General features: G+C 41.4%; 107 protein-coding genes (2 of these 107 only partly in view). 69 read left to right on the forward strand and 38 right to left on the reverse strand.

Annotated features, from left to right (window positions below; genetic code table 11):
* Positions 1-150 carry the 5' portion of a hypothetical protein gene (locus B5Y40_RS16455; RefSeq protein ID WP_079687877.1) on the reverse strand. Its footprint begins 456 nt before the window's first position, so 150 of the gene's 606 nt are visible here — the first part of the coding sequence; it begins with the start codon at positions 148-150; its stop codon lies beyond the left edge, outside the window.
* A 1-nt stretch (position 151) separates the two neighbouring features.
* Positions 152-1,678, reverse strand: coding sequence for a 2,3-bisphosphoglycerate-independent phosphoglycerate mutase (gene gpmI / locus B5Y40_RS16460; RefSeq protein WP_079687878.1), 1,527 nt, complete (start codon positions 1,676-1,678; stop codon positions 152-154).
* A 158-nt stretch (positions 1,679-1,836) separates the two neighbouring features.
* On the opposite strand from gpmI, the gene B5Y40_RS16465 reads away from it, so the two are divergent.
* The 8 genes from B5Y40_RS16465 to B5Y40_RS16500 all read left to right on the forward strand — a co-directional run bounded on the left by B5Y40_RS16465 (position 1,837) and on the right by B5Y40_RS16500 (position 7,171).
* The gene (locus B5Y40_RS16465; RefSeq protein WP_143785796.1) at positions 1,837-2,274 is read left to right on the forward strand and encodes a DUF4783 domain-containing protein; all 438 of its coding nucleotides are present in this window, start codon (positions 1,837-1,839) and stop codon (positions 2,272-2,274) included.
* 52 nt (positions 2,275-2,326) lie between these two features.
* The gene (nadC, locus tag B5Y40_RS16470) at positions 2,327-3,187 is read left to right on the forward strand and encodes a carboxylating nicotinate-nucleotide diphosphorylase (RefSeq protein ID WP_079687880.1); all 861 of its coding nucleotides are present in this window, start codon (positions 2,327-2,329) and stop codon (positions 3,185-3,187) included.
* A 34-nt stretch (positions 3,188-3,221) separates the two neighbouring features.
* Positions 3,222-3,704, forward strand: coding sequence for a YcxB family protein (locus tag B5Y40_RS16475; RefSeq protein ID WP_079687881.1), 483 nt, complete (start codon positions 3,222-3,224; stop codon positions 3,702-3,704).
* A 128-nt stretch (positions 3,705-3,832) separates the two neighbouring features.
* Complete coding sequence (locus tag B5Y40_RS16480; RefSeq protein WP_245840590.1) at positions 3,833-4,306, forward strand: regulatory protein RecX; 474 nt, start codon at positions 3,833-3,835, stop codon at positions 4,304-4,306.
* Positions 4,307-4,390: 84 nt separating this feature from the next.
* Entirely contained in the window at positions 4,391-4,849 is a 459-nt protein-coding gene (locus B5Y40_RS16485) for a YHS domain-containing (seleno)protein (protein ID WP_079687883.1), read from the forward strand.
* A gap of 81 nt (positions 4,850-4,930) precedes the next feature.
* On the forward strand, positions 4,931-5,443 hold the full coding sequence (locus B5Y40_RS16490) for a hypothetical protein (protein WP_079687884.1): 513 nt from the start codon (positions 4,931-4,933) through the stop codon (positions 5,441-5,443).
* 20 nt (positions 5,444-5,463) lie between these two features.
* Positions 5,464-6,510, forward strand: coding sequence for an ATP-grasp domain-containing protein (locus B5Y40_RS16495; protein WP_079687885.1), 1,047 nt, complete (start codon positions 5,464-5,466; stop codon positions 6,508-6,510).
* Between the two features lie 46 nt (positions 6,511-6,556).
* On the forward strand, positions 6,557-7,171 hold the full coding sequence (locus B5Y40_RS16500) for a LysE family translocator (protein ID WP_079687886.1): 615 nt from the start codon (positions 6,557-6,559) through the stop codon (positions 7,169-7,171).
* Positions 7,172-7,174: 3 nt separating this feature from the next.
* On the opposite strand, the gene B5Y40_RS16505 is transcribed toward B5Y40_RS16500, so the two are convergent.
* From B5Y40_RS16505 to nusB, 4 genes are all read right to left on the reverse strand, one after another.
* Complete coding sequence (locus tag B5Y40_RS16505; RefSeq protein WP_079687887.1) at positions 7,175-8,089, reverse strand: S66 peptidase family protein; 915 nt, start codon at positions 8,087-8,089, stop codon at positions 7,175-7,177.
* Positions 8,090-8,176: 87 nt separating this feature from the next.
* Complete coding sequence (locus B5Y40_RS16510) at positions 8,177-8,722, reverse strand: DUF1573 domain-containing protein (protein ID WP_079687888.1); 546 nt, start codon at positions 8,720-8,722, stop codon at positions 8,177-8,179.
* Positions 8,723-8,743: 21 nt separating this feature from the next.
* Positions 8,744-9,052 carry a YtxH domain-containing protein gene (locus B5Y40_RS16515; protein ID WP_079687889.1) on the reverse strand — a complete coding sequence of 103 codons (309 nt, stop codon included), beginning with the start codon at positions 9,050-9,052 and terminating at the stop codon, positions 8,744-8,746.
* 67 nt (positions 9,053-9,119) lie between these two features.
* Positions 9,120-10,259 carry a transcription antitermination factor NusB gene (nusB, locus tag B5Y40_RS16520; protein WP_079687890.1) on the reverse strand — a complete coding sequence of 380 codons (1,140 nt, stop codon included), beginning with the start codon at positions 10,257-10,259 and terminating at the stop codon, positions 9,120-9,122.
* 245 nt (positions 10,260-10,504) lie between these two features.
* Here nusB and B5Y40_RS16525 point away from each other — a divergent pair, with 245 nt between their 5' ends.
* Positions 10,505-12,298: an ABC transporter ATP-binding protein gene (locus B5Y40_RS16525; protein ID WP_079687891.1), complete on the forward strand. Its 1,794-nt coding sequence runs from the start codon at positions 10,505-10,507 to the stop codon at positions 12,296-12,298.
* A 100-nt stretch (positions 12,299-12,398) separates the two neighbouring features.
* On the opposite strand, the gene B5Y40_RS16530 is transcribed toward B5Y40_RS16525, so the two are convergent.
* The 5 genes from B5Y40_RS16530 to B5Y40_RS16550 all read right to left on the reverse strand — a co-directional run bounded on the left by B5Y40_RS16530 (position 12,399) and on the right by B5Y40_RS16550 (position 19,995).
* Positions 12,399-12,977, reverse strand: a complete 579-nt coding sequence (locus B5Y40_RS16530) for a hypothetical protein (protein ID WP_079687892.1) — start codon at positions 12,975-12,977, stop codon at positions 12,399-12,401.
* An 18-nt stretch (positions 12,978-12,995) separates the two neighbouring features.
* Positions 12,996-13,739, reverse strand: coding sequence for a hypothetical protein (locus tag B5Y40_RS16535; RefSeq protein ID WP_079687893.1), 744 nt, complete (start codon positions 13,737-13,739; stop codon positions 12,996-12,998).
* A gap of 56 nt (positions 13,740-13,795) precedes the next feature.
* Positions 13,796-15,568, reverse strand: a complete 1,773-nt coding sequence (locus B5Y40_RS16540) for an ABC transporter ATP-binding protein (RefSeq protein ID WP_245840593.1) — start codon at positions 15,566-15,568, stop codon at positions 13,796-13,798.
* A 110-nt stretch (positions 15,569-15,678) separates the two neighbouring features.
* Positions 15,679-16,917 (reverse strand): M16 family metallopeptidase, encoded by a 1,239-nt coding sequence (locus B5Y40_RS16545; RefSeq protein WP_079687894.1) that lies wholly within the window; start codon positions 16,915-16,917, stop codon positions 15,679-15,681.
* A gap of 54 nt (positions 16,918-16,971) precedes the next feature.
* Entirely contained in the window at positions 16,972-19,995 is a 3,024-nt protein-coding gene (locus B5Y40_RS16550; protein WP_079687895.1) for a sensor histidine kinase, read from the reverse strand.
* 126 nt (positions 19,996-20,121) lie between these two features.
* Between B5Y40_RS16550 and B5Y40_RS16555 the strand changes: the two genes are divergently transcribed.
* The 5 genes from B5Y40_RS16555 to B5Y40_RS16575 all read left to right on the forward strand — a co-directional run bounded on the left by B5Y40_RS16555 (position 20,122) and on the right by B5Y40_RS16575 (position 26,664).
* On the forward strand, positions 20,122-22,101 hold the full coding sequence (locus B5Y40_RS16555) for an alpha-ketoacid dehydrogenase subunit alpha/beta (RefSeq protein WP_079687896.1): 1,980 nt from the start codon (positions 20,122-20,124) through the stop codon (positions 22,099-22,101).
* Between the two features lie 134 nt (positions 22,102-22,235).
* On the forward strand, positions 22,236-24,470 hold the full coding sequence (locus B5Y40_RS16560; protein WP_079687897.1) for a hypothetical protein: 2,235 nt from the start codon (positions 22,236-22,238) through the stop codon (positions 24,468-24,470).
* An 8-nt stretch (positions 24,471-24,478) separates the two neighbouring features.
* Complete coding sequence (ytxJ, locus tag B5Y40_RS16565) at positions 24,479-24,820, forward strand: bacillithiol system redox-active protein YtxJ (protein WP_079688469.1); 342 nt, start codon at positions 24,479-24,481, stop codon at positions 24,818-24,820.
* 166 nt (positions 24,821-24,986) lie between these two features.
* Entirely contained in the window at positions 24,987-25,712 is a 726-nt protein-coding gene (locus tag B5Y40_RS16570) for a hypothetical protein (protein WP_245840595.1), read from the forward strand.
* Between the two features lie 82 nt (positions 25,713-25,794).
* Entirely contained in the window at positions 25,795-26,664 is an 870-nt protein-coding gene (locus B5Y40_RS16575) for an aldo/keto reductase (RefSeq protein WP_079687898.1), read from the forward strand.
* On the opposite strand, the gene B5Y40_RS16580 is transcribed toward B5Y40_RS16575, so the two are convergent.
* Positions 26,661-27,197 (reverse strand): hypothetical protein, encoded by a 537-nt coding sequence (locus tag B5Y40_RS16580; protein ID WP_143785797.1) that lies wholly within the window; start codon positions 27,195-27,197, stop codon positions 26,661-26,663. The genes B5Y40_RS16575 and B5Y40_RS16580 overlap by 4 nt on opposite strands.
* A 219-nt stretch (positions 27,198-27,416) precedes the next feature.
* Here B5Y40_RS16580 and uvrA point away from each other — a divergent pair, with 219 nt between their 5' ends.
* The 4 genes from uvrA (at position 27,417) to B5Y40_RS16600 (ending at position 32,403) form a co-directional block, all read left to right on the forward strand.
* On the forward strand, positions 27,417-30,266 hold the full coding sequence (gene uvrA / locus B5Y40_RS16585; protein ID WP_079687900.1) for an excinuclease ABC subunit UvrA: 2,850 nt from the start codon (positions 27,417-27,419) through the stop codon (positions 30,264-30,266).
* A gap of 52 nt (positions 30,267-30,318) precedes the next feature.
* The gene (locus B5Y40_RS16590; RefSeq protein WP_079687901.1) at positions 30,319-30,567 is read left to right on the forward strand and encodes a hypothetical protein; all 249 of its coding nucleotides are present in this window, start codon (positions 30,319-30,321) and stop codon (positions 30,565-30,567) included.
* Positions 30,568-30,638: 71 nt separating this feature from the next.
* A complete protein-coding gene (locus B5Y40_RS16595) occupies positions 30,639-31,703 on the forward strand; it encodes a sensor histidine kinase (RefSeq protein WP_185145735.1) in 1,065 nt (354 codons plus the stop codon).
* The gene (locus B5Y40_RS16600; protein ID WP_079687902.1) at positions 31,681-32,403 is read left to right on the forward strand and encodes a LytR/AlgR family response regulator transcription factor; all 723 of its coding nucleotides are present in this window, start codon (positions 31,681-31,683) and stop codon (positions 32,401-32,403) included. Before B5Y40_RS16595 ends, B5Y40_RS16600 begins: the two co-directional genes overlap by 23 nt.
* 70 nt (positions 32,404-32,473) lie before the next feature.
* Here B5Y40_RS16600 and B5Y40_RS16605 read toward each other — a convergent pair whose 3' ends face one another.
* Together B5Y40_RS16605 and hemW are read right to left on the reverse strand one after the other, a co-directional pair.
* Positions 32,474-32,842, reverse strand: coding sequence for a hypothetical protein (locus B5Y40_RS16605; protein WP_079687903.1), 369 nt, complete (start codon positions 32,840-32,842; stop codon positions 32,474-32,476).
* 58 nt (positions 32,843-32,900) lie between these two features.
* Positions 32,901-34,031 carry a radical SAM family heme chaperone HemW gene (gene hemW / locus B5Y40_RS16610; RefSeq protein ID WP_079687904.1) on the reverse strand — a complete coding sequence of 377 codons (1,131 nt, stop codon included), beginning with the start codon at positions 34,029-34,031 and terminating at the stop codon, positions 32,901-32,903.
* Between the two features lie 69 nt (positions 34,032-34,100).
* On the opposite strand from hemW, the gene B5Y40_RS16615 reads away from it, so the two are divergent.
* From B5Y40_RS16615 to porN, 7 genes are all read left to right on the forward strand, one after another.
* Positions 34,101-35,204: a DUF4271 domain-containing protein gene (locus B5Y40_RS16615; RefSeq protein WP_079687905.1), complete on the forward strand. Its 1,104-nt coding sequence runs from the start codon at positions 34,101-34,103 to the stop codon at positions 35,202-35,204.
* 23 nt (positions 35,205-35,227) lie between these two features.
* Complete coding sequence (locus B5Y40_RS16620; RefSeq protein ID WP_079687906.1) at positions 35,228-36,004, forward strand: uroporphyrinogen-III synthase; 777 nt, start codon at positions 35,228-35,230, stop codon at positions 36,002-36,004.
* A gap of 209 nt (positions 36,005-36,213) precedes the next feature.
* Positions 36,214-37,164 carry a PorP/SprF family type IX secretion system membrane protein gene (locus B5Y40_RS16625; RefSeq protein WP_079687907.1) on the forward strand — a complete coding sequence of 317 codons (951 nt, stop codon included), beginning with the start codon at positions 36,214-36,216 and terminating at the stop codon, positions 37,162-37,164.
* A 127-nt stretch (positions 37,165-37,291) separates the two neighbouring features.
* Positions 37,292-38,383, forward strand: coding sequence for a T9SS ring complex lipoprotein PorK/GldK (porK, locus tag B5Y40_RS16630; protein ID WP_079687908.1), 1,092 nt, complete (start codon positions 37,292-37,294; stop codon positions 38,381-38,383).
* 61 nt (positions 38,384-38,444) lie between these two features.
* Positions 38,445-39,263 (forward strand): type IX secretion system motor protein PorL/GldL, encoded by an 819-nt coding sequence (porL, locus tag B5Y40_RS16635; RefSeq protein ID WP_079687909.1) that lies wholly within the window; start codon positions 38,445-38,447, stop codon positions 39,261-39,263.
* 41 nt (positions 39,264-39,304) lie between these two features.
* Complete coding sequence (gene porM, locus B5Y40_RS16640; protein ID WP_079687910.1) at positions 39,305-40,891, forward strand: type IX secretion system motor protein PorM/GldM; 1,587 nt, start codon at positions 39,305-39,307, stop codon at positions 40,889-40,891.
* Between the two features lie 9 nt (positions 40,892-40,900).
* Positions 40,901-41,815 carry a type IX secretion system ring subunit PorN/GldN gene (porN, locus tag B5Y40_RS16645; protein WP_079687911.1) on the forward strand — a complete coding sequence of 305 codons (915 nt, stop codon included), beginning with the start codon at positions 40,901-40,903 and terminating at the stop codon, positions 41,813-41,815.
* Positions 41,816-41,866: 51 nt separating this feature from the next.
* Here the strand turns inward: porN and uvrC are convergent, their stop codons facing one another.
* The 3 genes from uvrC to porW are packed head-to-tail and all read right to left on the reverse strand — an operon-like array spanning position 41,867 to position 48,503.
* Positions 41,867-43,639: an excinuclease ABC subunit UvrC gene (gene uvrC / locus B5Y40_RS16650; RefSeq protein ID WP_079687912.1), complete on the reverse strand. Its 1,773-nt coding sequence runs from the start codon at positions 43,637-43,639 to the stop codon at positions 41,867-41,869.
* A 6-nt stretch (positions 43,640-43,645) separates the two neighbouring features.
* The gene (locus B5Y40_RS16655) at positions 43,646-45,979 is read right to left on the reverse strand and encodes a transglycosylase domain-containing protein (protein ID WP_079687913.1); all 2,334 of its coding nucleotides are present in this window, start codon (positions 45,977-45,979) and stop codon (positions 43,646-43,648) included.
* The gene (porW, locus tag B5Y40_RS16660; RefSeq protein WP_079687914.1) at positions 45,930-48,503 is read right to left on the reverse strand and encodes a type IX secretion system periplasmic lipoprotein PorW/SprE; all 2,574 of its coding nucleotides are present in this window, start codon (positions 48,501-48,503) and stop codon (positions 45,930-45,932) included. Before porW ends, B5Y40_RS16655 begins: the two co-directional genes overlap by 50 nt.
* A gap of 145 nt (positions 48,504-48,648) precedes the next feature.
* On the opposite strand from porW, the gene B5Y40_RS16665 reads away from it, so the two are divergent.
* The 13 genes from B5Y40_RS16665 (at position 48,649) to B5Y40_RS16725 (ending at position 57,428) form a co-directional block, all read left to right on the forward strand.
* Positions 48,649-49,512 (forward strand): M23 family metallopeptidase, encoded by an 864-nt coding sequence (locus tag B5Y40_RS16665; protein WP_079687915.1) that lies wholly within the window; start codon positions 48,649-48,651, stop codon positions 49,510-49,512.
* Positions 49,513-49,523: 11 nt separating this feature from the next.
* Entirely contained in the window at positions 49,524-49,958 is a 435-nt protein-coding gene (locus B5Y40_RS16670; RefSeq protein ID WP_079687916.1) for a bactofilin family protein, read from the forward strand.
* Positions 49,912-50,145 (forward strand): AtpZ/AtpI family protein, encoded by a 234-nt coding sequence (locus B5Y40_RS30025; RefSeq protein WP_079687917.1) that lies wholly within the window; start codon positions 49,912-49,914, stop codon positions 50,143-50,145. Before B5Y40_RS16670 ends, B5Y40_RS30025 begins: the two co-directional genes overlap by 47 nt.
* 22 nt (positions 50,146-50,167) lie before the next feature.
* Positions 50,168-50,395 (forward strand): hypothetical protein, encoded by a 228-nt coding sequence (locus tag B5Y40_RS16680; protein WP_079687918.1) that lies wholly within the window; start codon positions 50,168-50,170, stop codon positions 50,393-50,395.
* A gap of 122 nt (positions 50,396-50,517) precedes the next feature.
* On the forward strand, positions 50,518-50,742 hold the full coding sequence (locus B5Y40_RS16685) for a hypothetical protein (protein ID WP_079687919.1): 225 nt from the start codon (positions 50,518-50,520) through the stop codon (positions 50,740-50,742).
* Positions 50,743-50,842: 100 nt separating this feature from the next.
* Positions 50,843-51,892 carry a F0F1 ATP synthase subunit A gene (gene atpB / locus B5Y40_RS16690; RefSeq protein WP_185145736.1) on the forward strand — a complete coding sequence of 350 codons (1,050 nt, stop codon included), beginning with the start codon at positions 50,843-50,845 and terminating at the stop codon, positions 51,890-51,892.
* Between the two features lie 63 nt (positions 51,893-51,955).
* A complete protein-coding gene (atpE, locus tag B5Y40_RS16695; RefSeq protein ID WP_079687920.1) occupies positions 51,956-52,201 on the forward strand; it encodes an ATP synthase F0 subunit C in 246 nt (81 codons plus the stop codon).
* An 82-nt stretch (positions 52,202-52,283) separates the two neighbouring features.
* Positions 52,284-52,778, forward strand: coding sequence for a F0F1 ATP synthase subunit B (atpF, locus tag B5Y40_RS16700; RefSeq protein WP_079687921.1), 495 nt, complete (start codon positions 52,284-52,286; stop codon positions 52,776-52,778).
* A gap of 3 nt (positions 52,779-52,781) precedes the next feature.
* Positions 52,782-53,342: an ATP synthase F1 subunit delta gene (atpH, locus tag B5Y40_RS16705; protein WP_079687922.1), complete on the forward strand. Its 561-nt coding sequence runs from the start codon at positions 52,782-52,784 to the stop codon at positions 53,340-53,342.
* Positions 53,343-53,407: 65 nt separating this feature from the next.
* Positions 53,408-54,988 (forward strand): F0F1 ATP synthase subunit alpha, encoded by a 1,581-nt coding sequence (gene atpA, locus B5Y40_RS16710; protein ID WP_079687923.1) that lies wholly within the window; start codon positions 53,408-53,410, stop codon positions 54,986-54,988.
* A 56-nt stretch (positions 54,989-55,044) separates the two neighbouring features.
* Positions 55,045-55,935 carry an ATP synthase F1 subunit gamma gene (atpG, locus tag B5Y40_RS16715; protein WP_079687924.1) on the forward strand — a complete coding sequence of 297 codons (891 nt, stop codon included), beginning with the start codon at positions 55,045-55,047 and terminating at the stop codon, positions 55,933-55,935.
* Between the two features lie 78 nt (positions 55,936-56,013).
* A complete protein-coding gene (locus tag B5Y40_RS16720) occupies positions 56,014-56,823 on the forward strand; it encodes a UbiA family prenyltransferase (protein WP_079687925.1) in 810 nt (269 codons plus the stop codon).
* A complete protein-coding gene (locus tag B5Y40_RS16725; protein ID WP_079687926.1) occupies positions 56,820-57,428 on the forward strand; it encodes a class I SAM-dependent methyltransferase in 609 nt (202 codons plus the stop codon). Before B5Y40_RS16720 ends, B5Y40_RS16725 begins: the two co-directional genes overlap by 4 nt.
* Here B5Y40_RS16725 and B5Y40_RS16730 read toward each other — a convergent pair whose 3' ends face one another.
* Both B5Y40_RS16730 and B5Y40_RS16735 read right to left on the reverse strand, forming a co-directional pair.
* Positions 57,429-58,634, reverse strand: a complete 1,206-nt coding sequence (locus B5Y40_RS16730) for an NAD(P)-dependent oxidoreductase (RefSeq protein ID WP_079687927.1) — start codon at positions 58,632-58,634, stop codon at positions 57,429-57,431.
* 182 nt (positions 58,635-58,816) lie between these two features.
* Positions 58,817-60,427, reverse strand: coding sequence for a S41 family peptidase (locus tag B5Y40_RS16735; protein ID WP_079687928.1), 1,611 nt, complete (start codon positions 60,425-60,427; stop codon positions 58,817-58,819).
* A gap of 255 nt (positions 60,428-60,682) precedes the next feature.
* Here B5Y40_RS16735 and B5Y40_RS16740 point away from each other — a divergent pair, with 255 nt between their 5' ends.
* The 14 genes from B5Y40_RS16740 to rodA all read left to right on the forward strand — a co-directional run bounded on the left by B5Y40_RS16740 (position 60,683) and on the right by rodA (position 77,390).
* Positions 60,683-61,438 (forward strand): iron-sulfur cluster repair di-iron protein, encoded by a 756-nt coding sequence (locus B5Y40_RS16740; RefSeq protein ID WP_079687929.1) that lies wholly within the window; start codon positions 60,683-60,685, stop codon positions 61,436-61,438.
* A gap of 31 nt (positions 61,439-61,469) precedes the next feature.
* Positions 61,470-61,883 (forward strand): Holliday junction resolvase RuvX, encoded by a 414-nt coding sequence (ruvX, locus tag B5Y40_RS16745; RefSeq protein WP_079687930.1) that lies wholly within the window; start codon positions 61,470-61,472, stop codon positions 61,881-61,883.
* Between the two features lie 420 nt (positions 61,884-62,303).
* Positions 62,304-64,715, forward strand: a complete 2,412-nt coding sequence (locus B5Y40_RS16750) for a TonB-dependent receptor (RefSeq protein ID WP_079687931.1) — start codon at positions 62,304-62,306, stop codon at positions 64,713-64,715.
* A gap of 309 nt (positions 64,716-65,024) precedes the next feature.
* A complete protein-coding gene (locus tag B5Y40_RS16760) occupies positions 65,025-65,330 on the forward strand; it encodes a hypothetical protein (RefSeq protein ID WP_079687933.1) in 306 nt (101 codons plus the stop codon).
* Positions 65,330-66,964 (forward strand): PepSY-associated TM helix domain-containing protein, encoded by a 1,635-nt coding sequence (locus B5Y40_RS16765; RefSeq protein WP_079687934.1) that lies wholly within the window; start codon positions 65,330-65,332, stop codon positions 66,962-66,964. The genes B5Y40_RS16760 and B5Y40_RS16765 overlap by 1 nt, the downstream gene beginning before the upstream one ends.
* A 91-nt stretch (positions 66,965-67,055) precedes the next feature.
* Positions 67,056-67,610 (forward strand): peptide deformylase, encoded by a 555-nt coding sequence (def, locus tag B5Y40_RS16770; protein ID WP_079687935.1) that lies wholly within the window; start codon positions 67,056-67,058, stop codon positions 67,608-67,610.
* A gap of 39 nt (positions 67,611-67,649) precedes the next feature.
* Positions 67,650-68,792, forward strand: a complete 1,143-nt coding sequence (locus B5Y40_RS16775; protein WP_079687936.1) for a methionine aminotransferase — start codon at positions 67,650-67,652, stop codon at positions 68,790-68,792.
* An 87-nt stretch (positions 68,793-68,879) separates the two neighbouring features.
* Complete coding sequence (locus B5Y40_RS16780) at positions 68,880-69,701, forward strand: amidohydrolase (RefSeq protein ID WP_079687937.1); 822 nt, start codon at positions 68,880-68,882, stop codon at positions 69,699-69,701.
* 201 nt (positions 69,702-69,902) lie between these two features.
* Positions 69,903-71,429, forward strand: a complete 1,527-nt coding sequence (purH, locus tag B5Y40_RS16785) for a bifunctional phosphoribosylaminoimidazolecarboxamide formyltransferase/IMP cyclohydrolase (RefSeq protein WP_079687938.1) — start codon at positions 69,903-69,905, stop codon at positions 71,427-71,429.
* Between the two features lie 235 nt (positions 71,430-71,664).
* Positions 71,665-72,690 carry a rod shape-determining protein gene (locus tag B5Y40_RS16790; RefSeq protein ID WP_079687939.1) on the forward strand — a complete coding sequence of 342 codons (1,026 nt, stop codon included), beginning with the start codon at positions 71,665-71,667 and terminating at the stop codon, positions 72,688-72,690.
* A 70-nt stretch (positions 72,691-72,760) separates the two neighbouring features.
* Positions 72,761-73,600 (forward strand): rod shape-determining protein MreC, encoded by an 840-nt coding sequence (gene mreC / locus B5Y40_RS16795; protein WP_079687940.1) that lies wholly within the window; start codon positions 72,761-72,763, stop codon positions 73,598-73,600.
* Positions 73,597-74,109 (forward strand): Rod shape-determining protein MreD, encoded by a 513-nt coding sequence (locus B5Y40_RS16800; protein WP_185145737.1) that lies wholly within the window; start codon positions 73,597-73,599, stop codon positions 74,107-74,109. The genes mreC and B5Y40_RS16800 overlap by 4 nt, the downstream gene beginning before the upstream one ends.
* Positions 74,110-74,244: 135 nt before the next feature.
* A complete protein-coding gene (gene mrdA / locus B5Y40_RS16805) occupies positions 74,245-76,068 on the forward strand; it encodes a penicillin-binding protein 2 (protein ID WP_079687941.1) in 1,824 nt (607 codons plus the stop codon).
* 50 nt (positions 76,069-76,118) lie between these two features.
* Complete coding sequence (rodA, locus tag B5Y40_RS16810; protein ID WP_079687942.1) at positions 76,119-77,390, forward strand: rod shape-determining protein RodA; 1,272 nt, start codon at positions 76,119-76,121, stop codon at positions 77,388-77,390.
* A gap of 157 nt (positions 77,391-77,547) precedes the next feature.
* Here rodA and frr read toward each other — a convergent pair whose 3' ends face one another.
* From frr to B5Y40_RS16825, 3 genes are all read right to left on the reverse strand, one after another.
* Positions 77,548-78,102 (reverse strand): ribosome recycling factor, encoded by a 555-nt coding sequence (gene frr, locus B5Y40_RS16815; RefSeq protein ID WP_079687943.1) that lies wholly within the window; start codon positions 78,100-78,102, stop codon positions 77,548-77,550.
* Between the two features lie 51 nt (positions 78,103-78,153).
* Positions 78,154-78,861 carry a UMP kinase gene (gene pyrH / locus B5Y40_RS16820; RefSeq protein WP_079687944.1) on the reverse strand — a complete coding sequence of 236 codons (708 nt, stop codon included), beginning with the start codon at positions 78,859-78,861 and terminating at the stop codon, positions 78,154-78,156.
* A 208-nt stretch (positions 78,862-79,069) separates the two neighbouring features.
* Entirely contained in the window at positions 79,070-79,567 is a 498-nt protein-coding gene (locus B5Y40_RS16825; protein ID WP_079687945.1) for an acyl-CoA carboxylase biotin carboxyl carrier protein subunit, read from the reverse strand.
* Positions 79,568-79,858: 291 nt separating this feature from the next.
* On the opposite strand from B5Y40_RS16825, the gene B5Y40_RS16830 reads away from it, so the two are divergent.
* Together B5Y40_RS16830 and B5Y40_RS16835 are read left to right on the forward strand one after the other, a co-directional pair.
* Positions 79,859-82,315, forward strand: a complete 2,457-nt coding sequence (locus B5Y40_RS16830) for a TonB-dependent receptor (protein ID WP_079687946.1) — start codon at positions 79,859-79,861, stop codon at positions 82,313-82,315.
* A 72-nt stretch (positions 82,316-82,387) separates the two neighbouring features.
* The gene (locus B5Y40_RS16835) at positions 82,388-83,245 is read left to right on the forward strand and encodes a geranylgeranylglycerol-phosphate geranylgeranyltransferase (protein ID WP_079687947.1); all 858 of its coding nucleotides are present in this window, start codon (positions 82,388-82,390) and stop codon (positions 83,243-83,245) included.
* 27 nt (positions 83,246-83,272) lie between these two features.
* Here the strand turns inward: B5Y40_RS16835 and selD are convergent, their stop codons facing one another.
* The 8 genes from selD to B5Y40_RS16875 all read right to left on the reverse strand — a co-directional run bounded on the left by selD (position 83,273) and on the right by B5Y40_RS16875 (position 92,314).
* On the reverse strand, positions 83,273-84,304 hold the full coding sequence (selD, locus tag B5Y40_RS16840) for a selenide, water dikinase SelD (RefSeq protein WP_079687948.1): 1,032 nt from the start codon (positions 84,302-84,304) through the stop codon (positions 83,273-83,275).
* A 97-nt stretch (positions 84,305-84,401) separates the two neighbouring features.
* Positions 84,402-85,415, reverse strand: a complete 1,014-nt coding sequence (gene mnmH / locus B5Y40_RS16845) for a tRNA 2-selenouridine(34) synthase MnmH (protein WP_079687949.1) — start codon at positions 85,413-85,415, stop codon at positions 84,402-84,404.
* 69 nt (positions 85,416-85,484) lie between these two features.
* On the reverse strand, positions 85,485-88,166 hold the full coding sequence (locus B5Y40_RS16850; RefSeq protein WP_079687950.1) for a DUF5686 family protein: 2,682 nt from the start codon (positions 88,164-88,166) through the stop codon (positions 85,485-85,487).
* A gap of 17 nt (positions 88,167-88,183) precedes the next feature.
* Positions 88,184-88,759, reverse strand: coding sequence for a nicotinate (nicotinamide) nucleotide adenylyltransferase (gene nadD, locus B5Y40_RS16855; protein WP_079687951.1), 576 nt, complete (start codon positions 88,757-88,759; stop codon positions 88,184-88,186).
* An 81-nt stretch (positions 88,760-88,840) separates the two neighbouring features.
* A complete protein-coding gene (gmk, locus tag B5Y40_RS16860) occupies positions 88,841-89,413 on the reverse strand; it encodes a guanylate kinase (protein ID WP_079687952.1) in 573 nt (190 codons plus the stop codon).
* Positions 89,410-89,682, reverse strand: coding sequence for an anti-sigma factor (locus B5Y40_RS16865; RefSeq protein ID WP_245840599.1), 273 nt, complete (start codon positions 89,680-89,682; stop codon positions 89,410-89,412). The genes gmk and B5Y40_RS16865 overlap by 4 nt, the downstream gene beginning before the upstream one ends.
* Positions 89,683-89,685: 3 nt before the next feature.
* The gene (locus tag B5Y40_RS16870; protein ID WP_079687953.1) at positions 89,686-90,279 is read right to left on the reverse strand and encodes a sigma-70 family RNA polymerase sigma factor; all 594 of its coding nucleotides are present in this window, start codon (positions 90,277-90,279) and stop codon (positions 89,686-89,688) included.
* A 172-nt stretch (positions 90,280-90,451) separates the two neighbouring features.
* Positions 90,452-92,314, reverse strand: a complete 1,863-nt coding sequence (locus B5Y40_RS16875) for a vWA domain-containing protein (protein WP_079687954.1) — start codon at positions 92,312-92,314, stop codon at positions 90,452-90,454.
* Positions 92,315-92,402: 88 nt separating this feature from the next.
* Here B5Y40_RS16875 and B5Y40_RS16880 point away from each other — a divergent pair, with 88 nt between their 5' ends.
* Positions 92,403-92,966: an RNA polymerase sigma factor gene (locus B5Y40_RS16880; RefSeq protein WP_079688475.1), complete on the forward strand. Its 564-nt coding sequence runs from the start codon at positions 92,403-92,405 to the stop codon at positions 92,964-92,966.
* Entirely contained in the window at positions 92,959-94,359 is a 1,401-nt protein-coding gene (locus B5Y40_RS16885; RefSeq protein WP_079687955.1) for an energy transducer TonB, read from the forward strand. The genes B5Y40_RS16880 and B5Y40_RS16885 overlap by 8 nt, the downstream gene beginning before the upstream one ends.
* Before the next feature lie 86 nt (positions 94,360-94,445).
* On the opposite strand, the gene B5Y40_RS16890 is transcribed toward B5Y40_RS16885, so the two are convergent.
* Positions 94,446-94,823 (reverse strand): four-helix bundle copper-binding protein, encoded by a 378-nt coding sequence (locus B5Y40_RS16890; RefSeq protein WP_245840602.1) that lies wholly within the window; start codon positions 94,821-94,823, stop codon positions 94,446-94,448.
* A gap of 132 nt (positions 94,824-94,955) precedes the next feature.
* On the opposite strand from B5Y40_RS16890, the gene B5Y40_RS29675 reads away from it, so the two are divergent.
* The 5 genes from B5Y40_RS29675 to B5Y40_RS16910 all read left to right on the forward strand — a co-directional run bounded on the left by B5Y40_RS29675 (position 94,956) and on the right by B5Y40_RS16910 (position 99,478).
* Positions 94,956-95,120 (forward strand): hypothetical protein, encoded by a 165-nt coding sequence (locus B5Y40_RS29675; protein ID WP_159453724.1) that lies wholly within the window; start codon positions 94,956-94,958, stop codon positions 95,118-95,120.
* Between the two features lie 157 nt (positions 95,121-95,277).
* Positions 95,278-95,541 carry a SemiSWEET family sugar transporter gene (locus tag B5Y40_RS16895; protein WP_079687956.1) on the forward strand — a complete coding sequence of 88 codons (264 nt, stop codon included), beginning with the start codon at positions 95,278-95,280 and terminating at the stop codon, positions 95,539-95,541.
* A gap of 502 nt (positions 95,542-96,043) precedes the next feature.
* Positions 96,044-97,318, forward strand: a complete 1,275-nt coding sequence (locus B5Y40_RS16900) for a Glu/Leu/Phe/Val family dehydrogenase (RefSeq protein WP_079687957.1) — start codon at positions 96,044-96,046, stop codon at positions 97,316-97,318.
* A 141-nt stretch (positions 97,319-97,459) separates the two neighbouring features.
* Positions 97,460-98,119 carry a phosphatidylserine decarboxylase family protein gene (locus B5Y40_RS16905; protein WP_079687958.1) on the forward strand — a complete coding sequence of 220 codons (660 nt, stop codon included), beginning with the start codon at positions 97,460-97,462 and terminating at the stop codon, positions 98,117-98,119.
* Between the two features lie 240 nt (positions 98,120-98,359).
* Entirely contained in the window at positions 98,360-99,478 is a 1,119-nt protein-coding gene (locus tag B5Y40_RS16910; RefSeq protein ID WP_079687959.1) for a fatty acid desaturase family protein, read from the forward strand.
* Here B5Y40_RS16910 and B5Y40_RS16915 read toward each other — a convergent pair.
* The 4 genes from B5Y40_RS16915 to B5Y40_RS16930 form a co-directional block, all read right to left on the reverse strand.
* The gene (locus tag B5Y40_RS16915) at positions 99,473-101,371 is read right to left on the reverse strand and encodes an STN domain-containing protein (RefSeq protein ID WP_079687960.1); all 1,899 of its coding nucleotides are present in this window, start codon (positions 101,369-101,371) and stop codon (positions 99,473-99,475) included. The genes B5Y40_RS16910 and B5Y40_RS16915 overlap by 6 nt on opposite strands.
* Complete coding sequence (locus B5Y40_RS16920) at positions 101,358-102,365, reverse strand: FecR family protein (protein WP_079687961.1); 1,008 nt, start codon at positions 102,363-102,365, stop codon at positions 101,358-101,360. The genes B5Y40_RS16915 and B5Y40_RS16920 overlap by 14 nt, the downstream gene beginning before the upstream one ends.
* A gap of 5 nt (positions 102,366-102,370) precedes the next feature.
* On the reverse strand, positions 102,371-102,949 hold the full coding sequence (locus tag B5Y40_RS16925; protein WP_079687962.1) for an RNA polymerase sigma-70 factor: 579 nt from the start codon (positions 102,947-102,949) through the stop codon (positions 102,371-102,373).
* Between the two features lie 100 nt (positions 102,950-103,049).
* Positions 103,050-103,640, reverse strand: a complete 591-nt coding sequence (locus tag B5Y40_RS16930) for a hypothetical protein (RefSeq protein WP_079687963.1) — start codon at positions 103,638-103,640, stop codon at positions 103,050-103,052.
* A gap of 103 nt (positions 103,641-103,743) precedes the next feature.
* Between B5Y40_RS16930 and B5Y40_RS16935 the strand changes: the two genes are divergently transcribed.
* From B5Y40_RS16935 to queG, 4 genes are all read left to right on the forward strand, one after another.
* The gene (locus B5Y40_RS16935; protein ID WP_079687964.1) at positions 103,744-104,352 is read left to right on the forward strand and encodes a DUF4254 domain-containing protein; all 609 of its coding nucleotides are present in this window, start codon (positions 103,744-103,746) and stop codon (positions 104,350-104,352) included.
* 6 nt (positions 104,353-104,358) lie between these two features.
* The gene (locus B5Y40_RS16940) at positions 104,359-105,411 is read left to right on the forward strand and encodes a glycosyltransferase family 9 protein (protein ID WP_143785798.1); all 1,053 of its coding nucleotides are present in this window, start codon (positions 104,359-104,361) and stop codon (positions 105,409-105,411) included.
* Between the two features lie 38 nt (positions 105,412-105,449).
* Positions 105,450-106,067: an HAD family hydrolase gene (locus tag B5Y40_RS16945; protein ID WP_079688477.1), complete on the forward strand. Its 618-nt coding sequence runs from the start codon at positions 105,450-105,452 to the stop codon at positions 106,065-106,067.
* A 91-nt stretch (positions 106,068-106,158) separates the two neighbouring features.
* On the forward strand, positions 106,159-107,085 hold the full coding sequence (gene queG, locus B5Y40_RS16950; protein ID WP_079687966.1) for a tRNA epoxyqueuosine(34) reductase QueG: 927 nt from the start codon (positions 106,159-106,161) through the stop codon (positions 107,083-107,085).
* 96 nt (positions 107,086-107,181) lie between these two features.
* On the opposite strand, the gene B5Y40_RS16955 is transcribed toward queG, so the two are convergent.
* Positions 107,182-107,367 (reverse strand): hypothetical protein, encoded by a 186-nt coding sequence (locus tag B5Y40_RS16955; RefSeq protein WP_079687967.1) that lies wholly within the window; start codon positions 107,365-107,367, stop codon positions 107,182-107,184.
* 231 nt (positions 107,368-107,598) lie between these two features.
* On the opposite strand from B5Y40_RS16955, the gene B5Y40_RS16960 reads away from it, so the two are divergent.
* From B5Y40_RS16960 to B5Y40_RS16975, 4 genes are all read left to right on the forward strand, one after another.
* Positions 107,599-109,044 carry a BatD family protein gene (locus B5Y40_RS16960; protein WP_079687968.1) on the forward strand — a complete coding sequence of 482 codons (1,446 nt, stop codon included), beginning with the start codon at positions 107,599-107,601 and terminating at the stop codon, positions 109,042-109,044.
* A gap of 64 nt (positions 109,045-109,108) precedes the next feature.
* Positions 109,109-110,182, forward strand: coding sequence for a chorismate synthase (aroC, locus tag B5Y40_RS16965; RefSeq protein ID WP_079687969.1), 1,074 nt, complete (start codon positions 109,109-109,111; stop codon positions 110,180-110,182).
* A 155-nt stretch (positions 110,183-110,337) separates the two neighbouring features.
* A complete protein-coding gene (locus B5Y40_RS16970) occupies positions 110,338-111,735 on the forward strand; it encodes a dicarboxylate/amino acid:cation symporter (RefSeq protein WP_079687970.1) in 1,398 nt (465 codons plus the stop codon).
* A gap of 84 nt (positions 111,736-111,819) precedes the next feature.
* Positions 111,820-112,398 (forward strand): NifU family protein, encoded by a 579-nt coding sequence (locus tag B5Y40_RS16975; RefSeq protein ID WP_079687971.1) that lies wholly within the window; start codon positions 111,820-111,822, stop codon positions 112,396-112,398.
* Positions 112,399-112,477: 79 nt separating this feature from the next.
* Here B5Y40_RS16975 and B5Y40_RS16980 read toward each other — a convergent pair whose 3' ends face one another.
* Together B5Y40_RS16980 and B5Y40_RS16985 are read right to left on the reverse strand one after the other, a co-directional pair.
* Positions 112,478-114,001: a RagB/SusD family nutrient uptake outer membrane protein gene (locus B5Y40_RS16980; protein ID WP_079687972.1), complete on the reverse strand. Its 1,524-nt coding sequence runs from the start codon at positions 113,999-114,001 to the stop codon at positions 112,478-112,480.
* A 17-nt stretch (positions 114,002-114,018) separates the two neighbouring features.
* Positions 114,019-115,343, reverse strand: partial view of a SusC/RagA family TonB-linked outer membrane protein gene (locus tag B5Y40_RS16985; protein WP_079687973.1) — the end only. Its footprint extends 1,819 nt past the window's final position; only the last 1,325 of its 3,144 coding nucleotides appear in the window; its start codon lies beyond the right edge, outside the window — the gene reads right to left on this strand; its stop codon occupies positions 114,019-114,021.

The raw sequence follows: 115,343 nt of genomic DNA on the forward strand, positions 1-115,343 counted from the left end.
ATTTGTTAAGAAACGAATCTGTGCTGTAACAAGGCTATCCACCGGATAGTAGCCTTGATCGTATTTGCCTCTTTGCTCACAGGCGCTGATACAACATGCGAGTATCCCTACCGTGGCAAAGAGACGAAAAGTGAAAAGGACTTTCTTCAATTTAGTTGTCCAATAAAATATTACCTGTCATTTGTGGAGGAATGGTTATCCCCATCAACGTAAGAATAGTAGGAGCAAGATCGCCCAACTTTCCATCCTTTAGTTTTCCGCTATACGCACCGTCAACAAGTATACATGGAACAAGGTTGGTAGTATGCGCTGTGTTCGGTGTTCCATCTTCGTTGATCATCATATCAGCATTACCATGATCGGCAATGATGATGGTGCTGTATCCATTTTTTAAAGCAGCCTCCGTTACTTGTTGTGCGCATGCATCAACAGTTTCAACGGCTTTAACAGCGGCTTCAAAAACTCCTGTATGTCCAACCATATCCGGATTAGCAAAGTTGAGGCAGATAAAATCAGGTTCCTGTTTATTTAACTCAACAATGATTTTATCCTTAATCTCATTCGCGCTCATCTCTGGTGCCAGATCATAGGTGGCAACTTTTGGTGAAGGACAAAGTATTCTCGATTCACCAGTGAAAGCTTCTTCTCTTCCGCCTGAGAAAAAGAATGTGACGTGTGGATATTTTTCAGTCTCGGCAATACGAATCTGTTTTTTACCAGCCAACGACACAACTTCACCCAATGTTTTTTCGAGATTATCTTTGTCGAAGATCACCTTTACATCTTTGAAAGAATCATCATAGTTGGTAAGCGTTACATAGTATAGAGGCAATGCCTTCATTTGTTGTTCAGGGAAATCCTGTTGTGTTAACGCTTGTGTAATTTGTCTGCCGCGATCAGTGCGGAAGTTAAAGCACAGTACAACATCACCTTCATTAATAGTACCAACGGGTTGCTGATTGCTATCAACCATAACAATCGGCTTAATGAACTCATCCGTTACGTTTGCATCGTACGATTGCTGTATAGATTTTAAAGCATCAGTAGATTTTTCTCCGACCCCTTTAACCATTACATCATATGCAAGCTTCACGCGCTCCCATCGCTTATCGCGATCCATAGCATAATAGCGGCCAACAATGCTGGCAAGTTTCCCTGTGGTCTTACTCAAGTGATCTACGACTTCCTTAACATATGCAAGTCCGCCCTTTGGGTCAGTGTCGCGACCATCGGTGAAAGCGTGTACAAATAAATTTTCAATGTTATTATTCTTGGCGATTGTGATGAGGCCTTTCAAGTGCTCAACGTGTGAGTGTACACCACCATCCGAAACCAATCCGATGTAGTGAACATTTTTGTTATTCTTCTTCGCATAACCAAACGCATCCAGCAACACTGAATTATGATCGAGCTCTTTATCTTCTATAGCTTTGTTAACGCGTACAAGATCCTGGTATACAACACGTCCGGCACCAATGTTCATGTGGCCAACTTCAGAATTTCCCATCTGACCGGCCGGTAAACCCACCGCCAATCCGGAAGCTTCAAGCTTACTGTTCGGATACTTTCCGTATAAAGAACTTACAAAAGGTGTCTTTGCTTTGTCAATCGCTGATACAGCTTTGTTGGTAGCGATGCCCCAGCCGTCTAAGATCATCAGCAATACTTTTTTGTTCATGAGGTTGAATTTTAATTCTGGACTTTAAATATGCGGCGCAAATATAACGATGATTTGCACGATCGTAGACTGTAATATTTAACGCATTTTGAATGTGACATCAGGGTAAACGATTGAAAAACCGCCCCTACTGTTATAATTTCATTATCTTGCAAAGCGTGGCACAATTTTGGCCGCACAACAAAGTTGCCATGAAGGTGAACAAATATATTTCGTCAGTAGTTTTCGCGCTTATTAGTTTTCATGCTGTGTCCGTGATGGCACAAAGCAATGATGTGATCAGCCAGGTGAAGGAAACCATTAAGGCGGGTAGCGCAAAGGAACTTTCTAAGTACCTGAATCAGACCGTGGATGTAACCATCGATGATAAAGTTGAGTCCTATAGCAAGGCTCAGGCTGAATTTATATTCCGCGATTTCTTTAAGCAGCATCCTGCTAATGAATTTAATATCATCCATCAAGGGCAATCGAAAGGCGGACAACCCTTTGCGATCGGCCAGTATAAGAGTGGCACAGAGACACACCGTGTATTTATGAAAATAAAAACGGTGGGCAATCAGCAGCTCGTACATGAAATTTCCTTTGTAAAGGAATAACCAATTTCAGGGTTGTAAATAAAAAATTCAACCCTTCCTCTATTTTTGTACGGTGAAACCGTATTACATCACAGAAGACTTCCTCGATCAGTTTATTGCTTCAGCCTTGATTGAAGATATAGGTGATGGCGATCACTCTTCACTTGCGTGCATTCCATTTGATGCGACAAGTAGAGCTCGCTTGCTCGTAAAGGAAGATGGAATATTGGCGGGAGTGGCGTTAGCACAAGATATTTTTAAACGTGTGGACCCGGCCTTAAAAACCGAGATCTTCATTCAGGATGGTAATCCTATAAAAAAAGGAGATGTGGTGCTCATTGTTTCGGGCCCATCAAGATCCATTCTTACAGCAGAACGCCTTGTGCTCAATTGCATGCAACGCATGAGTGCTATCGCTACCAAAACGCATCACTTGTCGTCTATTATAGTGGGCACAAACGCCATGCTTCTCGATACACGTAAGACTACCCCGAACTTCAGATTGCTTGAAAAATGGGCTGTGCTGATAGGCGGTGGAAAAAATCACAGGATCGGACTTTATGATATGATTATGTTGAAAGACAATCATATTGATATGGCTGGTGGCCTTGAACAGGCAATCATTCGAACAAAAGATTATCTTCGCGCCACCAATAAGAACCTGAAGATTGAAATTGAGACCAGGAATCTAGACGAGGTGAAGGAAGTGCTTCGAATTGGAGGTGTTGATACCATTATGCTCGACAACATGAGCCTGCAAGATATGAAGTCGGCAGTGGCATTGATCGGAAGTAATTATAAGACTGAAGCCAGCGGAGGCATAACGGAAGAGAATATACGAAGTGTAGCAGAATGTGGCGTTGACTTTATATCGGTTGGCGCACTAACGCATTCGGTAAAAAGTCTTGATCTGAGTTTAAAGGCTCTTGCGTGATAAGAGCTATAGAATAAAAACTGTGAATTAGAATATGATCGTTAAAACCAAAAACTACAAACTCGAAAAGAAAGTCTACATCAGCGTAGCACTTAAAAATATACTTAAAAAGCAAGGATGGATGGCAGGGCTCGGAGCGTTGGTTATTTGTCTCGGCTATGTTATACCAGGTCTTCAAAGCATCTGGTGGTTTATCGCTGCATTTATAGGTTTGGGTTTATATCTGCTCTTCTGGTGGATACAGTTCTATGGCGTAACGCAATTGGAACAAGGAAAAATGTTGTTTGAAAAATTCGTTTATGAGATCAGCAGTCAGCAGATCTTGATGAAGATCAATCCGCGCGAAGGTATGCCTATTAAGTGGGACCAAGTGCAGGCAGCAGAGATCGGCAAAGATTTCTTTGTGCTATATATTAATAAAGCGCAGATTCTTTACTGGCCATTTAGAATATTCAATACTGAAAACGAGCGTAAATTCGTGGCAAGTATTCTGAAAGCAAAAGGGCTTCTGAAGTAGCATTCTTTTGAGGCTGCGAGCTTTTTAGTATATATCTGCGTTAGTTATTTTATTCCAGCTATAGGATTAAGAATGTTGATGCTGACTGGGATGAATTCGTTAAAACTTTAACTCACGAACAAAGCATTGTGCAGCCGAAGAGACTTTCACCATCTGAAGCCAAGCAAAAAATATATCGCTATTGTGCTTACCAGGAACGTTCGCACAAAGAGGTACGCGATAAACTCTATGAATACGGGCTCTACAAAAGCGATGTCGAAGATATACTATCGACACTCATTACGGATGGCTTTCTAAACGAAGAACGTTTTGCAAAAGCTTTTGCAGGTGGAAAATTCCGGATGCAGCATTGGGGGAGGTTGAAAATCGTCAATGAACTAGAAGGGAAAGGTCTTACAAAGAACTGCATTAAAATAGGCATGAAGGAAATTGAAGATGATGCCTATATACAAACGTTACGGGAAATCCTTCAAAAAAAATCCCGCCAACTCGAAGAAAAAAATCCGTTTATAAAGCGCGACAAAGTTGCCCGCTACGCAATTCAAAAAGGCTTTGAGCCTGAACTGGTATGGACTCACGTAAAAGAACTCGTGAAAGATTGATACGGTTTGTAGTCTTCGCGACAAATTTATAGTCTCATAAAATCCACTTTTGCACTCTTAGTCGTACATCAGGTTAATTCTTTTATGAAATTCTATATTGTAATTCTTCTGTTTTTATCGACCGCTGTGCATGCTCTTGCGCAGAACAAAGTATTGCGTGTAAAAAACTTTAATGCGAAAAAAGGTATAGCCTTAGATGGATATGATCCTGTAAGCTATTTCGATAGTAAACCCCAGGAGGGTGAGGAAACAAACCGCTTTGTATATAAAGGCATTGCCTACCTGTTTGTTAACAAAACTAACCTGAATAAATTTAAAAGTAATCCTGACAAATATGAGCCAGCATATGGGGGATGGTGTGCCTACGCCATGGGTGATTCAGGTGAGAAAGTAAAAATAGATCCTGAAACATTTAAGATCATTGAAGGCAAGCTATATCTGTTCTACAACTTCTGGGGCAACAACACATTGGAGGACTGGAATAAAAATCAACAAAAACTTAAAGAAGCGGGTGATCGTAATTGGAAAAAAATTGTACAATGATCGAAATTCTGGGTACGATCTTTTTAACGGTTTCTAAAAGTTAATTGAATTATTGTATTTTGAGTAATCAAAGACTCCCCTATGAACATTAATACCGCTTGTGCTCATATACTATCACAACTAACTGACCTTGTAAGTCAGATCAATGAACGGGATTTCGTAAAGCCGTCCGATCAACTAAGTCAATCCACCATCGGCCAACATCTGCGGCATACACTTGAATTTTTCATTTGTTTTGAAAAGGGATATCAGCAAGGCATCGTAAACTATGATAAGCGTGCTCATGATAAATTAATTGAAAATGATAAATTCTTCGCATTAGCTACCATTGAACGTATCGAAGATTTTGTAAGATCATTGGAAGAAAAGGAACTGAGACTCGAAGTTGGATACGATCTATCACAGGAAGAATTCGTAATGATTGACACAACGGCTATGCGTGAGCTTGTATATAATATCGAACATGCCGTTCATCACATGGCCATTATAAAAATAGGCGTTCGCGAAGTGGCTCCTTATATAGACCTTGCTAAAGATTTTGGCGTGGCAGCTTCCACCATTCGCTATCAGGAAACTTCTCCTGCTTCACATTAATTTTATATTTTCGCTGCTGCATGACTTTCCGGGAAAGGATTATCCGCAGTAATTTTTTTATTAAGCTGAAGAGCTGGGAGTACTGGCCTTTTGGTATAGTACAGTTTCCGTTATTTATTTACTTTGCCTGGCTCTCTATACGATCGCGATCATTGATATTTTTCTCTGCTTCCAATCCTGGTATTGCTATGGGTGGGATGTTCGGTGAGTCGAAATATGAAGTACTGAAAAAAATTCCCGAGCCCTATATTCCCAAAACAATCTTTATTAAACAGTCTGCAACGAAAGATGAAATCATCAGACGTATAACAGAAAGTGGCATTCAGTTTCCGGTTATTGCTAAACCCGATATCGGTGAACGAGGCTTCAAAGTAAAACGCTTGCAGAATAAAAATGCTATAGATGTATACCTGGCGGAGATGAAATTCGATTTTCTGATACAAGAACTGGTAGACCTTCCGTTGGAATTTGGAGTATTCTATGTTCGCTTTCCTCATGAGAGTAAAGGTAATGTCACTTCTGTTGTTGCGAAGGAAATGCTGTCCGTTACCGGTGATGGAGTATCAACTCTGCAGCAGCTCATTCTCCGGAAGGATCGCGCCAAGCTTCAATGGGAAAACCTAAAGAAAATTTTCGATGGGAAACTACACGATGTAATTCCAGAAGATGAACGCGTTGAACTTGTCTCCATCGGGAATCATTGTCTCGGCACAAAATTTCTGGATGGGAGTTACCTGATCAATGATTCACTGTCGTTGACATTTGATAAAGTAAGTAAGCAGATTGAAGGATTTTATTTTGGTAGATTTGATTTACGTTGTGCCAGCATTGAAGATTTGTATGCGGGCAATTTCAAGGTAATGGAGTTAAACGGATGCGGGGCAGAGCCGGCACATATTTATCATCCCGGGTTCCCATTAAGAAAAGCAATAAAGGTTTTGTTTAACCACTGGCGAAACATTTTCCTGATCTCCCGCGAGAATGTAAAACGTGGCGCTTCGTATACTTCATTTAAAGAAGCGAAACTATACTATAAGAAATTCAAGTCTGCTACCACCGTAGAGTAAAAATGAATACTGTGTCAGATCGTTTACGCCTCACCGCACTATATATATGATCGAAGTGATCGTTGTTTTTGCACTGGCGTTCTTCTTCAGTTTCATCGGATCTATACCACCCGGTACAATTAACCTTACAATCATTAAGCTCGGCCTGGAGCAGAGAATGAATATAGCGTGGAAATTTGCTATAGCATCCGCGATCATTGAATATCCGTACGCATGGCTTGCAATAAAGTTTGAAGAGTGGATTACATCATCACCACTAATTCTTGATAACCTGCAACTCCTTACGGCAATCGTGATGACACTGCTCGGGGTGGTCAGCCTCTGGCCATCGGATACGCCTTCAGCACTTGCTGAGAAGTTTAACAAGAGCGGGTTCAGGCGTGGTATAGTTTTGAGCATCCTCAATCCGCTGGCAATTCCGTATTGGCTTGGTATAACGGCTTACTTAAAAGGTCAGCAGTGGATTGATCTTTCAGATACATGGGAGCTCCAAAGTTACCTTGCAGGTGTTACGCTTGGCTCTCTGGCAATACTCCTTGCGTTTGCATACCTCGCCCGAAAAATTGCATCCCGCTTTCAGCAAAGTATACTATTGAAAAAGCTTCCCGGTGTTATGCTTTTGCTGCTGGGGTTGTATGCATTTGCACAATATCTGCTGTGATACTCAGACCATTTTGTTTTGATAAGAAAGCGTAGCCGCTCCGTTGCGCACCTCTAGTGTACCTGCGCCACCATGGAGCCATGCAAGATTAGGATTTTCATGCCCTGTCGGGAATTGAAATGCTACCGGGTAATTATACCCGCTTGTATGATTTAAAATGATCTCTTCAACGGTCTCTCCAAAGCTCAGTTCAGAATCTTTTATATCCGTCATGTGCCCGACTATAATACCGGCAAGTGCATTCAGCTTACCTGCACGTTTCAGTTGTGTCAGCATCCTGTCAAGTTTATACCGGTATTCATCAATCTCTTCTATGACCAGAATTTTACCGGTAGTATCCGGTTCGCTTGAAGTTCCGAGGGCATCGACAATCAAGGATAAATTGCCACCTATAACTTCACCACTTCCTGAACCATTTATACTATATTTATTGAAGGGCACCTGGATGATGTCTGGCTTGTTAAACAAGATCCGTTGTAAGCTTGCGATGGATAGTATAGATGCTTCCTTCGGAAATAGAATGGGCATCGTAGCATGGATACTTTGAATTCCTAGGCTATATATTTTTAGATGTATAGCGGTAATGTCGCTAAAACCAATTATATACTTTGGTTTTTTTTGTAGCGATGAAAAGTCAATCTGGTCTACAATGCGTGTGCTGCCATATCCGCCCCGCGCACAAATGATCGCATGCACATCCGGATTATCAATCAAAAATTGAATGTCCGATAAGCGCTGTTGATCCGTCCCTGCGAGGTAAGAGTGATCGTTGCTGAAAAGATTTTTTGCCAACACTACATTTAGCCCCCACGATTCAAAAGTTTTTATAGCGATATCCATATCGGATCTGGATACTTTTCTTCCGGGTGCAGTGATGGCTATAGTATTGCCGGCGTGAAGCGAAGGAGGAACGATCATATTGCAAATAACATCAACATCTATAAAAACAAAAAGCTGCCTTTGTTAAAGCAGCCCTTTGTATTTAAAAAAACCTGTTTCTTATTCTTAGTGTGCAACCGGACCAGCGGAGCCAGCCTTCGGTGTTATCATCGCTTTGAAACGCAGCACAGTTTGTTTAGGCCACGTGTTTGCCATTACCGTAATGGTTTTGTTTTGCACACCTTGTTTACCATTGCTATCAAACTTCGCTCTTACATAACCAGTTCCTCCCACGGGAATCGGATCTTTTGTAAAATCAGGCACAGTACATCCACATGAAGGTTGTGCACCTTGAATGATAAGTGGAGCTTCGCCTGTGTTCTTTACTTTATAGATAAACTCTACAGGATCGCCTTCTTTAATTGTACCAAAGTCATGCTCTGTGGTTTCAAATTCTATTTTAGGAAGCGGTCCTTCCGGTTTTTCTTCAGCCGCTGCTGTTGGGGTTGCAGCAATAGGCGATGGATTTGCAGCAGCCTTCTTGCCTTCAACTTCGGCTAAACGACTTTCAAGTTCAGCAATTCTTTTTTCTGCATTGCGGTCTTTACAAGCAGTAAATGTTACCAGCACAGCAGCAAAGAATAAAAACGATTTTGCGATTCCTGTTCTCATATATATCTTAAATCTTTTCGGTTATACCTTCTTACCACGAATCTGCTCTAAAAGTTCATCAACATCTTCAAGCAATCGTTCGGCTTTGTTTTTGGCTTCGTCAACTACCTTTTGGCCTTGTGATTTTGCTTCGCTTGTAAGCGGAGTGTCCTTGCCCTCAACAAAATCATTGATCATGTCCTGAAGCAACTTCCGGTATTTATCTAATTGGAAAGATAATTTTTCACGAGTATTGGAGCCTTTATCAGGCGCATAAAGAATACCCAGAATTGCACCGGTTGCTGCGCCCGCCAGGAACGCCATCAAAAAATTCCCACTCTTTTTGCTCATAAAACTTTCAATATTAGTTACACTCAGAGCGCAAATTCAAAATTTTAACAATTTTTAACAAACAGAATTACTTATTGTCCATTAATCCTCGTCCGCTTTTTTTAAGGTCACCTTTTTCCTTCAGTTCTTTCGAGATAACGTCTAAAATTCCATTGATGAACTGACGGCTTTTTGGAGTGCTGTAATTTTTGGACAATTCAATATACTCATTGATTGTCACCTTCACGGGGATACTGGGGAACTCCAGTAATTCTGCAATGGCCATCTCCAGGATCATGCGATCCGTTAACGGCAAACGGTCTACTTCCCAATTACGTGTATTGTTGGCAATCAGCTCCTTATACTTTCCTTCCAGGCTGGAAGCCTTCTTATAAAGTTTTTCAATAAAATCTTTATCCTCTTCCCAATTCACAGATAAAGTGTGGAGCGTAAGTGTACTCAATGATTCTCCATCAAATGATTTCACAGTTTTCTCCACAAGGCCTTTTACAATGTCCTTGTCTTCAGCCCATCGTAGAACTTCTTCTTCAAAAAATTCATTGATAATCGTTTTGCCAAGAATAACTTTTTTGAAAATATGATTGGCGAATTTTTTCTGATCCTCAATAGAAGGGCTCTTCCTGTCAAGGTAAGCCAGGTACTCATTATCCTGACGGATTACATCACGAAACCACCCTTTTACACGGTCGGCTTTATCCTGCCAGTGACGGCCAAGCTTCAGTGCATCTTTTTTCAACTCTTCGTGATTTCGAAGGGCGTTGATCCAGGCGTTATTAACAAAATTTTTATGACTGACTTTTTTATCAGCTTCAGCAATTTCTGCGAAGGCGGGAAGAAGACTTAATACAGCAATGTAGTGATCGTAGATTTTCTCGACCTCACTTACCATGTTCTTCAGAAAGAAGTCGCTGTCTTTTTTAGATTGCTTGCTATAGAATATGAAGCACTCATTAACAACCTTCTTGATTTTGGCTTCATCATGATCAATGGAAGTTTCTCCTTGCTTGAATGCTTTTTCAAAAAGCTTGGTGGCCGTTTTCTTTTGTAACGATAAGGCTGCTTTGTCCTGTACTTCCATCGAGTTCAGATCCGGGGCAAACTCCTCATTTATTTTTTCAAAGCACAATTCATAGTTGGCATCTTTACATTGTTGCAAAGCAAAAAGACTTTGCATGACTTTGATACGGAGACTTCTTCTGTTAAGCATGATAAAGAACGATGGTTTTAAAAACTGGGCGTAAAAATAATGGATTGAAGTTCACAGTTCAACATTAAGTTAAGAGATGATCACGTGATTATTGTAGCTTTGCTATAATCTATCGGTTATATGTATTTCTAAATACGCTAACTGGTAACTTTTTGACGATGATTTGTTAATGAGAAAACGATGCGTGGCCGTGGAACTATTGAAAGGATATTTCGTTTTAGCCTGAGCCACCAAATTTTCCCCGCATGCGTGAACTGAAATATCTTAATAAGTATCTTTTCAAGTATAAGTGGCATCTCCTTCTTGGAACCATCTTCGTTATCCTGTCCAATATTTTTCAGATCATTCCAGGTTTACTCGTCCGCGATTCCATTGACCTTGTAGTGGACAACATCCGTCTATATAAATCGATGGAGGGAACCGGTGTTCAGGATAATTTTTTCAAAGTGTTTGCTTTTGGTATTCTTATCTATGCAGGGTTGATCTTGTTGATGGCGCTGCTACGTGGAGTATTTCTATACTTCGTTCGGCAGACTTTGATCGTGATGTCGCGCCTCGTTGAATATGATTTGAAGAATGAAATATTTGAGCACTATCAAACTCTTCCCCTTAGCTTTTACAGGCGAAACAATACAGGCGATCTGATGAATCGCATCTCCGAAGATGTAAGCCGCGTGCGCATGTACCTTGGTCCTGCCATTATGTATGGCCTTACCCTAATCACTCTATTCCTGATGTTGATTCCATTTATGTTTAGCATCAGTGCCAAGCTTACTTGGTATGCTTTGAGCCCGTTGCCATTGCTATCGCTCAGCATATTTTTGGTGAACAATATTATTGAAAAGCGTTCGGAAGAAATCCAGAGACATCAGTCACGTCTTTCAACTTTGGTACAAGAGGCTTTCAGCGGTATACGTGTGCTAAAATCATTTAACCGCGAAGCGCAGTCTGTAGAAAAATTTGAGAAGGCAAGTGATGCGTATAAGCATCAATCCCTGAAGCTTACCAAAATGCAATCGCTTTTCTTCCCAATCATTATGGGACTTGTGGGCATTAGCACCATTCTTACAGTATATGCCGGTAGCACGGAAGTGATCAACGGAAATCTCACGTTCGGTAATATTGCTGAATTTATTATATATGTAAACTTGCTCACATGGCCAGTAACGTCTCTTGGCTGGACGAGTAGTTTGGTGCAACGCGCAGAGGCTTCACAAAAAAGGATCAACGAATTTCTTCGGACAAAAACCAATATCACTTCCGAGGAGGATCTGATACGCGATATAAAAGGCAAGGTAGAATTCAGAAATGTCTCGTTCACATATCCGGACACTGGTATAAAAGCGCTGAAGAATATTTCATTTGTGATCAACCCGGGAGAGTCACTTGCCATTATAGGAACAACGGGGTCAGGTAAAAGTACAGTGTCTAATCTTGTATCGCGATTATACGATGTACGTGAAGGCAGTATACTTATTGACGATGTACCAATCACACACTATAACCTGACTTCACTGCGAAGCCAGATTGGTTATGTGCCTCAGGATGTATTTTTATTCAGCGATACAATTTTTAATAATATAGGCTTCGGTATAAAAGACCCGGATCAGCAAAGAGTTATACAGGCTGCGAAAGATGCCGATGTATATCAGAATATCATTGAATTCCCGCAAGGTTTTGAAACGCGAGTAGGAGAGCGTGGCATCACGCTTTCAGGTGGACAGAAGCAACGTGTATCTATAGCGCGTGCCATTGTAAGAGAGCCGAAAATATTAATGCTTGATGATGCACTTTCTGCAGTGGATACCAAAACAGAGAATAACATTTTAAACAGCATGCGTAGAATCATGCAGGGTCGTACTACCATTATTATATCTCACCGGGTGTCGTCTGCGAAACTTGCTAACCGCATTGTTGTTCTCGTAGATGGATTCGTAGTTGAAGAAGGCTCACACGACTCTCTGATAGAACGCAATGGCTTCTACAAAGATCTATACGAGAAGCAAGTTCAGATGGATGAAGAAGAGGCTAAAGGCTGATTCACTCAGCCTTTAGTAATATATATTCTTGTATTTTTCCCACTAAACATATCAGTGGCTCGATATAATCCAGCGAAATCTGCTTGAAAAAATGAGAGGTCTAGAAATTAAATCGGGCTCCTGTACCAGCAAATAAGCGCAACGTTAACCGATCAACCAGTTCAAGTTGAATGCTGGTCTCTGCAAATAAAGTTACGGGCACATCTTCAAAAGTATATTCCATCCCGATAATGCCTTCAGGGCCGAAATCAAAATCGGTGCGGTCGTCATGCAGGTATATATTGTTGTCGTTAGGATCTCTATACCAGTAATCAACCTTGGCTACTTTCATGACAGCTCCAACTCCCCAATACCATTGGAACTTACCTTCAACGTCAGACACATCAAGGTCATGTTGAAATAGCAGACGCCCTTGAAGATATACCACGCTGCTCACATCCACCGATTCGTATGAATAGTTATCATAGCGACTCATGTGTTTGAAAGCATTTTTATAGTATCGTTTATCTGAATTTTTGAAAGCTGAACCTATTCCGAACTCAACCGCTTTTTCATTGGAGAGATAGCGCTTATACGTTACACCTGCAGGCAACCCAAGACGTATTCCTATACCTTGCTGTTGTGCGTAGGCAGTTATCGTGATCGTGATAATGCAGATCGTAATAGCAATGCGTTTCATAGTAGTGATTTTACTTTCTTAGAAAATATAGCGTAATCCGACTCCTCCTTCGGCGCGACTCCAGCCCGGGTCGAGCTGGACATCGGTGAAGTATTCAAGTTCCATGAAAGCAGAGATGGGTAATTGAAAATAAGAATATTCAATGCCCACCACTGCCTGTGGCCCTTGCGTAAAGCGCGACACTGTAAAATTACCAATAGTATTATTTCCGTTAGGGTTAGAATTATCAGTTTCTTCGTAGATATAGTCATACCGTATTTTGGAGTATTTCCATTCCCAGCCGGCACCAACATAGAGCTGTAACCCTTTTGAAATTATTTTAGCATCGATGTGATAGAGAAATTTCAGTTCTCCGATAAAATCTGATTTTACAGTATGCGTCAGATAACGTACATCAGCGCCTTGTGAAAGTGTATCGCGCTGATAAGATCTGAATCTTTCGCGGAAGTAACGATTATATAATCCGCTTGCAGGCTTACCTATATCTGCAGCTATAGCGAAGTTTTTATTGATATAGTACTTATATGTGAGGGCAAAAGGATCACCAAATTTCACCCCTATACCGTGATATGGATATTTACTCTTATCGAATACAGGGCAAACGATCTTGGCTTTATTTCCGCGAACGCGTGTTGCATTATAATTGAAACGCTCACGGGTATACGCACTCTTCCCGCCATTGTTTGTACGCGGACGTTGCGCAAGCGCACATACACCAAGCAGGCAAAATATAGAGACAAGCAGAGTTTTCTGAAAATGCATTACGGCAAATATAAGTGTTTTGCCGTGTACACATAAAATTCGGAGCGAAAGCTGAATCAAACAAACTCTTTATACTGCATCTTGTGGAGCTGGGCGTAATAGCCATCCTGTAAAAGCAGCTGATCATGGCGACCAACCTCTTTTATTTCTCCGTGATCCAGCACAATAATCTTATCGGCTTTTTGGATGGTGGACAATCTATGTGCAATAACAATGGATGTTCTGCCGCTCATCATTTTAACAATAGCTGATTGAATCATCTCTTCTGTTTCTGAATCAACGGACGAAGTCGCCTCATCGAGCACCAGTATTTTAGGATTGAATACCATGGCGCGGATAAAGGAAATGAGTTGACGCTGTCCAACCGATAATGTAGCCCCGCGTTCCATTACGTTATATGAAAGCTTGCCGGGCAAGCGCTCAATAAATTTACGGGCACCCACAAGATCTGCTGCGTGCCACACCATTTCTTCAGTTACTTCAGCGTTGCCAAGCGTAATATTATTGAAAATGGTATCGGAAAATAAAAATACATCCTGCAACACAACACCTATATTCTTCCGAAGCGTACCGAGTTCGTATTGCTTCAAGTCAATACCATCAATTTTAATTGAGCCTTTGTTGATCTCGTAAAAACGATTGAGTAAATTAATGATAGACGATTTACCTGCACCTGTGGCACCAACCAACGCCACAGTCTCCCCCGGTTGAATATGAAGACTGATATTTTTTAAAATATATTCTGGTTCGTTATAGGCAAACCACACGCTTTCAAATTTTACATCACCATGAAGGTGCTCAGGTTTATGGTTGCCGTTTTGCTGTACATGCTCTTCTTCGTCCAGTAAATTCATGATGCGGGCCGAACTTACTATACCCATCTGTAAAGTATTGTAACGATCTGCAATCATGCGAATAGGCCTGAAGAACATTTGTATATACATGATGAACGCAATCAGTTTACCAATGGTAACACCCGTTTCTTCATAGTGAATGATACCTTTGGCTCCATACCAAACCAACAGTCCTATACCGGCTGCCGCTATAATTTCTGCTACCGGGTAGTATATAGAATAGTAGAGTACAGACCGAAGGTTTGACTGCTTGTGCTCTTCGTTGATCTCCCTGAATTTTTCGAATTCTCTTTTTTCACTACCAAAGATCTGCACGATGTTCATACCGGTAATGTGTTCCTGCACAAATGTATTCAAGTTTGCTACCGCGTTACGTACTTCATTGAATGCAACTTTGATTTTCTCTTTGAATACATAGGTACTGATCAGCAACAAAGGCAGTGTTGATAAACTTAGTAAAGCCAGTCGCCAGTCCTGGTAAAACATAAAGCCCAGTATAAAAATGATTTGAAGTAAATCGCCCGCCATAGCAGCAAGTCCTTCACTGAAAACATCAGCAAGTGTTTCTACATCCGAGATCGTGCGCGTTACGAGTCTTCCGATAGGAGTCTTATCAAAGAATTTTAAACGAAGGCTGATGATGTGTTCGTACAGCTTCATGCGAATGTCGCGGATTACCTGTTGACCAAGCCACCCGGATATATAGGTGTGAAAATATTGTGCAATGGAGTTGATGACGAGTAGTACCATCAATACAATCATCATACGTACCATGGCATCATAGTTTCCAAACGCCACGTCATGGTCCAATGTATGCTGGATCAGGATGGGTCGTGTAGGAGCCAGTACACCGAGTACAACCGTCAGCAAAATCACCAGAATGAAACGACCCTTATAAGGTCTTACAAACTTCATCAGGCGGCTAAGCACTGACCAGTCAATAATGTTTCCGCTGCTTACTTTCTCTTTCTCCACGGTGGTTGGAATTTCTTTACAATGGCTTTCGGGGTGAACGTTGAATCGAAACAACTTGTTCAGGTCGGCCTGGTAAATTTCGAAACATGCAGTACGTCAAGTAAGAAAGTTTACGCTGTGGCTTTATAATACATAACGTTGGCATTAGCTTCTTTCAAAATGTCGTTTGCTACACGCTTGACATCGGCCACCGTTACTGCATTAATTTGATTCCCTTCTTCATTCACCAGGTTTGCATCGCCTGATAATTTTGAGAAAGCCAGGTTCATCGCACGGTTCATTACTTCCATCTCACCAAACTCAAGCGTAGACTCTGCTTGATTTTTAACTTTTTCAAGTTCAGCTTCAGCCACTCCGTTGGATACCACTTGCTGTAATATAGTGTCCACTTCCTGCTCTGCATGCTCTAATGATATACCTTCTTTCAAACGGCCGCTGATCACCAGTAAGCCCGGATCAACTGTGCCCATTACAAAAGAAGATATAGAAGTAAAGATCTCTTTCTCCTTTACAAGTTGTTGATATAGTCTGCTGGATTGACCACGACTTAAAATATCGCTGAGTAAATCAATAGCATAATAATCTTTATGGAAACGACCCGGCATGTGCCATGCTTTATAAAAAGCATTCGCGGGTACTTTTGCTTCTACTTCCAAAGTGCGCTTTGCGTTTTGAGGAGGTTCCGGCAAAAGATTACGCGTTTTCAATTTTCCTGCAGGTATAGGACCAAACCATTTTTCGGAGAGCTCCTTTACCTGTTGCAACGTTACGTGTCCTGCAACAACGAGTATAGCATTGTTAGGTACATAATGACTGAAGAAGAAATTTTTAACATCTTCCATCGTGGCATTTTCAATGTGGCTGATCTCTTTGCCAATCGTTGCCCATTGATAAGAATGTTGCTGGTATGCAAGCGGCCGTAACCGGAGCCACACATCTCCATACGGTTGATTGAGATAACGCTGTTTGAATTCTTCGATTACAACTTTACGTTGTACTTCAAGAACCTTCGGATCGAATGAAAGACTGAGCATGCGATCGCTCTCAAGCCAAAAGCCTGTCTCAAGATTTGCTGCAGGAAGTGTCAGGTAGTAATTGGTAATATCAGTATTGGTGAACGCATTATTTTCACCACCCACGCGTTGCAACGGTTCGTCATAGCTTGGTATGTTTACCGAGCCGCCAAACATTAAATGTTCGAAGAGATGAGCGAAGCCGGTTTTATCGGGGTGTTCATCGCGTGAACCAACATCGTATAAAATATTCATTACGGCAATCTGCACCGTTGGGTCTTCATGCACGATTACGCGTAAACCGTTTTCTAATGTAAATTCCTGAAAGTTGATCATGTGGCGTCAAAAATAACAAAGATCAACGGATTTGATAACGATAAAGTTGGGGCACTATTCTTCTACAGTTTGAATGGGAAGTGAAATGATAAAGGTGGTTCCTTCCCGTACCCTGGACGTTGCTTCTACAAAACCACCCAGCTTGGTTACCGATTCTTTTAAAATATACAAGCCAAGTCCTGAACCCTGTGCGTCTTCGCTGGCGCGGTAGAACATGTCAAAAATATGGGCAAGGTGTTCTTCTTCTATCCCGATTCCGTTATCTTCTATGGTAATACAATAGTGTGTAGACGAACATGTTAATGCTATACTTACAAAAGGTTTACGATCTGCGCCTGGCCAATAAAATTTAATAGCATTGGAGATAAGATTGTTGAGTATAATTTTTAAACGTGTTACATCCGATACCATGTCGCGCGTAGTGCTGTCATCGATCATAAACAAGATCTTGTTATAGCTTGGTGCGTATTGATGATCGTGTAAAATATTCTGCACAAAACTTTTAAAGTTGAAGCGTTCAAGCTTAATAGGCATGCGTGAGTTTCGCGAGTAGCTCACCACTTCTTCAATGAACTCTTCCAGCTTCCGCACACTGTTTTCCATCATCGATAAATATGTCTCATGGCTTTCAAGCGATGCGTCAAGCCGCGCCACCATGATGAGTCCGAGGATGGATTTTAAAGGTGCACTCAGATCATGAGACGCACTATATACAAAGCGATCCAGTTCAGAATTTCGTTGTGTTAATTCTTCATTTGCTTTTTGCAGATCGTGTGTGCGCTCGGTAACCAACTGCTGCAAATACATTCTTCGTTTTCTCATGAAGTGAGAGCTGATAAAGAAGGTAATCCAGGCGATTAACAATGCTGCGAGAACGGCACCGAAAATAAAATTGTTGCCAAGCCAGTAAGGCTTGCCTATAGCGATAATAAATTCTGAGGGTTCACTCCATCCGAGTCCTATATTTTTTCGCGCCCGCACATATAGTATATGTTTTCCAAAGGAAAGATCCGAGAGACTTAGTTCATTGGACTCCAGTGTATGCCATATAGTTTCGTCATCGATACGGTATTGCAGTGTGATCTTGTTTTCCGGAAATGTTATAGGTGAGAATTGCAGATTAATGAATGAGCCATAGGGAGCATCAAGGCCTTTCACATATTGCTTACGATCTCCATTTACCTGAGCACCGACACAATAAGGTTTTAGTGTTGGCGTATTTCCGAGGATGGATTTAACAGACAGCGCCACACCAAATGAAGTGCCCACCCAAATGCGTTTTTCATGATCGATATGTACACCGCGAACCGTGATCGTGTTGGAGGGAAGCCCGGCATTTTCATCGTATAGCCAGTACTCACCGGTAACAACATCGTAGCGTACCAAGCCGAATGAATTCGCGAAGAGTATATTTCGGTCATCCATCACTTCAACAGAACTCACGGAAACAAAAGAGAGCGACTCTCCAAGGTCAATGCGTTTTATAGTTTCATGATCATAGCGGAGCAATCCTTCCGTAGAAGCTATCCATAACACATCGTTATGAACGGCAATGTCGCGAATGTTAAGATCCGAAACAGTTTTGAAATCAATGGGAAGGCTTACGTTTTTAAACTCTTCAGACTCATTCTCTTTTAAAAATAAGTAACTGCTTTCACCGTTGGAACCTACATATATACCGCGTGGTCCTTCACGCACAACATTTACTTCGCTTTGTTTGCCGAGTGGCACTTTATAATACTTCAACGCAAATTCATCGGTGATTACTTTTAACGTTTGACTTCTCGCCTGGCTGAGCCATACATATTGACGCGAATCAAGAAACAAGTCATGAACGAAATTTCCATCCTTCGAAAAATTCCACTGGCGTTTCAACGCACCACCCTGAAACAGGAATACATCAAAGGCAGAGCTTGCCCACAAACCCTGTTTGCCAAATTGTAATGACTGAAAGTAACTATTGTTGTCGCTATATATTTCACGTCTTTCCCAGGATGCACTTTGTCGCGTCTCTCTGAGTTCGATAAGCGATTCTTTGAAGCAGTAGTACGTTATATTTTTTTCAGCGTCATGAACAATGTCTTCAATGAAATGAGACTCGGAGTTGAGGTCGGGCAAAATGAATTGTTTCTTCTGCGCCATTACAAGTCCTTTATCTGTAGAAACCCAGATGTCTCCTTCTTTGCTCATATATGAACTGTTGATGCCATTGAAATTGAAGAGAAGAGCCTCCATCTGATTCAGTGCACTATCGGGATGCCAATGGTATAGATCCTGGCCATACGTACTGATCCATAAACTTGAATCAGGAGCGAGGATCAGGTGTGATGCTTTTGCAATGGGTGACTCTCTTTTAACTTCCAGTATCTGGCCCGATTCCAGAGTCGCTTTATATAGTCCGTCTAAAGCAGCAATCCATAATCGACCTCTTTCAAAAAGTACGTGACTAATCCCGTATGGAAGAGATAGCTTCAATTGAAGAAAGCTGCGTGTAGCCCGGTCGTAGCGATATACTTTTCCCTGGTACGAAGTTGTATACAAGTTGCCCGAATCATCTTCGAAGAAATTAAAAGAACGCACAAATACAGGCGAACGATTTGCCGTACCAAAATCATAACGATTAAAAGATTGTCCGCTGTATGCTACTACGGATTGAGGTTCACCAACCCAGATCAATCCATCCTTATCTTCATAAATTGACTTTGCATACCAGATGGTTGTATCGGTAGGTGTACGCGCGCCTTTAATCAATGACTTAAAAAAAACGGTATCAATCAGATTCTGAATCTCAATTACATCAAGGTCGCCAATGGCAAGCAGGCGGCCATCGTGTGTGTTTAGTAATCCTTTGGTATACTGACTGAGAAAGGCAGATTTATAGGTATGAAATTGGATGCCGTCATACTTCACAAGACCATCATCGGTTGCTATCCAGAAAAACCCTAAGGAGTCCTGGGCAACAGCTTTGATTACATCACTGGGTAATCCATCTTCTACACGATATTGTTGAAAACGATACTCCTGCCCTTGTAAAATGCTGGTGAGCAAGCAACCGATAATCAACAAACAATACCTCATTACCTCACAGATGAACGATAAAGATAATAGAGTTTTTGGACAGCGAAAGTGATTATGTATTAAGAATTTATGGAATCTCACGAAAGTGAAAAACTCGCTTAACTTTGCCCGATATTAAATGCCCGTATGAAGTTTATCCGAAAGAACTACACAGACGACATCCTCAAAAAGTTATACGAGTCTTTATTGTTTCCGAGAATGATTGAGGAGAAGATGCTTATTCTGCTTCGACAAAATAAAATCAGTAAGTGGTTTAGTGGTATAGGGCAGGAAGCAATATCGGTGGGAATTACACAGGCACTTCATCCGGAAGAGTATATTTTGCCGATGCACCGTAACCTGGGTGTATTTACCGGTCGCGATATACCATTCGAAAAACTTTTTGCACAATGGCAAGGCACGATGGCGGGCTTTACCAAAGGGAGAGACCGCTCGTTTCACTTCGGTACCAACGAACATCACATTGTTGGTATGATCTCACACTTGGGTCCACAAAACGGTGTGGCCGATGGTATTGCGCTGGCTACTAAATTAAAAGGTGAGAAGAAAGTAACCGTTGTGTTTAATGGTGATGGCGGAACAAGCCAGGGCGATTTTCATGAAGCTATCAACGTGGCGGCCGTGTGGGATCTGCCCGTAATTTTTGTTGTTGAAAATAACGGGTATGGATTGTCAACACCCAGTAGCGAACAATTCCGTTGCAAGAATTTCATTGACAAAGCGATTGGCTATGGTATAGAAGGTATACAGGTAGATGGTAACAATGTGCTTGAAGTATATGATACAATATTATCGATAGCAGATAAACTTCGCGAAAACCCTCGCCCGATACTATTGGAGTGTATAACCTTCAGAATGCGTGGTCATGAAGAGGCCTCCGGTACAAAGTATGTCCCGAAAGAATTAATGGACACCTGGGCAAAGAAAGATCCTGTAGAGAACTTTGAGAAATACCTGGTAGAGCAAGGTGTTATCGATGCTATATATATAGAACAAACGCGGAAGAAGTTTAAAAAAGAAATTGAAGAAGGCCTGGAGGTTGCTTTTCAGGAGACACATCCCCAGCCTGATACAGAACGCGAACTAAACGATGTATATACACCGTTCACGCAGACTATCATTCAACCATCTACAGATAAAAAATCAGAGAAGCGTTTCATAGACGCGATCAGCGATGGCTTACGACAAAGTATGGAGCGCTTCGACAACCTGGTGTTGATGGGACAAGATATAGCAGAGTATGGTGGTGTATTTAAAATAACGGAAGGGTTCGTTGAGAAATTTGGAAAAGGCAGAGTAAGAAATACACCCTTGTGTGAAGCTGCTATAGTGGGTACAGCGTTGGGTTTATCTGTGAAGGCCATGAAGGCGATGGTGGAAATGCAGTTCGCAGATTTTGTTACCGAAGGTTTTAATCAGATCGTAAATAACCTGGCGAAAACACACTGGCGCTGGGGACAGTCGGCAGATGTAGTGGTACGTATGCCCACAGGTGCGGGTACTGCTGCTGGTCCTTTTCATTCTCAAAGTAATGAAGCCTGGTTCTTTCATACACCAGGATTGAAGATTGTATATCCATCGAATCCGTATGACGCGAAAGGACTGCTATGTGCTGCACTCGAAGATCCGAATCCAGTAATGTACTTCGAGCATAAACTCTTGTACCGAACGTTGAAAGATTTTATACCGGACGATTATTATACCATCGAGATCGGTAAAGCAAAACTTATTCGTGAAGGCGAATCTCTATCCATCATTACCTATGGCATGGGTGTACATTGGGCCACAGAAATTATGGATACACTTCCGGATGTAAAAGCAGATATAGTTGACCTGCGAACATTATTGCCGTGGGATAAAGATGCCGTGCTGGAAACGGTGAAGAAGACAAACCGCGTACTTGTGCTGCATGAAGATACACTTACTGGCGGTGTGGGTGCCGAGATTGCCGCGTGGATCAGTGAGCATTGTTTTCAACACCTCGATGCCCCGGTAATGAGAGAAGCCAGTCTCGATACAGCGATTCCGTTCGCGCCTACGTTGGAGCAGAACTTCTTGCCTAAGATCAGATTGAAAAATAAAATTGAAGAATTGCTGAAATACTGATAAGGTCATTATTTTGACCTTCATAAAATTCAATAAAACGCTTTATCATACGTTCTGAAAGGCAGAACGTAATTTTTAATTATCTTAGCCTGTTTCTTTTCCATTTTTTGAACGCAAGAACCTACAATAGCATAATGAGTTTTTCAACGATCGCGAAGTCGTTAGGTCTTGCTATAATTCTTTTTTTCCTGGCGCTTCCTGCTTTAGCACAAAATACAAAAGGTGACAGACCTCAATCATCGGGTGGAGGCACCAAGCGGGAAAACAGATTTAAGCTTTTTAAAAAGAAAAATCAGAGATCGAAAGCTCCCAGCTACGGTCGTTCAAAACCCAGAAGATCATCACGGGCAAGTACGGCCCGAAAAGAATCTAAGCCAGGTAAATCAATAGCGAATTTCCCACGGACAGAGTCTAAGCCAAGCAATAAACAAAGAGCGTGGCGAGGTGATATAACCGGAAGACGCATTCGAACAAAAGGTAAGGATAGTGCTGGAAGTGGCAGAAATGTATACCCACAAAGTGGACGCTACGCGAATAGCAGGCCAAGTGAAAGACAACGTGCATGGCGTGGCTCGGCTTCTGGTTCACCTGTTCAAACACGAAGCAGAACTGGCAGTACGAAGAATGTATACTCTCAACGCTGGAAGTATGTACATAACCCTTCACGAACTCCGCAGACAAAACAACGCGCAGTTTCCAACCGCTCTACACTGGCTCGTCTAAATAGATTGCAAGGCAGCGCAGACGGCACACCTCCCAGAAGAAAAAGAAAAGTAGTTCCACGCTCGGCTTCACGTTCGTACATCGCACGAAGAAGCACAAATATATATGCAAGCTTCCCGCGCCCGAAGCGCAAACAGGAAAGAGCTTATAAAGGAGATATATCAGGACGAAGACTGCGAACAAAGAATTATGAAACGCCACGGCCCGGTATAAGTTCTCCGGGATTTAAACCTTATGCCGGAAGAAAGCGTGTTGGCGAAAGACCTTACCGAGGCCCGGCAGCAGGAAGCTACCGTTCGGCTACACGCACAAAACCTAAAGCATGGACAGGTGATATTACCGGAAGAAGAATTCGGGGAAGAAATTATACCAGTAAAAAACGAGTAGAGGGCACACCTTCTTTGCATCGTGGTACGCGCTCAGCCACCGGTTCATCAGGTATATTAGGAAAGCTTCCACCCAAGTCTCCGGGTATACGAGCAAGCCAAATGGGCCGGTATCAATTGAAATTAAGAGGCCGCAGATCTTCTGCAGGAGGAGGAAGTGTGAGCGGTAGATTATGGAATAACAAACAGTCTGCTATACCTACACGTCCTCCCGGTGCAAGATCGATGGGCATCGGAGCATTTTCCGGCAATATTAAACGTCAACGACCTTTAAAGGGCGGAGGAAGTGTGAGCGGAAAACTTTGGAACAATAAACAAACTGCTATACCTACACGTCCTCCAGGTGCGAGGTCGATGGGTATTGGACAATTCTCCGGCAACATTAAACGCCAACGACCATTGAAGGGCGGAGGAAGTGTGAGCGGAAAAATATGGAATAATAAAGAGACCGCTATACCTGTAAGAATACCGGGTGCGAAATCTATGGGTATGCGCAATTTCTCCGGCAACATAAAAGTGGGCAGACCTCAAAAGGGTGGAGGAAGTGTGAGTGGTAAATTATGGAATAATAAAGAGGCTGCAATTCAGACGAAGACCCCACCAGCATCTGCTCGTAAAGTAGGTGGCTATCCTGGAAAGATAAAGATGTTCCAACTATATCCCGGATTCTCAGATCAAGGTGAAGAATTTACAGGGCATATTAAACGTCCACGTTTCTGGAAAGACTATATTAAGAATCCGAAAGCCAACGAAGAGGCTATAAAGAAAAAGCGACCAAAGAGCGCAACGTATGCGGTAGGCGAATTGCAGATCAGAGTAAAACAACGCCCGCATGACAAAAAGAAAAATGCTCCCGAAGATGCATTGCCTGGGTTGACGCCTACAAAAGAGACAACCAAAGCAAGTCAGTATGCTCGGGGTGTTCGCCGTACGTGGGACTATATCCGCAATCCAAGTAGTGCAGAAGACGCAAGAAAAGTCCGTGAACCCGGAAAAGCGTTCGCGCGCGCTACAGATTATCAGGGTAACATCAAAATGCAAAAATTCAGATTCTTCGAGAAAAATCGCTCGTTACATCCCGATGCGAAGTTTGTGAAGATCAATAAAAATAATGTTGATGGAGAACGTGATCTGCTCACGAACTTTAAGCTATGGTGGGCGCGTTTATTTAAGAAAGAAGAAACACAACCAGATCACCTGAAGGATAAAGGCCATAAGCCTCGTTATGATAAAGGTGAGAAAGGACTGTGGTATGAATGAGGAAGCTTATGAACTGGAATGAACTAAACACCGTGAGTCAACTCGAGCAGATCCGGGAAGAATCAAAAGAAAAACCTGTTGTAATTTTTAAGCATAGCACACGCTGCTCCACCAGTCGTATGGTGCTAGACAGGTTGGAGCGTAATTGGAAGCCAGAAGAACTTGGTCATGTTAAAGCATACTTTCTGGATCTTATTTCCTATCGGGAAGTATCAAATCAGATTGCAGAGCAATTCGATATTGAGCATGAATCCCCTCAATTGCTGATTATATCCGATGGTAAAGCTATTTACGATCGTTCACATTTAGGAATAGATTACCACCAGATTCGCGAAGAGCTTAAGAACTAAACCTTCGTTTGTGTAAAAGATTCAGGGGGTTTCTAAGTTTAAAACTCTTCCCGATGGCCGAATTCTTAAAATAAATCGAGCGGACAAAAATCCTGTGAATAACTTCAGGATAGTATTTGCGTTAGGTATTTAAAATTCTAAATTTATTGTAAAGATTCTTGTGAGGATGCGGTCTGTAAAGGTTTTAATTCTATCATTCTTAGCTATAACGTTAGCGTCACGTGTTGATGCGCAGACACAGGACAGCTATGATTATCAATCTGAATTTACGTGGGGTATAAATAAGAACACGGCCGGTGGTCTGATCGGTGGATTGGTTTTCAAAAAAGCCAGAAAGCTTAATGATCGTACGTTGGAGACTTTCGGTTTGGAGATCATGAATGTAAAACACCCACAAGAGGTTCGTACCAATTCCATTAATACCGGCAACTTCTTTATCTACGGAAAAAGTAATTATTTATACGCGTTCCGCCTTCAATATGGTCGCGATCGGATTCTTTTCAAAAAAGCTCCTCAACAGGGTGTAGAAATCAAAGGTATATTAGCAGTTGGCCCTACACTGGGTATTGTTGCTCCATACTATGTTGAGTATGCCCGCAGCAACGATCTTGTTTCAAGATCTGTACAATATCAAGAAGGAATGGCTGCTGAAGATATACTCGGTACAGGAAGATTATTCGAAGGTATAGGAGACTCTAAATTGGTACCAGGAGCAAACTTAAAAGCTGCTATAAACTTTGAGTTAGGAACAACCAAAAGCCAGGTAACGGGATTTGAAGCTGGCTTTCTTCTGGACGCCTATACCAAAAAAATCGACTTGATGCCCGCTGCTAAAAATTACTCAGTGTTCCCAACACTCTTCATCACGCTTTTCTACGGAACCAGAAAATAATAAGTTCTCCGTAATCCTACTTTCTTATTGTTATTTAAAAATGTTCGGCTTAGGTTGACAGTATATTTGATATTGTCATTCTATGGAACGAAGAAAACTTCATGCACAGGGTCCTGTGTTTTCACGCATTATAGCAGGAGCATGGCGATGGAATTTACCTGAAGCGGCCGTAAATCAATTGATAGATGCTTCTCTCGAACAAGGCATCACAACGTTTGATCATGCTGACATTTACGGTGATCACAGCAATGAAGTGATCTTCGGAAATATACTTCGCAGAAATCCGTCTCTTCGTCAGAAGATGGAGTTAGTAACGAAATGCGGTATAAAATTTCCATCGGCTCACCGACCCTCCAGCTGGGTGAAGCACTATGATACATCGCGTGAACATATATTTTGGTCAGTAGAGAATTCCTTAAAGACGCTTGCGACCGATCGGATCGATTTGTTATTAATTCATCGGCCTGATCCTTTACTAAACCCTGAAGAAGTTGCAGAGGCCTTCGGCTTGTTGAAGCAAAGTGGTAAAGTACTTCACTTTGGTGTTTCCAATTTTACACCGGCTCAGTTTGAAATGTTACAAAGCTATATATCATTCCCGCTCGTAACGAATCAGATTGAAATATCATTGGCTAGTCATGCTCCATTATTTGATGGATCATTAGATATACTCATGAAGCATCGTGTGGCTCCTATGGCTTGGTCGCCTTTGGGCGGAGGTAAACTTATAGCTGACCATGCTGCAGTTTTTTCAAAGGCATCGAAGTATACAGCTACAGAAACACAGATGGCATTAGCATGGCTTTTGAAACATCCGGCCGGAATTTTCCCTGTGATTGGTACAACGAAACCAGAACGTATTGCAGAAAGTGCACACGCTATAGATATTAATCTTGATGTACAGGATTGGTTTGAAATGCTAAAGATCGTGCAAGGCAAAGAGATGCCTTAGTATACTTTACTTTTTCGCAGAAGCAGTCCATCTTTTCGAAGTTTGATGATTAGTGTACTGATTCCTACTACAAGCATCATCACGATGCAGATCATGGAAAAGGAGTGATCGTTAAAAATCCAAGGCATGATCGTAAGTACTATAAAGATAATTCCTGTTATAGTCCAAAGCGGGTCTGTCATGAATGTATCTTCAGGTTCAGTCCTGAGATCAAGCTTAATTTGGTGATCATGTTTTAACAGGATCATCCATTTTTTATAATCCCAGATGATCAGAAAAATTGTTGCCAGTAGCATGAGCGTTGTAATGACTGGGGTTCCCATTCCAAAATTAATGGAGTGTGTAATGACGAATACATTCAAAATAATCGGAAAGAATACCATTGCCCCAACCGTTGCAAAACGCTGTGTCATTAGTAATGCTCCGGCAATAAACTGACCCCAGCCCAGAAAATTCCAGTAAAAACCTGTCTGATACATCGCTTCAAAAAAATAACCAACGGGTTCCGTTGGTGGAATGCTAGTAAATCGCATACTTTTAATCTTGACAATCGAAGCGAAAACAAAAGCAAACCCAATAAGGTAACGCGCGTAAATTACCGTAAGCTTAAAGAATAAAAGCTTTTTTAGCGTATCGATAAGTTTCATGAACGACAGACAAGCAAGAGAAATGAGATGTTACAGGTCTTTTTTCATTTTGCCGGAAACATTCAGTGAAGCATTTTTGTATTCCTCTTATTGCAAAGTTTCATCATGGCGAAAGCATCAGCAGACAAGAAAGTTATTGACCAGACAGGTCATGAGAATATTGAAGTAATCGGGGCGCGTGAGCATAATCTCAAAAACATCAATGTTGAGTTTCCCCGAAACAAACTCGTAGTAATTACAGGCATCAGCGGTAGCGGTAAATCATCGCTCGCGTTTGATACCATTTATGCGGAAGGGCAACGAAGGTATATGGAAAGTTTCTCGGCATATGCGCGAAGCTTTCTCGGCAATCTTGAGCGACCTGACGTAGACAAGATCAATGGATTGAGTCCGGTGATTTCTATCGAACAAAAAACAACGTCACGCAATCCGCGATCAACAGTAGGAACCGTAACCGAGATCTATGATTTCATGCGCCTGCTATATGCTCGTGCAGGCGAAGCTTTCTCCTACTTGTCAGGCGAGAAGATGGTGCGCCAGTCCGAAGAACAAATACTCGATGCTATACTTCAGAACTTCAAGAATAAGAAACTTATTCTGTTGGCTCCCATTGTAAAAGGACGTAAAGGTCATTACCGTGAATTGTTTCAGCAGATCAGAAAATCTGGTTATACCAAAGTGCGTGTAGACGGTGAGTTGCAAGACATTACTGCGAAGATGCAACTCGATCGGTATAAAATTCACGATATAGAAGTGGTGATTGATCGCATTGTAGTAGATCCGAAAGATCGCCATCGTATAGGGCAGTCCATTACTAAATCGCTGAAGGAAGGTAAAGGAATTATTATGGTGATGGAGGAGAACGGAAAGGTTCATCACTTTTCTAAATTCCTGATGGATCCTAAAACAGGTTTATCGTACGATGAGCCTGCACCAAATATGTTTTCTTTCAACTCTCCGTATGGTGCTTGCCCAACGTGCAATGGCCTCGGACAAATTGAAGAGATCACGGAAGAGTCAATTATACCAGACAAAAAATTAAGTATCAGTCGTGGAGGTTTCCTTCCCTTGGGAGAGTACCGCGACATTTGGATTTTCAAAAAGATAGAAGTAATTCTCAAGCGGTATAAACTTACGTTGAGTACACCCATCAAAGAATTTCCTAAAGAAGCGTTGAAAGTTTTATTGTATGGCGATGATGAACCTGTAGCAGTAGCATCGGTAAAATATCCGGGTACGGAATGGAACACGCGGTTTGAAGGAATCATTAATTTTTTGGAGAAGCAACGCGATGAAGGCTCTGAAGCGATCAAGAAATGGGTGGAGGATTTCACCATTGTAAAAAAATGTCCGGAGTGTGATGGTGCACGACTAAAGAAAGAGTCACTTCATTTTAAAATTGATAATAAGAATATAGCAGAGTTGGCTATACTAGATGTACAGGCGCTCCAAAAATGGTTTGAAGGCTTAGAGAAAAGATTGAACGATAAACAACGCGTTATTGCTACAGAAGTATTGAAAGAGATACGCAAGCGTATCGGATTCTTACTCGATGTTGGTTTGGATTACTTGAATCTGAACAGGCCGATCAGAACATTAAGTGGAGGTGAATCGCAGCGCATCAGGCTGGCAACACAAATCGGAACGCAGCTCGTGGGAGTGCTATATATACTGGATGAGCCCAGTATTGGACTGCATGCCCGTGATAACGTAAAGCTTATCAAGGCACTCAAAGATTTGAGAGATATAGGAAACAGCGTTGTTGTAGTAGAGCATGATAAAGATATGATGCTGGAGTGTGACTATATTTTAGATATAGGGCCCGGTGCCGGTCGTCATGGTGGTCATGTGGTGGGAGCTGGTGACCCCAAAACATTTATAGCGAACAACAGTACTACCGCTAAATTTTTGAGCGGTAAGATTTCAATCCCTTACCTCAAAGAAAGAAGAAAAGGTTCCGGTGAGAAAATCGTTTTAGCGGGAGCATCCGGAAACAATCTCAAGAATATAACACTGGAAATTCCACTGGGTACGCTTACGTGTATAACGGGGGTTTCAGGTAGTGGAAAGTCAACGCTGATTCACGAGACACTATTCCCTATACTCAATCAGTATTTTTATAACTCAAGAACGGAACCATTACAACACGAAAAATTCGAAGGACTTGAACATGTTGATAAAGTAATTGAGGTGGATCAATCTCCAATTGGAAGAACGCCTCGTTCTAATCCGGCAACCTATACCGGAGTGTTCAGTGATATACGTGATCTGTTTGCACAGATGCCGGAAGCAAAAATAAGGGGCTATAAAACAGGTCGCTTCTCTTTTAACGTAAAGGGAGGACGCTGTGAAACGTGTGAAGGTGCCGGACTTCGTTTAATTGAAATGGAATTCCTTCCCGATGTACATGTACCTTGTGAAACCTGCAAAGGCAAGCGCTATAACCGCGAAACATTGGAAGTGCGTTTCAAAGGAAAATCGATTAGCGATGTACTTGATATGACGGTTGAAGAAGCTGTAGCATTCTTTGAAAATCAACCGAAGATCTTAAGGAAAATACAAACACTGAGCGAAGTTGGTTTAGGGTATATTTCACTTGGCCAACATGCAACAACGCTTTCCGGTGGAGAAGCTCAACGTGTTAAGCTGGCTACCGAACTTTCGAAACGCGATACAGGTAAAACGTTTTATATTCTTGACGAACCAACGACAGGGCTACACTTCCAGGACATAGCGCATTTGTTGGACGTATTGCAGAAGCTTGTAGATAAAGGCAATACAGTTTTGGTAATTGAGCATAATCTCGATGTAATCAAAGCGTCTGATTATATAGTAGACTTAGGTCCTGAAGGTGGTGCTAAAGGAGGAAAGATTATTGCCAAGGGAACTCCGGAAGAAGTTGCTAAAAGCACCTCAAGTTATACCGGAAAGTTTTTGAAAGCAGAGCTCAACTAGGACAAAATATTTATATAAACACTATAGCGATCAGTAATCTGATTGTCACACTATGAACGCAAGCACACGGCAATATCTTTTCGGAGCAATTTTTTTTGCGGTAGGTCTTTATCACATATATAGGCGCGACTATCTGGAAGCGTCTCTGTATTTACTTGCGGGGCTCTCATTCGTTTTCAATATGCTGGCATCAGAGCCTAAACTTATTGCCTATAAAAAAACACTCGTGATCATAACCTGGTCATTAATGATCGTTACGGCCCTGGTATTCCTGTACGTGCTTCAGTTTAAATTCTTGTAAGATACTTCTGCCATCCACATAAATCCTGGATCAGAAGGCTTCGATTTCTGTACTTTTGAGAAGCAGATAGAATGGTTAATAAGTATAGATTATATTGGAGCTTGCAGATTGGCGGATGGCTGCTATATGCCTTCATCCAAATCGTATCCAGCTTCCTGGCGTCCGGAGGAGGCGTTACTCCCAGGCGTATCATTTTTCTGCTGGTAGAAGCTGCCCTCTGCTTAATGGTAACGCATTTTTTCCGCGTCTTCCTCATTCGCTGGAAGTGGCTTTACTTCCCTATGCGGAAATTAATTCCAACGGTATTGATGGCTATCTTTGTTATGGGCATCATTGTATACTTTTTGCGCATACCGGTAAACCTGATCCTGGGACGACTGTTCGATCCGATTGTTGCATTCGATCCTTCGCAGATACTGGGCCAATCATTCTTCTATACTATCATATTTTTTCTCTGGTCTCTTTTCTATTTTACTTATCACTACTTCGATCAGTATAATAAATCATTGAAGTATGAAGCTTCAATGATCGAGATTGAATTGAATAACTTAAAGTCGCAGCTCAACCCACATTTTATATTTAATGCACTCAATAGTATCCGCGCACTGGTAGATGAAAATCCTGCGAAGTCGAAGCAGGCCATCAATCAACTCGCAAATATTTTAAGAAATAGTCTGGCCTCTGATAAGAAAGGCTTGACAAAATTTGACGATGAATTGCGCATTGTAAAAGATTACCTCGGTCTTGAAAGCATTCGTTTTGAAGAGCGACTTAAAACGGAGTTTGATATACATCCGGCATCCTATGGTTTCCTTGTGCCACCATTAATGATTCAGACGTTGGTGGAGAACGGGATCAAGCATGGAATTTCTAGGCTTACGAAGGGCGGCATGGTTCAGGTAAAAACATATGTTGACAACGACCGGATGAAGATCCATATTCGTAACACAGGACATTTAATAAACGGTGCGAAACGAAGTACTACAGGGCTTGGATTAAAAAATACTACGCAGCGATTAAAACTTATTTACGGAGATGAAGCGTCTTTCCGTATTGTAAACGAAAACGATAATTTTGTACTTACTGAAATTATAATTCCTCAACATATTACTTATGAGAGCATTAATCGTGGATGATGAGCGCCTCGCTCGGAAAGAATTAATGAAGTTACTGGAAGACCACCCGATGATAGAAGTAGTTGGGGAAGCTGCAAACGCTGAAGAAGCTATGCAACTGGTAAATGATTTGAATCCGGATTTATTATTTCTGGATATTCAGATGCCAGGTAAAACAGGATTCCAATTGTTGGAGGAACTGGATGGTGTTCCATTAGTTGTGTTCACAACGGCATACGATGAATTTGCATTGAAGGCTTTTGAGGTAAACGCACTTGATTACCTGCTGAAACCTATACAGCCGGAACGTTTATCTGAGACTGTATCGAAATTAGCTGAGAAGGAAAGGGCAAAGGTAGCGGCGATCCGCGGACCGGAGAAAAAGCTTGGACTTAACGATCAGGTATTTGTAAAAGATGGCGATCGTTGTTGGTTTGTAAGTCTTTCGAATGTACGCTTGTTTGAATCAGACGGTAATTATATCAAAGTATATTTTGATGCAAACCGTCCGATGATTCATAAGTCATTAAATGCATTGGATGAGAAATTAGATGAGCGTGCTTTCTTTCGTGCAAGTCGTAAACATATCGTTAATTTAAGTTGGGTTGAAGGCATTGAGCCCTGGTTCAACGGAGGTCTGATGGTAAAGCTTCGTGGTGGCGATAAAGTGGAGGTAAGCCGCAGGCAGGCCGCAAAATTTAAAGATATGATGAGCCTTTGATATATAGTATATGTAAGGTCTCATAGGCGATATATAGGTACTGATTGACGGCCAGAGAATTATAGCAACACTATGCTAGTACCAGTTCGATCAATTCCTTCTGTACGTTCCAGTCTTTGGCGAGTTTAAGCATCGCGGTAGCTTCCATTTCGGTAACATAGCCTTTCAGGTTATTGGCTTGCCATACCATGTTGATTAATTCGATGCGTTGCTCTTTGGGATAATCGCCAATGATTTCATTCAGGTAATCGCGTGCACGGTCGAATGCCGTAACATAATCCTGCGCTATAAAATCCAATGCCCACTTGTATTCAGCGTGCGCCTGCAGTTCATCAGCAGTTTTATCAAGGTCATTTTTTTCTTCTTCATCAAGTCCGTGGTAGTGGAAGATCACAGACTTTAAAAGCATGAATACTTTCTTTTCTTCAGAGGATTTCATTTTTGGGTCGGAGCAATCTCGAAAAATACAAAACTTCCATGAGCTAAAAAGCAATCGTCTACTTCAGCACGAATAAATCGGAAGCAATTTTATCAGCGAGCAGTTTTCCACGCTTTGTCAATAGGAGTGTATCATTTTCGAGGGTAGCAAGTTTTTGCGAACACAACGATTCGATGTATTGCTGGTGATCGGCCAACAAGTCATATCCGTAAAGCGCTTTCATTTTTTTTAGATCGGTTCCCCAATGTGTACGCAACGTGGTGAGTAAATAATCATTGATTTTATCTTCCACTGCGAGCGTCTCCAATGTAAACGGAATAATATTTTGTTGCAGGCTTCGAGTATAGGCAGCATTGTTATTGATGTTATACTGTCTGCTGTGCTCATTGTAGGAGTGTGCGCTAGGCCCAACCCCTAAATATTTCTCTTGCTTCCAGTAACTGCTGTTGTGTTTTGATTCAAAACCTTGTTGTGAGAAATTTGATATTTCGTATTGTTCAAAGCCCGCTGCTTCGAGCTGCTCTGTTAAAATCTCCAATTGCGTTGCAGCAATTTCATCTTCAGTGATTTTTAACTTTCCGGTAGCTGCCCATCTCCCGAAAACAGTTTTGTCTTCAATGGTAAGTGAGTAAGAGGAGATGTGTTCCGGAGAAAGGTCCAATGCTTGTTTAATATTATTTTTCCAGGCTATATCGTCTTGCCCGGGAATGGCATATATCAAATCGATGCTAATATTCTTAAATCCTATTGATCGAGCTTCATTCACGCAAGATTTAGCGGCTATACTATCATGGACCCGATTTAGAAATCGTAGCACATTGTCATCAAAAGATTGAATTCCTATACTTAAGCGATTTACTCCTGCACTGTAAAATTGTTTAAGATTAAGAATACTAAGATCGTCTGGATTCGCTTCAAGCGTAATTTCAGCTGCAGGGTTGACAATATAATTTTTATAAATCGTATCAAACAACATTTTTAATTCTTCTTCCGAAAGGAGAGAAGGAGTGCCTCCTCCAAAGTAAATCGTATTGATCGTTTCTCCTTTCACATAATCTTTTTGAAGGATCAGTTCACGTGAAATAGCTTTCACCAATTCGTTTTTTGTTTCAAGACTTGTTGAAAAATGAAAATCGCAGTAGTAACAAGCCTGTTTACAAAATGGAATATGTAAATAAATTCCTGCCATAAATCAATGTAAACTTACCAGCATTTCCGATATCAGACCAATTCTGATATTTTTGAATCTTTGTTATCTATGAAGGTAAACCGATATATCGTTCTCATTGGATTGTTGATCGCGAACATGTTTACATGTTATGCGGCTGATCTTATTGTGAAAAAGGATTTGAAGACAGAGTGGAAAGTTTTTCAGGACAATAAGTATGTTTCATTCAATGAGGCACAAGGAAGTATTTCGTCAGTTTACTTTTTGTTGAATGTAGCGGAATTTGGACAAGACGTATTAGTCATTAGAGATACCGGTCCGTTTAGCCTCTTTGTGAATGGTAAGTTTGTCGCGAATACGAAGCAAATCACATTGAAGATTGATAGCATTGGAAAAGTATTTTCATCCACGGCCATTACATTCGCCATCCACAAAGAAGATGCAATAACAAAGACACTCGTTACAGAAATTAAATCAACATCACCTCCTGTAAAATCCAATGAAGCATTAGTTCATCGCTCCACATCCTTTCGTGACTTTGCCGTTGTAAGTTTTATGATATTGATAATCATGTTGATCACCATTGTAAGACTCAATCCAAAGCTAGCGTCAGATTATTTCTCTATTACTAAAATATTCTCTCTACGTGAATCCGAAGATTCACAGGTATACTCGCGCATAACCAGCAGTACGAATATACTTTTTTATATTTTTTGCAGTTTGATGCTGGCGTATTACCTGATTATAATTTTTCATTTTGTTCCTGAGCATCATCCTATCGCATTCTTATTTCAATCGGAAAGTTTTGGAATGGCCATGCTTCAATGGTTGAAGTTGAGCGGAATTGTGTTGACTGCGTTTTTTATAAAGATCATTTTAGTATATGGTCTTACAGCAATGTTTGGCGCCAACGAACTGGCTGGAGTGCATTTTTTTAATTGGATGCGTGTAGTCTTGATTTTTTTCGGAGCCTTAACAATTGTGTTGTCCATCTATTTTATAATGCATGGTCAGCAAATAAAATTCTTCTCTGTATTACTTCAGCTTTTATCATGGGTGTTGGTAGGCTGGATGATCTTAATCGCTTTGAAATTAAGTAGTAAAATGGGACGATCTATGTTTCATTTATTTTCGTACATTTGTGCGACAGAATTGATACCCTTTCTGATTACACTTAAGGTATTGTACAATTAGCCTGAATTCGTCCACGTGTTGATATGAGTGAAATTGCTACTGACAGAATGCGTAAAGTAAAAAGCATTCTGGTAACCCAAGAGGCTCCGGCAGATGCTAACTCTCCATACTTAAAGCTTGCTGAAAAATTTAATCTGAAGATAGACTTCCGTCCGTTCATTCAGGTAGAGCCAGTGCCAGTAAAGGAGTTCCGCAAACAAAAGATTGATATCCTCAATCACACTGCTATAATTTTTACAAGCCGTAACGCGGTTGATCATTTTTTTCATATCTGCCAGGAGTTGAAGCTCGAGATGCCTCCAGAGATGAAGTATTTCTGTATTTCAGAACAAACCTCTAACTACCTTCAGAAGTATATTGTAATCCGTAAGCGGAAGATTTTTACCGGATTAAAAACTGCGCAGGATCTTTTAGAGATTCTCAAGAAACATAAAAACGAAAAGTATCTTTTCCCTTGTTCCGACATCCGTAAAAACGATATCCCTGATTTTCTGAGAGACGGAGGATACAACTATACAGAGGGAATTATTTATCATACCGTTGCTGCTGATCTTTCTGACCTCAAAGAAGTATTCTACGACATACTTGCATTTTTTAGTCCGTCAGGGATCAACTCACTGTTTGTTAACTTCCCAGAGTTTAAACAAAATAACACGCGCATCGCAGCGTTTGGTCCTACAACAGCCAAAGCTGTTCGTGATGCTGGCCTCCTGTTGGATATTGAGGCGCCACTTCCCAATGCACCTTCTATGACTGGAGCTCTTGAGCTCTATATTAAGAAGGCTAATGGCATAAAGTAGAGAATTTAATTGGACTGAAATAGTTAGTACTCACGCCTTCAATTGTTTATCTTAATGAACTTGAATTTCGGGAGCTTACTGCACTGACTTGAGTAAATAACTGCTTCATTCATTGAATATTACAAAGTGACATATTTTATTACACTTTAATTACATTTGTTGATAGTGTCGTAAAAAAGCATTTACTTTAAATCTACTTTTTAACCTCAATGCTGAAAAAGACTTTTTATACCCTCCTGTTTGCACTGACTGGATCAGGTGTTTTCGCTCAGCAAGATGCCTTGTTTACTCAGTACATGTTTAACAACCTGTACATGACACCTGCTTATGCTGGTGTCGATGGTGTAACTCGCCTGACAGCAATTCACAGGAGTCAATGGTTGGGATACCAATCAAGCTTCGGTGATGGTGGAGCTCCGACAACACAGATGATAAGTTTCAATACTCCTGTGTATCGCTTACGAAGCGGATTCGGTGCTTATGTTATGAATGACAAACTGGGCCCGCAAAACAATCTGGAAGCGCAGGCCATGTATGCTTATCATCTCGGTATAAAAGAGACTAAATTAAGTATTGGTATAAAAGCGGGTATATATTCCCAATCAGTTAACGGACAATACTATCGTTATATAGATGAAGGAGATCCTTTAATTGTAACAGGTAAAGAATCACAAGTACGTCCTGATTTAGGTCTTGGTATATTTTACAGAGCAGAGAAATACTATGCTGGTGTAGGCTTTAATCACTTGCTTCATTCGCAATTTGATTTTGGTGCTGACAGTGTACGCGGTGCGTTGGAGAATCATATTAATTTCACAGGTGGATATTTTTATGAAGTAAGTTTTGATTTACGTGTACAGTTTAGTGTTGCCGCTCGAACGGATTTAAATAAGACTCAACTGGATTTTGCTGGTATAGCATACTTGAAAGATACGATGTGGGGAGGGTTAGCGTTTAGACAAGGTGAAGCAGGAAGTTTGTTACTAGGATATGCTTTACTTAAGGACAAATCTTTGAAGCTTGGAACAGCTGTTGACTTTATTATAAAGGATCGAGAAGCCAAGGAAAATTTTTCGCTAGAAGTCATGTTGAGTTATGAGTTACCAGTGAATCCGGGCAGCGGTAAAAAAGTCGTTCGGACCCCTAGGTATAGACACTAAGCGACATTTGATTTTAGTATTTTTAAGAATTTATGGAATTTGTATTTACTTTCTTCAAAAAATAAAGCGAATAAAAATTAACTTTCGTCCCTCAAATTTTTTAGCGTAGACAAACTGAGATAGCAGTATGAATAAATCGGTTCTTTCAAAAGTAGTGTTAGTGCTTTCTGGTGCAGTGGCCAGTGCTTGCGGCTTGCTGGGCCTAGGAGGTGGTAAAGGTGGTGGTAACGACCAGGGCGAACTGGTAGGAGTTCCAGGCCGCGAAGGTTGGGTAATGACGATTCCTTACGGGATGGTTCCAATACCAGCGGGTACTTTCCACATGGGTCAAGCAGATGAAGACCCAGCATCTACACAGATCAACTTCAACAAGCAGGTTACAATCGGTTCATTCTTCATGGATGACACTGAGATAACCAACAACGAGTATCGCCAGTTCACAAACTTCTTTCTCGTTGATAACGGGACCATTGAAGGTTTTGAAACGGTAGATGCTGAAACATTCCGCCAAAAGTATTATCCTGATACTGCCTCTTGGGTTCGCGATTTTGCGCACCATATGGGAGATCCTATTCAGGATTATTATTACTGGCACCCAGGATACGATGACTATCCAGTGGTTGGTGTAAACTGGGATGCTGCTGTGTTCTTTGGGAAATGGAGAACAGCATATCTGAATGATTACAGAAAAAGTGTTGGTGATTTCCAAATGCCATCTTTCCGTCTGCCATCAGAGGCAGAGTGGGAATATGCAGCACGCGGAGGACGTGATATGGCAAAATACCCGTGGGGTAATCCATATATACGAAACTCTAAAGGCTGTATGCTTGCAAACTTTAAACCTGGTCGCGGTAACTTCTATGATGACGGCTTTGCCTATACATCACCAGTGCAAGCTTACTTCCCTAACGATTTCGGTTTGTATGATATGGCAGGTAACGTTTCTGAATGGTGCCTCGATGATTTCAACCCAGCATCCGTACCAACGGTTTGGGATTTGAACCCTCAGTACATAGATCCAAGAACTAACCCTGAAGGATCTCAATACAACCCTAAGATTCCTCCTAAAAAAGTAGTGCGTGGCGGATCGTGGAAAGATGTTGCATACTATCTTGAAACAGGTACACGTACATATGAATTTAAAGATTCCACCCGAGCTTACATAGGTTTCAGATGTGCTATGACTCACCTAGGTCGCTCATCAGGTCAGGAATTTTAATAGTAAAAAACTCTATCTATCTTTAAAAATATCAAAAGGCAAAACTTAAACCATTACTAAAATGAGCAAGAAAAAAGGCGGATTTACCGAACTTCTCTACAAAACCATAATGCCGAAAGTTTATGGTATTGGTGCGGCAGTTGTAATTATCGGTGCGTTATTTAAAATCCTTCACTTAACAGGTGCAGACGAGATGTTGATGATTGGACTTACAACTGAAGCAGTTATCTTCTTCTTAAGTGCCTTTGAACCGCCTCATCAAGAACCAGATTGGTCAAAAGTATATCCAGAACTTTCAGAAGACTATGAAGCTCCTGCTACTCCTACAAGAGTTTCAAATAAGCCAACTGCATCGTTAACTCAACAGCTTGACGCATCGCTTGAAAAAGCTAAAATCGGACCTGAACTTCTTGACAGTCTTGGTAAAGGACTTACCAATCTTGCTGAATCAGCAAAGAAGATGTCTAATCTTTCAGATGCTGCAGTAGCAACAAATGACTATGCTAACAATGTGAAGAAAGCTTCTGGTCAATTGCTTGAGATGAATAAGTCATATGATGTTGCTATCAAAGCTGTATCAAGTATGTCTGAAGCATCTAAAGATGCTGGTGAGTATCATTCACAAGTGCAAAAAGTAACAAAGAACCTGGCAGCGTTGAACTCAGTTTATGAAATGGAACTGAAGGATGCGGATAGCCATGTTAAGAATATGAACAAGTTCTACGAAAGTCTGACCGGTGCTATGAATGGTCTTTCTAAAGTAGGTGATAACACAGCGAAATTCACCAGCGAACTTGGTAAGCTTACAGATAATCTGACTGCCCTTAATCAAGTTTATGGTAGTATGCTTACTGCCATGAAAGGTGGCGGAAAAGCATAATGTTTGAAGGTTTCTATCGTTAAAAATTAAAACAACCAACAATGGCAGGTGGAAAAGAAACCCCCAGGCAGAAGATGATCGGTATGATGTACCTGGTACTTACTGCGCTTCTCGCGCTTCAGGTAAGTAACGCGGTACTTGAGAAATTCGCGATCATCAATGGCACACTGGAAGGGCTTATAAAGGAAAGTGCCGTAAAAAATGCTGCACAGCTGGGACAAATTGTAGCCGATGGCTCGAAGAGTTCCAAGCCCGAAATAGTTGAAGCTGTTAACAATGCTAAAAAAGTTCGCGAACTCGCGGACGGAATGGTAAAGTATGTTGATGGTGTAAAAAAGAGAATGATGCAAGAAGCAGGTGCTACGGACATAAATGAAAACTTCATAAATGACCATAGTTCCAAAGTTGCAACTTTGATGATCGACAAAACTACCAACGTTGGTACGGAGTTCGTGAAAAAGTTGAACGAATACACAAAGCAACTTGAAGCGTTGAGCGGACGGAAATTTGCAACATTAGCAAAGGCTCCGAAAGACATGGATGCTTTTAAGAATAATGAAAAGCACGCTAACAAGGACTTCTTAACGTTTACATTTGAGAACACTCCTCCAGTAGCTGCGTATGCATCTGTAACTCAAATTCAGACAGAGATTCTGGCAAATGAAGCGCTTGCATTAGATGAGCTTGCAAAAAAGGCTGGAGCAGGTGTAGTGAAATTTGATAAGATTGTTCCAATGGTTCGTCCTGTATCTTCAGTGGTAGCTGCAGGTGCGAAATATGAAGCAGATATGTTTATTACAGCATCGGCTTCTGGCTTAACACCTGAAATGTTTTATAACGGCAGCAAGCTGCCAATAAGCGATGAAGGTGGAGTAAAGATGGGTAAGGTAGAGTTTGTGGCTCGTGCAAATAGCTATGATAAGGATGGTTTCTCGAAGCAATCCTTCAAAGCGAAAATCTTGATTGACGGACAGCCTTATGAAAAGGATATCGATTTCCTCGTAGCGCAGCCTGTAATTCGTGTAACAACTGGTAATGCTCCAACTCTATACATGAACTGTGGTAACGTGGTGAATATAGAAGTACCAGCTCTTGGTACAAACTATAATCCTTCGTTCTCTGCAAACGGAGCAGCAGAAATAATAAAAGGTGACAAGCCAGGACGTGTAACGATTATCCCTAAGCAGAGAAAAATTACTGTTGCCGTGAGTAATGGTGGTGCTGCAATAGGAAATCAGTTATTCGAAGTTAAGAATGTTCCTGAACCTAAATTTATAGCGTACGTTGGCAACACTCCTGTTGATTTAAGAAGTGGAGTTCGTGCTAACCAGCTTGGTAATTTGAGAATCGTAGCTGAACCAGAAGCAAACTTCAAAGAAGAAGTACCGAAGGATGCTCGTTATAGAATTAAACGTGCTGAAATTATCCTTGGCCGTGGTACGGCAGGTGTGCAACGTTTAAATGCAACAAACGAAAATCCTGATTTACGTTCTTGGATTAGCCAGGCACGTCCGGGTGATCGTATTGTGATTGATATCAAGGATGCAATTCGCAGAACATATAAGGATGAAGAAGAAAAAGTTACTCCTAAAGGTTCAAGCGGTATCATCATGATTCCTGTGAATTAAAAAATTGTTATGAAGAAGATAATATTTTTTGCAGCGCTTTCAGCAGTCTGCTTTGTGACGAAAGCACAAGAGGTTCAGGATCTGGAAGTCCAGTATAATCCGAATTCTCTAAACCCTATTCCCTTGTATGAGCAGCACTACAAAGTGCGCGTATGGAGGAATATTGATCTGAAGGAAAAGCAGAACAAAGGCTTCTTCGCAAAAAATGGAGAAATCAGCAGGCTTATTTCAGAAGCTATAAAGTCAGGAGAACTAACTGATATATATGCTTCCGATTCGCTGACTACAAAAATCTCTAAAGAAGATTTCCTTGGACGACTCGTTGCTGAGCAGGCACAAGCTTATGATGCATGGGAGCCAGGCCGTGATTTTTATACGGATGACATTGTTACCTATAGCGGTAAAAATTACAGAGCTCTTCGTGATAATAAAGGAGTGACTCCTGGTACTGAAAATTCAGATGAGGATTGGGCTTCTACATCACAAGGTAGTGGTATAGAATATCAGGTATCTGATATGAGTAGCGTTCACATGGTGGAGGATATTATCTTCGATAGAAGAAGATCAAGACTTTATTACGATATCCAAGGAATGGAAATAATTATACCGGGAGCTAAAACTAACACAGGTATAGATGTTTCATTAGGTTGGTTCAAGTATAAAGATCTTGAAAAGCTTTTCAGAAATAACATTCCAAAAGCCGTTTGGTTTAACTGGCAGAATACTGCTCAGAATAAAAACTTTGCAGATGCACTCTTGTTGAGATTGTTCCATGGTTCTATCTATAAGGTTCAAAATCCTGATGATGAGACTATCGACGATACATATCGTGCGAATGGAAGACCTTATCGTGAAGGTGTTTGGGCACGCGAGTGGACAGACATGATGCTCATGGAGAAAGAGCATAATCTTTGGGAGTTTTAATTTTTGCTTTTGATATTTGAAAAAGGAGGTGAGAGCCTCCTTTTTCTTTTTTTAACCCTTAATCATCTCTGCCTTTTTCTGGCCAGCGATTTTGGCTATCTCTTCGATTGGAGCTTCTTTGATTTTTTTCACGGACTTGAAATGCAACAATAGTTTCTCTGCTGTTTTTTTTCCGATGCCTTCCAAACCTTCTAGTTCTGATGTCAGCTGTTTTTTACTGCGCTTTTGTCTGTGGAACGTAATAGCAAAACGGTGTGCTTCGTCCCGTATATATTGAAGCAATAATAGACCTTGTGACTTCTTGCTGATATGAAGTGGCAATGGATCTTCAGGGTAGTATATCTCCTCAAGCTTTTTTGCGATACCCGCTATTGGCACTTGTCCATATATACCTAATTCTTTAAGCGCTTCACAAGCACTGCTTAATTGTCCTTTACCACCGTCTACCAGGATTAGATCAGGGAGTTTTTCTCCTTCTTCAAGAATGCGTTTATACCTTCGGCCAACTATCTCTTTCATGGAGGCAAAGTCATTTGGCCCCTCTACAGTTTTTATGTTGAAATGCCGGTATCCTTTTTTGTCGGGCTTTGCTTCTACAAATCTTACCATTGAAGCGACTGGTATTGTTCCCTGAATATTCGAGTTATCGAAACATTCGATAACGGTGGGAAGAGCAGGAAGCTTCATATCATTTTGAAGTGTAATGAGAACTTCTTTTTGTTTCGATTTTTTCCCCTCGCGAAGGATCTCTCTTTCCTTTTTTAGCTCTAGTGCATTTTTAAGAGATAGCGCAATCAGCTTTTTCTTATCTCCAATTTTAGGTATTACATTTTCAACACTCTCTTCTAAAACGATGATGGGTATATTACTGAGAATGGTTTGGTTGGAGCTGCGTGTTTGTTCGCGTAGCTCTACGGCTGCTATACTTAGCAATTCATCATCAGGCTCATCTAGTTTCTTTTTAAGTTCAATAGTCTTTGAAAAGACAATAGAGCCTTCTTTGATTTGCATATAGTTAACATATGCATAAGCTTCTATACTTGTAATCGTAAATACATCTATATCTGTTAAATCACGGTTGACAACCAGTGACTTGATTTGGAAGCGTTCAAGTGTATCAAGTTTTTCTTTAAAGAATTGGGCACGCTCAAACTCCATGTTCGCAGCGGCACGTTTCATCTGATCTGTGAAGTATTGATAAACTATACTGAGATTTCCCTTTAGAATGTTTCGAGCCTGATCAATTTCGTCATGGTATAGTTGTTCAGATTGTTGTCCTTCACAAGGACCTTTACAGTTTCCAATATGATATTCCAGGCAGACCTTGAATTTTTTTTGCTCTACATTTTGCTCACTCAGTAACAGACTACATGTTCTGATCGTATATAACTTCCGTATCAGGTCAAGTACATTTTTCATGGCCACAACACTGGAGTAGGGACCAAAGTACTCACCTTGCTCGGAGATATATTTACGTGTATATATAATTCTGGGGAACCGCTCTTTTAAAATACAGATATAGGGGAACGTCTTGTCATCTTTTAACAAGATGTTATACTTCGGCTGGTTTTGTTTAATGAAGTTGTTCTCCAGAAGAAGAGCATCGAATTCTGTGTTGGCGACAGTATAATCGATTCGCCTGATTTCAGAGACGAGTTTGAGTGTTTTGCGATTAACGCCTGTACTCTTCGAAAAATAACTGCTAACTCTCTTCTTTATGCTTTTGGCTTTGCCAACATAAATTAGTTCGTCTTCTGTATTGTAGAAACGGTAAACACCAGGTGATTCTGGCAGCCTGCTTACCGTTTCTTTAATTTGATCCATGCAATATTAATAACGTGGTCTGTCCCAAGCTGGTTCATCCGTTACCTCAACTGTTGAGTCGGATGATAGCCTGATGTGCTGGCTGCAGTCTAACGTCATATCAAGTCCTGTAGCCGGGCGTCTGAAATATCCTTTACCGTATCCTATATTTTTATCGCGATACACCTTCGTCATAAATTTATCCCAGATAGGACGCGCTGACTTCGAGCCTTGTCCAAAATTCCAGGAAGGGAAATGTATACTTCTTTCATCACCACCAACCCAAACACCTGTAACCAGATTGTGTGTAATCCCCATGAACCAACCATCCGATGCTTTATTCGTAGTTCCTGTCTTTCCACCAATTTCGTTGTTTACTTTAAGGTCGTAACTCAATCCTCGTGAAGTACCAAGTTCATCGGTTACACCACCCTCAAGCATATATATCATCTTATAGGCAGTGCGTTCATCCATCGCCTGACGAGTCTTAGGAACAAAGTTGGCAATTACATTTCCGTTTTTGTCCTCAATGCGGGTAATGTAATAGGGCTCTATATATATACCCAGATTCACGAAGCTGCAGTATGCTGCAACCATTTCATATAGTGAAACGTCACTGGTTCCAAGGCATAATGATGGAACTGCTTCGAGCGGACTGGTTATACCAAGACGCTTCGCAAAGTCAACTACATTTTCTGGTTTAACACGGTCGATCATTTGTGCTGTTATTGAATTGATTGAGCGCGCCATCGCCTGACGTATCGTCATCTCTTCACCTGTTCCATAGTCTCCTTCAGAATTTTTTGGTCTCCATGTACCTCCCGATACTTTGATCGTTGGAGATATATCAAGAAGCTTTAAACATGGTGAGTACCCGGCTTCAATTGCAGTTCCATATACAAATGGTTTGAAAGTTGAACCTGGTTGACGAGTTCCCTGGCGCACGTGATCGTACTTAAAGTACTTATGATTTATACCACCTACCCAGGCTTTGATTGCCCCTGTCTTTGGATCCATTGCCATCGCACCGGTTTGAAGAAAACGGTTATAGTAATTGAGTGAATCCATCGAACTGAACAGTGTATCACGTTCGCCTTTCCAAGAAAATACTGTCATCGGTTTTTTCACGTTGAGCATAATCTCCACAGAATCGGAATCTGCTCCATAACGATCTACCAAACTCTTGTAGGTGCCTGTGCGCTTGATTTTTCTTTGAAGGAAATTTTTAATCTCACCACCTGTATTGTCATCTACCCATGGATTACGATTCCGTTGTTTCCACTCTCTGTCAAATTGTTTTTGCAAAGTAGACATGTGCTCTGCCATAGCTTCTTCAGCATAGCGTTGCATCTTGCTATCCACCGTAGTATATATCTTCAGCCCGGATTCCCACAAGTCATAACCGTGTTCCTTGCACCATCCGAGAAGTTCATTTCTCAAAACATTTCGGAAGTAGGTAGCGATACCCTGGTTTTGATTTTGAACAGCAAATTTTAATTCAATTGGTAATACTTTCAATGAATCGTATGCTCTGCGACTGATGAAACCGTGATCGTATAATTTATACATCACTTGATTCCTTTTGTTCAATGCATTTTGCGGAAAGCGCTGCGGATTATAAAGTGATGGATTCTGGCACATGCCAACGATAACCGCTGCTTCCTGTATATTAAGACTATCTGGTTGCTTGTTGAAATAAGTTTCGCAGGCAACCTTTATACCATAGGCATTGCTACTGAACTCAATCGTGTTGAGATACATCGTGATGATCTCTTCCTTTGTATAGTTCTTCTCAAGTTGATGAGAGATTGCCCACTCTTTTGTTTTTTGGATGATCCTTCGTGGCAATTTTCCAAGTCGCGCTATAGGGCCATCCAATTCAAGAGTATATAGATTCTTGGCAAGCTGTTGTGTTATTGTACTGCCACCACCTTGGCTGTTGAAAGTCAATACTCCCCAGATTACGCGTGGGTATGCCCAGAAGTCGAGTCCTGAGTGTTCATAGAATCGGTGGTCTTCAGAAAGGACAAGTGTTTTAACAAGTAAAGGTGAAAGCTGGTCATACGTTACCTGACTTCTGTTGAAACGAAAATATCTTCCGAGAGAAACGCCATCGGCAGAGATCAGTTCAGAGGATAAATCGTTCTCTGGATTCTCAATAGCTTTCAGGCTTGGCATTCCTCCAAAGAGACCGAATAGATCATTGCTTACAGACCAGACATAAATAGGGAACCCCAGTATAGCGCAGAGGAAAAGGATCCAGATTGTTTTAACAACTTTTCTAAACCACGGCTTTTGAATTAACAGAGCCTTATTGATTTTCTGCAGGATAGTTTTTTTCGAAGAATTGGATGTACTCATCAAGACCTTTTGTACGGTAAAAAATATCGAAATTGTCTTTCGTGATTACAAAGGTATAGAATTTATGGTTCCGCAGTTCAGTAAGAGTAGCAAGCTTATCGTTGAATGTCTGGAAGTATTCGATAGCCGAACTTACCCGAGGGAGTCCATCAACCAACGTTAATGTATAATCATCATTCAGCACAAGATTGCTTGTTTTCAGGCGAAGATCTTTGAAGTGATTTTCATTGAATTTTTCAAGCGCTGCAGATGCAAACATCCTTTCATCTTTTTTGTAAACCATTACAAAATAATGGGACTCTTCGAATGAGCGGATATATTGAATACCTTGACGTTTTTCTTGCGAGAGCTGAAAGTCCTTGGATGACTTCAGCAATTTTTTAGCATACTCAGCTAAACTACTTTCAGGATATGTTTTACTGAATTCGTCCAATGCAAATTGATATTGATTGATGTCTTCTGTTTTACCGATGATTAAAACACTTAGCATGGCAAGATTGGGAACGAATGATGTTTCCCCCAGTTCCTGTGCCTGACTGATCACAGCTTTCGCAGCCCTATATTCTTTATTCTCAAAATGTTCGTAGGCTGTTTTATAAAGTGCTTTTTGTTTTTCTACAGCCAGACTGGATTCCTGCAGGTAGTTAGGGTTTACAAGAATTTTGGCAAAACTTGAATCAGGAAATTTCTCTTTTAATTTAGTAGCATATCCTTCTGCTTTTCCAGGGTCGGAGTCTTTAAAGATGAGATATAGCTTGTATAAAACTTCGGGTTCATGCTCTGACTCCGGGAAACGTTTTAGCAACGTAGTATAGGAAGACACCGCATTATTGTTTTCCTGAAGTTTGAAATAATATATATCACCCAGATTAAAATAGGCATCTTCAATTTTAGCTAACGCTTCCTTCTTTTGCTCGTCCGTTCTTGGAATCTGTTTGTTTACACGATCATATTCTGCTGCCACCGGATCGGCAGGTGGTGCCTGTACTTGTGCTGCCTGATTTGGATTTTGTTCATCGGGTAGCAAAGTTTGATTTCGATTACTCACTGCTGTGGATGCCGATCGCAAGGATCTTCGCCAGTTATCTTCCAAAGGTATATCTCCCCAAATACGCTTGAATTCTGTTTGTCCAATCGACATTGCGGATGGATTTCCGAAATACCAATCCACGCTTTCTTCCTCTGTTGAAGTTCCTTCTTCATCATTGGCACTTGCAAATATATTGTTGTTGGTATTTGATTCTATATCGATACGGTTGGATCGTTTCTTTTTCTTACCCATTCGTTTTTCTTCTGCAGCTTTCTTTGCCTGGAAAGCAGAATCAATACGCGTACGGAGTTGTGTTGAATCAAGTGAAGCCATGGCGAGCAAACTATCCTGCCACTTAATTGTATTCAGGTGTTTTACAAATTCGTTTAGAATTTCCTGGCGCGCTTTTATTCTTGCATAGCCCTCGTAATCTGTTGGCAGCGCACGAATGGCACTATCGTAATAGGCTTGCGACAATTCATACTTGCGAAGCGTGTCATAGTATATTTCCCCCAGGCGCAAGTAAGCTTCGCCATCAATACGTTTATTATTCCCTTCACGAACAGAACGATTCAGATCTGTGATGGCTTCACTGAGATTCTTTTGCTTCAATTCAAAAATTCCCATCTCATAGTAGATCTTATCCTTGAAGTCTTTGTTCTTGCTATCTTTTAATAACTTCTTGAACGATTTGCGTGCAGCCGCTACGTTGCGGCTTCTGGAAATTTCTGTTACCTGGGCAAGGTATAAACGGGCATAGAAATCAACTTCATACTCCGGATTCGTTGCAAGACATTTTTTATAGTAATTATAGGCCTCGGCTTCAAAGCCTAACTTCTGATACACCTGACCGATTATAAAATAAATTCTTCCGGGTTTATCTCGTTTCTTCAACATGGGGACAGCCTGTGTTAAGCTCCTCACCATATTATCATAATCACCTTGTTCCTGATGAAAGTATGCTTTCTGCAATAAAAAAAACTTCTGGTTCTGTTTATTCAGTTCTTCTTTTTGAACATAGTCGATGGCAGCCTGTGCGTTGTTAAATTCTTTATGTTCTACAAACGTGCGGATAAGGTGGATCAATGCAGTATGACGTGCATCCTTATCTTTTGTAAGCTTCGGATTGTTAACATATTTAAAAGTCTCTATAGCATTTCCCCAGTCCATGCTATATAATCGAGCTCTGCCTACAAGTATATAATTGTCGTCAACCCACTTACTGTTCGGATGTCGTTGTATAGCAATTGAAGCCATCTTTATAGCTTCCTGAATTTCTTTATCGTAACTCTTCGCCAGGGCAGAGTCCAAGGCAGGATAAAGCCTTAAGATTCTGTTATAGTCATCTTTGAGATTGGACCAGACGGTTTTATCTATTTTCTCAATTTCTTCACGCGCATAAAAATATCCGTTGTAATGCGCAGTTGTATTATGATAAGCTTTGCTTGTCCAGGTGTTCCTTTCGGAAGAACAGCCATTCAAGAGAACAAGCATAAAAAAAATAAGGAAGTATCGGATCAGGATATTCAATCAACTGCAATTTGTGATGGTAAAACGCAAAAAACTGACATTCCATATTTTAATGGATTGGAATATCTAATTTTATGCAAAAAAGCGAAAATCAATTTCATCTTACTGAATGAAACCAAAGAAAACATTATCGAATTGGCTTACTACCCGGTATCAACTGATTATCAGGAACGAAGAAAACTTCGCCGAGAAAACCAGTCTGGGCTTTACCTATTCGAAAGTTATTCTTTTTTCGGTGATTTTGTTTACAGGCTTATTTGTGATGAGTCTCTTTCTCTCAAAAACAATATTAGCCAAGTGGTTTGATCCCAAGCACGAACAAATGGTGTTGAATCAACAACTGCTGGATCTTGGTAACAAGGTTGATTCTCTTGCTATAGAAATTGAACAGAAGGAACAGTTCATCGCTAACTTTCAACGTGTACTCAGTGGTGACACCAGCAACTTTAAAGATCCTGCAGAAGCACTGAAGGGCGAAGGTCAAACACTTTCCAAGCCAGCCAACCTCAACGCTACTGCTTCCGACTCATCGTTTCGAAAAGAATTCGAGAAGTCCGATCTCTCCTTAATAACACTCACCAATGTAAAGTATAGAGATCTTCAGGAAACATTTTTTTATTCTCCGCTCTCCGGATTTGTCTCTGATCCGTATGATGTAACGAAAGGACACATGGGTGTTGACATCGTAGCGAAAGCAAACGAACCAGTAAAATGTATAGCGGATGGCACTGTGATCTTTTCATCCTGGACACAGGATTCCGGATATGTTATTATGATACAGCATCGAGGCAACCTCATCTCCTCTTACAAGCACAATGCCCAACTGATGAAAAAAGTTGGTACTTTTGTAAATGGTGGAGAGATTGTCTCCATAGTTGGCAATAGTGGTGAACTCACAAATGGACCGCATTTGCACTTTGAATTGTGGTACAATGGAAATTCACTAAATCCCGAAGAATTTGTAACTTTTTAAACCAGAACGTCATGCTAACTTCGAAAGAACAAAAACGCGCAGCCGATGAGATCAGCAACTCAAGCAACACCATCGGTAAAGGCACTTACCTGGAAGGTAATATCGAAACATACGGCAACATTCGCATTGAAGGAAAAGTAACAGGCAATATTAAATCTAAATCAAAAGTTGCTCTCGGACATCAATCGCATGTACAGGGAAATATCATTGCGCAAAACGCTGATATAGAAGGTGAAGTAAAAGGCAAGATTGAAATTTCAGAACTGCTTGTACTCAAAGCCACAGCTGTTATTAATGGAGATATTATAACCGGTAAAATGGTGGTCGAACCCGGTGCAATTTTCAATGGCTCATGCAAAATGGGTGCACTCGTAAAGGACATTAAAATAGGAGCAGAAAATGGGCTCAACAGATCCATCCCCCAATCCGAAGTTAAAACCATATAATACTTATCTTAAGTATAGCAGTCTGGCCCTCCAGTTGCTGGCAGCCATGGGTATACTTGGTTGGCTAGGATATGAACTCGATCAATATCTGCAATTGAAGTTTCCTGCCTTCATGCTGTTGTTCGGCTTTTTAGCTTTTGGTGGAATGATGTATCAGGTTTATAGATCTATAAATAAGGAACCGTAACATTTTTCAGAAGCTGCCTTTGATGAATATTAAAGAAGTAAAATCGTTGCTGGTAAGAAGAATCGAGATGATCGATGACCCGGCTTTACTGCAGGCAATTATGAATCTGATTGATCGGGGTGTGGAGACTGAAGTAGATTTGTTACAAGCAGATAGCGATGACCACGATCTTGCTCTAGGTGAAGCGTTGGCAGTTGTAAAGCGAGACTTCTTAAAAAAATCAACAGACGAAAAAGAGCAACAACATTGATCCGGTTTCTGATTACGCTTTTACTGTGTGCCTGTCTTATTGTCGGTTTTTCTTTTTTACTGATTGAGACCCGACCCTCCTTTTTTTATCAAACTCTTATTTTTCTGGTGTTCAGTACGGGGATGATCTACCGCTATCTCTATAAAATTGACAAGCCCGGATTCTTTGTTCAGCTATACCTTCTCACCATGACAGTAAAGCTTCTCGCCTATGGAGCTTATAATCTTGTTGTAATTCTGGAAGACAAGGCAGGTGCAGCCGCGAACGTGGTTTTTTTTATGCTCGTTTACTTCATTTTTACGGCCTTGGAGATAGGGTTTCTTTACCGCAAAATCATGCGCCAGTAACTGCTTTTTCAGCAGCCAAATATTTCGGAAAACATTTTTTTGTGGAGCTATAATTAATACCTTTGCGGTCGGATTTAAAAAGCCTCCGAAATAAGCCAAAATGAGCGTTTCCTCCAGCATTTTAAGACGAATTTCGATCCTCAGCCTGCTGTTTGTTTTACTTTTTTCCGGTGCGAAAGCACAGGAAGAACCCATGCCTGAGTTCAACGATCATGAGTCGACTGACAAAAAGGAATTTAATGCCAGCGAAGTGATCCTGCATCACGTAATGGATGATCACATCTGGCACTTATTCGATGGTCATTACGGTACTATATACCTTCCTGTAATTGTATACTCTTCGGAAAAGGGACTCGATGTTTTTTCTTCCCGTAATTTCTACGGAGAACATCACAACGTAGTAGAGTATAACGGCTATAAGCTAGAGCATAATCATATTTATCTGGCCGATTCCAACAAAGCCGTTTTTGATCTTTCGATCACTAAAAATGTTGCTATGCTTTTTATCAATGCAGCACTTTTGGTTATAGTGTTTCTGGCAGTAGCAAAAGGATACAAGAAAAATAAAGGCAAGGCTCCTAGTGGCATTCAATCTTTCTTTGAACCGATTATTCTATTTGTACGCGATGAAGTTGTGAAGCCAAACATTGGTCATCACTATGAAAAGTTCTTCCCGTATCTGCTTACGTTATTCTTCTTTATACTCTTTGGAAATTTGATAGGCCTTCTGCCAGGTGCTGGTAACTTAACCGGTAATATAGCAGTTACACTTTCATTGGCTCTGTTAACATTTATCATTACAAATGTGAATGGTAACAAAGCATACTGGTCACATATATTCTGGACTCCAGGGGTGCCATTGCCGTTGAGACTTGTAATTCTTCCGGTAGAGATTATCGGTATTTTCACTAAACCGATTTCATTAACAATACGTCTTTTTGTGGCGATCACTGCAGGTCACATTGTTTTATTGAGTTTGATTTCCCTGGCCTTTATCTTCGGAAGTATCTGGGTGGGTTTTGGATCTTCCATTATTGTTTTGTTTATCAGTTTGATTGAATTGCTGGTTGCCGGTATTCAGGCTTATGTATTCACGCTGTTTACATCGTTGTACATCGGCATGGCTATAGCAGATCACGATCATCATTAATAATAAAGATATCCCTTCCGGTATATATCGGCAGGGTTTGTTTCACACTTAAATATATATACTATGTTATTAGCACTTTTATTGGACATCAGCTATGCAATCATGGGCGCTGGTATCGGTGCAGGTCTGGCAGCAATTGGCGCTGGAATTGGTATCGGTAAAATCGGTGGTTCTGCGATGGAAGGTATGGCACGTCAACCTGAAGCTTCTGGCAAGATTCAAGGTGCGATGTTGATCATTGCCGCTCTTATCGAGGTGGCTGCTCTTTTCGCGCTTGTAATTTGCTTGTTGATTTCGTTCAAAGGCTAAAAAGCTTTGAAAACCTGTCTTAGGCACTTGGCCGGACAGGTTTTCTTTTTTATTGTAACTACATCAGACTTTAAATAAAGATATGGAACTTCTAACCCCCGGCACGGGACTTATCATTTGGCAGTTAATTGTTTTTGTAGGTCTATTTTTCCTCTTAAGCAAACTCGCATGGAAACCTATCATAAGCTCACTGAAAGAACGTGAAACATCTATTCAGGAAGCATTGTCAACGGCAGAGAAAGCACGTCTTGAAATGGCGCAACTTAAGTCAGACAATGAAAAGCTTTTGAAGGAAGCGCGTGAAGAGCGTGATGTAATCCTTCGCCAGGCTCGTGAAGCGTCTAACCGTTTAAAAGAAGATGCGCAGCTTGAAGCTAAAAAATCTGCAGATAAAATTATTGAAGAAGCACGTGCTGCTATCAATATAGAGAAGCAAGCAGCCCTGAAAGAAGTTAGAATTCAGGTAGCCATGTTCTCATTGGAGGTTGCTGAAAAGCTGATGAAGAAAAACCTCTCGGACGATAAGGCGCAAAAAGAATTAGTTGAAAGCTACGTTAAAGAAATAAAAGCTAACTAGGTCATGGCAGATTCAAGGGCAGCATACCGATATGTAAAATCCCTCCTGGGCTTGGCCGTGGAGCAAAATGTATTGGATCAGGTTCATGCTGATATGCAATTGTTTGACAAGACTGTAGAAACCAGCCGCGAGTTTGCACTTCTTTTGAAGAACCCGATTATCAGACACGATAAGAAGCGAGATATACTTGAAAAGCTTTTCAAAGGCAAAGTACATCCACTCACGCTGGCGATTTTCGATATGATAACGAAGAAAAATCGTGAGCCTCTTTTACCATCTATAGCAAAGGAATTTCACAATGCCTACAACGAATACAAAGGCGTTCGCAAGGCGACTATTACTACAGCCGTACCGTTGGATGCTAAGCTGAAGGCAGAGTTCGAACAGATTGTAAGAAACCTGAGTGATAAAAAAGATGTAGAGCTTTTGGAAAAGATTGATAAGGAAATGATCGGAGGCTTCGTGTTACAAATTGGCGACAAGCAGATCGATACCTCCATCAAGAATAAACTGAAAGCATTGAAGGTGAAATTCAGTGAGAATCCTTACGTAAAGGAATTTTAATCACAGAACTATACTATACCTCGTAGAATAATAAACTTACTAACGAATTAACGACTAACGATATCATGGCAGAGATCAGACCCGAAGAAGTATCAGCGATTTTACGCGAACAACTTTCTCAGTCCCGTACAGATGCTCAATTGGAAGAAGTAGGAACTGTGCTTACCGTTGGTGACGGTGTGGCTCGTATCTACGGACTTACTCAGGCACAGGCCGGTGAATTGATCGAGTTCGAAACAGGACTCAAAGCATTAGTGTTGAACCTGGAAGAGGACAACGTTGGTGCTGTATTACTTGGTGAATCACAAGGTATACGCGAAGGCGATACTGTAAAACGTACTGGTAAAATCGCCTCTGTAAAAGTAGGAGATGGTATGCTGGGCCGTGTTGTTGATACGCTTGGTGCACCGGTTGATGGCAAAGGTCCATTGAAAGGTGATCTGTACGAAATGCCACTGGAACGTAAGGCTCCCGGAGTAATTTTCCGTCAGCCAGTAAACGAGCCGTTGCAAACGGGTATCAAAGCGATCGATGCAATGATTCCAATTGGTCGTGGTCAGCGTGAGTTGATCATCGGTGACCGTCAGACTGGTAAAACAGCTGTGGCGTTGGATGCGATCGTTAATCAAAAAGAATTTTACGAAAAGGGTGAACCTGTATATTGTATATATGTAGCCATCGGACAGAAAGCTTCTACTGTAGCAAGTGTTGCAGCAGCGCTTGAGAAAGCCGGTGCTCTTCCCTATACTGTTATCGTATCAGCGTCAGCCTCTGATCCAGCTCCTATGCAATTCTTCGCTCCCTTCACAGGTGCAGCGATTGGTGAATTCTTCCGTGACACCGGCCGTCCGGCTCTGGTTGTTTATGACGATTTGTCTAAGCAAGCTGTTGCTTACCGCGAAGTTTCATTGTTGTTAAGAAGACCTCCTGGACGTGAAGCATATCCTGGAGATGTATTCTATCTTCACTCTCGTCTGTTAGAGCGGGCTGCAAAAGTTATCAATAACGATGCAATCGCGAAGAACATGAACGACCTTCCTGATTCTATCAAGCATCTTGTAAAAGGTGGTGGTTCATTAACAGCACTTCCAATCATTGAAACACAAGCTGGTGACGTATCGGCATATATACCTACAAACGTGATCTCGATCACAGATGGTCAGATATTCCTGGAAACAAACCTATTCAACTCAGGTATACGTCCAGCGATCAACGTGGGTATATCTGTATCACGTGTGGGTGGTTCTGCTCAGATCAAGTCAATGAAGAAAGTTGCTGGTACGCTGAAGCTTGACCAAGCTCAGTTCCGCGAACTTGAAGCTTTCTCTAAATTCGGTTCTGATCTTGATGCCGCTACAAAACTTACGATTGAACGCGGTAGAAGAAATACAGAAATCTTGAAACAAGATCAATATGCTCCGGTTCCTGTTGAGGAACAAGTAGCGATCATCACGGCTTCAACACGTGGTTTCATGGATAAGGTACTGGTAACAAAAGTGAAGCAATTCGAAAGAGACTTCATTGAATTGTTACGTGCTAACTATCGCAATGTTCTTGACAATCTGCGTGCCGGTAAATTTGAAGATGCAGATGTAGATACCATCAAGAAGGTAGCTATAGACCTGGCGAATAAATACTCAGCCTAAGTAAAAAGGTGTCGATGCTATACATCGACACCTCAACACATACGCACATATAAAGTATGCCTAGCTTAAAAGAAGTAAAGAACCGGATAACCTCCGTAATGTCTACGCAGCAGATCACCAAAGCCATGAAAATGGTGGCGGCAGCAAAACTGCGCAGATCACAAGATCGCATTACCCAGATCCGTCCATTCGCACAGAAACTTTCTTCTCTCCTGAAAAATCTGTCAGCAGCGCAAAGCAACATGGATGGCGACAACTGGTATAGTGTTGTTCGTGAAGAGAAAAAAATATTGATCATCGCTGTGAGCTCTGATCGTGGTCTATGCGGATCTTTCAATACGAACGTAATGAAAGGTGTGCTTCGATTGATCGAAGAGAAATATACGGCTCAGTATGCGAAAGGAAACGTTACTATTCTCCCGGTAGGAAGAAAGGCGACTGAATTTTTCAGCAAGCGTAAATTCCCGATCATTACAGATTATACTACACTATACGCTAAACTGACTTTTGAAAATGCATCGAATGCTGTAGAGCACGTGATCGCTTCTTTTAAAGAAGGCAAATTCGATAAAGTTGAGTTGGTATATAACGAGTTCAAAAATGTGGCAACACAAATTCTGCGTACAGAACAAGTATTGCCGATTCTTGCTCCAGAAACAACTGCAGACAGTAATGCAAACCAGGTAGATTATATCTATCAGCCTGATCAGGAAGAAATCATTACGGGTTTAATTCCAAAGTCACTGAAAGTACAATTCTTTAAAGCCCTGCTGGATTCGAATGCTGCAGAAAATGGTGCTCGTATGACAGCCATGGATAAAGCAACAGATAACGCTGGTGAATTATTGAAACAGCTTCGCCTGACTTATAACAGAACACGTCAGGCTGCGATCACAAAAGAAATCCTTGAGATCGTAGGTGGTGCTGAAGCATTGAAGTCCTCTTAAAAAATATTCTTCGTAACATTGAAGTCCTCTGAGCAATCAGGGGACTTTTTTTATTTTAAGGATTTTTATTCTAAGTGCATGCAGCAACTGATACGGCTATACCGGCTCGTAAATCTTTTAAGCATTGATGTTGCTGCAGGAGCTGTGTGTTCGGCACTTTTCTTTGCACACTTGCTGAACGTGCGTATACTTCCTTATGGTGTTATTGCACTTGGTCTTTCGGTATGGATCATTTATACTGTAGATCATTTACTAGATGCCAAGAAAATAAAGGCTCCTGCGGCAACGGCACGACATAGATTTCATCAGGATAACTTTAAGGTTTTATGTGCTGTAGTATTACTGGCAACGATTATCAACGGCATCATAATTCTTTTCATCAGGCACCAGGTTTTTGTAGCAGGTTTATTTGTTGCGTTAACCGTTGGTATATATTTCTTGATCAATCGCTATTTGAAATTTATGAAGGAGTTTTTCATAGCGATAGTATATACAATCGGTGTCTTGCTTCCTTCGGTAACGGTTACGCAGCAATCATGGCGTGAATGGCCATGGATAATCATCGCTCAATTTTCTGTAACAGCATTGATTAATCTTATACTCTTTTCGTGGTTTGATTACGAGAGAGATTTGCGCGATGGAAATATATCTTTTGTAACCGTGTTGGGAGAAAAAACAAGTCGTGTTTTTATTAGTATACTTTTTATAGCAGGCGCGACACTTGCTGTTATCGATTTTTCATTGGCAGGAAGTATAATTCTCGACATGAATGTTATTTTACTGATCACGTTTATATTTCATCGTTATTTTGCTATACATGATCGCTTTCGCATCCTGGGAGATTTCGTTTTTATGATTCCGCTGGCTTATCTTTTACTATCGATATGAGCTTTGATCGAATCGCCCCGGTGTATGATTTTCTTTCTCATGTTGTGTATGGAAAGAGCATGGTTGATTCACAGATATACTTTCTAAAAAGGATACCGGCAATGTCACGTGTACTCATTATGGGAGGAGGTACCGGTTGGATAGTGAAAGAGCTATTTGCTATAAATCGTACTTGCTCTGTAGTATATGTAGAAGCGTCTCAAAAAATGATTGAACAATCAAAACAAAAGATACAGCCAGGAGATTTTTCACGCATTGAGTTTCTTCAGCAAACAGAAATACCAGGTCATGAACGATATGATGTAGTCATTACAAATTTTTTCCTCGACCTGTTTCCAGAAGATAAATTAACAGCCGTTGTAAAGCAGTTGAAGAACGTTATGAAGGATGATGGCTTTTGGATCGCGACTGATTTTGTAAATGAAAGAAAATTATGGCAACGATTTTTACTCGCCACTATGTATATATTCTTTCATGTTGTAAGTAAAATTGAAGCAACCTCACTTCCTCTTTGGAAAGAACATTTGCATGCAGAAGGACTACAGGTAAAAGAGCAACAGAAATTCTATGGTAATTTTATAGAAAGCGTTTTATATACCCGCTGACTATTTTCCACTTGCATAGTCAGATAAATACTCAAAGTTTTTTGTTAGACGACCATCTTCTGCAATAGTAGCACGCTTAATAATATCATCGAGGTCTATATCATTTAGCACAGGCAATACTTTGTTGATAAGATCTTGGCCAAATTCTTCAGAAGCACTTCGCGGCAATTCGCAAGGAAGATTATCAACGGCCATCATCGTTATAAAATTGTCATCAGAGAACGCAGGATGTACTCGGTCATTCTTTGCATCGTAATCATATAGTGGATCAGCAATCGTAGTCGATTTTTTTGTGCTCGGTATAGATCCTTCTATATCGCAGGTTATATCTGCAATTACCTTAATGCGGAATTCAGGTGAAAGCATATCCTCTCGGGTGAAAAGCACAGGAGCCTTTGGATTCCAATACGCTCCGGCCATGAGTATATCTGCGACTTTAGTGAAATCTGTAAAGCATGAATTATAGCGCTCCGGATATTTATGAAACTCTTCGCGGTTAAAAGTGCCGCCTTCTTTTCGGGCATGGTAATCAGCGCTACTCAATTGGACATATACTGGCTCTTGAAATTGACGCGTTAAAAAATCATGTGGATTTACTTTGCGTATACCCGCACTGTCCAACGTCTCCATGGAGCCTTTGCCTACACGACCTGCGCCCGTCAGTATAATTTTAAGTGGCGATAGCTTAACCTTCCGGAGTTCGAGTTTTAAATCATTAACATCAAAACATTCATATGCTCTTCTCAGTGAAAATGTTTTAAAGCGTTTACCGTATGCCCACAAACCATTATAGGCACCGACAATTCCTGCATAGCGACCAAATGCTACGAGACGATTGCCTTGTCTGTCGGTTAGTGCTTCGTAGTCAATCAGTCGTATTTTCTTTTTTAATATAGCTTGCAGAAGCTTTTGATTGTATGCTTGTTTTTTAATCGTGTGGGAAAAGAAGAAATATGTCTTTCCTTCTTGCAGAAGATCTATAGGCACTTCCTTAATGCCCATTAGAATCTCGCATTCGCTGACATCCTTTTTTACTTCAATACCACGTGCCTTATATTCATCATCATTGAAACAACGAATGTCACTCTCCTGGCAAACCATTTTTATATGCGGAAAACGAAGTTGAATCTCTTCAACCTGTAGTGGCGTAAAAGGAACACGTTTGTCGGTAGGAATTTTCCCCTCGCGGATTAATCCTATTTTCATAAGCTGGTGTTGAGTGATGGAGTATACTATATAGAACAAAGAGCACGCATCACGCTGCTATAAATATCGCTTAAAAAAGGAAATGTTAAACGTAAAGTGGAATGAGTTTCATTCTCCAACACGTTTAACATTTTACAATTTTTTTACAAGGCCGTATTCCAGTACGGTACTCGGAATATCAATTAAAGCTTCCTGCGATCAAGCTCCGGAATTCGATCGAACATTTTTACAGCCTGTTTGAAGACTTCGTTTGTCTCATTGAAAACCGGGTAGAACCCGTTATTACCCCATAGTTTACGAGCGATCTGTGCTTTAACATGAACCTGGAATAACGTCTTCTTTTTCTTCAACTCCTTGTAATCAGGTTTTACTTTATTTCGTTCACCTACTTTAACAAGTTCATTGATCATGGCATCAGTCACTGTAAAATTCCGAAGGTAATCTTCATAGCCTTTTTTCTCTAAAGCTTCTTTGTGATCTTCTGCATAGCCAAAAGTAAATTCCTGAATAGACGTTGAAGTATATAGCTCGTTCAGGTAATGACTATTCAGAGAAGTATCAAGCGGCACAAAGTAATCAGGCATAATGCCACCGCCACCGTATACCGTTCTTCCATTTGGAGTAATATACTTTAGTGAGTCGTTAAACTTGATGCTATCCGCATGGAAAAATTCACCGTGGTTATAGCGGCTTACAATATCCAAAGCATACTCATCATTGTCCTGATACGGCTTTTGAATCGAACGTCCACTCGGAGTATAATAACGGCTTACGGTAAGCCTTAATTCTGAGCCGTCACTCAAGTCAAACGGAGATTGAACAAGTCCTTTACCAAAGCTTCTGCGGCCAACAATCAGTGCACGGTCATTATCTTGTAAGGCACCCGATACAATTTCAGAAGCAGAGGCACTTCCTTCATTCACCAACACGATCAGATCTCCTTCTTCAAAGGCACCACGCTCAGTGGAAAAAGCTTCAGAATTATTTTTCTTGTCTTTGCCTTTTGTAAAAACGATCTTCTTACCCGTCTTCAAGAAATCATCAGCCATATCAATGGCGATATTCATATAGCCTCCGGGATTTCCCTGCAGATCGAGGATAAGTTTTTTCATCCCTTGTTCTTTCAGCTTACTAAGCGATTGATGAAATTCATCATATGTAGTAGCTGCGAAACGATTCACTTTAATATACCCTATCTCGTGATCAACCATATAGGAAACATCAACGGAGTATTGCGGAATTTTATCGCGAACAATTTTATACTCCAGCTCTTGTCCTCTTCGCAGAATCGTAACCTTCACCTCTGTGCCTTTCGGTCCTTTTAACGCCTTCATTACATCGGCTGAAGTAACCCCTGTACCGGCCAGACTCTTGTCATCAACCTTCACAATTTTATCGCCTGATTGAATGCCCAATGCTTCGGAAGGTCCGCCACTCAAGGGCGTAACAACTACAACGGTGTCCTGAAAAATATTGAATTCAACACCGATGCCATCAAAATTTCCACGGAGATCTTCATTGGCAGCGATACGTTCCTGTGAAGGTATATAGGAAGAATGAGGATCAAGTTTATGAAGCATTTCCTGGATCGCTTCATCTACCAGGTTTGCTGTGTTCACGGTATCTACATATTCATCGTGAATCTGTGTGAGCACTTCCCTTAATTTTTGCACATCGGAGCCTACATCGGCTGTACTTTTTCGGCTGCTGAAACTCGATCCCACAAAAACCCCTGCAGCAAGTCCAAGGCAAAGTACAATGGGTAAACTAATCTGATATTTGGAATTCCTCATACGGCAATAATAAATAATCTATTAACGAAGTCCGAAGATAAATGTTGGCGTGTAAAGTCCACAGCCGGAAAAACATAATCCACGGCACAAAAAGTTGCAAAGGACAGGCCAGCGGCCTGTTCCCATACGATAACGGTCACACGGGCGAAAACTTTTCATGGATTTGATGGTTTTATTCGGAGTCTGCCGGCCCGATTTTTCTTACGGGTTCGATAGCTGACTATGGAAATTTTTTAGCTTATCTTTACCAGAACCATGAGTAAGCTGGCGCTTAAAGACACACGTATTTCAGAGCTCGTAGATAACAACTACGTGCATGCTTACGTGCTGTTTTATTTCGGCATCCGCTTTTACGAATACTCCGAGTTAACACTCGATCAGGTTTGTAAACAACGTGGCTTGAGAGTTGAACAGGTTGTGCGTGAACTGGAATCACCAACACATTTACGGGAAGCAGATTTACCACTCGTGTCGTACCCGATCGATCTGATAATCGAATACCTAAAGCATTCACATTTCCTGTTTGTAAAACACAAGCTTCCCTATATCGCGCGGCTCATTGAAAGCTTCAAGGCGAATCACGAAGACTATAGCGCAGTAGAGCGCGATTTGAAATTAGTATTCCCGCTTTTTGTGGAAGATTTTATCCAGCATATATATGAAGAAGAAGATACATTCTTCCGGTTCATTCAAACGCTGGAGCGATCAGTCAAAGGAAAATTTTCTCCTACCAAGCTATACTATCTCTTAGAGAAAAATTCGGTTCAGAAATTTGCAGTCGATCACGACACGCATGATGACGAGATGGAGGGTATACGCAGGATTACAAGAGACTATCTGATCACGTCAGAAACCCCGTTGCATATTAAAGTTTTGTACAACGAATTGAAGGCATTCGAGAAGAGCCTCATTACGCACGCACGCATTGAAAATGAAATTCTCTTTCCCAAGGCAATGGCGCTGGAAGCTAAAGTAAAGAAAGCTTTTCAGGATAAAGTGAAGTTCAATTAATCTCCACGGTATATATAGTAATTGAATTTATATGGGAAGAATCCTGGCGATAGATTATGGTACAAAACGAACAGGCATTGCTGTAACCGATACCCTGAGAATTATAGCTACACCGCTTGAGACAGTGCCCAGTAATGACTTGTTAAATTTCCTAAAAGTATATCTTCAAAAAGAAACGGTGGATGAGTTCGTTGTTGGCATGCCTAAAACGTTGAAGAACGAAGATTCTGAAATTGCTCCACTCGTTCGAAAGTTTGTCGAAGAGTTAAAGAAAACTTTTCCCGATAAACCAGTTCACCTAGCCGATGAACGCTTTACCAGCAGTATGGCCATGCGTGCCATGATCGATGGTGGTATGAAAAAGAAGGACCGCCAGGTAAAAGGCAACGTTGATAAAATTAGCGCTACCATCATTCTTCAATCTTTTCTCGACGCTGTCCGGTAGCCACACCGTTGGACTTAATAGGTGTTGCTGCGCCAACTTTAGCTTGCTTCCCTCATCATTGCGTAACATATAGGGCACCATATATACCTTAAAGGGGTTATGGACGAATCGCCTATAGAGGGTATTTTTCAGTTCTATCCCGAAATACTCCAAATACGCTATCAAAGTTTTCCCGCTGCCATGCCATATTTGAACGTTACTTCTGAATGATGGAGTGATTCAGTGTAACGAACTATGGGGAGGCTCCTTGTCGGGTTAAAAATCGAATACTGAATTGACAAGGAGGCTCACCCGCCAAATTGATATTGTCACTATCGAATGGGATAGAAATAAAGGGCTCTGCATACCTCTTCATGTTCTGGTTGGTAGCAGAGTTCCTTTTCCTCACCGGCCCCTACACGCAAACACAACAACTACAATATGAAACCTCTTTACCTGTTTTTGTTTTTATTATTTCTGAGCCCGTTGATGGTATGCGGCCAGTCAGGATCCATACGCGGTGTTGTAAAAACATCGGATGGCAATCCGGCAGAATTTGTAAACATCGCCATTGAAGGAACTTCGAAAGGAGATATAGCGGATAAGAATGGAAAATTCGAGATCCGGAATGTTGCCCCCGGCAACTATATATTGGTTGCTTCTTTCATCGGACTTGAAAACACACAACAACCTGTAGAAGTCAAACCTGGCGAAACAGTTACCGTTGATTTTATTCTGAAGGAAAACACCAAACAGTTGGAGGAAGTAATAATCTCCGGCAGAGCAACTCTGAATAAAGAAGATAATTATGTAGCCAAGATGCCGCTGCGCAAGATGGAAAACCCGCAGGTATATAACAGTGTATCTTCTGAAATACTGAAGCAACAGGCAATTACTAGTTATGATGATGCATTTCGAAATATACCCGGTGTATTTCGTACGTGGGAATCTACCGGAAGAGATGGTGATGGTGCATCGTATTTTGCTTTACGGGGACTGGAGGGACAACCTGCACTTGTAAATGGTTTGCCCGGTATAACCAATGGTAATCTGGATCCTGCTAATGTTGAAGAGATTCAGGTGATGAAAGGCCCGTCTGCTACATTGTTCGGAGCCAATGCTACAGCGTATACCAGCTATGGCGGTGTTATCAATACCATTACCAAGAAACCATACTTCACAAGTGGTGGTGAGATAGGCTATAACATCGGAAGCTTCGGACTGAATCGCATCACGGCTGATATCAATGCTCCGCTAAGCCAGCAAAACAAAGTTGCTATACGTATCAATACCGCCTACCACACCGAAGGAAGTTTTCAGGATGCAGGCTTCAAGAAATCGTTCTTCCTGGCACCTACACTTGCCTATGAAGTAAATGACCGGTTAAAGATTTTGATCGTAACCGAAATACTTGAAGAAGAGCGTGCCGTGGCTCCTGTTTTCTTTCATTCAAATCGTGCAGAACCGCTTACATTCAAAACCATTGGTGAGTTGAACCTTGATACGAAGCTATCCTTTACCAGTAACGATCTTACTATTAAAAACCCAAGAGCAAATTTGCAGGCACAGATGGTATATAAACTGTCTGATCAGTGGAGCTCGCAAACGGTTATCTCACGTGGCTCGGCAAACTCGAACGGATACTATAGCTATATATGGGCAGATGCTGAAGGCGACAACGACTTCGGTCAATATTTCACGTATGTGAAAGAATCACGGACAACAACCGATATACAGCAAAACTTCAATGGTGATTTTAAACTTGGCAGTGTGCGCAACCGACTGCTCATAGGGCTCGACTACTTTACACAGGAAGCAGTGAACAATGGATTGGGATATGTCTTTATCCGAAATGTTACTCCGCAAGGTGGCGAAAACTTTATAAGTCCGGATACGGGTGAAGAACTTGCCCCGGTATATCTATCCAGAGCCTCCATTGACAATTTACTGGCAGCGACACCTGTGAACAACAGTAAGCTAACGAATAATACGTATGGCGCCTATATATCCAATGTCATGACGATTACGCCAGCGATCACTATACTGGCAGGTGTTCGTGCTGATTACTTTGATTCCGATGCAGACGACTTTGATCAATTCGCACTCTCACCAAAGTTTGGTATAGTATATCAACCTGTGCTTGAAAAAGTATCAGTGTTTGCAAATTATCAGAATGCGTTTAACAATGTAGCACCCATGCAGGTTGCAGATGAAGACGGCAACAACCAACGGTTAAAAACTTTTGATCCGGAACAAGCCAATCAGTGGGAGGTAGGTGTAAAAACCAACGTGCTCAAGGATAGATTATTTGCAATGGTATCGTATTATGATATACAGATAAAAAATAAAGTGATTGGCGATGTAAACAATTTCTATAACTATATACAAAGCGGTAAAGTTGAAAGCAAAGGTTACGAACTGGAAGTAACGGCTAATCTTTTTAGCGGATTTAGTTTGATAGCCGGCTATAGCCATAATGAGACTAAGAACAAGGAAGGTTTTGCTAATGATTTTTATAGCGAAGCTGGACGTGCACCGGGAGGTCAGGGTCCCCAGGACCAAGTCAACGTATGGGCTACCTATAAATTCAGCAGCGGCAACCTGCAAGATATAGGGTTTGGTTTGGGCGGAAACTACGCGAGCAAATACAGAGTTATAGACAATAGCATTACAGGTGTATTCGATCTGCCAAGCTATACTGTGCTCAATGCCAGCGTATTTTACAATCCTGAAAGGTTTCGCTTTGCTGTGAATGTAAACAACGCGCTGGATGAAGAATATTACATCGGCTATTGGTCAGTAAATCCGCAGAAGCCACGCAATATTGTGATCAGCATGGCCTATACGTTTTAATGTTATAGCCTCGAATCTATATATACATGTATTTGTTATTGATAGCAATCGTAGTTCTTTTGTTCGGATTCTATGCCCTGTATAACACTTCACAAAAAGCAGTGTTGTCGCAAAGTGTAGTGAGTAAATGGTTGCAACGAAACCGGAGCTTCACACGAGTTATAGGTATAGTTTGTTTGCTGCTCGCATTTACGCTGCTCGTGTTCGCACAAGGAGTCGGTGCTGGCACTCTCACCGGATTTATATTCTTAATGACAATTGGATGTCTGGTCATTCTTTTGTCTCCACTAACATCGAACAAGAATTGATATGCCGGCTAATCCAAAACATCTTACAGCATCGCCCTGGCACCGGTTTGGTAAAATATCAGCCGGAATACTGGGCGGTTATTTTGTTTCGTCAGCAGTGCACCTGGCCTTTGCATCCTGGTTCAACCACGTTAATGTCTTAATCACTTCTACTTTTACAGGATTTATACTTTGGGCTGTTTTAATGGTGCTCGCTTTTTTGAGCAAAAGTGGCTGGCGTGTATGGATGCTATATATACTGCTTACGCTGAGTTTTTTTGTTATCGCGTGGATGGGTAAGATGTACAATCCTAATTTTCTTCATTGATGGAAAAAAGATCCTATAATATATTTTTTGATCTCCATGCCGTAAGTGGTATTGTACTAAGTGTACTATTGTTCGTAATCTTCTTTGCGGGATCCTTCTCGTTCTTCCGCGATGAGATTATAAATTGGGAAAGGAATGAACCGGTAACAGGAGAGAAAGCAATCGACATGAATGTGGATGTAGCGCTGGATACACTTCAAAAGAAGTATACTCTTTATGGGCGCGAAGTGGCAATTCACAGAGCACACGATGAGCGCCGAGTCTCGGTAAATGTGTCAGTCTCCAGCGACACAACGATTAAAGAAGCAGGAGGTTTCTCCTACATGGACACGAAAACGTTTCAGTCATACGACTATCCGTCATCATACTCGCTTGGAGAATTTATATACCGGCTACATTTCTTTGCGCAAATCCCGTATCCTGTAGGTTATTATTTGTCAGGGTTCACAGCATTGTTCCTGTTCTTTATAGTACTCACCGGTATATTGATTCACTGGAAAAAGATCATTTCTAATTTCTATTTGTTCAGACCGTGGGCAAAACTTAAAACAGTATGGACGGATGCTCATACAGCGTTGGGTACAATAGGTTTGCCGTTCCAGGCAGTATACGCGATCACGGGAGCTTTCTTCATGATTAATATATTCCTGATTATACCCGATGTGTTTTTTCTATACGATGGCGACCAGGAAAAAATATACGAAGACCTGGGCTATGCACATCCGTCTTTTACTTTTACCGGGAAGAAAATAACCACGCCTGTTACAATCAACAGCATGGTAACAGAGGTATCAAACAAGTGGGATAAATTCCATGTCACGGAAGTCCATATTATGCACTATGGAGATGAAGGTATGCATGTGATCGTCTCTGGGGAATTAGAGCACGCTGCTAAATTTACCGGTATAGGTGAAGTAATATACAAGGCATCTACTGGTGAAATCATTCACGAGAAAGATCCGTACGTGCTAACCACCTACCTTGATGATGTAAAGAATATACTATATCGCTTGCATTATGGCGACTACGGAGGCTATGGATTGAAGATAGCGAGCTTCCTGTTAGGACTTCTTTCATGCTTCGTAATCATTTCCGGAGTGCTGATATGGTTTGAAGCACGAAACAAGAAGAGCGTGCCTGAGAAGCAAAAGCGTTTCAATAAGAAGGTCAGCAATATATACCTGGCCATCTGTCTGGCAATGTACCCGGTTACTGCGCTGTCGTTTATCGTTGTCAGGTTTTTACCAGCCGACATGGGTTCAACGCGGCAAACCATTCTTTACAGTCTATACTTTGGTTGCTGGTTGCTGCTTTCGGTTTTCTTTTCGTGGAAGCGAAGCAACTTCTTTACGAACAAGTATACATTGCTCTCCGGAGCTATACTCGCGATACTGATTCCGGTGGCAAACGGTGTTTCAACCGGTAACTGGATCTGGTATACTGTGGCCACGCAACAGTTCGATATTTTTATAGTGGATGTCTTGTGGATCGGACTTTCGTTGATCTCTGTCTACACACTATACCGATTGAAAAACGTGAAGCCATCTTCCGGCGAGGACGAACCGTTGAAAGAGAACACGTTCGAACTACCGGCAAAAAAGCATCCGCGGGCTGTGACTGAAACCATGCTCTAAACAGAAACTCTTTTTATCTGGCTTTTATTTTTTCGGTTAACCGGAACCTGTTAGCAATTAACTTTTAAAGGATAACCGTTAACTTTGCGTCATGATTTATCCGATAGTAATGTATGGCGACCCCGTGCTTCGCCAACGCGCAAAAGATATTGAGCAGGGTACTGATTTGAAACAATTGATTGAAGACATGTTCGAAACCATGCATGCAGCGAGTGGTATCGGCCTGGCCGCACCACAGATAGGGAAAGGCATTCGTCTGTTTATTGTTGATGGAAGTGCTTTAGAAGATGAAGAGGGAATGGATAATTTCCGAAAAGCCTTTGTCAATCCGCAGATACTGGAAGAAGATGGAACACCATGGGATTTCGAAGAAGGCTGTTTAAGCATTCCGAACATCCGCGAAAAAGTCTCACGCAAGGAGCGGCTCAAGATCCGTTATTATGACGAGAACTGGGCACAGCACGAAGAAGTATATGATGGTATGAAGGCCCGTATCATACAGCATGAGTACGATCATATTGAAGGAAAACTTTTTGTAGACTATCTGCCCGCCTTGAAGAAGCGTTTGCTTAAAGGAAAGCTTGCCGATATTTCAAAAGGAAAAGTAGATACAGAATATAGAATTATAGCTCCGCTGAAGAAGTAAACGTCATTTACAAAACGGCATCATCTTACTAGGTTGTAAATGAATATAGCTTCCCGCTTACCGGATATAGGTACCTCTATATTTTCGATTATGTCGAAGATGGCGCTCGATCATGGTGCCATTAATCTCTCACAAGGCTTCCCTGATTTCAGCATTGATGAGAAGATTATCCACATGGTGCAGCGCTATATGCTCGAAGGCAACAATCAGTATGCGCCTATGCCAGGCGCTCCTGCCCTTCGGAATATAATTGCCAAGGTAATTGAGAACACCTATACCCATACGGTAAATCCGGAAACGGAGATCACCATTACAGCCGGAGCTACGGAAGGTATATTTGCTATTATAGCAGCTTTTATAAGTCCGGGTGATGAAGTTATTCTGTTTGATCCTTCTTACGATTCTTATAACCCGTCAATCCGATTGAATGGCGGTATACCGATTCACATCAACGTATCGCCTCCGGATTTTTCCATTGACTGGGATATAGTTCGGTCTAAAATTTCGTCACGCACAAAAATGATCATCATCAACACGCCCCATAATCCGTGCGGGTCGGTGTTACATGAAAAAGATCTGCGGGCGTTGGAGCAGATTGTACTGGAACATAACCTGCTTGTGCTAAGTGATGAAGTATACGAACGACTCATCTTTGATGGAATAAAACATCAAAGTGTACTGCGCTATAAGGCCCTTGCTTCAAGAGCCCTTGCTGTATTTTCATTTGGAAAAACATTTCATGCAACGGGATGGAAGGCTGGCTATGTAGTAGCACCCGAGTACCTTACAAAAGAAGTACGCAAGACACATCAATTTATAGTCTTCAGTGTAAATACACCGGTGCAGCTGGCGCTGGCAGAGTATATGCAGACACGTGATCATTACGAATCACTCGGAACGTTCTACCAGAAGAAACGTGATTTTTTCCTGGAGCATATCAAAGGATCATCGTTCGAGCCGTTGCCGTGTAACGGTTCCTATTTTCAATTGGTATCCTATAAAAACATTTCCAAAAAAGGCGATGTGGAAATGGCGGAAGAGATAACCAAAAAGTTCAAGGTAGCGTCCATTCCGGTATCGGTTTTCTATCAGGATAGAACTGATAATCACCTGCTGCGTTTTTGTTTTGCCAAGATGGAGGAGACACTGGAACGTGCATGTGAGATCCTCCGGAAGATATAATTGACCAACGTTTATCCCTCCGTTCACAAAAGTTTCCTTAGACAAATTCCTGCTCATTGCGTTTCTTTGCTATAGAAATCCATAAACATGCAGGACCTCAAAATCACGTTAATCCAATCCGATTTGCACTGGGAAGATATCGATGCCAACCTTTCGATGTTTGAAGAGAAGATCTGGCAAATAAGTGGTTCCACGGATGTGATCGTACTGCCTGAAATGTTTACCACTGGTTTTACCATGGCGGCCAATAAAAAAGCCGAGCACATGAACATGAAAACTTTCAAGTGGATGAAACAGATGGCAGATCAAACGGGAGCACTAATTCTCGGAAGCTATATTGTAACTGTACACGACCGTTACTACAACCGGTTACTCTGGATGGAGCCCGGAGGAAATTTCAAGACTTACGACAAGCGTCATCTTTTCCGAATGGATAATGAACATAAAACATATTCACCCGGAGAAAGTCTGTTGATTGCTACCTGGCGAGGATGGAAGATCTGCCCATTGATTTGTTACGATCTTCGCTTCCCGGTTTGGAGCCGTAACAAATGGGATCGTGTCAATCAAAAACTTTCGTACGATGTTGCCATCTACGTTGCCAACTGGCCGGTTACACGCATCGATACCTGGGATACATTGCTGAAAGCCCGCGCGATTGAAAACCTGAGTTTTGTTGTCGGTGTGAATCGCATTGGTCAGGATGAGCAAGGCGTTGAGTATAACGGACACTCTTCGATCATCAGCCCTAAAGGTGAAGTCATTTATACCAACGAAGGAGGAGAAGCTGTGCGGACGATGGAGCTCAGTGCAAATGCCTTGCACGCTTTCCGCGATCGCTTCCCTGCCTATATAGATTCTGATGACTTTACGATCGAGTTTGAAGAATACGAAGAATCAGAATTTTAAGAAGCCTGAAACGTGCGTTTATAAATATACCGGATAGCCCCTTCGATGGGGCTTTTCTTTTATAAAGCGATTCTCCATACTATATATAGCCTGATAGCGGTCATGGATATTCCTTGAAAAATTCGTGGGCCACTCTTCGTAAAGGCGTATCAAAAGCCTACTTTTGCACCTCATTTCAAAACCACTAAATCTACCCTGAACATGGCCAGCCAGAAAATTACAAGAGCCCTAATCTCTGTTTATTATAAAGATAATTTAGAGCCTATCGTACATGCGCTCGGCAAACAGGGAGTGGAGTTTGTCTCAACTGGTGGCACACAGGAATTTATCGAGAAGCTTGGCTATAAAGTAACTCCGGTAGAAAACCTTACGGGATATCCTTCCATTTTTGGCGGCCGCGTAAAAACGTTGCATCCGGCAATCTTCGGAGGTATTCTATACAGACGCGATGATGCCGGTGATCTTAACCAGGCAAAAGAATTCAATATAGCGCCCATCGATCTGGTTATTGTGGATCTATACCCTTTTGAAGAAACAGTAGCGAAGGGTGGTTCAGAAGAAGATATCATTGAAAAAATTGACATCGGTGGAATCTCTTTGATCCGGGGCGCTGCCAAGAATTTTAAAGATGTACTGATTGTTGCTTCGCGTAATCAATACAGTGAGCTTCTTGAGTTGTTGCAGGCTAAGAATTGTTCTTCCGATCTGAGCGATCGTAAAAAGTTTGCTGCGATGGCTTTTGATGTTACCTCGCATTACGACTCTGCTATATTTAATTACTTCAACAATGAGTTTCAACTTCCAAGTTACAAGAAGAGCTATCAGCACGGGCGTGTACTTCGCTACGGGGAAAATCCGCATCAGAAGGGAACATACTATGGCGACCTCGATGGATTGTTTGAGCAACTCAATGGTAAAGAGCTCTCCTATAATAATCTCGTAGATATAGATGCCGCTATAAACCTGGTAAAGGAATTTGAAGGCGAAACAGCTTTTGTTATCATCAAACATACCAACGCCTGTGGTGTAGCCATAGCTTCATCAGTAAAAGAGGCGTACCTGAAAGCCTTCCAGGCAGACACGATCTCTGCGTTCGGTGGTGTGCTTTCAACCAACAAGACTATTGATCTCGCTGCTGCGGAAGAAATCAATAAACTCTTTTTTGAAATTCTGATCGCTCCTTCGTATACCGATAACGCATTGGCATTGCTAAAGAGCAAGAAGAACCGAATGATCCTGCTGCAGAAGCAACAACTTACTGAAACGAAACAGAGTAAAACAATCCTCAATGGTATCATTGAGCAGGATCTTGATCTGAAAACAGATTCACAAAGCGATCTGAAAGTTGTTACCAAGCAAGCGCCAACAACTGCAGAAGTAAATGCTTTACTCTTCGCCAGCAAGATCTGCAAGCACACAAAGTCAAATACAATTATACTCGCAGTAGAAGGACAACTGTTGGCAAGTGGTGTAGGGCAGACTTCACGCGTTGATGCATTGAAGCAAGCTATTGAAAAAGCTGCTGCTTTCGGATTTAGTCTGAAAGGTGCCGTGATGGCATCCGATGCTTTCTTTCCATTTCCCGATTGTGTGGAGATTGCTAACCAACAAGGTATTCATGCAGTCATACAACCCGGTGGTTCGGTAAAAGATCAGGACTCCATCAACTATTGTGATGAGCATAGTATGGCTATGGTGTTTACAGGCATCCGTCACTTTAAGCATTAGTACATTTTCATTACATCGAGGTGTATGATGTGTTTACTATACTCGTACGTTGAACCTGAAACAGTGAAGTTGAAACCTCCAACCACTGTCGTTCACCGATCGGAATTTTTAGGACTTGTAAAAAACTTACATTTTTAGACCGATACACATTAATTTGGTAAATTAAGTGCAATTTTACAGGCGCTATCTTGGTTAACTTCGAGACACAATTTTTAAACATAGGGAATACAGATACATGGCATTTTTTGACTTCTTCACCAGCGACATTGCAATTGACCTGGGAACAGCAAACACCCTTATCATTCACAAAGATAAAATCGTAGTGGATGAACCTTCTATCATCGCTATTGACAAAGTAAACAATAAGGTATTAGCCATTGGCCGTGAAGCGATGCAGATGCATGAGAAGACACATGATCATATCAAGACGATCCGCCCGTTGAAGGAAGGTGTAATAGCCGACTTCCAGGCAGCCGAAATGATGTTGCGTGGTCTTATCAAAATGGTAGACACAGGCAAGCGCCTCTTTCCACCATCCTATAGAATGGTAATCTGTATACCATCCGGTATCACTGAAGTTGAGAAGCGTGCCGTGCGCGACTCGGCAGAACATGCCGGAGCAAAAGAAGTATATATGATCTATGAACCTATATCGGCAGCGATCGGTACAGGTATAGATATAGAACAACCCATCGGTAACATGATCGTGGATATTGGTGGTGGAACTACTGATATTGCCGTGATCGCCCTTTCGGGGATTGTTTGCGATCAGTCGATCCGTGTAGCAGGAGATACTTTCAACAGAGATATACTCGACTATATGAGACGTCAGCATAACCTGCTGATCGGTGAGCGCTCTGCAGAAAAAGTAAAGATAGAAGTAGGTTCTGCATTAACCGAGCTGGAAGACGGACCAGAGGATTATGAAATCCGGGGTCGCGATTTAATGACCGGTATACCAAAGACTATCAAGATTTCGTATTCAGAAGTTGCCTTTGCTTTAGACAAGTCTGTTTCCAAATTGGAAGAAGCTGTACTCAAGGCGTTAGAAACTTCACCTCCTGAATTGTCAGCAGACATTTATGAAAGAGGTATATATCTCACCGGTGGCGGAGCCTTGTTGAGAGGACTTGACAAACGTCTTGCCCTTAAAACAAAACTTCCGATTCACGTGGCAGACGATCCACTTCGTGCTGTTGTTCGTGGAACAGGTCAGGCATTGAAAAATATCGCGCAGTTCCGTGCTGTGTTAATGACATAGCCTTACTTTTTGCCGAAATGGGTAGGGTACGATTTTCATCGGTGATCGAACGCACCTTAACTAAAGTTTAATGGAGCGTCTATTTTATTTCATCTATCAATACCGGGCTTTCTTTACGTTTGTCGTGTTGGAAGTATTTTGCTTTTGGCTTGTCGTAGAGAACAATGCATACCAGGGAGCAAAATTTTTCAACTCGTCCAATACTGTTGTTGCATCATTAAATAATTTCTCACAAAGCATTCGTGATTATTTCCTGTTGCGCGATGTCAACACCACACTCGCAGAAGAGAACGCCATCTTGCGCAGGCAGGTGGAGCAAAACAATCAGCGTGTTCAGGCATTCGATACACTGGCGCTTCGTGACTCTTCCTTAATAAAACGATTCGATTTCGTCAGTGCCAAGGTGGTGAACAATCACGTTGATCAGTTTAAAAACTTCATCACTATTAATAAAGGAAAAGATGCCGGCATTGAAGCAGGCATGGCAGTAATAAGTCCGTTAGGAGTTGTAGGAAAAGTAAAGCTGGTTTCCAACCATTATGGTGTGGTAACTTCCCTGCTACATATAGACCTGATGGTTTCTGCCGTGTTGAAACGTACGGGACATTATGGATCTGTGCAATGGGATGGACTCGACCCCGGCATTGTAAAGTTTAAATATATTCCGCGTCACGTCAACCCCATGGTTGGCGATTCAGTCGTTACCTCAGGCTTCAATGCTATTTTTCCTGAAGGTGTCATGATTGGCACAATCATCGATAAGAAGCTTGGCAACGAAGCACTTTCATATGACTTAAGTGTCAGGCTCTCACAAGATTTTCGTAAGCTTTCTTATGTAACGATTGTAAGAAGTGAGCTGAAACAGGAAGTTGATTCTCTGGAACAGGTCGTAAATGCAATGGAACGATGAGCAGAGGAGCCATTTTTCAAGTCATAGCATTTTTCGTTTATCTGTTTTACCAGGTATTGATACTCCAGAATGTCGTGTTGTTTCACACTGCATTTTGTTTTCTCTATATACTATATCTGCTATTGTTACCGGTAGAAACCAATCCACTTATATTAATGGGTGTTGGTTTTCTGATGGGTTTTGCCGTAGACATGTTCTACGAAAGCATCGGGTTGCATGCATTTGCATGTGTATTGATAATGTATGTACGAAACTATTGGCTCAGCTCCATGACGCCTCAAGGTGGATATGACAGCAACTCTACGCCTTCCATGGCTTTGGGTGGATTTCAGTGGTTCGTTATTTATTCTTTGCCGCTGGTGTTTTTACACCATACCATTTTATTTTTTATGGAAGCTGGTGGCTTTGGAATGTTCTGGTTTACGCTGTGGAAAATAATCACCAGCACTTTTTTTACCATGTTGGTAATTTTAATTGCTCAATTTTTGTTTCCGAGCAAGAGACGATGATCCGCTTGTAAGGAGCGCGATTGAAACCTTACGATTTACTCAGAATTTGATCACACATTTTGCACACGTAATGTATCGGGTAGAACTCGCATACTATATATTTACTCATAGCTTAACTTTGCCTTATTATATACTATGAACGAAGGCCGGAAAGAAGTTTTACAAATAGTGTTTGTACTGGTAGGTCTCATCTTCCTGGTAAAACTATTCTTCATACAGATTGTTGAAGAGCGCTATAAAAACATGGCGGGTGTTAACGCTATCCGCAAGGAGGTTCAATATCCGATCAGAGGGATTATCAAAGATCGTAATGGTAAACTGATTGTATATAACAGTCCGGAATTCGACCTCATGGTTATTCTCCATGAGGTAGAATATTTTGATAGCACGCGCTTCTGCCAGGTGTTTGGCAAAACGCAGGATGAACTTCGCTTGCTGTTCAAGAATTTTTATACGGAAATAAAAAACAAGAAGGCGAATCGCTTTCAACCCTTTCCATTCTTACGTCAACTCTCCACGTATGATCTTGCCCGAATCCAGGACAACCTGGATGAATTCCCTGGATTTTTTATTCAGGACAGAACTACGCGCGCGTACGCAAGCAAGGCAGTAGCAAATGCCATAGGCTACGTAAGTGAGATCTCGAAGAATCAATTGGACAGAGACAAAACCGGAATTTATAAGCAAGGTGATTATATAGGACAAAGCGGAATTGAATCTTTCTATGAGGAATATCTGCGCGGGCAACGTGGTATAAAACACCTGATGCGCAATAAAGATGGTGTGATCAAAGGTTCTTACGAAGGAGGAAAGTACGATACACTGTCTGTGCCCGGACAAGATCTGGTGTCCACTATAGATCTGACATTGCAAGAGTATGGTGCATTTCTGCTGAATGGAAAATCAGGAAGTATAATTGCGATCGAGCCAGCAACCGGAGAAATACTGGCTATGGTATCCGGCCCATCGTACGACCCGAATCTTCTTACCGGTAAAAATTATAGTCAGAATTTTAAGCTCATCAGTACAGATAGCCTTAAACCATTGTTCAATCGCCCGTTGATGGCGCAGTATCGCCCCGGGTCTATATTTAAGATTGCACAGGCCATGGTTGCCTTGCAGGAAGGGGTGATCACTCCGGAGACACGGATCCGTTGCGACCGCTCTATTATAAATTGTCACGGGGCACACTCGAATGAAGATCTTCGTGGTGCTATTACCAATTCATGTAACCCGTACTTTCACAACGTGCTTCGCAGAATGTTGAATCAAGGTAAAGGAGCAAATCCATTTGATGATACACGCATAGGTCTTGCTGAATGGGACAAGCACATGATGAGTTTTGGATTCGGCAGGAGATTAGGTATTGATCTTCCGAATGAAAAAAGAGGACTGGTGCCAAGCCCTGAATATTATGACCGTGCTTACGGAGGACGCCCATGGAAATTTTCAAATATATACTCGATCGCGATCGGTGAAGGTGAGAACATGGTAGTGCCCTTGCAAATGGCAAACTTTGCAGCAACCGTAGCGAATAAAGGCTTTTACTATACACCGCATCTTGTTAAATCCATTGGTAATTCAGGCATGCCACTACCACAGTATCTTGAAAAGCACGTGACAACCATTGACTCTGCTAATTTTAGAATTGCAAGAGATGCCATGCAGCGTGTGGTGGAAGCCGGTACAGCACAGTATCGGGCAAAGCTGAAAGATATAGTAGTGTGTGGTAAAACCGGAACCGTGCAGAATGAACCGAATCCTGATCACTCTGTATTTATAGCTTTTGCGCCCAAGGAAAATCCCAAGATCGCTATATCTGTATATGTAGAATACTCCGGCCAGGGTGGGCGTGCAGCAGCATCTATAGCCAGCTTGATGATAGAGAAATATTTATTGGGAGGCACGCAGCGTCCGAACATAGAAGAATACGTGCTGAAGGGTAAATTCCTTCACTAGGATATAACTGCTCAGAAAACAAGACCTACGAACACATTAACACTAACGCATTGAGGAGAGAAGAAATAATATCGCACAAAATAGATTGGGTAACCGTACTGATCTATGGGCTAATGGTTTTCTGGGGATGGCTCAATATATACTCTGCTACATACGATGAGACACAATCCATTTTTGACTTGTCGTTAAACTCCGGTCGCCAGATGATGTTCATCATCACATCCTCTATATTAATCCTGGCGATTCTGATCATCGATATGCGCTTCTATGAAACGTTCGCCTATATAATCTACGGAGTAATTTTATTCTTATTGTTACTCGTTCCATTTATAGGGAAAGAAGTAGGCGGTAACCGGGCGTGGTTGGGTGTTGGTTCATTTGGTGTACAGCCTTCCGAGTTCGCGAAATTTGCTACAGCGTTGGCGGCAGCCAAGTTCATTGGTACGATCGGCTTTCGTATGGATAATATCCGTAACCAGATTGTATTGTTCGCGATTATTGCCGGTCCTATATTACTCATCCTTCTTCAGAAAGATTATGGAACCGCTATGGTATTCATGGTCTTCTTACTGGTGTTTTATCGTGAAGGTATGTCACCGTTTTTGTTGCTTGTAGGATTAGGCGTAGGTGTTATTTTTATTCTCACACTCCTGGTAGAGAACAACTGGATTCTATTCGGAATCATTGGTGCCGCGTGGGGAATTCTGATGTATATGAATCGCAGAAAAAAAATCAGGCGATTGGGTATCATTACAGCAGGAGCTCTGGTATTAGCATTTACCATTACCAGTGTGGAATTTATCTTCGATAATCTTCTTGAAGAACATCATCAGAAAAGAGTAATGGTGTTGATCAATCCCGAACTTGATCAGCTGGGAGCAGGGTATCACGTATACCAATCTAAAGTGGCCATTGGTAGTGGTGGTGTTATTGGAAAAGGTTTTTTAAAAGGCACTCAAACGAAACTCAAATTTGTTCCTGAACAATATACCGACTTCATCTTCTGTACGATTGGTGAAGAACACGGATGGATTGGAAGTTTGTTGATGGTCAGTTTGTTTATGTCTTTACTCTTACGCGTAGTCTTTATAGCAGAGCGACAGAAGAACAGGTTCGCGCGGGTATATGGCTATTCGGTAGCATGTATTTTCTTCTTTCACTTTGCCACGAATATAGCGATGACGATCGGCCTCTTTCCGGTAATTGGTATACCGCTGCCGTTCTTTAGCTATGGTGGATCATCTCTTTGGAGTTTCACTATATTATTGTTTATCCTTCTGAAACTTGATGCACACAGGATGCACGTACTCCAGCGATTGTAACAGTTTAATGCTGTAAAGATATCTCCCGTAGACTACGTATAATTTCACGGTACTAACACCACCGTACGAAACGAAGTCAGCGGGAGACCAAATAAAAAAAGTCCTGGTTTATGAAACCAGGACTTTTTTGTTGCCGCTATATATAGTTAGTATATAACTATACCGTCATAATTTCTGCTTCCTTCTTCTTCATCAAGGCATCCACCTTGAGTATAGAGTCGTCCGTCATCTTCTGAACTTTATCTTCAGCATTCTTAATATCATCTTCGGAAACGCCTTTGATTTTCTTCAGCTGCTCATTCGTGTCTTTACGAATATTTCGGATGCTGATTCTGCCTTGCTCACATTCATGACCAACTTGCTTTACGAGCTGCTTGCGTCTTTCTTCTGTAAGCATCGGTATATTAATGATCACTTGTTGACCATCGTTCTGCGGATTTAGTCCAAGATTACCGTTGATGATTGCTTTCTCAATCTCCTGGATCATACCTTTCTCCCAAGGTTTTACAAAAAGTGTTCGTGCATCAGGAGTAGTAACAGAAGCCACTTGTTGCAGCGGAGTACTTGCGCCATAATAATTTACGAGCAAGCCATCGAGCATGGATGGGTTTGCTTTACCTGCACGAATTTTGGTAAGCTCATGACTCAGGTGACTCAGAGCTTTATTCATCGAGTCGCGGGCATCATCCAGGTATAATTCAATTTCTTCCATAGAAACAAAGTATAAGTATGAAGTACGTTTTACGAGTTAATTTTTCTCAGCTTAGCTGATCAATGTTCCTGCTTCTTCTCCAGAAGCTACTTTAAGCAAATTGCCTTTCTTGTTCATGTCGAATACAATGATCGGCAGTTTATTTTCTTTGCAAAGAGTAAAAGCAGTCATGTCCATTATATTCAGATTTTTTTCATAAGCTTCCTGAAAGGAAAGCTTGCTATAGCGGACAGCATCCGGAAATTTTTCCGGATCTTTTGTATAAACACCATCCACACGAGTTCCTTTCAATACAACATTCGCCTGCACTTCTATAGCGCGTAAGCTGGCCGTTGAGTCTGTTGTAAAATAAGGATTACCAATGCCGGCTCCGAAGATTACAATTCTTCCTTTTTCAAGATGGCGAATGGCTCTGCGTCTGATAAAAGGTTCGCAGACCTGTTCCATTTTTATACCCGACATTAAACGTGTAAACATGCCATGGCGCTCAAGCGAACTTTGCAAGGCCATCGCGTTTACTACCGTAGCGAGCATTCCCATGTAATCGCCTTGTACACGATCGATACCCAGGGCTTCTGCCTGACCGCCTCTGAAGATATTTCCTCCACCGATCACTATAGCAATTTCAACACCCTGATCTTTAATGGTTCTGATTTCTTCACAGTACTGTTCCAGCACACTCGGGTCGATGTTCGTGTTTTTCGAAGACCCTTGTAATGCTTCACCACTGAGTTTGAGGAGGATACGCTTGTACTTCATTCGTAGTTTGGATTGGTTTTGCAGCGAAATTGGCGCAATATATTCAAAGCACAGGGCTTTGTAAAATTCCAGATGAAGTACAGGCCTTTATTTCATTCCGAAATCCTCTGCCATAAAATAAAAAAGGAGAGGTGCATCCGTTTTTCTATGAGCCGTTACCCTATATCTACACGCAGAAAATGACTGGAAGCGGACCGATGTCTATAGTTTATTGAAACTCGATCAGTACCTGATTCTTCTCAACGCTATCGCCCTTCTTGATTTTCACAGTCTTCACGATTCCTTCTCCGGGCGACTTGATGATGTTCTCCATCTTCATAGCCTCCAGGATCAGCAGCGGATCATTTTGTTTAACGGCATCACCAGGTTTTACTTTCAGATCGATGATGAGTCCCGGCATTGGCGCTTTCAGCGAATTGATTTTTCCTGAAGCGACATTATTCATCCCCATCTTTTCCAGGAGCAGATCGAATCTGTCTCTCAACGCTACGGTATACATTGTGCCATTGATCTTTAACGTGAATGTTTTTGTAGCGGCATCGGTCTTCACTACTTCGGCTCTGTAACTTTTCTGATTGTGCAGAATATGAAAATAACCATCGGCAACTTTCACCAGGTCCCATGTCAACGGTTCTCCGTTCACCGTAAATCCATCATCGGAAGAAGTGATTTCAAAAGATTTTTTGTTCACGATGGCTTTATACATACTCTGAAAATTTGTTCCCTGTAAATGTGCAAATTATTCCGGACACTCAATATAGTGCAAGTCAAGCGCTTGTTTTGACGGGTTAAAAACAGGCCACCAAAATTCTTTTTGCAAAATCGACTTTTATACATTTACCTTTGTGCTGTCGAAAGATAAGGGGTGCCTTAAATATAACGGGCTGAGATTATACCCAATGAACCTGATGCCGGTAATGCGGTCGAAGGGAGGCAAGGTTAAACATACGCAGAGCATTCCCCTGTGCCTGTTAGTTTAAACCACATTATATAAACCATGTACAAAGTATTTTTTGTGGCAGCGGCTATGCTGTTGTCAGCGCATGTTTACGCGCAAGAGTTTTTTATCGCAGGAAGTATACGCGATGCAAAGAACAATCAGTTATTAACCGGAGCATCGTTGCAACTGGAAGGCACAAATCGTGTTGCCGTCAGTGATGCATTCGGAAGATTCAAATTTGAAAAAGTAGCGGCTGGTGAATATACACTCGTTGCTAAATTCATCGGGTACTCTGACAAATCTGAAAAAGTTACAGCGTCTTCCAATGTTGAAGTAACTATACATCTGGATGAATCATTTGTGATGACAGATGAAGTTGTTGTACTCTCCACGCGTGCTGATGAAAAAACTCCGGCTACATTTACCAACCTCGGGAAAGAAGCCATCCAGAAACAAAACTTTGGACAGGATTTACCCTTTCTTCTGAACTGGACTCCTTCTGCAGTCACCACATCGGACGCAGGCACGGGCGTTGGCTATACCGGCATTCGCATCCGCGGAAGCGATGCTACGCGAATCAATGTTACGGTGAATGGTATACCCTACAACGATGCCGAATCGCTCGGTACATTTTGGGTTGATGTACCAGATATAGCAGCCTCTTCGCAAAGCATACAGATCCAGCGCGGGGTCGGTACATCTACAAATGGTGGCGGTGCATTTGGTGCTACTATAAATCTGCAAACCAACACACGCAACGATGATCCCTATGCTACACTGATGTCGTCTGCAGGTTCGTTCGGTACATTCAGAAACAGTTTGAGCTTTGGTACGGGTCTGTTAAAAGATCATTGGGTAATTGATGGCCGCGTATCAAAAATTAATTCCGATGGATTTATAGATCGCGCTTCTGCCGACCTTCAATCTTATTATTTCTCTGCCGGGTTTTATGCAGGCAATACGATGATCAAAGCAATCACGTTCGGAGGAAAAGAGCGTACGTATCAGGCTTGGTATGGTGTTCCGCAATCACGCTTACAGAATGATACTGAAGCGATGCTAACGACAGCTTCGAATGAAGGATGGAACGAAGAGCAAACCAACAACCTGTTGAATTCAGGTAGCCGTACATTCAATCCCTATACCTATAAGAACCAGGTTGACGACTATAAGCAGGATCATTACCAACTACATTTTTCACAACGCATAAGCGATGCGTTTACTGCGAATGCATCATTACACTATACACCGGGTAAAGGATATTATGAAGAGTACCGCTATAACAATAAGTTTTCTGATTATGGTATAGCTCCCGTTACCATTGGTGATTCGGTGGTAACATCTTCGGATCTTATTCGCAGACGCTGGCTTGATAATGATTTTTATGGATTCACATATTCTTTCAATTATGAAAAGAATAAACTGAATGCTGTTTTAGGAGGAGGATGGAACCGTTATGATGGCGATCACTATGGACAAATAACCTGGGCACAGGTATCTGCTGTTCCATCGGAGTATCAATATTATTTTAATAATGGTGATAAACGCGACTTTAATATTTTTGGGAAAGCAACCTATAATTTTACGGAGCGCTTCAATGCATATGTTGACCTGCAATATCGCAAGGTAACGTATACTGCTACGGGTATAGAGAACAAACAAAATCTGTTGAATGTTAATGAATCGTTTAATTTCTTTAACCCGAAGGCAGGTGTAACGTTTGCCGTTAGCGACAACCAAGTGGTATATGCCTCCTATAGCGTTGCAAACCGTGAACCTGTTCGTGATGATTTTGTAGATGCATTGCCAGGTAAAAAACCCAAGCATGAGAATTTGCAAAACGTAGAGGCAGGGTATAAACTCATTGGCAAGACTTATATGATTAAGGCGAATTATTACCTGATGAATTATAACAACCAACTTGTATTGACAGGTCAGGTAAATGATGTGGGAGCTTCGATCCGTACCAACGTGGACAAAAGTTATCGCATGGGTATTGAGTTAGAGGGAGCGCTTAAAATTTCAGAACGCTTTTCTTGGAATGCGAATGTTACACTAAGTAAAAATAAGATCAAGGATTTCACGGAAGTGATGTATGATTACGGCACAAACTTCGATGAGTATAATGAAGTGAAGACAACGTATCATAATACGGATATTTCATTTTCACCAAATGTGATTGCCGGATCAGGATTAAACTACAAGCCTGTGAAAAACTTTGAGGCAACGTTGCTCACAAAATATGTTGGTCAGCAATACCTCGATAACACCTCCGACAGTCAACGAAGTATAGATGCGTACGTAGTGAACGATGTGCGCCTCACGTATACTGTACAGCCTTCGTTTATGAAAGAACTTGCACTGAGTTTTCTGGTGAATAACATTTTTGAAGAGGAGTATGAGTCGAACGGTTACACCTGGGGGTATGCAGGTGGTGGCCAGCAGTATCGTGAGAACTATTATTACCCACAGGCTGGCCGGAATTTTATGGCCATGCTCACCTTGAAATTTTAAATCTTCTTTAATAAACCCTCCGGGACTTTAAACCCGGAGGGTTTATGCTTTAATTTGCCATGAGGGGTAATCATGGCTACATTCAATCGAACGCGAACTTTTATTGAGTCATTGCTGAAACTGACACGTTTTGGCAACCTGGTTATTATTGGCATAACACAATATTTTGCAGCAGGCTTCCTGATCGACAAATCTGCTGTGCTGGATGTGAAGCTTTTTCTTTTATCCGTTTCAACCATTCTGATCGCTGCAGCCGGGTATACTATCAACGATTATTATGATGTAAAGATTGACTATATCAATAAGCCCGAACGTGTGGTGATCGGGAAAAGTATACCACGCAGGCATGCCATTCTTTTTCATGGTATACTTTCCGGTATCGGAATTCTTCTGGGATTTTTCTTGTCTTGGAAATTGGCCGCACTTAATGTCTTCTCCGTTTTTTTACTCTGGCTATATTCCAACAACCTGAAGCGACTTCCCTTCATCGGAAATTTTTCAGTGGCATTATTAACGGGACTGTCGGTATGGATCGTTGACCCGCTATATCGTCACGGAAGTGCGTTGATCGTGATCTATGCGAGCTTCGCTTTTTTTATGACGCTCGTGCGCGAGATCATTAAAGACATGGAGGATCTGAAAGGAGACAATACGTTTGGATGCCGGACACTTCCCATAGTATGGGGATTAAGGCGAACGAAGTTTGCAATCTATTTTATACTTGCTTTTTTTGCCCTCACCGTTGTACTCATTAATCAGTTCTACAAGGCATTGCCTTTGGACTACTATATTATATTTCTTTTTATCCCGTTGCTTTGGCTTCTTTATCGATTGATTCGTGCCGATACTACCAAAGACTTCGCCACACTGAGTGCCTTTTGCAAAGTAATTATGTTGCTGGGAATTATCAGCATGGCTTTCGTAAAGTGATCTATAGCCAGGTATATTTGGTATAGATCACTTCACTTCAATTACGTTTGCCTCTTTGTTTGTTAATCTTCCGAAAGGCTTCAAAGTATAATCGTGCGATTGCATTTCCTTTTCAAATTCCTCTTGCTTTTCTTCATCTACAACAATGAGTAAGCCACCACTTGTTTGAGGATCGGAGAGTATTACTTTTTGTTTTTCGGATAGCGGAGAAATTTTAGAACCATAACTTTCCCAGTTACGCGTTGTACCACCCGGCATACTCTTTTGCTGGATATACTCTTCCAGAAAATCAAACACAGGCACTTTGTTGAATTCAATTTCAGCACTGAGTCCACTTCCTTCACACACCTCACATAAGTGGCCCAGCAACCCAAAGCCGGTAACATCCGTCATGGCACTTACATATTTGAGCTTACCCACTTCTGCACCAAGCCAGTTAAGTGTAAGCATGCTGTCAACCGCGCGTTGGTAATGCGCTTGCTGAACAATTCCTTTTTTCTGTGCTGTAGTAATAATACCAATCCCCAATGATTTTGTTAGATATAGGAGTGAATTTGCTCTAGCCGTATCGTTACGCTTCAGGTTTTCCTTCTTGAGTTTCCCGGTAACGGCTAATCCAAATACCGGTTCAGGGCAGTCTATACTATGGCCACCGGCAAGAGGAATCTCAGCTTCAAGACATACCTTGCGGCTTCCTTCTAACACACCTTTGGCAACTTCTGCAGGAATTTTATTGATTGGCCAGCCAAGTATAGCAATCGCCATAAAAGGTTCGCCACCCATAGCATATATATCGCTGATAGCATTTACGGAAGCAATGGCTCCAAAAGTAGCGGGGTCATCTACGATCGGCATAAAAAAATCAGTAGTGCTCACGATACACATGCCATCACCAATGTCGTATACCGCAGCATCGTCTTTTGATTCATTGCCAACGAGCAGCTCCGGGAAGATCGCTTTGGGAGCATCGGAGTGAAGAATAGTCTCCAGTACAGCAGGAGAAATTTTACATCCGCATCCTGCACCGTGGCTATATTGTGTCAACTTGATTGGTTCCATTTTGTAAAGTTAGCGATCTGATGACCGTATTGAAATTATTTATAAAAAGCAAAGTGTGGTTGTAAATGAATTCTATACTATAGCAATTGAAACGTAACTAATCTATTGCCTGAATTAAGCTTGCAGCAAAAGCATCGATCGTTTCACCGTCCCACGGAACGGAATTTTTTACGCGTTGTTTCTTTTTGGCAAGTCCGTTCAAATACGCCTTGTCATAATAGGTGAGAAGTATATCTATTACAGAGGCCATGTCATTTTGCAATAATTTTTCTTTGGCGGCATTGAAGTGTTGCCCACCGAGTTTGCGAGTGATGTTGACCATCGCTTGCAAAAAGAGTTCTTTGTCAGCGCTGCCATATTCATGAACGAGGCGTTCAATTCTGGTTTCTTTGTTTACCGTAATCTCAACTATAGGGCTATTGTTCATTTGCGTCCATAGTCCATGTGGTAAAAAGATTTTTCCAACGGCTATAGATTCATCTTCTATCCAGATTCGCTTCGAGCGATCGAACGTGATGATCTCTTCGAAAAGATTATTCTGAAATTGTTCTGTTGTTGGTTGAGGCGGCATCATCAATCCACCGAATGCCGATCCTTTATGTAATGCGAGTTGCTCAAGGTCTATCACTTGCTCACCCTGAGCTTTCAGTGCCCGAAGAATTTCGCTCTTGCCGCTTCCGGTACAACCTCCGATTACGATAAGCTTCAGCGGCCATGTATAGGACTCAACGGCTTTCGTTCGGTATGCTTTATAGCCACCGGCAAGTTGATGGCTTTGGACACGTGCCATGCCGACGAATTGACAAAAATTGGAAGAGCGCATTCCTCCACGCCAGCAATGAACCAGAATTTCCTTTCCGATCTCTTCTGTTTTATTGACAATGTCGAGTAGTCTCGGACCGACTAATCGGAAACCTGTTTTAATAGCTTCTTGTTGCCCACGTTGTTTATAGTCTGTACCAACCGCTATACGTTCAGCATTATTTAATATAGGTATATTTACGGCAGACGGAATGTGCCCTTCGTGATACTCTCCTTCAGACCGCACATCTACAATGGGTAACTGCGATCGGAGTTTCAGGAAATCATCTATTGAGAGCTGCATCGCCATGTGTATAGTAGTTTGTTCACTACAAGTATAAAACTACTCAAGTCAATGGCGATTGACAAAATCTATTGACTAGTTATCGGAGAAATTAATCGCGAAGGATGTGTTGATGCCGATACGGAAACCATAATCCTGGTACTTGCCATCCTGGAATGAAGCAATTGCTTCAAGGCGGAAGAGGCGCAGAATTCCATCGATGGAATAACCTACCTCGGTATAATTTTTAGAACCCGGTGTTGCGAGGTAGTTAACGAAAACATTTTCACTTACGCCCGCCATGCGCGCAAGCGGAAAGCTTGTCACCAAAAATCTTCTGAAGTGGTAGTGAACATTGCCGGCAAAATATTTGTCATCCGTGCTATAGGTGTAGTAATCCAGTAAGCGAAAACTTCCCACAGGATCAGTGGTGGCAAAAGGTGTTTTGTTTCCAAGGAAATGTTTATAGTCCATGAAATACATATTGCTTGAATTTGTAAATGCACCAGCTCGCAACGCTACGTCTACATGTCCGCGCACTCCTATATTAAATTCGTGTTTTATACCCAACTCAATTTGGTCGAAATCCACATCGCTGCCCAAAGCATCGTGGATACCTTTGTTATAGTCAAGGGTAATAGTAGGAGATGAATTGTTGATCTCCTGCTTATGTCCATTACGAATCTGGTATTTCAACCAGGGGCGAGCTGCCACCCGTACTGAGCCAATGAGCGCTTCGTGATCCGGGAATGCTGTGTTTGTTAACTCAACATTCACAGGTCTGTTCTCCGTATAGCCTTCAATTTTTTTCCGATCTACCCATTTATAGTTGGATGTGTTCAAGAGCTCGTGTCGTTTGTTCCACGAAAGTGTACCACTCACGGTTACGAACTGACTGAGTTTTCTGCGATACATTAAATCTATATACCTGCGCTCATAAAGTTTCATGAGATTCTTTTCCAGCAACAGCGTTGTGAAGCTGTTAACAATAGGAAGGATTGGCTCGTCAGCATTGTATTGTTTTATATAGCGCCCGCCCTCCACTTCAAATCTATATTTGTTGTTTCGCAGCGCGAATTTCAAATTACCAGAGGCAACCTTGCGTGAGAATGCATAACGGAAAGCCGGAGTTATAGTGAGGCGTGTTTTGTTTGTATCCTGAAGTATACTTCCAAAAGAAACTTTATATACGAGGTTCCATCCTTCCACGGTATTAAAGTTGGGCATCGGGAAATGAATTTTAAAATTCGAGTGCTTTGATACTTTGTAGCTATCACCAATTAAAAGATCCCACGGTTGAAAACCTTTGTGCTTCGATGATTTTAATGTATCGCCTTCTTCTATTCTGCGTGATACAACTGCCATGCTATCCGACTTCTGATAACCTTTTACTTCCTCTTGTGTTAATGGAACCGGTCGCACGGTTGCCCAATACGTTGAGTCCTTTTTATAGGCGCCACTATCAACCTTAAAGGTATTGTCTGAAATTACGAGCGGTTCTTTTTGCTGTTTGCGTTCTTCCTTCTCATAGTCCTTCATCATCTTGTTCAATTCCTTGCGGGTAATTTCCTTGCCGGACTCCAATCGTTCCTGCAGAAGTTTAGCATTGTCGGGTTGTTTGGATTTTTTTGCAGGAGCTGGTTTATTCGCGGCAATCTTTTTGGCTTCCTCTTTCTGCACTTTCTCATCGATCACTTCCATCTTGTCATTATCTACATACAATTTTGGATTGAGCTTGATCTTGTAATCACTTACGGTAGCCAGGTATTTAAATTCAGCTTCAAAGCCAAATGCTTTTCCTTCAACTCTGAACTGGTGAGAAACCGGCATCCACGCCTTATCATCAATGGGAGCATATATAGCTTTGATATAGATCTGTATGCCCATCTTCGTTGTATGTATATCGAGGCTATGTATACTCCACCATCCTTCCACTATATTAATAACACCTTCTACTACGTTATCGCCTTTTAAGCGTGGTGTTACTTTTATCTTGCTCACCTCGTAATCACGGTCTTGAAAAGTGCCGAGATATTCATATTTATAGTATGAGAAAGCTTTCGGTGCAAGCGGTGAAATGGTTCCCTGGATCTCAGGTTCATAAAAACTCCCGAATATATATTGGTTCGGAGACGTGTTGTTATCCTTACCGTCACTGCGTATTGAAATTACTTTTTCCTCAAACTTATTGGGCCGCGTATACTTTACTTCGCTGACGGACTCAGAAATATATACCCGGTTTTTCTCGATGCCTTCTTTTTGCAGCGCGCGCTTGGCAAGCCATGGATAATCTTTAAGCTTACCCGCCCCCTTTATATATACCCGTGCCGTATAACTGTCGAGTTGCTGTGTGTGATATTTCGCCTTGGCGATAGCCTTTCTCATAATGGTATAGGCTGGATCTTCGTTACCATCCTGAACGACTACGGTTGGCAAAACTGTTGCCTGCGGTTTAAGTGTAACGTTTACCTGGACAAAGTCATTGTCTACTTCGATGATGCGTACTTGTGTTTCATAACCGAGGTACTGGTATATAATTTCATAGCGGCCGGAGTCGAGCGTTACTTCGTAGAATCCATTCTCATTGGCAGTAGTACCCGTTCCGCTTTGCTTTACAAAAATGGAAGCGAATGCGAGTGGTTTGCCGGCTTCATCGGTGATGGTTCCACGTATTCCTTTGGCATAGAGCAATGCCGGGAACAAGAAAAGAAATAAAAAAAGTATTGAAGCGCGCAGCGTACGCATGGCGGCTTGAGACAACATTTTTTTTGCTCGCATGTAAATATAGTAGGGGGTTAATCCTTGTAAAAACCTTTCGCGCGAATCGTCTCCTCCACAACATCCGGAACAAGATAACGTACAGAATGTTTATTTCTGATGCAGCTCCGGATAAATGTAGCCGAAATGTCAAGCAAAGGCGCTTCTACAAACGTAACGTTAGGATGCGTTTTGAGTTCGGAAAGTTGCACGTTAGGTCTTCGGTAAACATAAAGTCCGTAATCTTCCAGGATACGTTCGTGGTTTTTCCATTTGGTGAACGAGGCCAGGTTATCTTCACCTATAATTACTTTAAACTCTTTGTCCGGGAATTTTTCACGAAGATGAACAAGGGTATGAATGGTATAGCTCGGCTTCGGAAGGTGGAACTCAACATCGGATACCTCCAGATTATAGTTATCATATATAGCGGCCCGCACCATGTCGTACCGGTCGAATTCGTGGAGTAAACCTTTGCTGGGTTTAAAAGGATTTTGAGGAGAGACTACGAACCAAACCTTTTTGAGATCGGTGGTTTCCGCCATGAGGTTGGCAATCATGAGATGCCCCATGTGAATGGGATTGAACGAGCCGAAGAAGAGTCCGATTTTCATGAATTGATTTCGCAGTTTATGCTCCTATAGTTCAGGATATATATTCCTAAAACTACTAAAATCAAACACAAAGAAAGAATGCTATGTATTCTTGAAGTTGTCGTAAAGGCTTTGCGCTTCGGCTAATGAATGCTCTAACGTTTCATTCACCAATACAACATCAAATTTATCCTGGAAGGACATTTCGAAATTTGCTTTGAACAATCTCCTCGAAAGACTCTCCTGAGATTCTGTACCGCGATCATTCAAGCGCGCTTTGAGTACCTCCAGTGAAGGCACCTTTACAAATATAGCCAATGCTTTATCGCCAAAGTATTTCTTGAGATTGAGACCACCCTTTACGTCTACATCGAAGATTACATCGTGGCCTTCGCTCCAGATGCGATCAATTTCGGATTTCAATGTGCCGTAGAAATTACCGGCATATACTTCTTCCCACTCGATGAAGGCATCTTCATCAATTTTTTTTTTGAATTCTTCAGGTGAGAGAAAATAATAGTCTTTGCCATGTTGTTCTGTACGTCCACGTTTATCGCGTGTGGATGCAGAAATTGAAAACCCCAGACTGGGGTTTGTGGCGAGAAGATGTCTAACGATCGTGGTTTTTCCGGAACCTGATGGCGCTGAAAAAATAATTGCCTTACCAGCCATCAGCTCGCCAGATTTTTGATCACTTTAGTTTTAATGTCATCCACTAATTCCTGTGGAGCATCTTTACAGCATTTCGTTTTCAGGAGTTGACGAATCGCTACTTCCAAATGATAATTCTTGTAGCAAGGCATGCATTCCTCTAAATGATTTTTTAGGAAATTTTCCTTTTGTTCTGAATTTGCTTCACCATCTAAAATGAGTTGAAGCATCTTGAGGCACTCATTCTTTTCAGGACAATCTTGCTTCATCTTGCTCGGATCGGGATTGCTCATGGTCTATGCGGTTTTATAACCCATTTGTTTAGCGTATTCACTTAGTTTCTCTTTCAGCAGGTTACGTGCCCGGTGAAGACGGCTTCGAACAGTTCCGATAGGTATATCTAGAATCTTTGCCATTTCTTCATATTTAAATCCTTCCAGGTCGCACAAAATTATTACGGTTCTGAAGTCTACATCAAGAGCATTGAGCGCATTTGATATCTCGTCACCGATCATATCTTTCAACGCCTCCACACGCAGATCGGGTGTTATTTGCCTGTCAACCTCCTCCGAGTTGTAATAGCTTTCTACTTCTTGATAATCTACTTTCGAAGGCTCCTTGCTCTTCTTTCGATAATCATTTATGAAGCTGTTTTTTAAAATTCGAAACAGCCATGCTTTAGCATTAGTTCCTTTCTGAAAAGATTCAATAAATCGATACGCTTTTAAATAGGTATCCTGCAACAGATCCTTGGCGTCATCTGAGTCAAGTGTAAGCCTATAGGCAAAGTTGTACATGGAGTTAATGTGTGGCATAAACTCTCCATGAAAAATGTTTTGCTTTTCAGCCTCTGTATAATTTTGTTTTGGACTGTTTTCTTCTAATTCCATGCGGTCCTAAAAATAAGCAAAAAACATATTCCCTAATACTTAAAGTTGAATCGTGGAATAAACTCCCTAAAATACAATATAGTAAACCAACTGCGGATGCCATAATGAAAGTAAAGAGCCGCCTTCAATGAAGGTGGCTCTTAAAATTATCTTGAAAAATATATTATGAAATTTATCGGCTTGCTACCATTCCGAAAGATTTTACCATGTTGATAAACTCAATACGGTATCCTTCTTTATCCTCGCCCCGCGATCCTTGTGCTAACCGGGCAACGTCATCGTACGTGAAGTCTTTACTATACTCAGATTCCCGTAACAGCATTCCGAAACCAGCGACTGCTGCAGACCAACGGAAGTTGTCAGAAGTTTTAGATAGCATGATGTTAGTATCTTTCAACGGATGTACAATAAGCTTGCTGCTATCTTCATCTGGTTTTTTGTAGCGAAGTTTAATCGTCATCAATTCATCCGATCGTTTAGCAGCCGGGTCAATCTTCGAGGTTTGATATTTCAGTTCATCAATTTTGAAGAACTCACTCTCTACACCAACGGGAATGATCTCGTACAACGCAGTGACTGTATGTCCTGAGCCAAGTTCGCCAGCATCTTTCTTATCGTTGTTAAAGTCTTCGCTTTTCAGCATTCTGTTTTCATAGCCGATGAGGCGGTATGCTTTTACATGCGATGGGTTAAATTCGATTTGCAGCTTCACATCTTTTGCAATGGTGAACAATGTTCCACCAAATTCATTTACAAGAACTTTACGTGCTTCTGTGATATTATCGATATAGGCATAATTACCATTTCCTTTATCTGCCAGTATTTCCATTTTAGAATCTTTATAGTTGCCCATGCCATAACCCAATACGGTTAAGAAGATTCCATCCTTACGCTTGCTTTCTATTAAGCGTTCCATGGATGCATCGCTGGATTCGCCAATGTTAAAGTCACCATCGGTTGCCAGTATCACACGATTATTTCCGCCTTGCTTAAAGTGTTCCAACGCAGTTGCATAAGCGAGATTTATACCGGCACCACCCGCAGTAGAACCACCCGCTTCAAGTCTGTCGAGTGCTTCTATAATTTTCTTTTTATCAGAGCCTGCTGTAGGTTCGAGTACAAGGCCGGCAGCACCAGCATATACCACGATGGCAACATGATCCTGTGGGCGAAGTTCTTCCACCAACATCTTCAAAGATGATTTCAATAAAGGAAGTTTATTCTGTTCATCCATTGAGCCGGACACATCAATGAGGAAAACTAAATTGGAGGAAGGAAGATTTTCGGTAGGGATTCTTTTACCCTGCAAGCCTATATGTACCAGTTTATGTTTTGAATTCCACGGAGCAGTAGAGATCTCTGTAATTACTGCAAAGGGATCTTTACCCTCGGGTTGATCATAGTCATAGTCAAAGTAATTTACCATCTCTTCAATGCGCACAGCATCTTTCGGAGGACGACTGCCATTGTTTATAAACCTGCGAATGTTACTATAGGAAGCTGCATCCACGTCGATGGAAAAAGTTGACAGTGGATTCTTTATAGCGTCATGAAAGATATTTTCATGTATAGCATCATACTCTTCTGTGTTCCACTCAGATTCCTGATAATCATCGCGCTTAGCATATATAGCTTCGGGCATACTTGTTTTGGAATCTATAACCGAAACAGACCCTGTAACAGATTTCCTGGATTGCACTGCATAACCAACCACTACAACTTCGCTCAACTCGTGTACATCCTCTTCCAGGGCAACGTTTAGGGTATTAGCGCTACCAATCTTTATCTCTTTCGATTTTAATCCTATAAATGAAAATATAAGTATACCACCTGAGGAAGGAACTGTAATTTTATATGCGCCCGCATAATCCGTTGATGTTGCTGTGGTTGTTCCTTTCAGTATAACGGTAACACCTGGCAACGCGCTGCCATCGCTCGCAGAAGTAACAATACCCGTAATTGTACGAGGCTCGGGAGCTATAAATCCGCTGCTGAATATGATCAGTGCGGCCAGAATCCAAATAGTTTTTTTCATAATCAGGATGATTTGATTTGCCTATGAGATGCAGGCGGGAAAAAGATTCCATAACGGTGAAGAAATTTTTTTCTATTTTTCAACGCGCATGTCTTCTTCCAAAGTCCATAAGTCATTAACCGATGCCGATCTCTTATTAGAGTATAGGCGTTATGGTGAGCTTGCTGTGCTGGGAGAACTGTACGACAGGTATATGACACTGGTATACGGTGTCTGTATGAAATACCTGAAAGACCGTGAAGAAAGCCGTGATGCTGTGATGCAGATTTTCGAAAAACTGATCGTTACCCTGCGGGAACATGAAGTGGCACATTTTAAAAGCTGGCTTTTTGTTACATCGCGTAATCATTGCCTGATGCAGCTTCGTGCAGGCAAGGGTAAAAAGTTTGAAGAATTTTCTTCATTGCGTATGGAAAACGATACTGTTTTTCATCTGGATGATGAGCCTGAAATGGAAGCAAATCTTACTAAATTGGAGAAGTGCATGGAAACACTGGTGGTGGAACAGAAACAATGTGTTCAGTTGTTCTACCTGCAACAGAAATGCTATAAAGAAATCGTTCAGCTTACGGGCTTTGATGATAACAAGGTGAAGAGTTATATACAAAACGGAAAACGTAACCTCAAGATTTGCATGGATCAACATGGCTGACCTGCAACACGATATCGAAAAGTATATACGGGGCGAACTGACGCCAGCCGAAATGCATGCGCTTGAACGCAGGGCTTTGAACGACCCTTTTCTGGCGGAAGCATTGGAAGGTGCTATAGATATACCTGCCGATGATTTTAATGCTGACCTTAAACAGCTTCAGGCGGCATTGGAGGAACGTGTTCAATCACGGCGTGCTAAGGTTGTGCCGATGTGGATCTGGCCCGCACGTATCGCAGCCGGTTTTCTACTGTTGGTTATATCGGGGTTCATTATCTATAGCCTGCTCACAAATCATTCATCCAAACAACTCGCACAGAATAAGGCAGCAATAGAACCACTGTCGGAAAAAGTATCTCCAACAGATGCCACTTCTTCTGCTAGTGATTCAATAACTATAAGGGACTCAAAGACGAATAACAATTTATTAAGCCTCAACAAACCGGAAGAAACGAAGATTGTAGAAGGCGATCAGTTTTTCGCAGATCAACCTGCAGGTAATGTTGAAACAGCTCCTGCAACGGAACCGGCAGAACAAGAAGCTGCATCTTATAGATTACAATTTGATTCAACGCAATCACTGGTAATGGACGAGCAACAAATACAGGAAGATATACTCGCGAGCGAAAAGGTAGCGTCTGCTCCTATAGAAGTACCTGCTGCTACAGAGTTAAAAAAAGCTGATGGTCGTGCAAAGTACAGAGCGTTGGATAAAGCGGATGATGAAGTGCGGAAATCTGAAGTGTCTGCTCAACCTTCCGTGAGCAGCGGATATATAGCGACTCCGATCGTGATCCGCGGACAAGTTACTTCTGCTGAAGACGGTGTAGGACTGCCCGGAGTAAACGTAATGATCAAAGATACAAATGTCGGCACCGTAACAGACATGCAAGGTAACTACCAGGTAACAACAACGGATACCAATAAAGATCTTGTCTTTTCATTTATAGGGATGGAAAGTAAGGAAGTAGTTGCTACAACGGATAAGGTAGACGTTGCCCTGGAACAGGATGTTTCACAGTTAAGTGAAGTAGTGGTGGTGGGATACGGTGCTGAAAAAGTTTCTGAAGAAGAAGAGCGGCCTGTAATAGAATTTGCAACTCCCAAAGGAGGAAGGGTTGCCTATAAACAATACCTGGAGAAAAGTTTGAAGTATCCGGAACAGGCACTTGCCAATGAAGTTGAAGGACGAGTTACCATTCAATTCACAGTAGAAGCATCGGGCAAGCTTAGCGATTTCAAAGTATTGAAAGGGTTGGGATATGGATGCGATGAAGAAGTGATCAGGCTTATCAAGAGTGGTCCGAAGTGGGCGCCTTCGAAACGCAACGAAGAAGTTGTAAATGACAAAGTGAAAGTAAGGCTGCGATTCCGGCTCCCGAAGAAAAAGTAGATATATACCTTCAATATATACTTCCTTAAATTCAAAATAATAAGCCATCCTGGCGGCTTACTATTTTGAATTCGTATTCACTACGCTTATTTCAATTCAATGCTTCCGTCAAACTCGTGACAAGCTTCGGCACAATGCTCGCAAGCGTCCGCGCACTGCTGGCAATGATCATGATCATGCTTCCGGCATTCTTCGGCACACATGCGACAAGCTTCTTCACATACGCGTATGAAGCTTGGTAAAATTTCCGAATCACGCTGCATCAGTCTTGCTCCCTGTATACAAAGCTCAGCACATTCACGGTTCAGCTCTATACATCGCGTCATAATATTTACATCGCGTTCTTGTAAACATACTGTTGCACAAGTCTCACAGGCAATGGCGCAGTCCAGCAATTCACGAACCATTGGATTGTTGGATTCAGGCGAATGCGGACGAAAGGTCGTTTTCTTATTGTCTTTCATAATGCTATGTTTTTTGGTTAGTAAATATTGTATTGAGAAAGCAGGGGGGAAGCTTAAAAAACTATTCCATAAAAATGATTTTCTCCCTTGGCACGGAATTTTGACACAGAGAAATAAAAAATAAACATTGCTATGGAAAAGATAAAAAATGGTGATTCTATTATGTATAGAAACAGGGAGGGTATTGTTTATGGTCGCCCCAGAGAAATTAAGGCTAAAGGATTAGTCTATACAATTCGCATCGGAGATGAATATGTGAAGGCACTTCCGAGCGAGATATCATTGGCAAAACACTAAATGCATTTCAGTACTATCGATAGTGCTAGGTAAATCTCTATGGCGTAGCGCACGCCCGAATAAATAATAATCAATATATAGTATAATCCGTAACCGCATCGAGTCGACTATGTGGGTAAGGGTTAATCGTGTTGTTATGTGAGTAACTGTAAAAGAGATGTCAACCGAAATTATAGGTATTGCTGCCGGGGTTTGTACCGCGATATCATTATTGCCGCAGTTAATAAAAATTATCCGCGAAAAGGAAGCGCGTGATATTTCACTTTTCTATCTCCTGATACTATTTGCCGGTTTAGCCCTTTGGATCTGGTATGGTGTGCTTCGTGACGATATACCAATCATTGGAACGAACATAGTTTCTATCATCCTCAACATTGCGATAATCATCTTCGGTATTCGATATAAACGGAAATCCAGTTGAGGTATACGGAATTTGTTAGGGAGTGATCTATCCCAACTATACTTTTGATGAAGTACTATATGTAATTGCCTGCTGATCTTTACAAGGTAGGGGCGTAACCCGTTGTGAGTCCATTCGAAGTATATACATGATCCCTGTGCTGCACTGCAAAGTTTATACATCTGCAACGATTATGTATAACGATGTACTATTTCAGGAAGTCAAATATTATATTTAATGTGACTTTACAGGATACACTAGCATCACAAAATCGATTTGGCTATCTTTCATAGAAAGGTTTTCAAAAAAATAAACTATTGAAAAATCTGTTTTTGCGGAATGAAATTTCATCGGATTGGATTCTCCCGAAAATACTCGGTTTCATTTTGCCCGAACACCACCTTTTGTTCTGAAACGAAAATGCAAGCGATGAATTTATCTATCTTTGCAACCGTTTTCGGATCGTTTTTTTAGTATTTATGGTTTGGACACATATCATTAACTGATTTCTAAATTTTATTCTATGGCTTATATTGAACCGGCCCCGCTTAAGGACAAAGAGAATCCCTTCGAGGCTATGATGTCGCGTTTTAAAGTGGCTTCTGAAATTCTTGGATTGGAAGAAGAGATTTACAACGTGTTAAAGAATCCTGCACGTCAGGTGATCGTCTCGTTGCCGGTTACGATGGATGATGGCAGCATCAAAGTATTTGAAGGATATCGTGTGATCCACTCAACCATTCTTGGTCCTTCAAAAGGAGGAATCCGTTTTGATCCGCATGTAAACCTGGATGAAGTTAAAGCACTCGCTGCCTGGATGACATGGAAATGTGCCGTTGTAGATATACCGTACGGTGGAGCAAAAGGTGGTGTAACGTGTAACCCACGCGAAATGTCTGCCGGTGAAATAGAGCGACTGATGCGTGCCTATACTCAAGCGATGGCCGATGTGTTTGGTCCGGATAAAGATATACCTGCACCGGATATGGGAACAGGACCTCGCGAAATGGCCTGGTTGATGGACCAGTATTCACGTAATCATGGAATGACTACCCATGCCGTTGTAACGGGTAAGCCTCTTGTAATGGGAGGTTCATTGGGAAGAACTGAAGCCACGGGCCGTGGTGTTATGGTTTCTGCCATGGCAGCTATGGAAAAATTAAAGATCAATCCTTATAAAGCTACTTGTGCCGTACAAGGTTTTGGAAACGTAGGTTCATGGGCGTCACGTTTGATGCATGAACGCGGACTGATTGTGCAGGCTGTGAGTGACCTTTCGGGTGCATACTACAACGAGAAAGGTATGGATATCGAATTAGCTATGAAGTATAGGGATGCTAATAAGGGATCACTTGATGGCTTTGAAGGAGCTGAGAAAATAACCAATGAGGAATTACTCACACTTCCGGTAGATCTGCTCGTGCCTGCTGCAACGGAAGATGTGATCACCAGTTCGAATGCATCGAGCATTAAAGCGAAGCTCATTGTAGAAGGTGCGAACGGTCCTACATCTTCACGGGCCGATGGTATCATAAACGAAAAAGGAATTATGGTTGTGCCTGACATCCTGGCGAATGCAGGTGGTGTTACGGTATCTTATTTTGAATGGGTGCAAAATCGCCTGGGCTATAAATGGACGGCAGATCGTGTGAATCGCAGAAGCGACCGGATCATGAAAGATGCTTTCAACAACGTGTATAAAACAGCACAAGAATATAAAGTGCCTATGCGTATTGCCGCATATATGGTAGCGATCGACAAAGTTTCGAAGACCTATAAATTCCGTGGAGGATACTAATCAAAATCGGGTGATGTAAGGTTCTATTTTCTGAATTTTAGTAAGCTCGATCCCGGATTTCACATTAAATTTGCACAGCAAGTCTGAAAAGACTTGCTGTATTTCTTTATAACATAGAGTCCCTGATTAAATAATTTAAACATGACCATTCATCGCGAAGGCCGCATACTACTGTTTGTTTTACTTCTTGTTCTTTTTGGATTGAACTGGGCTATACTGTACTTCTTTCCTCAGAGTGCGCTGGTACAAAACAGTGTTATACTCGCCAGCGTAATATTTTACCTGTTAATTCTTCAGTTCTTCAGAAACCCGATCTTTTCCATATCGAAAGATGAAAAGCAGGTACTTGCTCCTGCGGATGGTAAAGTAGTAGTAATCGAAGAGACCGAAGAGACCGAATACCTCAATGGTAAAAGAAAACAGATCTCGATTTTTATGTCACCCGTGAACGTGCATGTTAATCGTATGCCGGTGGGTGGTATCATCAGTTTCTTTCGCTATCATCCGGGTAAATATCTGGTGGCATGGCATCCTAAATCCAGTACTGAGAACGAAAGAACAACGGTAGTGGTGAAGACTAAAAACGGAGTTGAGATTTTATTCCGTCAGATTGCCGGAGCGTTGGCGCGAAGAATAAAATGCTATGTAAAGGAAGGACAAGTGTTAGACCAAGGCGAAGAGTTTGGATTTATAAAGTTCGGATCACGCGTAGATATATTTCTTCCCCTTGATGCGAAAGTAACATGCAAGATTGGTGACATCACAAAAGGTGGTAGAACGGTTATAGCAGAATTAAATTAATCATCAATAAAATGTTACATGCTCTCATATCGCCATACGGGAACATGTAACATAAATTTCTTAGTGGCAAGATGTGGCTTTGCCCGGATATACCCGGTTTTTTATTTCAAATGGTACATTATTATAGTTTTCCCATTATAAAATACGACACCGCTAACACTCGTTACTAGGTGTATTATACTTAACTTTCAGAAACATTTCCGGTTATAGGTGGAGATGTTCCAGCCAAAATATTAGTCAATGAACGTATCAGCCAACTCCATTAAATTCTCCCCTTTACGTGGCGATTTTTTCTCAACATTAAATCAACGGGTGAATGAGTACTTCAAGAGCAACAATATATCCCGATATGCAAATTCGGAGATGAAGGTCAAGACAGCGTTTATGTACTTGCTGTACTTTGCTCCCTATATATTGATGATCACTGGTACAATAAGCAACGGATGGCTTATGCTGCTTCTTTGTTTTATTATGGGGTGTGGCCTTGCAGGAATTGGACTGTCGGTAATGCATGATGCAAACCACGGCGCATATTCCAATAAGAAATGGGTAAATCAATTGCTCGGATATTCTTTAAATGTAGTAGGCGGAAATGCCTTTAACTGGAAGGTTCAACATAACGTACTGCATCATACCTATACCAATATACATGATGTAGATGAAGACATCAGCCCGCGTGGTGTTTTGCGCATGACACCCTATAGCGACTGGAAAATTATACACAAGTTCCAGCATATATATGCCTGGTTCCTGTACGGGTTAATGACTTTTGTGTGGGTGTTTATAAAAGATTTCGTACGCCTCATCCGCTACCAGAAAGATGGTTTGGTAAAAAATCAGAAAGCAGATATTCGTGAAGAGTGGACAATCCTGATTGTAACGAAAGTGGTATATCTTATATATATGGTGGCGATTCCTCTATGGATTCTGCCTGTTAATGGTTGGCAATGGTTTGCTGGATTTTTCCTGATGCATTATATAGCTGGTTTTATACTGGCTGTTATCTTTCAACCGGCTCACGTTATTGATGGAACAGAATATCCGTTACCAAACGAAGAAGGAAGAATGGAAAACAGCTGGGCGATCCATCAGTTACATACTACCACTAATTTTGCAAACAAAAACAAAATACTTTCGTGGTATGTAGGTGGATTGAACTACCAGGTAGAACATCATTTGTTCCCGAATGTTTGCCACGTACATTACCGACATATCTCGAAGATCGTAGAGCAAACTGCGAAAGAGTTCGGGCTTCCCTATAAATCAGAACCAACGTTTATAGGTGCACTGGTAGGACATGGAAAGTTGTTGAAAGAATTAGGAAGAAATCCGAAGACGCAACTTACTCCGGCACTATAGGAATCGAATACCGATTTTTCCTCCCCACCACATTTTCGAATTGATGTCGTTGCTGTAGGTGTGTTCAGAGAAAAAATGAGGTTTGTAGTCTGTGAACAATTCAGGATAATCCTGGTAGGTCACATCTGTAAGATGGACATTTAAGGTAACGCCAGCGGTGACCGACATCTTTTTTGCAAACTGATAATCAACACCTACATATAGTTTGTTGATCATGTTGATGGCGTCTGTCCAATTGCCTTTTACAACCTGGTTCGCGGTGAGATCTATATTCATAAAAAGCTTACGCGAAAGCTTGGGTGCTGTACCGAGACCGTAGCCAAATGTCCAGATAGTTTCCTCGTCTCCAAACGTCTCAGGTTTGGCTCCAGCCGTAAGAATGTTATAGAACTGCCGTACTCCCGTGCGGAAAGCCACGTTAGTATAAAACACTTCATCAGCAGACACTTCAATTTTATGATACCCGCCTCTGCTGGTAATACTTAAAAATCCGACAGGTACTCCTTGTATACTATCGGATATATTCAGCAATCCGATTTGTGTGCCTCTTACTTTTGTAGCATAATTTACAACACCAAGCTGTACACCGCGTATGCGCTTACCCACTACGTTGAGAAGGCCTGATACCTGAGCGCCATCTATATTTCCCCCCACAAAATTTACCAGCCCGCTAACCTGCGCTCCGTCTGTAAAAGATCTCCCCGTGAAATTAAGCATACCTGCAACCTGCGTTGTACTTGCATTGTCAGTTGAAAAATTAAAAAGTCCGGCTAAGCTCGGACCTTCCTGTTTCCCTAATGTAGCATTACCCCAGCCGGCAGCCCGCCATCCACGAGAGTCTCGAAGACCGAGATTGAGAAAGCCGGCTAGCGCTACTGTTCGTGAAGTATCAGCGTTGAAATTTAAAAATCCTGCAGCCTGCACGCCCTCCACATAATCGAAGTTAGAATTGAGCATGCCTGCCAGTTGCACACCTCTTGTCTTACCAGCCACACCATTGAAGAGTCCTGCAATCTGTACACCATGAACATCGCCACGCACCGTGTTGAACAAGCCACCGATTTCAAGTTTTTCTACACCCAGTGAATATCCACCGAGCATGTTCAATGAATAATCATTGGTGATATTACCGCTGAGTTTGTGATTGGTACCAATAAACGGAATCAGTGAAAACTGAAAATGACGATGTAGAGTATCGTCAATGTTGATCATGTTTATAGCTTGAATGGTGGCGCTCTTGGTCACTATCCAAAATCGTTTTAGTTTCTTTCCGACACTGTCTGCGATGACGTTGAACTTTTCTTTATCGATCCTGATCGGGACGTTGAGCAATCCTCTTCCATCGCCCGGAACCATCACAACCGTGTCGCTATAGTTTAGCTTTTGAACTGTGAGGCTGATCTCTTCATTGGAAGGTTTTTCAATTTCGATCTGAAAAAAACCATATGCATCCGTAACTGCAGACGACAGAGATATAGGATCATATATACTTACGTTTTTCAATCGCTCGCCAGTGGCTTCATCAATGATATAACCACTTAGCTTCCGTGTATCTTTTGAAATGTCTTTGGCTTTTGTAAGAATGATGTGTTTTCTCCGCTCTTTATATTGAATCGATCCTTTGAAAATATGATCGAGTATTTCGCGCACGGGCTTGTTTACAGCATTATAGGAAACAAGTTTATTCGATGCGAGTATATCTGAATTGTAAGAAAAGGTAAAGCCAGCCTGCTCACCAATCTTTTTCAACGCAGAGGCTATTGTTTCTTGCTCCAGGTTAATGGTGATAACACGTTCCAGTAAAGGTGTTTTGGGATCTTCAGCGGCCTTTCCCGGAGTGAGCAATGTCAGCAAGAGAACGACCAGGAACAAAAGTGTTCTATTGGTTTTCACAACCCTCACCCTCCAGAATAATTTCGGTTGAAGTTTCTCTTACCTTGAGATTTAATGTCTCAGCAATTACTTGCGCGATCTCATGAATGTCTTCGTCATTAAAAGATACTGTGAGATGACAATTCTGCAGGTTCTTTCCAATAACAATCTTAGTGTCGTAAACATGATTCAATGCTTCCACAACAGAGATCAGATCGGCATTGCTGAAACTAAAGAACTTCGTTTTATAGGAGAGTACATTGCTCTCTGGCTGTTCTATTGAAAACGTTTTGTTCTTTTTATCATAAACACCTTTGCCGCCAGCTTTCAAATGTATACCTGCATTATCTTCTGTGAAGAATTGTACTTCACCTTCCTCTACAAGAACTTCAACTGTATTGGATTCAGGGTATGCTGTTACATTGAAAGAGGTTCCTATATCACGAATGAAAACACCTTCAGCATCTACCAGAAATTTTTTGTCATCCTGGTGATTGATATTGAAGTAGGCTTCACCTTTCAGTTTTACGATATGACTTTTTTTCTTTTTGTTGTAAGAGTATGTGAGCTTCGTTTTCTTATTCAAAAATACACCACTGCCATCCGGAAGGGTATCTCCTATAGTCTGCTTTTCGGCAACAACCTCAATGGACTTTATGGGCGCGTTCATTCCGCGGTATATAAAGAAGCTTATACTACATACAATCAATATACTTGCTGCAATCTTCAGGTATAAAAAACGTTGTGGTTGTTGTGTTGGAGGCATCGATACCTCACGTCCCTTTGGGCTGTGCAGTTTGGATCGAAGTTTACCCCATGCAGCATCGGTATCAAACTCCTGCCATTCTTTTACTGCAGATGCTTTGACGAAAATCGTTCTGAACTGATCGACATACTTTCGATTAGTATCATTTTGTGATTGCCAGTTTTCTATATAAGCAGACTCCTCCGGTGTAGCTTCACCCGCGAGGTACTTACCAATCAGTTCGTCAATATCGTTATCGGTGTGTTGCAATGCTCTTAGTTAAGAAACCCGTTCATCAATACAATCAATAAAGGCAGATAATCTTTCAACTGCTCGCGCATGATTTTGAGTGCTTTACCCATTTGGTTCTCTACCGTTTTTATGGAAAGATCCAGTTGGTCTGCTATCTCTGAATATTTTAGTTCTTCGAATCTGCTGAGTTTAAAGATCAGACGGCATTGCTGCGGAAGTTTCTCCATGGCGTCATAAATACGTGTCTCCAGTTCGGAAGCTATCACAGTACGTGTGACTGACTCAACACTTTTTTCTGCGACAGCCATCTCTACTGCGGCATGTTGCTGCTTTACCTTTTCATGTTTTAACACATTGAGACAAGCATTGCGCACCATGGCGTATAAATATGGTTTTACTGCCGTGCGTATTTCCAGATTCTCACGCTTTTCCCACACGGAAAGAAATGTAGACTGCACGATCTCTTCCGCTTCGTCACGATCCTGTACGAAGGTATATGCGTAATTACAAAGAGGTTGATAATGGGTTCTGAATAACATCTCAAAAGCAGTTATATCGCCAGTTCGTAGCGAGGTCAATGTTAGTTGTTCCGTGAATTCCACTGCTTTTTGGTCTTCTTTTAACAGCGAAATTTACGTTTTTAAGCGTCTGAGGTTATGACAATCTGGAAAAGATTTACCCCTATCGGGGGAAAAAGATTTTTTAAAAGGATTCACCGATCCAAAAAACATCTTCAGAATATACCGTGATAATGCCATCGTGTATTGCTTTAAAGCGGTCACCATCAGCTGTTAAGCCATTTAATTTAAAATTTTGACCTGCGCTATTTTTATGGATGTATAGGCATGAATCAGCTGCGATCCATTTTTCAAAATATTTTTTATGAAGTGACCATTTATAGTCATGATTCATCAGTACGATCTGAACCTGTGGATATTCTAAAGCAAAATGAAATCTGTTTTCAACATGTTCGGTAATGACAGTAACAGCTAAATTTTTTGAAGTAATTAAAAATGAAAAAGCATGCGTCAACGGATCTTCATCCACAGGATAAGAAAGTATCTTAACCGGATATTGGTCTATTAACTTTTCACGCAACGTAGGCGCTGTACGCGCATCCGCCAGTACAACATCTATTTTAATTCCCCATAACAGTACTTCATCCAATGCAGTATCAATGACTATCACCAGGGGAGCCCACTCCAATAAAGGTTGCACAAGCTCCAACGACAATGCATCGGCAATGAGCAATGCAGGTTCCTGGCCTTCTTTTACGAAATGATGTGATGACACTTGCTGGATTTTAAATTTGACTTAAAAATAACGGATAGCAGGCTAACGATAACTGGTAACGATTCACGGATAACGGTTAAATTGCGATCTAATTATTTCGATTATGCTATCTGCAATTCAATGCTATAATGTTTTTGAACAGAGTATTCAGGATTATCACGTTCACGATCATGTGGACACTCCCATCAAAAATAATTATCCGTCAGAGAGTTTTGAGTTTTTATTGTATGCTAAGAACTGGATCGATACCGTGCAGTGGCATCTCGAGGATATTATCCGGTTGCCCGAAATAAATCCTGCAGAAGGCATTCAGCTGAAGCGAAGAATAGATAAGTCCAATCAGGATCGAACAGACATGGTGGAGAAGGTTGATGATTATTTTCTCGATCAATTTAAAAATGTAGTTCCAAAACCCGGTGCGCGTATAAATTCAGAAACGCCAGCGTGGTTACTCGATCGCATGAGCATTTTGATGCTGAAGATTTATCACATGAAAGAACAGACTGAGCGGAAAGATGCGAGTGCTGAACATATAGCGAAGTGCCAGGCTAAACTTTCAATATTACTGGAACAGAAAACAGACATGCAACTTGCGTTTGATGAACTGATTGAAGATATAGGCCAGGGTAATCGCAGATTCAAAGTATATCGCCAGATGAAGATGTACAATGATGCTTCATTGAATCCGATGTTATACGGTCAGAAAAAATAATAAGTTTTGAAGAAGATACTTATACTTCGGTTTTCAGCAATGGGTGACGTTGCGTTGCTTGTACCGGTTGTCAAGTCACTGACGGCTGCTTATCCGGATGTTGAGGTGACTGTAGTGACAAGACCGAAATTCGGTCCTATGTTTTTCGATATAGAACGTGTCACAGTTTTTCCTGCAGATGTTGACTATACATATACCGGTATATTTGGTCTGCGCGATCTCTTTCGGAAACTCATGCGCAAAGGGCCGTATGATCTGGTGATGGATCTGCACGATCACATTCGCACCAAGATTCTGCGATCGCTTTTCAAACTCTTTGGTTCACGTGTAGTCGTGTTTGAAAAAGGACGTGCAGAGAAAAAAGCATTCAGTCGTAAAGAGAATAAAATAACGACACCCCTACCGCATACAGTAGAGCGGTATTATAAGGCGTTTGAAAAGGCGGGCTATCCTTTTAAAATGCTCGAAGCTCCATACCTCTCGTTGAGTGAATCCATCCAAAGTGCTTCGGGATGGTTCGGGTATAAAAAATCGATGGAGGTCACCAAGTGGATTGGCATAGCGCCTTTCGCTATGCACAAATCAAAAATATGGCCGCTTGAAAACTATCCGCTCCTTATTGAATCTATACTACAGAAGACTCCTGCTAAATTTTTCTTATTCGGAGGAGGTGAAAAAGAGGTCAAATTTTTTGAATCACTAAAGCAAAAATTTCCGAAGAACTGTGAGGTTATAGCAGGGCAACTAAAACTTCGTCAGGAGATCGCCTTGATGCAACACTTGGATCTGATGCTTTGTGTAGATTCTTCCAATATGCACCTCGCAGCCTTATCAGGAACACCGTTGCTTTCTATTTGGGGAGGTACACATCCGGATGTTGGATTTGGCCCCTATAACTATACTTATGAAACGAATATAGTGCAGATCAGCCGCGAAGAATTGTCTTGCAGACCCTGCTCTGTTTATGGAAGAGAAAAATGTTTTCGCGGAGATTTTGCATGTCTGAACCGGATCACTCCGGAAATGGTTTCAGAAAGAGTATTGCAACGCTTTCAATAGACGACTACAACATTCAACGCCAAGCACTATATATTTTCATGAATACTATCAATACGATTATTTTCGATTTGGGTGGAGTTTTAATTGACTGGAACCCGCGTTATCTATATCGCAAAATATTTAAGACAGAAGAAGAAGTTTCGTGGTTCCTCGAAAATATATGTACCAATGAATGGAATGATGCACAGGATGCCGGCCGCTCATTTGAAGAAGCAACATTCGAACTCATCACAAAACATCCGGAGTGGGAGCAACCTATACGCGCGTGGTACGATCGGTGGCAAGAGACAATTCCAGGGCCGCTTCACGAGACTGTAGAGATTTTAAAGTACTTTAAAAACAATTCGCCTCACAGACTATATGCGCTCACCAATTGGTCGGCAGAAACTTTTCCATGGGCACTTGATAACTTTGAATTTCTGCATTGGTTTGAAGGTATAGTAGTATCGGGTGTTGAGAAGACAAGAAAACCGTTTCCTGATTTCTACAACATTCTTTTCGACCGATATAAAGTCAATCCTTTACAATCACTTTTTATTGATGACAACATCAAGAATATAGAAGGTGCGAAAGCTGTAGGCTTGCACACCATTCATTTTCAATCGCCTGCACAAGTGAAGACGGAACTACAGCAGTTGCAATTGATACCGCTATAAAAAAATCTTTCGGCAAAGACACACAGATAGCATTTAATGCAAACCTGCGAGGAAAAATTATTGAAGCACGTTTTGCGTTACCTTTGCAACCATGCAACCGGCACAGTATACTCATCTTGTAAAACATATAGCGGCAGAGCTGGGCTTTAGTTTTTGTGGAATTTCCAAAGCGGAATTTTTGCATGAGGAAGCTCCGCGTCTGGAGGCATGGTTGAAGCGAAGCTATCAAGGGAAGATGAGCTATCTGGAGAATCACTTCGATAAAAGGCTTGACCCTACATTACTGGTACCGGGCGCTAAATCTGTTGTCAGTCTGATCTATAATTACTTTCCCAAAGAAGATCTGGCAAAAGAAGGACAACTTAAAATTGCCAAGTACGCCTATGGAGAAGATTATCACTTTGTAGTCAAAGACAAGTTGAAGCTTTTTATGGAGCGTTTGCAACAACAGGTTGGTGAAGTGAACGGTCGCGCGTTTGTAGATTCTGCTCCGGTGATGGAACGGACATGGGCGAAGAAAAGTGGGCTAGGGTGGATCGGCAAAAATAGCTTGCTGCTCAACAGGCAGATGGGAAGCTTTTTCTTTCTCGCGGAATTGATCATCGATCTTGAACTGGAATACGATGGACCTGTAAAAGATTATTGTGGAACCTGTACTGCCTGTATAGATGCTTGTCCTACCGATGCTATAGCAGAACCTTATGTTGTTGATGGGAGCAAGTGTATATCTTACTTTACCATAGAGCTAAAGGAAGAGATACCCAATGATGTAAAGGGTAAATTTGAGAATTGGATTTTTGGATGTGATATATGCCAAGATGTTTGTCCGTGGAATAGTTTTTCAAAACCACATCACGAGCCCAGGTTTATGCCCGATGGCGATCTTGAAAAAATGTCGTTGAAGGATTGGAAAGAAATAACCGATGAAGTCTTTCAAAAGATCTTTCGTCACTCCCCAGTAAAGCGTACCAAGCTGGAAGGTTTAAAAAGAAATATACAGTTTATCAGGGAAGAATAGTCTTTGGAGATATATATGTATACTTGCTGGTCTTCAAAAAATAACCCCCGATTTTTAGGTCGGGGGTCAAAAGTTTTTGGTTAATGAGTTCTAATTCTAGGCAACCACAAAGCAACGGTTTAAAATAGCTTCATGTTCTGTCCCAAAGCTGGTATAGCACCAACGTTTGAGTTCATTTACTTCATCTGCTATCAACAGCTTGATAGCTTTTCGCAGCTCCTTCTCGAACAGAAGGGCATCGAAACTCACTTTTGTAAGAACAGTTTTCGCGTAATGCAGCATGGCAAAATTTGATAGTTAAAAAAATAGGTTTCCCTAACATATGTTAAGGTAAAAAATTATCTGAATATCCAAAAGAACAGGCCTTAACTTTTATTAAGGTGCCTAAAAGAAGGGTAGTTTTAAGGGCAGGTAAGCAGAAAAAATAAGCTTTTTACCGATTAACGTCCTCTTCTTAGATGCCATTTGATGTTTCAGTATTTTTGTAACGTTTAATTAGGATAAGGTTTTCATATGCGTATAAATATTTCGATAAAGGCGAGTTTAGGACTTTTAACAGGGTTTCTTTTATCAGCAACTGTATATGCACAATCGGTGCAGATTACACTGGGGCCTGACGAAGTGGGGGAGAACCAGGCTTGGACGATCACCATTACGGCACAGAATGATCGGCTAAAAAGCTATGATAATTTCCCGGAGATCAGTGGATTTAGAAAACGAGGTACATCTACGCAGTCGAGCACAAACATTATCAATGGACAAATCTCTTCATCACAAAGTGTGATCACAACGTACTTGCCAGTCAAGCAAGGAATTATTACAGTGCCCTCTTTTACAATGAAGGTAAATGACAAACCGATTAATGTACCTGGAAAAAAAGTAAAGGTTGGCCCTCCAGTGCAACAACAACGTGATCCTCTTCGCGACTTCTTTGATCGTCCGGATGATTTTTTTGGTAAAGGCGAACCGGAGTTTGTGGATATAAAAGAAGATGCCTTTCTCGCACTCACGACCAGTAAAGATGAAGTATATGTAGGAGAAGGATTCAATACTACGATCTCATTCTTTGTGGCAACAGAAAATCGCGCCCCTTTACAATTTTATGAACTCGGAAAGCAGATCACAGATATCCTTAAAAAAGTAAAACCTGTAAACTGCTGGGAAGAAAATTTCAACATTGAAAATATCGAGGGGGAGAGTATAACGATTAACGGGAAGGATTACACACAGTATAAAATTTATCAGGCAACACTATATCCTCTCAACACAGAGCCCGTTGTGTTCCCTGCTTTTGATATGCAGATGATCAAGTATAAGGTTGCAAAGAATCCTTCCTTCTTTGGTCAGAACAGAAAAGAAGACTTTAAAACATTCAGGAGTAAACCGAAACGTGTGAATGTAAAACCACTTCCCCCACACCCGTTAAAAGATGTTGTAGCAGTAGGTGATTATCATCTTGAGGAACGCATGCGTAACGTAGATATTGAGACTGGCAACAGTGCTCCGTATGAATTCAATATATATGGTGAAGGGAATATCTCTGCAATTGAGAAACCGTTGCTTAAGCGCGATGGGAATTTTGAGTTCTATGAACCCAACGTTCAGCAAAACATTACGCATCAAAAAAATCGCGTGACGGGTACGAAATCATTCAACTACTTTATGATTCCCAAAGAGCCGGGCCAGTATAAACTTGGAGATTACTTTCAATGGGTATACTTCAATCCCGCCAAGGCAAAATACGATACGTTGAAATCGAAGCTTACAGTATATGTTACAGGGGAGAGCAAGAAAAATGAAGCAATACAATCCAACGACCTTGGTAGCTTTTATGATAAGATCGACAATGCCGACAATACACTTCAGCCGGTAACAAATAACCAGTGGCAGAAATGGATCTTCAATGGATTCATTGTTGTAATGGTAGGCGCTGCTGTATTCCTGGTATTTAAGAAATGACATTGTCATAAAAAGAAGACGACCCTTACTTTAATTCACATCCATCTCCTATCTTCGACCCCGCATGAGCAATTCGTACGGAACCCTATTTAAGATTTCAACCTTCGGAGAATCACATGGCCCGGCTATCGGTGTCATTATCGATGGATGTCCTGCAGGTTTGTTGATTGATGAAACGTATATTCAATCAGAGCTTGATCGCAGAAAGCCAGGTCAATCCAAAATAACAACGCAACGTAAAGAAGATGATACGTTCAAAATACTCAGTGGTGTTTTCGAAGGTAAATCCACAGGAACTCCGATTGCAATCGTAATTGAAAATCAAGATCAGCGCAGTAAAGATTATAGCCATATAGCAGAAACATTTCGTCCATCGCATGCAGACTATACTTACGAAACCAAGTATGGTATACGTGATTATCGCGGTGGAGGAAGAAGCTCTGCACGGGAAACTGCGGCACGTGTTGCAGCCGGTGCTATAGCGAAGTTGCTGCTGAAGGAATATAGTATAGATATCCATGCGTATGTATCGGAAGTTGGTGAAATTAAAACGCCGCACTATACAACGCTTGACCTAAGCAAAACAGAAGATAATATAGTGCGTTGTCCGGATAGCGCTATAGCCGAGAAGATGATTGAGTTGATTGATGCTGTGCGGCTGGATCGCGATACCATCGGAGGAACCGTCACCTGTGTTGTAAAGAATACACCTGTAGGACTTGGTGAACCTGTATTTGATAAACTCCATGCAGAGCTCGGAAAGGCCATGCTAAGTATAAATGCAGTGAAGGGGTTTGAATACGGAAGTGGCTTTGAAGGTACAAAGCTGCGTGGCTCACAACACAACGATGAGTTTTACAACGAGGGCGGGAAGATTAAAACAAAAACAAATTTTTCCGGAGGTATTCAGGGTGGCATTTCCAATGGCGAGGATATTTACTTTAATGTTGCCTTCAAGCCCGTGGCCACTATTATGCAGGATCAGCCCAGTGTAGATAAACATGGTAACGAAACAACAGTAAGTGGTAAGGGAAGACATGATCCTTGTGTCGTTCCCCGTGCAGTTCCTATAGTGGAGGCTATGGCTGCGCTTGTGCTTGCAGATTTCCTGTTGCGTGCAAAAACCTCAAAGCTTTAAGATCTCAACGGCGGCATAACGTTTTTTATCAAACCGCTGTCCATCGGGATAAGAACAATTCGGACCGAAATCTTTTTCAAGTATATTGCGTCAACGTATGACCGTTAGCCTGTCATAGGCTTAAACCTACTTACTAATTTCGTTAAGAACGTATTATGGCTGAAATCAAACCTGAAAAGAAAAGCAAGCTCACACTATATATAATCATTGCTCTCTTCATTGGAATTGCCCTGGGCTTTATACTGAATAAAAGTTATGTGAACCAGGAAAATGAAGCCATTCAGGCTGCGGATGTAAAGATTGAAAGCTTCAATACGCAATTACAAAAAGCTACCGATAGCAGTGTATATAAAACACTCGCACAAGAAAAGAAACTGATAGCCAAACAACGAAGTGAAGTTCTGTCGGCACGAGATAAAAAGATGGAGCCCTTCTCACTTTTTGCAGATATTTTTCTGCGGCTGATTAAGATGATCGTTGCGCCGTTGGTACTCTGTACACTCATTGTTGGCGTTGCAAAATTAGGTGACATAAATTCAGTTGGTCGTATTGGAGGGAAGACGATGCTATGGTTTATCAGCGCATCACTCTTAAGCCTTCTGTTAGGGTTGATACTCGTAAATATATTTAAGCCAGGCATCGCGATGCATCTGCCCCTGCCTGACAGTAATGAGAGTGTAGTAGCACGCGTAGGATTTTCTGTAAAGGACTTTTTATATCACATGTTCCCTACCTCCATCATTGATGCCATGGCAAAAAATGAAATCCTTCAGATTGTAATTTTTGCATTGTTCTTTGGTGTTGCAACGGCAGCCATAGGCGAACAAGGTAAAATTGTGATTAAAGCGTTTGATGCCGCAGCACATGTTATACTGAAAGTTACCGGCTATGTTATGAACTTTGCACCACTCGCAGTTTTCGGAGCAATGACTGCTGTAGTTGCCAAGCAAGGATTAAGTATACTCAAGACGTACTCTCTTTTCATTGGTGAGTTTTATATAGGCCTATCGTTGTTATGGTTGTTATTAGGTGTTGCCGGTTTCCTGATCATAGGCAAACGTATCATAAATCTGATCAGACGCGTTAAGGAACCTGTGTTGTTGGCGTTCAGTACATCGAGCAGCGAAGCCGCGTTCCCAAAGACGATGGAGGAGTTGCAGAAGTTTGGTTGTAAAGATAAGATCGTAAGTTTTGTGCTCCCGCTGGGCTACTCTTTCAACCTGGACGGAAGCATGATGTATATGACATTCGCCTCGCTTTTTATAGCGCAGTCTTACAATATAGATTTACCTATAGGCACTCAGTTGAGTATGCTGTTGGTGTTGATGGTGACCAGCAAAGGTATTGCTGGCGTACCTCGCGCATCACTGGTTGTAATTGCAGGCACACTGGCTACATTCAATATTCCCGAAGCAGGTCTTGCATTATTGATAGGTATTGATCCGCTGCTTGATATGGGGCGTAGCGCCACAAATGTGATTGGAAACAGCATTGCTACTGCCGTTGTAAGCAAGTGGGAGAACGCGCTGGAAGCAGAGTCTCCCATTCCATAGGCAAACTCTTATCAATAGTATTGATAAGTCAGTACGTCATGAACTAAAAACCTGTAATTTTGTTGGCATAATAAACCAAAAATCATGTTACAGGCCGTTCCGAAAAATGTCCATATCTACCTGGAATCAAATCCAAATCCAAATTCTTTGAAGTTTGTGGTGAACGAGATGCTCGTGCCTGAGGCGATGAGCTTTGATTTCCCGGATGTAGAAAGCGCTGGTATTTCTCCGCTTGCGAAAGAACTGTTTTCATATCCGTTTGTAGATCGCGTTTTCTTCGCCAGTAATTTTGTTACCGTTACAAAGAAAGAAGATGTTGAGTGGCTTGAGATTCAGGGCACGTTAAAAGAGCATATTAAAAAATACCTCGAAGGCGGTAACTTCATCATTGAAGTAAAAGAAAATGATGGTGCTGCTCAAGAAGAAGAAACGGATACCATCAAAAAAATAAAAACCATTCTTGATGAATATATCCGCCCTGCGGTAGAACAAGATGGTGGTGCTATCACATATCATTCATTCAACGATGGCATTGTTAAAGTAAGATTACAAGGCTCCTGCAGCGGATGTCCTTCATCGATGGTAACATTAAAAGCAGGAATTGAAAACCTGTTTACGAGAATGATGCCTGGAGAAGTGAAATCTGTAGAGGCGTTGGGGTAGTATTACCCGAAGACGTTATAAATGAAATCCCGTCTGATAAATTATCAGACGGGATTTTTCATTCAATACTATTGTCCTATTAGTTCTTTTCTAAATCTTGATTCACAAATAACTCTGAAGATGGCATTGGCCATACATAGTTAGGATCACTTGGATTCACAGCAGAGATTGTGGATTTACCCGGAATAGGTGCGTTTAACCGCATGCAATCAATTGATCGCAATCCTTCACCTAAAAATTCAGCTCTTCTCTCTTTCAAAATCGCATTGATGAATTCAACGTAATCAGCAAAATCAGCGGCATCATAAGCTACACCTTTTGATCTTGTTCTTACTGCGTTCAGAAGTTCGAGTGCACGAGCATCAACAGACTCTGTTGATCTTACTCTTGCTTCAGCAAGGTTTAATAACACTTCAGCATAACGCATGATCGGCGAGCTATCTGTATAAGGTGATGCAGATGAGAACTTCGTCAGATAATATGTACTATCTGTAATAACCTGAGAAGAATTTCTGATATATACCTTAGTCGTTTGTTTTCTGCGATCATCAGCAAGGCTTAACGTAGCAGTGTCTCCTAAAATACCTTTGCGATTTAGATAGTACTCGCCATTTCCAGTGTTAGTAGAAGGCGTACCTGCAGACGCAGGTAGATAATAATATCCTAATTGATTTTGTGTTCCGGGAGGATCAAGCGTTGAAAAAGGAAGGGAAAATATACTTTCAGCACTTTGATATGGTGTAGCAAACACAGCGGCAAAAGTAGAAGACAACTGATGCGCTACACCGGTAGGTGCTTTAAAAGGCGCTGAAGCAGAGACAATTTTATCAGCTTCTGTAATTACATTGTCCCATTGATGCATAGTAAGATATACTCTTGTCTTGAAAGCAATGGCTGTATTCTTATGAGCACGATTAGGAGCGATAGCTCCAGTTCTGGTGGCTGGAAGTTTTTGCTCAGCAAAATCAAGATCTGCTAATATTTGAGTATATACTTCTGCAACGGTACTTCGTTTTAGGTTATTATTCTCAAAGTTAGCCTCAGCTTGTAAGCGTAAAGGCACACCAAGATCGCTGCCGTTAGAATTTACATACGGGCGTGCATACAATTGAAGCAAGCTATAGTATGAAACAGCTCTGAGAAACCTTGCTTCCGCACGATATTCATCAGCGGTTGTAGCAAATGTCGCAGGAAATATAGGAGGAACAAGTGTAGCAGCATTGTCATCTAATCCTTTCAGAAAAACGTTTATCTGATTAATGGCCTGATAAGCGGCAATCCATAAGTTATTAACCTCATTGGTCGATTCAACTAATGTGTGATTATATGTTTGAAGGCCTGTAACACCATTTGTTAGTCGGTTTATAAATTCTTCAGCACGAATATCGTTGTAAACGAGGTAGCGTGATCCCAGGAAGTTACCGTCTTTTACAAAATCATATAACCCGTTTACCTGTTGATCGATTCGAACAGGAGTATCAAAAACATCTTCTGATGGATAGCTGGTTTCAGGAGCCAGATCGAGCAAGTCAGTCTGGCAAGAAAAAAGTCCGCTGAAGGATATAGCTAAAAAGGTAAGTATAGATAATTTGTTCTTTTTCATAGTCGTAAAAATTATGGTTAGAAACCAATATTTAATCCCACGGTAAATGTTCTAGCCTGACCCACTGAGTTTCTATCTATACCAGGAGTAAGGTTAGCTTGACCGTTGGTAGAGATTTCCGGATCAATACCATCGTAACCTGTCAGCAGGAATGCATTTTGTACTTGTGCGTATACTCTTGCGTTGGCAATTTTTAATCTATCAAGAATGATCTTATTGAAAGAGTACCCAAGCGCGATATTACGAACTCGTAAAAAGTCACCCTTCTCTACATTTTCAGAAATAGGGAAAGAAGATCCATTTGATACGTTATCGGTATATACCAAGCGCGGAATTGTTCCACTTGTATTTTCAGGAGTCCAACGATTAAGAACATCAGTATGATTATTCCAGAAACGCATATCTCTTAAACCAGCCTTCGTTCCGTTATATATATAGTTGCCTCCGGAGAACTGAATGAAAATACCTAAATCAAAACTCTTGTATTTGAATGTATTGTCAAATCCACCGTACCAAGTAGGAATAGTAGGACCATATACTACACCATCGGTTCCTTGACTAGGCGCAGTAGTTATTGATCCGTCCGATACTTTAGTCCAACGTGAAGACGATGGAGCAGCATGATTGTATTGAACTTGCGTGCCGTCTTTCTTAACAAAGATACGTTGACCATTTACAGGGTTAACACCTGCTGTAGGGACAGCAAGTATACTTCCTATGGATTCTCCTACCTGCGTAACGTTTGCTGTTTCAAGACTTGATGTTGCCGATATAATTCTGGATTCATCTGAATCGAGTGCTGTAACTTCGTTTCTCTGAGTGGTGAGGTTGGCATTAATAACCCAGCTGAAAGTACCGTTGTTATAAGCAGTTGTTTTTAAACTGAGCTCAATTCCTTTATTTCTCATAGACCCGATGTTAGCCAGAAGTGTGTTTCTGTCTGCTGCGGTTGGGTTCGGAATTCCTTTCGATGGTGATTGAGGAACTTTTAAAATCAAGCCATCAACGGCATTGTTATACCATACAAATTCTCCTTGAATTCTATCCTGAAATAATCCGAAATTAACTCCTATATCTGTTTTCTTACTGGTTTCCCATGATAGGTTAAGTGCACCCACTTGCGAGTAAGAAATGGTATATGCAGATCCATAAAGAGCAGAATTATATAGATTGAGAGAAGCGTAGTCATCTATACCTTGATTGTTACCTACAGAGCCGTAGCTACCTTTGATCTTAAAGAAATTAAAGACAGATGAGAATGTTGATGCATTTTTCCAGAAGGATTCTTCAGATAGATTATAGCTTACAGACCCTCCGTAAAAGTTACCGTACTTGTTCCCTT

The sequence above is a fragment of the Ohtaekwangia koreensis genome (assembly GCF_900167975.1).
Classification (GTDB): Bacteria; Bacteroidota; Bacteroidia; order Cytophagales; family Cyclobacteriaceae; genus Ohtaekwangia; species Ohtaekwangia koreensis.

What these genes read in the sequence shown, in the direction of transcription:
- gpmI (WP_079687878.1), bottom strand. Translation starts at nt 1,678, where the DNA reads ATGAACAAAAAAGTATTGCTGATGATCTTAGACGGCTGGGGCATCGCT.
- B5Y40_RS16475 (WP_079687881.1), top strand. Translation starts at nt 3,222, where the DNA reads ATGATCGTTAAAACCAAAAACTACAAACTCGAAAAGAAAGTCTACATC.
- B5Y40_RS16485 (WP_079687883.1), top strand. Translation starts at nt 4,391, where the DNA reads ATGAAATTCTATATTGTAATTCTTCTGTTTTTATCGACCGCTGTGCAT.
- B5Y40_RS16490 (WP_079687884.1), top strand. Translation starts at nt 4,931, where the DNA reads ATGAACATTAATACCGCTTGTGCTCATATACTATCACAACTAACTGAC.
- B5Y40_RS16495 (WP_079687885.1), top strand. Translation starts at nt 5,464, where the DNA reads ATGACTTTCCGGGAAAGGATTATCCGCAGTAATTTTTTTATTAAGCTG.
- B5Y40_RS16500 (WP_079687886.1), top strand. Translation starts at nt 6,557, where the DNA reads ATGATCGAAGTGATCGTTGTTTTTGCACTGGCGTTCTTCTTCAGTTTC.
- B5Y40_RS16505 (WP_079687887.1), bottom strand. Translation starts at nt 8,089, where the DNA reads ATGATCGTTCCTCCTTCGCTTCACGCCGGCAATACTATAGCCATCACT.
- B5Y40_RS16510 (WP_079687888.1), bottom strand. Translation starts at nt 8,722, where the DNA reads ATGAGAACAGGAATCGCAAAATCGTTTTTATTCTTTGCTGCTGTGCTG.
- B5Y40_RS16515 (WP_079687889.1), bottom strand. Translation starts at nt 9,052, where the DNA reads ATGAGCAAAAAGAGTGGGAATTTTTTGATGGCGTTCCTGGCGGGCGCA.
- nusB (WP_079687890.1), bottom strand. Translation starts at nt 10,259, where the DNA reads ATGCTTAACAGAAGAAGTCTCCGTATCAAAGTCATGCAAAGTCTTTTT.
- B5Y40_RS16525 (WP_079687891.1), top strand. Translation starts at nt 10,505, where the DNA reads ATGCGTGAACTGAAATATCTTAATAAGTATCTTTTCAAGTATAAGTGG.
- B5Y40_RS16530 (WP_079687892.1), bottom strand. Translation starts at nt 12,977, where the DNA reads ATGAAACGCATTGCTATTACGATCTGCATTATCACGATCACGATAACT.
- B5Y40_RS16535 (WP_079687893.1), bottom strand. Translation starts at nt 13,739, where the DNA reads ATGCATTTTCAGAAAACTCTGCTTGTCTCTATATTTTGCCTGCTTGGT.
- B5Y40_RS16545 (WP_079687894.1), bottom strand. Translation starts at nt 16,917, where the DNA reads ATGATCAACTTTCAGGAATTTACATTAGAAAACGGTTTACGCGTAATC.
- B5Y40_RS16550 (WP_079687895.1), bottom strand. Translation starts at nt 19,995, where the DNA reads ATGAGGTATTGTTTGTTGATTATCGGTTGCTTGCTCACCAGCATTTTA.
- B5Y40_RS16555 (WP_079687896.1), top strand. Translation starts at nt 20,122, where the DNA reads ATGAAGTTTATCCGAAAGAACTACACAGACGACATCCTCAAAAAGTTA.
- B5Y40_RS16560 (WP_079687897.1), top strand. Translation starts at nt 22,236, where the DNA reads ATGAGTTTTTCAACGATCGCGAAGTCGTTAGGTCTTGCTATAATTCTT.
- ytxJ (WP_079688469.1), top strand. Translation starts at nt 24,479, where the DNA reads ATGAACTGGAATGAACTAAACACCGTGAGTCAACTCGAGCAGATCCGG.
- B5Y40_RS16570 (WP_245840595.1), top strand. Translation starts at nt 24,987, where the DNA reads ATGCGGTCTGTAAAGGTTTTAATTCTATCATTCTTAGCTATAACGTTA.
- B5Y40_RS16575 (WP_079687898.1), top strand. Translation starts at nt 25,795, where the DNA reads ATGGAACGAAGAAAACTTCATGCACAGGGTCCTGTGTTTTCACGCATT.
- B5Y40_RS16580 (WP_143785797.1), bottom strand. Translation starts at nt 27,197, where the DNA reads ATGCGATTTACTAGCATTCCACCAACGGAACCCGTTGGTTATTTTTTT.
- uvrA (WP_079687900.1), top strand. Translation starts at nt 27,417, where the DNA reads ATGGCGAAAGCATCAGCAGACAAGAAAGTTATTGACCAGACAGGTCAT.
- B5Y40_RS16590 (WP_079687901.1), top strand. Translation starts at nt 30,319, where the DNA reads ATGAACGCAAGCACACGGCAATATCTTTTCGGAGCAATTTTTTTTGCG.
- B5Y40_RS16595 (WP_185145735.1), top strand. Translation starts at nt 30,639, where the DNA reads ATGGTTAATAAGTATAGATTATATTGGAGCTTGCAGATTGGCGGATGG.
- B5Y40_RS16600 (WP_079687902.1), top strand. Translation starts at nt 31,681, where the DNA reads ATGAGAGCATTAATCGTGGATGATGAGCGCCTCGCTCGGAAAGAATTA.
- B5Y40_RS16605 (WP_079687903.1), bottom strand. Translation starts at nt 32,842, where the DNA reads ATGAAATCCTCTGAAGAAAAGAAAGTATTCATGCTTTTAAAGTCTGTG.
- hemW (WP_079687904.1), bottom strand. Translation starts at nt 34,031, where the DNA reads ATGGCAGGAATTTATTTACATATTCCATTTTGTAAACAGGCTTGTTAC.
- B5Y40_RS16615 (WP_079687905.1), top strand. Translation starts at nt 34,101, where the DNA reads ATGAAGGTAAACCGATATATCGTTCTCATTGGATTGTTGATCGCGAAC.
- B5Y40_RS16620 (WP_079687906.1), top strand. Translation starts at nt 35,228, where the DNA reads ATGAGTGAAATTGCTACTGACAGAATGCGTAAAGTAAAAAGCATTCTG.
- B5Y40_RS16625 (WP_079687907.1), top strand. Translation starts at nt 36,214, where the DNA reads ATGCTGAAAAAGACTTTTTATACCCTCCTGTTTGCACTGACTGGATCA.
- porK (WP_079687908.1), top strand. Translation starts at nt 37,292, where the DNA reads ATGAATAAATCGGTTCTTTCAAAAGTAGTGTTAGTGCTTTCTGGTGCA.
- porL (WP_079687909.1), top strand. Translation starts at nt 38,445, where the DNA reads ATGAGCAAGAAAAAAGGCGGATTTACCGAACTTCTCTACAAAACCATA.
- porM (WP_079687910.1), top strand. Translation starts at nt 39,305, where the DNA reads ATGGCAGGTGGAAAAGAAACCCCCAGGCAGAAGATGATCGGTATGATG.
- porN (WP_079687911.1), top strand. Translation starts at nt 40,901, where the DNA reads ATGAAGAAGATAATATTTTTTGCAGCGCTTTCAGCAGTCTGCTTTGTG.
- uvrC (WP_079687912.1), bottom strand. Translation starts at nt 43,639, where the DNA reads ATGGATCAAATTAAAGAAACGGTAAGCAGGCTGCCAGAATCACCTGGT.
- B5Y40_RS16655 (WP_079687913.1), bottom strand. Translation starts at nt 45,979, where the DNA reads ATGAGTACATCCAATTCTTCGAAAAAAACTATCCTGCAGAAAATCAAT.
- porW (WP_079687914.1), bottom strand. Translation starts at nt 48,503, where the DNA reads ATGCTTGTTCTCTTGAATGGCTGTTCTTCCGAAAGGAACACCTGGACA.
- B5Y40_RS16665 (WP_079687915.1), top strand. Translation starts at nt 48,649, where the DNA reads ATGAAACCAAAGAAAACATTATCGAATTGGCTTACTACCCGGTATCAA.
- B5Y40_RS16670 (WP_079687916.1), top strand. Translation starts at nt 49,524, where the DNA reads ATGCTAACTTCGAAAGAACAAAAACGCGCAGCCGATGAGATCAGCAAC.
- B5Y40_RS30025 (WP_079687917.1), top strand. Translation starts at nt 49,912, where the DNA reads ATGGGCTCAACAGATCCATCCCCCAATCCGAAGTTAAAACCATATAAT.
- B5Y40_RS16680 (WP_079687918.1), top strand. Translation starts at nt 50,168, where the DNA reads ATGAATATTAAAGAAGTAAAATCGTTGCTGGTAAGAAGAATCGAGATG.
- B5Y40_RS16685 (WP_079687919.1), top strand. Translation starts at nt 50,518, where the DNA reads ATGATCTACCGCTATCTCTATAAAATTGACAAGCCCGGATTCTTTGTT.
- atpB (WP_185145736.1), top strand. Translation starts at nt 50,843, where the DNA reads ATGAGCGTTTCCTCCAGCATTTTAAGACGAATTTCGATCCTCAGCCTG.
- atpE (WP_079687920.1), top strand. Translation starts at nt 51,956, where the DNA reads ATGTTATTAGCACTTTTATTGGACATCAGCTATGCAATCATGGGCGCT.
- atpF (WP_079687921.1), top strand. Translation starts at nt 52,284, where the DNA reads ATGGAACTTCTAACCCCCGGCACGGGACTTATCATTTGGCAGTTAATT.
- atpH (WP_079687922.1), top strand. Translation starts at nt 52,782, where the DNA reads ATGGCAGATTCAAGGGCAGCATACCGATATGTAAAATCCCTCCTGGGC.
- atpA (WP_079687923.1), top strand. Translation starts at nt 53,408, where the DNA reads ATGGCAGAGATCAGACCCGAAGAAGTATCAGCGATTTTACGCGAACAA.
- atpG (WP_079687924.1), top strand. Translation starts at nt 55,045, where the DNA reads ATGCCTAGCTTAAAAGAAGTAAAGAACCGGATAACCTCCGTAATGTCT.
- B5Y40_RS16720 (WP_079687925.1), top strand. Translation starts at nt 56,014, where the DNA reads ATGCAGCAACTGATACGGCTATACCGGCTCGTAAATCTTTTAAGCATT.
- B5Y40_RS16725 (WP_079687926.1), top strand. Translation starts at nt 56,820, where the DNA reads ATGAGCTTTGATCGAATCGCCCCGGTGTATGATTTTCTTTCTCATGTT.
- B5Y40_RS16730 (WP_079687927.1), bottom strand. Translation starts at nt 58,634, where the DNA reads ATGAAAATAGGATTAATCCGCGAGGGGAAAATTCCTACCGACAAACGT.
- B5Y40_RS16735 (WP_079687928.1), bottom strand. Translation starts at nt 60,427, where the DNA reads ATGAGGAATTCCAAATATCAGATTAGTTTACCCATTGTACTTTGCCTT.
- B5Y40_RS16740 (WP_079687929.1), top strand. Translation starts at nt 60,683, where the DNA reads ATGAGTAAGCTGGCGCTTAAAGACACACGTATTTCAGAGCTCGTAGAT.
- ruvX (WP_079687930.1), top strand. Translation starts at nt 61,470, where the DNA reads ATGGGAAGAATCCTGGCGATAGATTATGGTACAAAACGAACAGGCATT.
- B5Y40_RS16750 (WP_079687931.1), top strand. Translation starts at nt 62,304, where the DNA reads ATGAAACCTCTTTACCTGTTTTTGTTTTTATTATTTCTGAGCCCGTTG.
- B5Y40_RS16760 (WP_079687933.1), top strand. Translation starts at nt 65,025, where the DNA reads ATGCCGGCTAATCCAAAACATCTTACAGCATCGCCCTGGCACCGGTTT.
- B5Y40_RS16765 (WP_079687934.1), top strand. Translation starts at nt 65,330, where the DNA reads ATGGAAAAAAGATCCTATAATATATTTTTTGATCTCCATGCCGTAAGT.
- def (WP_079687935.1), top strand. Translation starts at nt 67,056, where the DNA reads ATGATTTATCCGATAGTAATGTATGGCGACCCCGTGCTTCGCCAACGC.
- B5Y40_RS16775 (WP_079687936.1), top strand. Translation starts at nt 67,650, where the DNA reads ATGAATATAGCTTCCCGCTTACCGGATATAGGTACCTCTATATTTTCG.
- B5Y40_RS16780 (WP_079687937.1), top strand. Translation starts at nt 68,880, where the DNA reads ATGCAGGACCTCAAAATCACGTTAATCCAATCCGATTTGCACTGGGAA.
- purH (WP_079687938.1), top strand. Translation starts at nt 69,903, where the DNA reads ATGGCCAGCCAGAAAATTACAAGAGCCCTAATCTCTGTTTATTATAAA.
- B5Y40_RS16790 (WP_079687939.1), top strand. Translation starts at nt 71,665, where the DNA reads ATGGCATTTTTTGACTTCTTCACCAGCGACATTGCAATTGACCTGGGA.
- mreC (WP_079687940.1), top strand. Translation starts at nt 72,761, where the DNA reads ATGGAGCGTCTATTTTATTTCATCTATCAATACCGGGCTTTCTTTACG.
- B5Y40_RS16800 (WP_185145737.1), top strand. Translation starts at nt 73,597, where the DNA reads ATGAGCAGAGGAGCCATTTTTCAAGTCATAGCATTTTTCGTTTATCTG.
- mrdA (WP_079687941.1), top strand. Translation starts at nt 74,245, where the DNA reads ATGAACGAAGGCCGGAAAGAAGTTTTACAAATAGTGTTTGTACTGGTA.
- frr (WP_079687943.1), bottom strand. Translation starts at nt 78,102, where the DNA reads ATGGAAGAAATTGAATTATACCTGGATGATGCCCGCGACTCGATGAAT.
- pyrH (WP_079687944.1), bottom strand. Translation starts at nt 78,861, where the DNA reads ATGAAGTACAAGCGTATCCTCCTCAAACTCAGTGGTGAAGCATTACAA.
- B5Y40_RS16825 (WP_079687945.1), bottom strand. Translation starts at nt 79,567, where the DNA reads ATGTATAAAGCCATCGTGAACAAAAAATCTTTTGAAATCACTTCTTCC.
- B5Y40_RS16830 (WP_079687946.1), top strand. Translation starts at nt 79,859, where the DNA reads ATGTACAAAGTATTTTTTGTGGCAGCGGCTATGCTGTTGTCAGCGCAT.
- B5Y40_RS16835 (WP_079687947.1), top strand. Translation starts at nt 82,388, where the DNA reads ATGGCTACATTCAATCGAACGCGAACTTTTATTGAGTCATTGCTGAAA.
- selD (WP_079687948.1), bottom strand. Translation starts at nt 84,304, where the DNA reads ATGGAACCAATCAAGTTGACACAATATAGCCACGGTGCAGGATGCGGA.
- mnmH (WP_079687949.1), bottom strand. Translation starts at nt 85,415, where the DNA reads ATGGCGATGCAGCTCTCAATAGATGATTTCCTGAAACTCCGATCGCAG.
- B5Y40_RS16850 (WP_079687950.1), bottom strand. Translation starts at nt 88,166, where the DNA reads ATGCGAGCAAAAAAAATGTTGTCTCAAGCCGCCATGCGTACGCTGCGC.
- nadD (WP_079687951.1), bottom strand. Translation starts at nt 88,759, where the DNA reads ATGAAAATCGGACTCTTCTTCGGCTCGTTCAATCCCATTCACATGGGG.
- B5Y40_RS16865 (WP_245840599.1), bottom strand. Translation starts at nt 89,682, where the DNA reads ATGAGCAATCCCGATCCGAGCAAGATGAAGCAAGATTGTCCTGAAAAG.
- B5Y40_RS16870 (WP_079687953.1), bottom strand. Translation starts at nt 90,279, where the DNA reads ATGGAATTAGAAGAAAACAGTCCAAAACAAAATTATACAGAGGCTGAA.
- B5Y40_RS16875 (WP_079687954.1), bottom strand. Translation starts at nt 92,314, where the DNA reads ATGAAAAAAACTATTTGGATTCTGGCCGCACTGATCATATTCAGCAGC.
- B5Y40_RS16880 (WP_079688475.1), top strand. Translation starts at nt 92,403, where the DNA reads ATGTCTTCTTCCAAAGTCCATAAGTCATTAACCGATGCCGATCTCTTA.
- B5Y40_RS16885 (WP_079687955.1), top strand. Translation starts at nt 92,959, where the DNA reads ATGGCTGACCTGCAACACGATATCGAAAAGTATATACGGGGCGAACTG.
- B5Y40_RS16890 (WP_245840602.1), bottom strand. Translation starts at nt 94,823, where the DNA reads ATGAAAGACAATAAGAAAACGACCTTTCGTCCGCATTCGCCTGAATCC.
- B5Y40_RS29675 (WP_159453724.1), top strand. Translation starts at nt 94,956, where the DNA reads ATGGAAAAGATAAAAAATGGTGATTCTATTATGTATAGAAACAGGGAG.
- B5Y40_RS16895 (WP_079687956.1), top strand. Translation starts at nt 95,278, where the DNA reads ATGTCAACCGAAATTATAGGTATTGCTGCCGGGGTTTGTACCGCGATA.
- B5Y40_RS16900 (WP_079687957.1), top strand. Translation starts at nt 96,044, where the DNA reads ATGGCTTATATTGAACCGGCCCCGCTTAAGGACAAAGAGAATCCCTTC.
- B5Y40_RS16905 (WP_079687958.1), top strand. Translation starts at nt 97,460, where the DNA reads ATGACCATTCATCGCGAAGGCCGCATACTACTGTTTGTTTTACTTCTT.
- B5Y40_RS16910 (WP_079687959.1), top strand. Translation starts at nt 98,360, where the DNA reads ATGAACGTATCAGCCAACTCCATTAAATTCTCCCCTTTACGTGGCGAT.
- B5Y40_RS16935 (WP_079687964.1), top strand. Translation starts at nt 103,744, where the DNA reads ATGCTATCTGCAATTCAATGCTATAATGTTTTTGAACAGAGTATTCAG.
- B5Y40_RS16945 (WP_079688477.1), top strand. Translation starts at nt 105,450, where the DNA reads ATGAATACTATCAATACGATTATTTTCGATTTGGGTGGAGTTTTAATT.
- queG (WP_079687966.1), top strand. Translation starts at nt 106,159, where the DNA reads ATGCAACCGGCACAGTATACTCATCTTGTAAAACATATAGCGGCAGAG.
- B5Y40_RS16955 (WP_079687967.1), bottom strand. Translation starts at nt 107,367, where the DNA reads ATGCTGCATTACGCGAAAACTGTTCTTACAAAAGTGAGTTTCGATGCC.
- B5Y40_RS16960 (WP_079687968.1), top strand. Translation starts at nt 107,599, where the DNA reads ATGCGTATAAATATTTCGATAAAGGCGAGTTTAGGACTTTTAACAGGG.
- aroC (WP_079687969.1), top strand. Translation starts at nt 109,109, where the DNA reads ATGAGCAATTCGTACGGAACCCTATTTAAGATTTCAACCTTCGGAGAA.
- B5Y40_RS16970 (WP_079687970.1), top strand. Translation starts at nt 110,338, where the DNA reads ATGGCTGAAATCAAACCTGAAAAGAAAAGCAAGCTCACACTATATATA.
- B5Y40_RS16975 (WP_079687971.1), top strand. Translation starts at nt 111,820, where the DNA reads ATGTTACAGGCCGTTCCGAAAAATGTCCATATCTACCTGGAATCAAAT.
- B5Y40_RS16980 (WP_079687972.1), bottom strand. Translation starts at nt 114,001, where the DNA reads ATGAAAAAGAACAAATTATCTATACTTACCTTTTTAGCTATATCCTTC.